Annotated in this window: 116 protein-coding genes, 2 tRNA genes, 4 pseudogenes and 1 riboswitch (1 of these 123 cut by a window edge); of the genes and pseudogenes, 55 read left to right on the forward strand and 67 right to left on the reverse strand. The window is 62.8% G+C overall.

Annotated features, from left to right (window positions below):
- Positions 1–168: 168 nt before the first annotated feature.
- Positions 169–398: pseudogene (locus NKI99_RS21000) on the reverse strand (patatin-like phospholipase family protein); the annotation flags it as partial.
- A 125-nt stretch (positions 399–523) separates the two neighbouring features.
- Here NKI99_RS21000 and NKI99_RS21005 point away from each other — a divergent pair.
- Complete coding sequence (locus tag NKI99_RS21005) at positions 524–1,066, forward strand: dihydrofolate reductase family protein (protein WP_352611815.1); 543 nt, start codon at positions 524–526, stop codon at positions 1,064–1,066.
- 42 nt (positions 1,067–1,108) lie between these two features.
- On the opposite strand, the gene NKI99_RS21010 is transcribed toward NKI99_RS21005, so the two are convergent.
- The 5 genes from NKI99_RS21010 to NKI99_RS21030 all read right to left on the reverse strand — a co-directional run bounded on the left by NKI99_RS21010 (position 1,109) and on the right by NKI99_RS21030 (position 7,524).
- The gene (locus NKI99_RS21010; RefSeq protein ID WP_352611816.1) at positions 1,109–1,972 is read right to left on the reverse strand and encodes a patatin-like phospholipase family protein; all 864 of its coding nucleotides are present in this window, start codon (positions 1,970–1,972) and stop codon (positions 1,109–1,111) included.
- Entirely contained in the window at positions 1,969–3,312 is a 1,344-nt protein-coding gene (locus tag NKI99_RS21015; RefSeq protein WP_502905549.1) for a M16 family metallopeptidase, read from the reverse strand. The genes NKI99_RS21010 and NKI99_RS21015 overlap by 4 nt, the downstream gene beginning before the upstream one ends.
- Positions 3,312–4,700: a M16 family metallopeptidase gene (locus NKI99_RS21020; RefSeq protein ID WP_352611817.1), complete on the reverse strand. Its 1,389-nt coding sequence runs from the start codon at positions 4,698–4,700 to the stop codon at positions 3,312–3,314. The genes NKI99_RS21015 and NKI99_RS21020 overlap by 1 nt, the downstream gene beginning before the upstream one ends.
- A gap of 236 nt (positions 4,701–4,936) precedes the next feature.
- Positions 4,937–5,491: a 16S rRNA (guanine(966)-N(2))-methyltransferase RsmD gene (rsmD, locus tag NKI99_RS21025; RefSeq protein WP_023813546.1), complete on the reverse strand. Its 555-nt coding sequence runs from the start codon at positions 5,489–5,491 to the stop codon at positions 4,937–4,939.
- Entirely contained in the window at positions 5,488–7,524 is a 2,037-nt protein-coding gene (locus tag NKI99_RS21030) for a pseudouridine synthase (RefSeq protein WP_352611818.1), read from the reverse strand. The genes rsmD and NKI99_RS21030 overlap by 4 nt, the downstream gene beginning before the upstream one ends.
- A gap of 182 nt (positions 7,525–7,706) precedes the next feature.
- On the opposite strand from NKI99_RS21030, the gene NKI99_RS21035 reads away from it, so the two are divergent.
- Positions 7,707–8,156 (forward strand): nucleoside deaminase, encoded by a 450-nt coding sequence (locus tag NKI99_RS21035; protein WP_023813544.1) that lies wholly within the window; start codon positions 7,707–7,709, stop codon positions 8,154–8,156.
- Between the two features lie 40 nt (positions 8,157–8,196).
- Here the strand turns inward: NKI99_RS21035 and NKI99_RS21040 are convergent, their stop codons facing one another.
- Both NKI99_RS21040 and ileS read right to left on the reverse strand, forming a co-directional pair.
- A complete protein-coding gene (locus tag NKI99_RS21040) occupies positions 8,197–8,877 on the reverse strand; it encodes a hypothetical protein (protein ID WP_023813543.1) in 681 nt (226 codons plus the stop codon).
- Between the two features lie 206 nt (positions 8,878–9,083).
- Positions 9,084–12,077: an isoleucine--tRNA ligase gene (ileS, locus tag NKI99_RS21045; RefSeq protein ID WP_352611819.1), complete on the reverse strand. Its 2,994-nt coding sequence runs from the start codon at positions 12,075–12,077 to the stop codon at positions 9,084–9,086.
- Between the two features lie 43 nt (positions 12,078–12,120).
- Between ileS and NKI99_RS21050 the strand changes: the two genes are divergently transcribed.
- Positions 12,121–12,378 carry a hypothetical protein gene (locus NKI99_RS21050; protein ID WP_352611820.1) on the forward strand — a complete coding sequence of 86 codons (258 nt, stop codon included), beginning with the start codon at positions 12,121–12,123 and terminating at the stop codon, positions 12,376–12,378.
- Here the strand turns inward: NKI99_RS21050 and NKI99_RS21055 are convergent.
- Positions 12,368–13,174, reverse strand: a complete 807-nt coding sequence (locus NKI99_RS21055) for a MipA/OmpV family protein (RefSeq protein WP_023813541.1) — start codon at positions 13,172–13,174, stop codon at positions 12,368–12,370. The genes NKI99_RS21050 and NKI99_RS21055 overlap by 11 nt on opposite strands.
- 194 nt (positions 13,175–13,368) lie before the next feature.
- Here NKI99_RS21055 and NKI99_RS21060 point away from each other — a divergent pair.
- Positions 13,369–13,922, forward strand: a pseudogene (locus NKI99_RS21060) (HdeD family acid-resistance protein).
- Positions 13,923–13,940: 18 nt separating this feature from the next.
- Here the strand turns inward: NKI99_RS21060 and NKI99_RS21065 are convergent.
- Both NKI99_RS21065 and NKI99_RS21070 read right to left on the reverse strand, forming a co-directional pair.
- Positions 13,941–14,921 carry a bifunctional riboflavin kinase/FAD synthetase gene (locus tag NKI99_RS21065; protein WP_352611821.1) on the reverse strand — a complete coding sequence of 327 codons (981 nt, stop codon included), beginning with the start codon at positions 14,919–14,921 and terminating at the stop codon, positions 13,941–13,943.
- Between the two features lie 6 nt (positions 14,922–14,927).
- On the reverse strand, positions 14,928–15,788 hold the full coding sequence (locus NKI99_RS21070; protein ID WP_352611886.1) for a TIGR01459 family HAD-type hydrolase: 861 nt from the start codon (positions 15,786–15,788) through the stop codon (positions 14,928–14,930).
- A gap of 230 nt (positions 15,789–16,018) precedes the next feature.
- Here NKI99_RS21070 and NKI99_RS21075 point away from each other — a divergent pair, with 230 nt between their 5' ends.
- The gene (locus NKI99_RS21075; RefSeq protein WP_023813537.1) at positions 16,019–18,004 is read left to right on the forward strand and encodes a TadE/TadG family type IV pilus assembly protein; all 1,986 of its coding nucleotides are present in this window, start codon (positions 16,019–16,021) and stop codon (positions 18,002–18,004) included.
- 131 nt (positions 18,005–18,135) lie between these two features.
- Positions 18,136–18,768, forward strand: a complete 633-nt coding sequence (locus tag NKI99_RS21080) for a LysE family translocator (protein ID WP_023813536.1) — start codon at positions 18,136–18,138, stop codon at positions 18,766–18,768.
- 39 nt (positions 18,769–18,807) lie between these two features.
- Here the strand turns inward: NKI99_RS21080 and NKI99_RS21085 are convergent, their stop codons facing one another.
- A complete protein-coding gene (locus NKI99_RS21085; protein WP_164892996.1) occupies positions 18,808–19,677 on the reverse strand; it encodes a LysR family transcriptional regulator in 870 nt (289 codons plus the stop codon).
- Positions 19,678–19,758: 81 nt separating this feature from the next.
- On the opposite strand from NKI99_RS21085, the gene NKI99_RS21090 reads away from it, so the two are divergent.
- Positions 19,759–20,508: a CTP synthase C-terminal region-related (seleno)protein gene (locus tag NKI99_RS21090; protein WP_023813534.1), complete on the forward strand. Its 750-nt coding sequence runs from the start codon at positions 19,759–19,761 to the stop codon at positions 20,506–20,508.
- A gap of 48 nt (positions 20,509–20,556) precedes the next feature.
- Here NKI99_RS21090 and NKI99_RS21095 read toward each other — a convergent pair whose 3' ends face one another.
- Complete coding sequence (locus tag NKI99_RS21095) at positions 20,557–21,381, reverse strand: DUF2189 domain-containing protein (RefSeq protein ID WP_352611822.1); 825 nt, start codon at positions 21,379–21,381, stop codon at positions 20,557–20,559.
- A gap of 300 nt (positions 21,382–21,681) precedes the next feature.
- Here NKI99_RS21095 and NKI99_RS21100 point away from each other — a divergent pair, with 300 nt between their 5' ends.
- Positions 21,682–22,905 carry a TadE/TadG family type IV pilus assembly protein gene (locus tag NKI99_RS21100; RefSeq protein WP_352611823.1) on the forward strand — a complete coding sequence of 408 codons (1,224 nt, stop codon included), beginning with the start codon at positions 21,682–21,684 and terminating at the stop codon, positions 22,903–22,905.
- Positions 22,906–23,047: 142 nt separating this feature from the next.
- Here the strand turns inward: NKI99_RS21100 and NKI99_RS21105 are convergent, their stop codons facing one another.
- A complete protein-coding gene (locus NKI99_RS21105; RefSeq protein ID WP_352611824.1) occupies positions 23,048–23,764 on the reverse strand; it encodes a glutathione S-transferase family protein in 717 nt (238 codons plus the stop codon).
- A gap of 106 nt (positions 23,765–23,870) precedes the next feature.
- On the opposite strand from NKI99_RS21105, the gene NKI99_RS21110 reads away from it, so the two are divergent.
- Together NKI99_RS21110 and NKI99_RS21115 are read left to right on the forward strand one after the other, a co-directional pair.
- Positions 23,871–24,227, forward strand: a complete 357-nt coding sequence (locus tag NKI99_RS21110) for a winged helix-turn-helix transcriptional regulator (RefSeq protein WP_352442472.1) — start codon at positions 23,871–23,873, stop codon at positions 24,225–24,227.
- Positions 24,228–24,286: 59 nt separating this feature from the next.
- Positions 24,287–24,796 carry a CAP domain-containing protein gene (locus NKI99_RS21115; protein WP_352611825.1) on the forward strand — a complete coding sequence of 170 codons (510 nt, stop codon included), beginning with the start codon at positions 24,287–24,289 and terminating at the stop codon, positions 24,794–24,796.
- Between the two features lie 9 nt (positions 24,797–24,805).
- Here the strand turns inward: NKI99_RS21115 and NKI99_RS21120 are convergent, their stop codons facing one another.
- The 3 genes from NKI99_RS21120 to NKI99_RS21130 all read right to left on the reverse strand — a co-directional run bounded on the left by NKI99_RS21120 (position 24,806) and on the right by NKI99_RS21130 (position 28,300).
- Entirely contained in the window at positions 24,806–26,338 is a 1,533-nt protein-coding gene (locus NKI99_RS21120; protein ID WP_023813528.1) for a DHA2 family efflux MFS transporter permease subunit, read from the reverse strand.
- Between the two features lie 304 nt (positions 26,339–26,642).
- Positions 26,643–27,824, reverse strand: a complete 1,182-nt coding sequence (locus NKI99_RS21125) for an HlyD family secretion protein (RefSeq protein ID WP_352611826.1) — start codon at positions 27,822–27,824, stop codon at positions 26,643–26,645.
- Positions 27,821–28,300, reverse strand: coding sequence for a MarR family winged helix-turn-helix transcriptional regulator (locus NKI99_RS21130; RefSeq protein WP_027038640.1), 480 nt, complete (start codon positions 28,298–28,300; stop codon positions 27,821–27,823). The genes NKI99_RS21125 and NKI99_RS21130 overlap by 4 nt, the downstream gene beginning before the upstream one ends.
- A 213-nt stretch (positions 28,301–28,513) precedes the next feature.
- On the opposite strand from NKI99_RS21130, the gene NKI99_RS21135 reads away from it, so the two are divergent.
- From NKI99_RS21135 to NKI99_RS21160, 6 genes are read left to right on the forward strand one after another with little or no spacing between them, the layout of a single operon-like run.
- A complete protein-coding gene (locus tag NKI99_RS21135; protein ID WP_352611827.1) occupies positions 28,514–29,122 on the forward strand; it encodes a CDP-alcohol phosphatidyltransferase family protein in 609 nt (202 codons plus the stop codon).
- A 51-nt stretch (positions 29,123–29,173) separates the two neighbouring features.
- Positions 29,174–30,958 carry a bifunctional alpha/beta hydrolase/class I SAM-dependent methyltransferase gene (locus tag NKI99_RS21140; protein WP_502905550.1) on the forward strand — a complete coding sequence of 595 codons (1,785 nt, stop codon included), beginning with the start codon at positions 29,174–29,176 and terminating at the stop codon, positions 30,956–30,958.
- A 5-nt stretch (positions 30,959–30,963) separates the two neighbouring features.
- Positions 30,964–32,289 carry a phosphatase PAP2/dual specificity phosphatase family protein gene (locus NKI99_RS21145; RefSeq protein ID WP_352611829.1) on the forward strand — a complete coding sequence of 442 codons (1,326 nt, stop codon included), beginning with the start codon at positions 30,964–30,966 and terminating at the stop codon, positions 32,287–32,289.
- Positions 32,286–32,729: a hypothetical protein gene (locus tag NKI99_RS21150; RefSeq protein ID WP_352553885.1), complete on the forward strand. Its 444-nt coding sequence runs from the start codon at positions 32,286–32,288 to the stop codon at positions 32,727–32,729. Before NKI99_RS21145 ends, NKI99_RS21150 begins: the two co-directional genes overlap by 4 nt.
- A complete protein-coding gene (locus NKI99_RS21155; protein WP_352611830.1) occupies positions 32,726–33,388 on the forward strand; it encodes a lysophospholipid acyltransferase family protein in 663 nt (220 codons plus the stop codon). Before NKI99_RS21150 ends, NKI99_RS21155 begins: the two co-directional genes overlap by 4 nt.
- A complete protein-coding gene (locus tag NKI99_RS21160) occupies positions 33,388–34,323 on the forward strand; it encodes a phosphatidate cytidylyltransferase (protein ID WP_027163212.1) in 936 nt (311 codons plus the stop codon). Before NKI99_RS21155 ends, NKI99_RS21160 begins: the two co-directional genes overlap by 1 nt.
- 64 nt (positions 34,324–34,387) lie before the next feature.
- On the opposite strand, the gene NKI99_RS21165 is transcribed toward NKI99_RS21160, so the two are convergent.
- Positions 34,388–34,816 (reverse strand): Fur family transcriptional regulator, encoded by a 429-nt coding sequence (locus NKI99_RS21165; RefSeq protein ID WP_023813521.1) that lies wholly within the window; start codon positions 34,814–34,816, stop codon positions 34,388–34,390.
- Between the two features lie 144 nt (positions 34,817–34,960).
- Between NKI99_RS21165 and NKI99_RS21170 the strand changes: the two genes are divergently transcribed.
- The 4 genes from NKI99_RS21170 (at position 34,961) to NKI99_RS21185 (ending at position 38,551) form a co-directional block, all read left to right on the forward strand.
- A complete protein-coding gene (locus NKI99_RS21170) occupies positions 34,961–35,908 on the forward strand; it encodes a metal ABC transporter substrate-binding protein (protein ID WP_128304802.1) in 948 nt (315 codons plus the stop codon).
- A gap of 77 nt (positions 35,909–35,985) precedes the next feature.
- The gene (locus tag NKI99_RS21175; RefSeq protein WP_352611887.1) at positions 35,986–36,846 is read left to right on the forward strand and encodes a manganese/iron ABC transporter ATP-binding protein; all 861 of its coding nucleotides are present in this window, start codon (positions 35,986–35,988) and stop codon (positions 36,844–36,846) included.
- Entirely contained in the window at positions 36,843–37,703 is an 861-nt protein-coding gene (locus tag NKI99_RS21180; RefSeq protein ID WP_352611831.1) for a metal ABC transporter permease, read from the forward strand. Before NKI99_RS21175 ends, NKI99_RS21180 begins: the two co-directional genes overlap by 4 nt.
- Entirely contained in the window at positions 37,703–38,551 is an 849-nt protein-coding gene (locus NKI99_RS21185) for a metal ABC transporter permease (protein WP_502905551.1), read from the forward strand. The genes NKI99_RS21180 and NKI99_RS21185 overlap by 1 nt, the downstream gene beginning before the upstream one ends.
- Before the next feature lie 24 nt (positions 38,552–38,575).
- Here the strand turns inward: NKI99_RS21185 and NKI99_RS21190 are convergent, their stop codons facing one another.
- The 3 genes from NKI99_RS21190 to NKI99_RS21200 all read right to left on the reverse strand — a co-directional run bounded on the left by NKI99_RS21190 (position 38,576) and on the right by NKI99_RS21200 (position 41,479).
- The gene (locus tag NKI99_RS21190; RefSeq protein WP_352611888.1) at positions 38,576–39,562 is read right to left on the reverse strand and encodes a FecCD family ABC transporter permease; all 987 of its coding nucleotides are present in this window, start codon (positions 39,560–39,562) and stop codon (positions 38,576–38,578) included.
- A gap of 135 nt (positions 39,563–39,697) precedes the next feature.
- A complete protein-coding gene (locus tag NKI99_RS21195; RefSeq protein ID WP_352611832.1) occupies positions 39,698–40,645 on the reverse strand; it encodes an ABC transporter substrate-binding protein in 948 nt (315 codons plus the stop codon).
- 45 nt (positions 40,646–40,690) lie between these two features.
- A complete protein-coding gene (locus NKI99_RS21200) occupies positions 40,691–41,479 on the reverse strand; it encodes an ABC transporter ATP-binding protein (protein WP_352611833.1) in 789 nt (262 codons plus the stop codon).
- Positions 41,480–41,641: 162 nt separating this feature from the next.
- Positions 41,642–41,848: riboswitch (cobalamin riboswitch) on the reverse strand.
- A 295-nt stretch (positions 41,849–42,143) separates the two neighbouring features.
- On the opposite strand from NKI99_RS21200, the gene NKI99_RS21205 reads away from it, so the two are divergent.
- The gene (locus NKI99_RS21205) at positions 42,144–42,977 is read left to right on the forward strand and encodes an AraC family transcriptional regulator (protein ID WP_352611834.1); all 834 of its coding nucleotides are present in this window, start codon (positions 42,144–42,146) and stop codon (positions 42,975–42,977) included.
- 4 nt (positions 42,978–42,981) lie between these two features.
- Here NKI99_RS21205 and NKI99_RS21210 read toward each other — a convergent pair whose 3' ends face one another.
- From NKI99_RS21210 to NKI99_RS21220, 3 genes are read right to left on the reverse strand one after another with little or no spacing between them, the layout of a single operon-like run.
- Positions 42,982–44,121, reverse strand: a complete 1,140-nt coding sequence (locus NKI99_RS21210) for a DSD1 family PLP-dependent enzyme (protein WP_352611835.1) — start codon at positions 44,119–44,121, stop codon at positions 42,982–42,984.
- Positions 44,121–45,398, reverse strand: coding sequence for a D-arabinono-1,4-lactone oxidase (locus tag NKI99_RS21215; RefSeq protein ID WP_352611836.1), 1,278 nt, complete (start codon positions 45,396–45,398; stop codon positions 44,121–44,123). The genes NKI99_RS21210 and NKI99_RS21215 overlap by 1 nt, the downstream gene beginning before the upstream one ends.
- A 13-nt stretch (positions 45,399–45,411) precedes the next feature.
- Positions 45,412–46,599, reverse strand: coding sequence for an MFS transporter (locus tag NKI99_RS21220; RefSeq protein WP_352611837.1), 1,188 nt, complete (start codon positions 46,597–46,599; stop codon positions 45,412–45,414).
- A gap of 123 nt (positions 46,600–46,722) precedes the next feature.
- Between NKI99_RS21220 and NKI99_RS21225 the strand changes: the two genes are divergently transcribed.
- Entirely contained in the window at positions 46,723–47,349 is a 627-nt protein-coding gene (locus NKI99_RS21225) for a TetR/AcrR family transcriptional regulator (protein ID WP_352553869.1), read from the forward strand.
- Positions 47,350–47,371: 22 nt separating this feature from the next.
- Here NKI99_RS21225 and NKI99_RS21230 read toward each other — a convergent pair whose 3' ends face one another.
- A complete protein-coding gene (locus NKI99_RS21230) occupies positions 47,372–48,223 on the reverse strand; it encodes an ATP-grasp domain-containing protein (protein ID WP_352611838.1) in 852 nt (283 codons plus the stop codon).
- A gap of 113 nt (positions 48,224–48,336) precedes the next feature.
- Here NKI99_RS21230 and NKI99_RS21235 point away from each other — a divergent pair, with 113 nt between their 5' ends.
- The 3 genes from NKI99_RS21235 (at position 48,337) to groL (ending at position 51,315) form a co-directional block, all read left to right on the forward strand.
- Positions 48,337–49,134, forward strand: coding sequence for a class I SAM-dependent methyltransferase (locus NKI99_RS21235; RefSeq protein WP_352611839.1), 798 nt, complete (start codon positions 48,337–48,339; stop codon positions 49,132–49,134).
- 166 nt (positions 49,135–49,300) lie between these two features.
- Positions 49,301–49,597 (forward strand): co-chaperone GroES, encoded by a 297-nt coding sequence (gene groES / locus NKI99_RS21240; RefSeq protein WP_006203049.1) that lies wholly within the window; start codon positions 49,301–49,303, stop codon positions 49,595–49,597.
- 62 nt (positions 49,598–49,659) lie between these two features.
- A complete protein-coding gene (groL, locus tag NKI99_RS21245; RefSeq protein WP_352553866.1) occupies positions 49,660–51,315 on the forward strand; it encodes a chaperonin GroEL in 1,656 nt (551 codons plus the stop codon).
- Between the two features lie 82 nt (positions 51,316–51,397).
- On the opposite strand, the gene NKI99_RS21250 is transcribed toward groL, so the two are convergent.
- Positions 51,398–52,006 (reverse strand): TetR/AcrR family transcriptional regulator, encoded by a 609-nt coding sequence (locus tag NKI99_RS21250; protein WP_352611840.1) that lies wholly within the window; start codon positions 52,004–52,006, stop codon positions 51,398–51,400.
- Positions 52,007–52,124: 118 nt separating this feature from the next.
- On the opposite strand from NKI99_RS21250, the gene NKI99_RS21255 reads away from it, so the two are divergent.
- Complete coding sequence (locus tag NKI99_RS21255) at positions 52,125–52,571, forward strand: OsmC family protein (protein ID WP_352442934.1); 447 nt, start codon at positions 52,125–52,127, stop codon at positions 52,569–52,571.
- Between the two features lie 16 nt (positions 52,572–52,587).
- The gene (locus tag NKI99_RS21260; RefSeq protein WP_128306034.1) at positions 52,588–52,974 is read left to right on the forward strand and encodes a nuclear transport factor 2 family protein; all 387 of its coding nucleotides are present in this window, start codon (positions 52,588–52,590) and stop codon (positions 52,972–52,974) included.
- 99 nt (positions 52,975–53,073) lie between these two features.
- Here NKI99_RS21260 and NKI99_RS21265 read toward each other — a convergent pair whose 3' ends face one another.
- The 7 genes from NKI99_RS21265 to NKI99_RS21295 all read right to left on the reverse strand — a co-directional run bounded on the left by NKI99_RS21265 (position 53,074) and on the right by NKI99_RS21295 (position 56,603).
- Positions 53,074–53,685 carry a LysE family translocator gene (locus NKI99_RS21265; protein ID WP_352611841.1) on the reverse strand — a complete coding sequence of 204 codons (612 nt, stop codon included), beginning with the start codon at positions 53,683–53,685 and terminating at the stop codon, positions 53,074–53,076.
- An 84-nt stretch (positions 53,686–53,769) separates the two neighbouring features.
- Entirely contained in the window at positions 53,770–54,141 is a 372-nt protein-coding gene (locus tag NKI99_RS21270) for a YkgJ family cysteine cluster protein (RefSeq protein ID WP_352553863.1), read from the reverse strand.
- A 4-nt stretch (positions 54,142–54,145) separates the two neighbouring features.
- On the reverse strand, positions 54,146–54,313 hold the full coding sequence (locus NKI99_RS21275; protein ID WP_352553862.1) for a hypothetical protein: 168 nt from the start codon (positions 54,311–54,313) through the stop codon (positions 54,146–54,148).
- A 1-nt stretch (position 54,314) separates the two neighbouring features.
- Positions 54,315–54,722 (reverse strand): hypothetical protein, encoded by a 408-nt coding sequence (locus NKI99_RS21280; RefSeq protein ID WP_013532398.1) that lies wholly within the window; start codon positions 54,720–54,722, stop codon positions 54,315–54,317.
- Positions 54,722–54,949, reverse strand: a complete 228-nt coding sequence (locus tag NKI99_RS21285; RefSeq protein WP_013532399.1) for a hypothetical protein — start codon at positions 54,947–54,949, stop codon at positions 54,722–54,724. Before NKI99_RS21285 ends, NKI99_RS21280 begins: the two co-directional genes overlap by 1 nt.
- 365 nt (positions 54,950–55,314) lie before the next feature.
- Entirely contained in the window at positions 55,315–55,524 is a 210-nt protein-coding gene (locus tag NKI99_RS21290; protein WP_010915421.1) for a cold-shock protein, read from the reverse strand.
- Between the two features lie 425 nt (positions 55,525–55,949).
- Positions 55,950–56,603, reverse strand: a complete 654-nt coding sequence (locus tag NKI99_RS21295; RefSeq protein WP_023814142.1) for a glutathione S-transferase family protein — start codon at positions 56,601–56,603, stop codon at positions 55,950–55,952.
- A 195-nt stretch (positions 56,604–56,798) separates the two neighbouring features.
- Here NKI99_RS21295 and NKI99_RS21300 point away from each other — a divergent pair, with 195 nt between their 5' ends.
- The gene (locus NKI99_RS21300) at positions 56,799–56,978 is read left to right on the forward strand and encodes a CsbD family protein (RefSeq protein WP_023814141.1); all 180 of its coding nucleotides are present in this window, start codon (positions 56,799–56,801) and stop codon (positions 56,976–56,978) included.
- Positions 56,979–57,035: 57 nt separating this feature from the next.
- Here the strand turns inward: NKI99_RS21300 and NKI99_RS21305 are convergent, their stop codons facing one another.
- Positions 57,036–58,166 (reverse strand): metallophosphoesterase, encoded by a 1,131-nt coding sequence (locus NKI99_RS21305; protein WP_352442936.1) that lies wholly within the window; start codon positions 58,164–58,166, stop codon positions 57,036–57,038.
- A 57-nt stretch (positions 58,167–58,223) separates the two neighbouring features.
- Between NKI99_RS21305 and NKI99_RS21310 the strand changes: the two genes are divergently transcribed.
- Entirely contained in the window at positions 58,224–58,799 is a 576-nt protein-coding gene (locus tag NKI99_RS21310; RefSeq protein WP_031213898.1) for a hypothetical protein, read from the forward strand.
- A 259-nt stretch (positions 58,800–59,058) separates the two neighbouring features.
- Here NKI99_RS21310 and NKI99_RS21315 read toward each other — a convergent pair whose 3' ends face one another.
- Positions 59,059–59,733, reverse strand: coding sequence for a TetR/AcrR family transcriptional regulator (locus NKI99_RS21315; protein WP_023814138.1), 675 nt, complete (start codon positions 59,731–59,733; stop codon positions 59,059–59,061).
- Between the two features lie 156 nt (positions 59,734–59,889).
- Here NKI99_RS21315 and NKI99_RS21320 point away from each other — a divergent pair, with 156 nt between their 5' ends.
- Positions 59,890–60,609: an NIPSNAP family protein gene (locus tag NKI99_RS21320; protein ID WP_245273314.1), complete on the forward strand. Its 720-nt coding sequence runs from the start codon at positions 59,890–59,892 to the stop codon at positions 60,607–60,609.
- On the opposite strand, the gene NKI99_RS21325 is transcribed toward NKI99_RS21320, so the two are convergent.
- Complete coding sequence (locus NKI99_RS21325) at positions 60,606–61,448, reverse strand: alpha/beta fold hydrolase (RefSeq protein WP_023814136.1); 843 nt, start codon at positions 61,446–61,448, stop codon at positions 60,606–60,608. The two genes, NKI99_RS21320 and NKI99_RS21325, sit on opposite strands and share 4 nt — an antisense overlap.
- Positions 61,445–62,383: a choline ABC transporter substrate-binding protein gene (gene choX / locus NKI99_RS21330; protein ID WP_352611842.1), complete on the reverse strand. Its 939-nt coding sequence runs from the start codon at positions 62,381–62,383 to the stop codon at positions 61,445–61,447. Before choX ends, NKI99_RS21325 begins: the two co-directional genes overlap by 4 nt.
- Before the next feature lie 83 nt (positions 62,384–62,466).
- On the opposite strand from choX, the gene betI reads away from it, so the two are divergent.
- From betI to NKI99_RS21345, 3 genes and pseudogenes are all read left to right on the forward strand, one after another.
- Positions 62,467–63,114, forward strand: a complete 648-nt coding sequence (betI, locus tag NKI99_RS21335) for a choline-binding transcriptional repressor BetI (RefSeq protein ID WP_352611843.1) — start codon at positions 62,467–62,469, stop codon at positions 63,112–63,114.
- Positions 63,115–63,170: 56 nt separating this feature from the next.
- A pseudogene (locus NKI99_RS21340) lies at positions 63,171–63,533 on the forward strand (IS1 family transposase); the annotation flags it as partial.
- A 385-nt stretch (positions 63,534–63,918) separates the two neighbouring features.
- On the forward strand, positions 63,919–64,677 hold the full coding sequence (locus NKI99_RS21345; protein WP_352611844.1) for an SDR family NAD(P)-dependent oxidoreductase: 759 nt from the start codon (positions 63,919–63,921) through the stop codon (positions 64,675–64,677).
- Here the strand turns inward: NKI99_RS21345 and NKI99_RS21350 are convergent.
- Positions 64,662–65,660, reverse strand: coding sequence for a LysR family transcriptional regulator (locus NKI99_RS21350; RefSeq protein WP_352611845.1), 999 nt, complete (start codon positions 65,658–65,660; stop codon positions 64,662–64,664). The two genes, NKI99_RS21345 and NKI99_RS21350, sit on opposite strands and share 16 nt — an antisense overlap.
- A 111-nt stretch (positions 65,661–65,771) precedes the next feature.
- Here NKI99_RS21350 and NKI99_RS21355 point away from each other — a divergent pair, with 111 nt between their 5' ends.
- The 4 genes from NKI99_RS21355 (at position 65,772) to NKI99_RS21370 (ending at position 69,135) form a co-directional block, all read left to right on the forward strand.
- Positions 65,772–66,245 (forward strand): cupin domain-containing protein, encoded by a 474-nt coding sequence (locus NKI99_RS21355; RefSeq protein ID WP_023814131.1) that lies wholly within the window; start codon positions 65,772–65,774, stop codon positions 66,243–66,245.
- 275 nt (positions 66,246–66,520) lie between these two features.
- The gene (gene fumC / locus NKI99_RS21360) at positions 66,521–67,918 is read left to right on the forward strand and encodes a class II fumarate hydratase (protein ID WP_352611846.1); all 1,398 of its coding nucleotides are present in this window, start codon (positions 66,521–66,523) and stop codon (positions 67,916–67,918) included.
- Positions 67,919–68,153: 235 nt separating this feature from the next.
- Positions 68,154–68,573 carry a DoxX family protein gene (locus NKI99_RS21365; protein ID WP_127289105.1) on the forward strand — a complete coding sequence of 140 codons (420 nt, stop codon included), beginning with the start codon at positions 68,154–68,156 and terminating at the stop codon, positions 68,571–68,573.
- 157 nt (positions 68,574–68,730) lie between these two features.
- Positions 68,731–69,135 (forward strand): DoxX family protein, encoded by a 405-nt coding sequence (locus tag NKI99_RS21370; protein WP_352611847.1) that lies wholly within the window; start codon positions 68,731–68,733, stop codon positions 69,133–69,135.
- Between the two features lie 235 nt (positions 69,136–69,370).
- On the opposite strand, the gene ppx is transcribed toward NKI99_RS21370, so the two are convergent.
- Positions 69,371–70,906 carry an exopolyphosphatase gene (ppx, locus tag NKI99_RS21375; protein WP_352611848.1) on the reverse strand — a complete coding sequence of 512 codons (1,536 nt, stop codon included), beginning with the start codon at positions 70,904–70,906 and terminating at the stop codon, positions 69,371–69,373.
- On the reverse strand, positions 70,906–73,107 hold the full coding sequence (locus NKI99_RS21380; RefSeq protein ID WP_352611849.1) for an RNA degradosome polyphosphate kinase: 2,202 nt from the start codon (positions 73,105–73,107) through the stop codon (positions 70,906–70,908). Before NKI99_RS21380 ends, ppx begins: the two co-directional genes overlap by 1 nt.
- A 246-nt stretch (positions 73,108–73,353) precedes the next feature.
- On the opposite strand from NKI99_RS21380, the gene NKI99_RS21385 reads away from it, so the two are divergent.
- Both NKI99_RS21385 and NKI99_RS21390 read left to right on the forward strand, forming a co-directional pair.
- Entirely contained in the window at positions 73,354–73,599 is a 246-nt protein-coding gene (locus tag NKI99_RS21385) for a zinc-finger domain-containing protein (protein ID WP_023814125.1), read from the forward strand.
- Between the two features lie 19 nt (positions 73,600–73,618).
- Positions 73,619–74,860 carry an FAD-dependent monooxygenase gene (locus NKI99_RS21390; RefSeq protein ID WP_352611850.1) on the forward strand — a complete coding sequence of 414 codons (1,242 nt, stop codon included), beginning with the start codon at positions 73,619–73,621 and terminating at the stop codon, positions 74,858–74,860.
- Between the two features lie 224 nt (positions 74,861–75,084).
- On the opposite strand, the gene NKI99_RS21395 is transcribed toward NKI99_RS21390, so the two are convergent.
- The 7 genes from NKI99_RS21395 to NKI99_RS21425 form a co-directional block, all read right to left on the reverse strand.
- Positions 75,085–75,753, reverse strand: a complete 669-nt coding sequence (locus NKI99_RS21395) for a TIGR02117 family protein (protein ID WP_352611851.1) — start codon at positions 75,751–75,753, stop codon at positions 75,085–75,087.
- A gap of 110 nt (positions 75,754–75,863) precedes the next feature.
- On the reverse strand, positions 75,864–76,613 hold the full coding sequence (locus NKI99_RS21400; RefSeq protein ID WP_031213892.1) for an amino acid ABC transporter ATP-binding protein: 750 nt from the start codon (positions 76,611–76,613) through the stop codon (positions 75,864–75,866).
- A gap of 81 nt (positions 76,614–76,694) precedes the next feature.
- Positions 76,695–77,852, reverse strand: coding sequence for an amino acid ABC transporter permease (locus NKI99_RS21405; RefSeq protein WP_127289116.1), 1,158 nt, complete (start codon positions 77,850–77,852; stop codon positions 76,695–76,697).
- 9 nt (positions 77,853–77,861) lie between these two features.
- Entirely contained in the window at positions 77,862–79,049 is a 1,188-nt protein-coding gene (locus NKI99_RS21410) for an amino acid ABC transporter permease (RefSeq protein WP_128305379.1), read from the reverse strand.
- Between the two features lie 63 nt (positions 79,050–79,112).
- Complete coding sequence (locus NKI99_RS21415; RefSeq protein ID WP_352611852.1) at positions 79,113–80,141, reverse strand: amino acid ABC transporter substrate-binding protein; 1,029 nt, start codon at positions 80,139–80,141, stop codon at positions 79,113–79,115.
- 442 nt (positions 80,142–80,583) lie between these two features.
- Positions 80,584–81,429, reverse strand: coding sequence for a DUF2182 domain-containing protein (locus NKI99_RS21420; protein WP_352611853.1), 846 nt, complete (start codon positions 81,427–81,429; stop codon positions 80,584–80,586).
- 9 nt (positions 81,430–81,438) lie between these two features.
- Positions 81,439–82,074: a DUF1326 domain-containing protein gene (locus NKI99_RS21425; protein ID WP_352611854.1), complete on the reverse strand. Its 636-nt coding sequence runs from the start codon at positions 82,072–82,074 to the stop codon at positions 81,439–81,441.
- A gap of 514 nt (positions 82,075–82,588) precedes the next feature.
- On the opposite strand from NKI99_RS21425, the gene NKI99_RS21430 reads away from it, so the two are divergent.
- The 5 genes from NKI99_RS21430 (at position 82,589) to NKI99_RS21450 (ending at position 86,824) form a co-directional block, all read left to right on the forward strand.
- A complete protein-coding gene (locus tag NKI99_RS21430) occupies positions 82,589–83,767 on the forward strand; it encodes a cystathionine beta-lyase (protein WP_023814116.1) in 1,179 nt (392 codons plus the stop codon).
- Between the two features lie 228 nt (positions 83,768–83,995).
- Positions 83,996–85,057 (forward strand): HPP family protein, encoded by a 1,062-nt coding sequence (locus NKI99_RS21435; RefSeq protein WP_352611855.1) that lies wholly within the window; start codon positions 83,996–83,998, stop codon positions 85,055–85,057.
- A 130-nt stretch (positions 85,058–85,187) separates the two neighbouring features.
- On the forward strand, positions 85,188–85,862 hold the full coding sequence (locus NKI99_RS21440) for an RNA polymerase sigma factor (protein ID WP_352611856.1): 675 nt from the start codon (positions 85,188–85,190) through the stop codon (positions 85,860–85,862).
- 117 nt (positions 85,863–85,979) lie between these two features.
- Complete coding sequence (locus NKI99_RS21445; RefSeq protein ID WP_352611857.1) at positions 85,980–86,504, forward strand: DUF4142 domain-containing protein; 525 nt, start codon at positions 85,980–85,982, stop codon at positions 86,502–86,504.
- An 11-nt stretch (positions 86,505–86,515) separates the two neighbouring features.
- Positions 86,516–86,824 carry a cupredoxin domain-containing protein gene (locus NKI99_RS21450; RefSeq protein ID WP_352611858.1) on the forward strand — a complete coding sequence of 103 codons (309 nt, stop codon included), beginning with the start codon at positions 86,516–86,518 and terminating at the stop codon, positions 86,822–86,824.
- On the opposite strand, the gene NKI99_RS21455 is transcribed toward NKI99_RS21450, so the two are convergent.
- Positions 86,785–87,666 carry a crotonase/enoyl-CoA hydratase family protein gene (locus NKI99_RS21455; RefSeq protein WP_352611859.1) on the reverse strand — a complete coding sequence of 294 codons (882 nt, stop codon included), beginning with the start codon at positions 87,664–87,666 and terminating at the stop codon, positions 86,785–86,787. The genes NKI99_RS21450 and NKI99_RS21455 overlap by 40 nt on opposite strands.
- An 87-nt stretch (positions 87,667–87,753) precedes the next feature.
- Between NKI99_RS21455 and NKI99_RS21460 the strand changes: the two genes are divergently transcribed.
- Complete coding sequence (locus NKI99_RS21460; protein WP_352611860.1) at positions 87,754–88,341, forward strand: TetR/AcrR family transcriptional regulator; 588 nt, start codon at positions 87,754–87,756, stop codon at positions 88,339–88,341.
- 76 nt (positions 88,342–88,417) lie between these two features.
- Here the strand turns inward: NKI99_RS21460 and NKI99_RS21465 are convergent, their stop codons facing one another.
- Positions 88,418–89,644: an anion transporter gene (locus NKI99_RS21465; protein WP_352611861.1), complete on the reverse strand. Its 1,227-nt coding sequence runs from the start codon at positions 89,642–89,644 to the stop codon at positions 88,418–88,420.
- Positions 89,645–89,790: 146 nt separating this feature from the next.
- Positions 89,791–90,753, reverse strand: a complete 963-nt coding sequence (locus tag NKI99_RS21470) for a glycosyltransferase family 4 protein (protein ID WP_127289140.1) — start codon at positions 90,751–90,753, stop codon at positions 89,791–89,793.
- Between the two features lie 541 nt (positions 90,754–91,294).
- Between NKI99_RS21470 and NKI99_RS21475 the strand changes: the two genes are divergently transcribed.
- Together NKI99_RS21475 and NKI99_RS21480 are read left to right on the forward strand one after the other, a co-directional pair.
- Complete coding sequence (locus tag NKI99_RS21475) at positions 91,295–92,014, forward strand: methyltransferase domain-containing protein (RefSeq protein WP_127289142.1); 720 nt, start codon at positions 91,295–91,297, stop codon at positions 92,012–92,014.
- Between the two features lie 96 nt (positions 92,015–92,110).
- Positions 92,111–92,950: a glycosyltransferase family 25 protein gene (locus tag NKI99_RS21480; RefSeq protein ID WP_352611862.1), complete on the forward strand. Its 840-nt coding sequence runs from the start codon at positions 92,111–92,113 to the stop codon at positions 92,948–92,950.
- Positions 92,951–92,997: 47 nt separating this feature from the next.
- Here NKI99_RS21480 and NKI99_RS21485 read toward each other — a convergent pair whose 3' ends face one another.
- Together NKI99_RS21485 and NKI99_RS21490 are read right to left on the reverse strand one after the other, a co-directional pair.
- Entirely contained in the window at positions 92,998–93,786 is a 789-nt protein-coding gene (locus NKI99_RS21485; RefSeq protein ID WP_023814104.1) for a GGDEF domain-containing protein, read from the reverse strand.
- Between the two features lie 238 nt (positions 93,787–94,024).
- Positions 94,025–94,246 carry a hypothetical protein gene (locus NKI99_RS21490; RefSeq protein WP_023814103.1) on the reverse strand — a complete coding sequence of 74 codons (222 nt, stop codon included), beginning with the start codon at positions 94,244–94,246 and terminating at the stop codon, positions 94,025–94,027.
- A gap of 309 nt (positions 94,247–94,555) precedes the next feature.
- On the opposite strand from NKI99_RS21490, the gene NKI99_RS21495 reads away from it, so the two are divergent.
- The 3 genes from NKI99_RS21495 to NKI99_RS21505 are packed head-to-tail and all read left to right on the forward strand — an operon-like array spanning position 94,556 to position 95,441.
- The gene (locus tag NKI99_RS21495; RefSeq protein WP_352555348.1) at positions 94,556–94,834 is read left to right on the forward strand and encodes a hypothetical protein; all 279 of its coding nucleotides are present in this window, start codon (positions 94,556–94,558) and stop codon (positions 94,832–94,834) included.
- A gap of 4 nt (positions 94,835–94,838) precedes the next feature.
- Positions 94,839–95,120, forward strand: coding sequence for a helix-turn-helix domain-containing protein (locus tag NKI99_RS21500; RefSeq protein ID WP_031213538.1), 282 nt, complete (start codon positions 94,839–94,841; stop codon positions 95,118–95,120).
- A 39-nt stretch (positions 95,121–95,159) separates the two neighbouring features.
- Positions 95,160–95,441: a hypothetical protein gene (locus NKI99_RS21505; RefSeq protein ID WP_023812589.1), complete on the forward strand. Its 282-nt coding sequence runs from the start codon at positions 95,160–95,162 to the stop codon at positions 95,439–95,441.
- An 87-nt stretch (positions 95,442–95,528) separates the two neighbouring features.
- On the opposite strand, the gene NKI99_RS21510 is transcribed toward NKI99_RS21505, so the two are convergent.
- Positions 95,529–95,605 (reverse strand) — tRNA-Arg (locus NKI99_RS21510).
- Between the two features lie 47 nt (positions 95,606–95,652).
- Positions 95,653–95,958, reverse strand: coding sequence for an ETC complex I subunit (locus NKI99_RS21515; RefSeq protein ID WP_023812590.1), 306 nt, complete (start codon positions 95,956–95,958; stop codon positions 95,653–95,655).
- A 140-nt stretch (positions 95,959–96,098) separates the two neighbouring features.
- Here NKI99_RS21515 and NKI99_RS21520 point away from each other — a divergent pair.
- Together NKI99_RS21520 and NKI99_RS21525 are read left to right on the forward strand one after the other, a co-directional pair.
- Positions 96,099–96,175, forward strand: a tRNA-Pro gene (locus NKI99_RS21520).
- Between the two features lie 101 nt (positions 96,176–96,276).
- Positions 96,277–96,558, forward strand: coding sequence for a hypothetical protein (locus NKI99_RS21525; RefSeq protein ID WP_352611863.1), 282 nt, complete (start codon positions 96,277–96,279; stop codon positions 96,556–96,558).
- A 14-nt stretch (positions 96,559–96,572) separates the two neighbouring features.
- On the opposite strand, the gene hdaA is transcribed toward NKI99_RS21525, so the two are convergent.
- The 3 genes from hdaA to NKI99_RS21540 are packed head-to-tail and all read right to left on the reverse strand — an operon-like array spanning position 96,573 to position 99,010.
- Positions 96,573–97,277 (reverse strand): DnaA regulatory inactivator HdaA, encoded by a 705-nt coding sequence (gene hdaA, locus NKI99_RS21530; RefSeq protein WP_023812592.1) that lies wholly within the window; start codon positions 97,275–97,277, stop codon positions 96,573–96,575.
- A 1-nt stretch (position 97,278) separates the two neighbouring features.
- Positions 97,279–98,481: an AI-2E family transporter gene (locus NKI99_RS21535; RefSeq protein WP_352611864.1), complete on the reverse strand. Its 1,203-nt coding sequence runs from the start codon at positions 98,479–98,481 to the stop codon at positions 97,279–97,281.
- Positions 98,453–99,010, reverse strand: a complete 558-nt coding sequence (locus tag NKI99_RS21540; RefSeq protein ID WP_352611865.1) for a CDP-alcohol phosphatidyltransferase family protein — start codon at positions 99,008–99,010, stop codon at positions 98,453–98,455. Before NKI99_RS21540 ends, NKI99_RS21535 begins: the two co-directional genes overlap by 29 nt.
- Positions 99,011–99,248: 238 nt before the next feature.
- Here NKI99_RS21540 and purM point away from each other — a divergent pair, with 238 nt between their 5' ends.
- From purM to NKI99_RS21555, 3 genes and pseudogenes are all read left to right on the forward strand, one after another.
- Entirely contained in the window at positions 99,249–100,328 is a 1,080-nt protein-coding gene (gene purM / locus NKI99_RS21545; RefSeq protein ID WP_352611866.1) for a phosphoribosylformylglycinamidine cyclo-ligase, read from the forward strand.
- Positions 100,325–101,038, forward strand: coding sequence for a phosphoribosylglycinamide formyltransferase (gene purN, locus NKI99_RS21550; RefSeq protein ID WP_352611867.1), 714 nt, complete (start codon positions 100,325–100,327; stop codon positions 101,036–101,038). Before purM ends, purN begins: the two co-directional genes overlap by 4 nt.
- A 195-nt stretch (positions 101,039–101,233) precedes the next feature.
- Positions 101,234–101,741, forward strand: a pseudogene (locus NKI99_RS21555) (SixA phosphatase family protein).
- Between the two features lie 51 nt (positions 101,742–101,792).
- Here the strand turns inward: NKI99_RS21555 and NKI99_RS21560 are convergent.
- The 10 genes from NKI99_RS21560 to NKI99_RS21605 form a co-directional block, all read right to left on the reverse strand.
- The gene (locus NKI99_RS21560) at positions 101,793–102,026 is read right to left on the reverse strand and encodes a DUF680 domain-containing protein (protein ID WP_352611868.1); all 234 of its coding nucleotides are present in this window, start codon (positions 102,024–102,026) and stop codon (positions 101,793–101,795) included.
- A 413-nt stretch (positions 102,027–102,439) separates the two neighbouring features.
- Complete coding sequence (locus NKI99_RS21565; protein ID WP_023812599.1) at positions 102,440–102,667, reverse strand: DUF680 domain-containing protein; 228 nt, start codon at positions 102,665–102,667, stop codon at positions 102,440–102,442.
- Between the two features lie 47 nt (positions 102,668–102,714).
- Positions 102,715–102,918: a DUF680 domain-containing protein gene (locus tag NKI99_RS21570; RefSeq protein WP_128305364.1), complete on the reverse strand. Its 204-nt coding sequence runs from the start codon at positions 102,916–102,918 to the stop codon at positions 102,715–102,717.
- A 47-nt stretch (positions 102,919–102,965) separates the two neighbouring features.
- A complete protein-coding gene (locus NKI99_RS21575) occupies positions 102,966–103,169 on the reverse strand; it encodes a DUF680 domain-containing protein (RefSeq protein WP_352611869.1) in 204 nt (67 codons plus the stop codon).
- A 397-nt stretch (positions 103,170–103,566) separates the two neighbouring features.
- Entirely contained in the window at positions 103,567–104,346 is a 780-nt protein-coding gene (gene dapB, locus NKI99_RS21580) for a 4-hydroxy-tetrahydrodipicolinate reductase (RefSeq protein WP_352611870.1), read from the reverse strand.
- Positions 104,347–104,365: 19 nt separating this feature from the next.
- Positions 104,366–106,459, reverse strand: a complete 2,094-nt coding sequence (locus tag NKI99_RS21585; protein WP_352611871.1) for an ATP-dependent helicase — start codon at positions 106,457–106,459, stop codon at positions 104,366–104,368.
- Positions 106,460–106,548: 89 nt separating this feature from the next.
- Positions 106,549–106,722: a hypothetical protein gene (locus NKI99_RS21590; protein WP_127269821.1), complete on the reverse strand. Its 174-nt coding sequence runs from the start codon at positions 106,720–106,722 to the stop codon at positions 106,549–106,551.
- Positions 106,723–107,206: 484 nt separating this feature from the next.
- Entirely contained in the window at positions 107,207–108,379 is a 1,173-nt protein-coding gene (locus NKI99_RS21595; protein WP_352611872.1) for a M20 aminoacylase family protein, read from the reverse strand.
- Positions 108,380–108,390: 11 nt separating this feature from the next.
- Positions 108,391–109,614, reverse strand: a complete 1,224-nt coding sequence (locus tag NKI99_RS21600) for a Zn-dependent hydrolase (RefSeq protein WP_352611873.1) — start codon at positions 109,612–109,614, stop codon at positions 108,391–108,393.
- Positions 109,611–110,257, reverse strand: the 3' portion of a protein-coding gene (locus NKI99_RS21605; protein ID WP_023812607.1) for a diaminopropionate ammonia-lyase. The gene runs 562 nt beyond the window's last position; 647 of the gene's 1,209 nt are visible here — the last part of the coding sequence; its start codon lies off the right edge, out of view; the stop codon is at positions 109,611–109,613. The genes NKI99_RS21600 and NKI99_RS21605 overlap by 4 nt, the downstream gene beginning before the upstream one ends.

Raw genomic sequence — 110,257 nt, forward strand, 5'->3', positions numbered from 1 at the left:
CAACTTCGCTCGTAAGGACGACCTTAAGAGCGCAGCCTCGCTACCGTGCCATGCTCGCGCAAGGCGGCCCTCGCCGGAGGCGTACAAGCGAGCGGCTTGATAGAAAAGCTTGATGCACGGGCAATAAGATAGCCTGAAGAGCTTTGGGGCGCCGACGCAACGTCTCCCTCAGCCCACTCTTTTCCCGCGCTTGCCCTTCCCGCTCCTCGCCTCCACCGCCTTGTCCACCTGCCGCTTCAGCTCGTCCTTGATATCCACCGTCTCGTTCATCAAGGCGTCGATCTTCAGGAAATCGAGCACGCAGTATTTCGACACCGCCGGGCGAACCAGGATGTCGAGCGGCACTGCTTCAGCTTGTTGGCGATGATCGACTGCATCATCAATTGGGTGGCGCCGTCAGGCCGGCTGAGGTCAATGCGTGTCTCGGGCATTAGCCGAAAACGACAAGGCGCCGCGATATTTCTCAAGAGCCTGTCGCAAAGCGCCCGCGCAATCCGTCCTCTGACCGAAGAAGGAGAGCGCCATGCCAAAACTCATCGTCACCGAATTCATCCGCGTCGATGGCATTGCTGAGGTCGAGAAGCTGCCCAGCGTGACCTGGAACGACGAGATGAACAGGTTCAAGGAGGACGAGCTTGCCGACAGCGGCGCCATGCTTTTGGGGCGCACGACTTATGAGATCTTTGCCGGCTCCTGGCCCACGGAAACCGGAGATTTTGCCGACCGGTTCAACGCGCTGCCGAAATATGTCGCCTCGACCAGCCTGAAGGCGCTCGACTGGAAGCCTGCCGAATTGCTGAAAGGGCCTCTGCCGGAAGCGGTCAGGACGCTGAAGCAAGGCAGCGGCGGCAACATCTACGTGCATGGCAGCCTCAGCGTCGCGCAGGAATTGCTGCGCCACGGCCTGGTCGACCGCGTCAGGCTGCTCAGCTATCCAGGCACCGTCGGTCAGGGCAAGCCGCTATTCCCAATCGGTGAGCCGGTGACGCTCGACCTGATTTCCGCAAAGCCGTTTAGCAACGGCGTGGTGGCGCTAGAGTATGCGCCGATGACGGCTAAGTCATAAGACGGTTGGGCTCTCTCCTCTCAGGTGAAGGAAAGATGCACTTCACCCGACCTGCTTCCTCCGCCTCCCCTTGATGGCGGCGCTATTCCTCGCCTCAACCACCTTCTCCACCTGCCGCTTCAGCTCGTCCTTGATATCCGCCGTCTCGTTCATCAAGGCGTCGATCTTCAAAAAATCGAGCACCCGGTATTTCGACACCGCCGGGCGGACCAGGATGTCGGGGCGGCATTGCTTCAGCTTGTTGGCGGTGATCGACTGCATCATCAATTGCGTGGCGCCGAACATCAGGTCGACGGAGGTCGGGTGCTTGCGGTCGACTTCCTCCGGTGCGCCGACGACGTCGACGCCGATGATGATGTCGGCATCGTTTTCGATCAGGTCGAACGGCACGGGGTTGTAGATGCCGCCGTCGATCAGCAGCCTGCCGTCGCGCGTCACCGGGCGGAACACGGCGGGGATGGCCGCCGAGGCCGCCAGCGCCGAGTGCAGGTCGCCGTCTTCGAAGACAGCGAGCTTGTGGCCGAAATAGTCGGTCGCCGTCACCTTGAGCGGGATTTTCAGCTCGGCGAAGGTTTCGGGAATGGCCTCGGGCAGAAAGGCTTTCAGGATGCGCTCGACGTTGAACTGGCTGACGCGGACCTGCATGGCTTCGGCGATCGTGCCCGGCCGCGCCCGCCACATGCGGCTCGCCACTTGGGCGCGGCGGCCGAGGATCGAGCGGGCATAGTCGTGGATGTCCTTGCCGGTCATGCCCGATGCCATGCCGGCGCCCATGATGGCGCCGATCGACGAGCCGGCAATCGCCACCGGCTTGATGCCCAACTCGTCCAGCGCCTCGATGACATGGATATGCGCCAGCCCGCGCGCGCCGCCGCCGCCGAAGGCGATGCCGAAGGTCGGGCTCATCCCTTGCCGGCTCCGGCCAATTTCGGGCCGATGACCATGATGGTCGGCTCGGCGGTCAGCAGTTTCTTCGCCGCCGCCTTGACCTGATCGAGCGTCACCGCGTTGATGTAGCCGGCGCGGCGCTGCATGTAGTCGATGCCGAGATCGTCGAGCTGCAGTTCGACCAGCGTCGAGGCGATGGCGCTGGAGGAGTCCAGATTGTTGATGGCGTAGGCGCCGATCATGTATTTCTTGGTCGCCGCCAGCTCCGCCTCGGTCGGGCCTTCTTCGGCCAGCTGATTGACGACGTCGCGGACGATGCCCAGCGTCTCGGCCGCGCGGTCGGAGCGGGTGCCGGTGCTGACGATCAGCGCGTTGGCGTGGTCCTGGTTGATCAGCGAGGAGTTGACGCTGTAGGCCAGCCCGCGCTTCTCGCGCACTTCCTGGAACAGGCGTGAGGTGAAGGTGCCGCCGCCGAGGATCTCGTTCATCAGCACGGCGGGGAAGAAATCCGCCGCCTTGCGCTTCACGCCGGGAAAAGCGAGCTGCAGGGAGGTCTGCGGCAGGTCGTAGTCAACCTCGATATGCTGCGCCAGCTTCGGGTCGATATCGGCCACCGGCCTCAGCGCCTGGTTTTGCGGCAGGTCGCCGAACACCATGTCGAGCTTCTTCTTCAGCGTCTCCGCGTCGATGGCGCCGACCACGGCGACACGCAGGCCGCCGCGGGCGAACACCGCTTTGTGCAGGGCTTTGAGATCATCGGGCGTGATGGTGGCGATGCTTTCCTTGGTGCCCTGATCGGAGCGGGAATAGGGATGATCGCCATAGAGGGCACGCGCCCATTTGTTCTGCGCCACCGTGTCGGGATCATTCTCGCCGGCAATGATGCCGGAAAGGATCTGGGCGCGGATGCGGTCGATCGGCAGCTGGTCGAAGCGCGGCTCGTTGACCGCCAGCCGCAACAGGTCGAAGGCCTGGTCGCGCTGCTCGGCCAGCATGCGCATGGAGCCGTAGATGCCGTCGCGGCTCTCGTCGAAGCTCATCTCGGCGCCGGCATCGTCGAGCTTGATCTGGAAGTCTTCACTGTCGAGCGGTCCGGCGCCTTCGTCGAACAGGCCGGTCATCAGATTGGCCAGCCCTTCCTTGCCGACCGGATCCTGCGTCGAGCCGCCGCCGAAGACAAAGCGGATGGCGACGACCGGCACGGAATAGTCCTCGACCAGCCAGGCGGTGATGCCCTTTGGCGAGGTGACGGACTGGATGTCCATGGCCCGCGCGGTGAGTGCCGGCAGGATGAGGAAGAGGACGGAGAGGAAGAGGGTGGTGAGGGGTGCGCGTACCGCGTTCGTGCTCTTCATCATCAATTCCCCGCCTGTTGCTGCGGCAAGAGATAGCCGGTGGTCGACCGGGCGAGCACCAGGTAGCGCGCGGCGACGGCCTTGACCTCATCTGTCGTGACCTTGCGGATGCGGTCCGTCCACTGCTGGACGTCCTGCACATTGCCGCCGGTGGCCAGCGTCGACCCGTAAATGTTGGCCATGGAATCCTGCTTGTCGCGGGCAAAAATCATCGACCTGACATAGCGGTCCTTGGCCTTCTCCAACTCCGATGGCGTGACGCCATCCCGGACGATGCGCACCACTTCGGCATCGACCGCCGCTTCGACGTCGGAAATCTTGGCATCGCCGCGCGGCGCGCCGTAGACGGTGAAGTTGGTGTCGTCGAGCATGGTGCCCTGGAAAAAGGCGCCGGCGCTGGATGCGATACCTTGCTGGACGACGAGCGCCTGGTAGAGCCGGCTGCGATTGCCGCCGCCAAGGATCTCCGCCAAGAGGTCGAGCGCTTCCGCCTCGCCCGGCTTGCCGGTGTGATAGGACGGCACCACCCATTGGGTGGAAAAGCTCGGCACGCTGACGCGGGCATCGGCGAGCGTCACCGTGCGCTTGGTGTTCTGCTCCGGCTCGACCGGACGGATGCGCGGCGGCAGATCGGGGCCGCGCGCCACCTTGCCATAGGTCTTTTCGGCCAGCGCCCGCACCGTGTCCGGTTCGACATCGCCGGCGACGATCAGCACCGCGTTGTTGGGCCGGTAATATTTGTCATAGAAGGCAACAGCGTCGGCGCGGTTCAGCTGCTGCATCTCCTGCATCCAGCCGATGACCGGGATGCGATAGGGCTGGTTCTGCCACAGCGTCGCATCGACCTCCTCGTCCAGCACGGCCTCGGGGCTGTTGTCGATGCGCGAGCGGCGCTCCTCGAGGATGACATCGCGCTCGGTCTTGATCACATCGTCGGTGAGAATGAGATTGCGCATGCGATCGGCCTCGAAGCTCATCATCAGCTCGAGCGCCGACGGCGCCACCGTTTCGTGGAAGGCGGTGTAGTCGTAAGAGGTGAAGGCGTTGTTGGAGCCGCCGATATCGGAGATGGCGCGGTCGAACTCGCCGGCCGCATGGTTGGTCGTCGCCTTGAACATCAGATGTTCGAAGAAATGCGCAATGCCGGATTTGCCGGGCGGCTCGTCGGCGCTGCCGATCTTGTACCAGACCATGTGGGTGACGATCGGCGCACGGTGGTCGGGAATGACGACCACCTCCATGCCGTTGTCGAGCAGGAAATCCGTGACCTTGAACTCGGCCGGAACCGTGTTGGGCAAGACGGGGCTCTCGGCCAGCACCGGGCTGGTCATGACAAAAGCCAAAGAGGTCGCCAACAGCGTTCCCCGCAGCCATTCAATCCTGGATGTCATCAACGGCTCCGGTTTCGTAGAGCGGTTCATCGTTTCACGGAAACGTTGAACCGCTCTATCTCTTTGTTTTGTCGCAATTCTGGGCGGAAAACCGCTTCACACTTTTCCTGGAATTGCTTTGGCGGACGATAGGCAAGGTGCTGGCGACAAGCAAAGTGAATTGTTGGTCATGTTGCCGGCAAAGGCGGCGGCAAAGAGGCCGGCTCATGGATGCACGGCCAAGGATACGAGGCGTATCAGACCGCCTCGACAAAGCGGATGACGGTCTCGCCATAGTTGCGCTCGTCCAGCACGGAAAAGCCGGGGCCCGGCTCGAACGGCGCCACTGCCGCCTCCTCGACCACGCACAGCGCGCCGGGGCGAAGCCAGCCGCCGGCTTTCGCCGACTGCAAGGCGCGCTCGCCAAGACCCTTGCCATAGGGCGGGTCGGCAAAGACGAGGCCGAACGGCGCCAGCGTGCCCGCTTCGCCAAGGCCGGTGGCATCGCGGCGGAAGATCTTGGTGCGGCCGGTCAGGCCGAAGGCCTCGACATTGTCGCGGATCAGGCCACGGCCTTCGGCCGATTCCTCGATGAAGACGCCATAGGAGGCACCGCGCGACAGCGCCTCAAGCCCCAGCGCACCGGTGCCGGCGAACAGGTCGAGCACGCGCGCACCGTCCAACTGCGCGGCAAAGCGATGCGCCAGCACGTTGAAGACCGCCTCGCGGGTGCGATCGGTCGTCGGACGGATGGCGCTCGAACGGGGCGTCGCCAGCGGACGCCCGCGAAACTCACCACCGACGATTCTCATCTCGCTTTGGGGCCTCGGGGACCATTGCGCGGACGCTCACCGCCGCCGGCCCCCCCCGGACGTTCGCCTCTCGGCTTGCCGAACGGCTTGGCACCGGCCGGTTTGCCATAGGTCGGCTTGAACGATGCCTTGCGCGCCTTTGCTTCAGCGGCCTTGGCTGCGTCTGCATCGGCCCTGCCCTTGCCGATCGGCCGCGCGCCCGGCGCCATCCAGACATTGGCCTTGCGCTGGCCGGGCGGCTCGATCGGCCGCTGCTCGCGCTCGGACTTTTTGCCACCACCCGGCTTGCCGCCAAAAGCACCACGCGGCTTGTCGCCGAAGCCGCCGCGCGGTTTGTCGCCAAAACTGCCGCGCGGCTTGTCGCCAAAGCTGCGTTCGGGACGCGGGCCGCGTTCGCCAAAACCCTTCTCCGCGCTTCTGTCGGGACTTGTCGACAGTTTGCCCAGAGCCTCGTCGCGGCTGCCTTCGCGGCGTTTGCGGTTCTTGATCAGACCGCCCTCCCCGATCGGGCGGCGCTCACCGTCACGGGTGAATTTCGGCCGCTCCGGCTCCGGCTCGCGAACTTCGGTGCGCCGCACCGGCTTGTTGGAAAACGGCTTGGTGACATCGGCGTCGAAATTGGCGCCGGATTCCTCGACCAGGCGCTCGCCGAGTTGGTCACGCAGCACGCGCCCCTTGATCTCCAGCACATGGCCCTCGGCGAGGTCATCGAGCTGGAACGGCCCGTAGGAGATGCGGATCAGCCGCGTCACGTCGAGGCCGAGCGAACCCAGAATGTTCCTGACTTCGCGGTTCTTGCCCTCGCGCAGACCGATCGTCAGCCAGGCATTGGTGCCTTGCTCACGGTCGAGCGTCGCTTCGATGGCACCGTAGAACACGCCGTCGACGGCAATGCCTTCACGGAGGCCGGCAAGCGCGCTTTCCTCGACCTTGCCGTGGACGCGCACGCGGTAGCGGCGCAGCCAGCCGGTGGCCGGCAGTTCGAGCACGCGCGAGAGGCCGCCATCATTGGTGAGCAGCAGCAGGCCTTCGGTGTTGATGTCGAGCCGGCCGATGGTCATCAGCCGCGGCAATTCAGCCGGCAGCACGTCGAAGACGGTCTTGCGGCCCTCGGGATCGCGGTTGGTGGTGACGACGCCGGCCGGCTTGTGGAACAGGAACAGCCGGGTGCGCTCGATCGGCGGGATTTCCATGCCGTCGAGATGGATGATGTCATCAGGCATGACGTTGAAGGCCGGTGAAGTCAGGGCGCGGCCATTGACCTTGACGCGGCCGGCGGCGATCAGCTCCTCGGCATCGCGGCGCGAGGCCAGGCCGGCGCGGGCCAACCGCTTGGCGATGCGCTCGCCTGCCTCTTCCGCGCCCTCGGCGGGACGCGGGCGTGGCTTGAAGCTGCCGCCTGCCGCGCCTTGCGGCCGATCGTTGAAATCCCGCTTCGGCCGGTCGCCGAAATCACGCTTGGGGCGGTCGGCGAAGTCACGCTTCGGGCGATCGCCAGCGTCGCGCGGCGCGCGGTCACTGAAATCACGCTTGGGACGGTCGAAACGCTTTTCGCCGCCCGCTGCCGCCGCAGCCGGTCGGTCGCCCCGCGGTGCATAGGGCTTGCGCGGCCCCTCGCGCTTTTCATAGGGCTTGCGCTCGCCTTCGGCGGCCACCGGGCGATCGCCGCGCGGTGCGTAGGGCTTGCGTGGTCCTTCGCGCTTCTCATACGGTTTGCGCTCACCCTCGGCGGCCATCGGGCGGTCGCCGCGCGGTGCGTAGGGCTTGCGCGGCCCTTCGCGCTTCTCAAAAGGCTTCCCTTCGGGTCGCGGGCCTTTGCTGAAAGGCTTGTCGCCGCCCTTGAAATCGCGCTTCGGCCGCTCGCCATCGGCGGCCATCGGCCGATCGCCACGCGGTGCGTAAGGCTTCTTGGCGCCAAAGGACGGCTTGCCGCCCTTGCCAGCGGCGCCATCACGGCTGCGCGGTCCCGCGGCTTTCGGCCCACTCTTGGCCGGACCCTTCCTGGGTCGGAATTTCTTGTCGTTGTCGTCCATGTGGCCTTTATCCGTTTGCGCTGCTACAGCGTGGCGCATCCTTTCGGGCGCGCAACGAACGCTGTAGCACTTTTGATGTGGCGCATGATCATTTTCGAAAACCGAGTCCCGATTTTCGAGGTCCTGCGCTCAATAACAGGATCACCGTCAGGTGGCGAGGAGATAATCAGAGTGGAAATCGCGTGAAGCGGCCCGATTTCATGGCGCTGGCGCTGAAGGAGGCCGAGGCTGCCGCCTTGCGAGGCGAAGTGCCGGTCGGCGCCGTCATCGCCAACGGCGCTGGTGTTGTCGCCAGCGCCGGCAACCGCACACGCGAACTTGCCGACCCGACCGCGCATGCCGAGATGCTGGTCATCCGCGAAGCTTGCCGCAAACTGTCGGCCGAACGGCTGACCGGCCATGATCTCTATGTGACGCTGGAACCTTGCGCCATGTGCGCCGGCGCCATTTCCTTCGCCCGGCTGCGCCGGCTTTATTTCGGTGCCGCCGACGACAAGGGCGGCGCGGTGGTCAATGGCGTGCGCTTCTTCGCATCGCCAACCTGCCACCACAGGCCCGACATCTATCCAGGCATGGGCGAGACCGAGGCGGCCTTGTTGCTCAAAGGATTTTTCCGGGAACGGCGCGGCTGAGCCGGGCGCCCTTCGGCAAGAAATAAGAAAGAAGCGGTTTTTACAGGGACGGCATCCAGTCGAACCAGCCGCTGCCCTTCTTGCCTTCCGCCTCTTTCTTGAGACGGCGTTCCTTCTTGTACTCGTCCTCGCCAAGCTCGTTCTGCGGCGCCGTGCCGGCCGCGACACGATACTGCACTGGAGGCTCGCTCAGATATTTGCGGGTGTTCGGATCGCCCTGCTTGCTGTCGGCAAGGCGGCGCTGGATCTCGGCGGCGCGACCCTTGTCGGAATCGGCCGGTGTCCATGCCGGCGGGTGGCTCGAGCCTGATTCCGCCATTGCCCTCTTCACCGAGGCCGGATCGGTCTGCACGTCGTCGACGATCTCCGACTGGTAAGCCGGGTCGTTCTGATGGGCGGTGGCGTCGGCGCGCAGGCGGGCGCGGCGCTGCTCGGGCGATTCGGGCCATTCGGCGCTCGCCGTCTCGATGCTGTCCTGCGGGGCCGGCAGCGCTTCCTTCTGGCCTGGCGCCGGCTTCACAAGCGTCGGACGCGGCTTGTAGTCGATCTGTTCCTTGCGCTTCGGCGCGAATGAAAAGGCACCTGAAATATCGCCGGCCAGCTGTTCGCCGGCGGTCTTGTCGGTGCCGTAGGTCGGAGAGCCCATGCAGCCGGACAAAGCGAGGCCCGACGCGACAAGCGGCGCCAGCAGCGCCAAGCGCGCATTATATCTCTCGGTCATGCCAAAAAGTCCCACTCTAGACAGCCTCTCGATTGCCGCCGGCCTTGTGGCCGGTCCCCATCGTCCAAGCACTTGCGACGGAAATCCGGCGACAATTTGTCTTCCGGAGTTTCGCGTGTTTACCTCAACCACTCGTTAAGGGCAACGCGCGGGCGGTTTTCGCCCGCCCGGCGTGGCATTTGTGCACCGATCCAGCCGACTAACCGTTAAAGTCGGCCAAGCGTCTTCAATTCATGCAGCACCGCCGCATCCCTAGCCGAAACATCCGGGAATTCCGGATCCTGGCCGACATCGGCGGTGTAGCGCCAGGAGCGTGCACATTTTAACAGGCCACGATCCTCGGCCTTCTCGACCACCACGGCGACACCCTTGACGTCGTCGATCGCGAAGGCACCAGCCGGTGCCTCGCCATGAGCGATGACCAGATCGCTGGTGATCGCCATCTCGGCCATGTCGACATCTGAAATCGCCGCTTCGAGCGCTGCGTCGTTGATTGTGACGACCGGCACCGCTTCCAGCGACGATCCGATCACCTTCTGGGCGCGCGCGATCTCCAGCGCGCCGGTGACGACGCGCCGCACTTGCCGCACCTGGCGCCACTTTTCCGCCAGCGCCTCGTTCTTCCAGTCCGCCGGGATTTGCGGGAACTGGTCGAGATGCACAGAGACGGCGTCGGGATGACGGTCAAGCCAGGCCTCCTCCATGGTGAAAGGCAGCATCGGCGCCAGCCATTTCACCAGGCAATCGAAGAGATGGCGCACCACCTGCACCGAAGCCTTGCGCTTCAGGCTCGTCGGCGCGTCGCAGTAGAGCGCGTCCTTGCGGATGTCGAAATAGAACGCCGACAGCTCGACCACCATGAAATCGAGCAGCATGCGGGTGATGCGCTTGAATTCGAAGGCGTCGTAGCCCGAACGCACGACCTCATCGAGCTCGGCCAGCCGGTGCAGCATCAGCCGCTCCAGCTCCGGCATTTTCTCCATCGGCACCTCTTCGCCATCGTCATGGGCAAGCGTACCCAGCATCCAGCGGATGGTGTTGCGCAGTTTGCGGTAGGCGTCGATGTTGGTCTGCAGCACGTTCTTGCCGAGCCGCTGGTCCTCCCAGTAGTCGGTCGTCACCACCCACAGACGCAGGATATCGGCGCCCGACTGCTTGATGACGTCCTGCGGCACCACGGTGTTGCCCAGCGACTTTGACATCTTGCGGCCATCCTCGTCCATGGTGAAACCATGGGTGACGACGGTGTCGTAAGGCGCCCTGCCCCTGGTGCCGCAGCTCTCCAGCAGCGACGAATGGAACCAGCCGCGATGCTGGTCGGAGCCTTCGAGATAGACGTCGGCCGGCCATTTCAGGTCAGGACGATCCTCCAGCGTGAAGGCATGCGTCGAGCCCGAATCGAACCAGACGTCGAGGATGTCCATCACCTGCTTCCACTTCGAAGCGTCGTGATTGCCAAGGAAACGCTCCTTGGCATCAGCCGCGAACCAGGCGTCGGCGCCCTCCTTCTCGAAGGCGTCCATGATGCGCTGGTTGACCGCTTCGTCCTTCAGCACATTGCCGTCGGCATCGGCGAAGACGGCGATCGGCACGCCCCAGGCGCGCTGGCGCGACAGCACCCAGTCCGGGCGCTCCTCGATCATGGCGCGGATGCGGTTCTGGCCGGCGGCGGGCACGAAGCGGGTGTCGTCGATGGCCTTGAGCGCCCGGCTGCGCAACGTCGAGCCATCGCCGAGGTCCTTGTCCATGTAGACGAACCATTGCGGCGTGTTGCGGAAGATGATCGGTTTCTTGGACCGCCAGGAGTGAGGGTAGCTGTGCTTCAGCCGGCCACGCGCGAACAGCGCGTTGCGTTTGATCAACTCGTCGATGACGGCCTGGTTGGCGTTGCCCTTCTTGCCATTGTCATCGATGACGCGTGCCGGTCCACCCTCGCGGTCGGGGCCGAACCCCGGCGCGTCCTTGGTGAAGAAGCCGCCATCGTCGACGGTGAACGGGATGGCGGGATCGATGCCGCGTGTGCGCAGATCCACCGCCGCATCCATCCAGGCGTCAAAGTCCTCGCGGCCGTGACCGGGCGCGGTGTGGACGAAGCCGGTGCCGGCATCGTCGGTGACATGGTCGCCGACGAGCATGGGCACATCGAAATGATACCCTCCGTTTAACGCAAAAAACGGATGATCTAACGTTACGTTGGCAAGTTCCTCGCTTGTCACGGTGCGAAGTCGCTTAAAATTCACCTTGGCTTTGGCTGCGCTTTCATCGGCAAGCGCGTCGGCAAAGACCAGCTTCTCACCGGGCTGAGGGCCAAAGTCATTTTCGGCTGCCACGATCTCGTAAAGTCCGTAGGCAATGCGTGGCGAATAGGCTACCGCCCGGTTACCCGGGATCGTCCAAGGCGTTGTCGTCCAGATGACAACTGAAGCATGGGACAAACTGTGCGGCGGCTTTACGACAATTTTCCTGCCAGTTCGCTCACCACCTTCGTCCTCGACGTGTAAAATCGTATCCCCATCAGCAGACTGGATCGGAAACTTCACCCAGATCGTGTCGCTCTCATAGTCGTGGTACTCGATCTCGGCCTCGGCCAGCGCCGTACGCTCGACCACGCTCCACATCACCGGCTTGGAGCCGCGGTAGAGCTGGCCCGACATGGCGAATTTCAACAGCTCGCCGGCGATGCGCGACTCGGCATGGAAAGCCATCGTCGTATAGGGATTCTCGAAGTCGCCGATGACGCCGAGGCGCTGGAACTCGGCCCCCTGCACCGTGATCCAACCTGCGGCGAACTCACGGCATTCCTTGCGGAATTCGTTGACCGGCACCTCGTCCTTGTTCTTGCCCTTGGCGCGGTACTGCTCCTCGATCTTCCATTCGATCGGCAGGCCGTGACAGTCCCAGCCGGGCACATAGTTCGAGTCGTAACCGCGCATCTGGAACGAGCGGGTGATGACGTCCTTGAGGATCTTGTTCAGCGCATGGCCGATATGGATGTTGCCGTTGGCGTAGGGCGGGCCGTCATGCAGCACGTATTTCGTGCGGCCGGCAGCGCTCTCGCGCAGCTTGCGGTAGAGGTCCATGTCCTGCCAGCGCTTGACCAGCAGCGGCTCCTTCTCCGGCAAGCCGGCACGCATCGGGAAATCCGTCCGCGGCAGGTAAAGCGTCTTGGAATAGTCGATCGTTTCAGTTGTATCGGTCATTGGTCTGCCATGTGCATTGCCCGGCGGCAAAAGAGCTCGGGCGTTGAACTATACTTTTGCGCATGTCGTTTTCCCAAAACCGGGGCCACTTTTGGGCGACATGCCTGATGATCTGGAAAAAGCGCGAGAGGCCGCGCGCAGAATTCCCGGCGGTTCCGGCGACCCTCAGGCCGCCCGGAACACCGGGCCGGTAATTCGTATCGTCAGCACGCGAAGGCGCAAAAAGCTCGTCATTGGTGGGCTTTTAGCGGAGATAGACGCAGGAATAAAGCGTCTCTCGTTCGATTCACCTACATCGTGAAATCGAAGCGGTAGGTGGTCGACACGCCAATCATAAACTGGTTGCGGTCGCCACGCTCCTTGACCAGGCTGGAATCGGCCGCCGGTCCCATCAGGCGCGAATATTCGCCAAACAGGCTGGCGGTCATCGGCTCGGTCACCTTCCAGGTTATGGCGCCGCCAAGGCCGGTCGATTTCAGCCCGCCACCGGGATGATATTCGCTCAAGCCCGAAGCCACCGCTTCCTGCGCGTTGACGCCATAATAGGCGTCGAAATAGTTGCCTGAGGCGAAGGAAACACGCGGTCCTCCCGAAATCCTGACGGTTGGCGTCACATCGTAGAAGGCGTCGGCGGCAATGTCGGCGACAAAGCCGTTGTGGGCGCGAATGCCATGGCGCAGCTCGGCGCGGGCGCGCAGCCAGTCCGTCGGATAGAATTCGAAGAAGCCGCCGACTTCCCCGCCCCAGCGCACCGGATCGAGGCCCTTCAGCTCATCGGCGTTGTCATCGTCGCGGGAAAACAGGAACTTGCCGGTCAGGCCGGCGCGGACACCGCCATCATCGACCAGCGCCAGCGAGATGTTGTCGTTGCGCGAGACAAAGCGGGCGGCAGGTCCGGCCTTGCCCAGCGAAATGATCGGCGATGCGCTGAGCAGGTACTTCTTGCCGCCCTCGAAATTCGGCGCCACCATGCCAGTGGCGCCAACGGTCAGATACCAGTCGCCGGACAGCCAGCTGCCCTCGCCCGCATTGGCAACGCCCGCGCCACCCAGCATCGCAGCGGCCAACACCAGAGAGATTCTTCCGACCGGACTCATGGCCACTCCACTAACACAACACACACGGTTACCGACGACAGCTTTGACGGCCGTTTGGTAAAATTTGATTTAAACCCGAGACATACGCTCGCGCTTTGCTGCGATCCGGCTGCCGGTCATCGACTGGACGTTGGCCCGCGCCCGGATTACCTTCCATTCGCAGTATTCCGCAGCCCTCGATGGAGACCGCGACAATGACCCTGCATGGCGACGCCTTGAAAATCGCGATCGAACAGACACGGACAAAATGGGGATGGTTTGTCGCGCTCGGTGTGCTGCTGCTCATCTTCGGCGGCATTGCCTTTGCCAATCTGTTCGTCGCCACGGTGGCTTCCGTCTACGTCGTGGATGGCTGATGCTGATGGCGGGCATCATCGAGATCGTGCATGCGTTCGGCGTCAAGACCTGGAGCCGCTTCTTCTACTGGCTGCTCAGCGGACTGCTGTACGCCGTTGCCGGCTTCTTCGCTTTCGGCAATCCGTTGCTTGCCTCGGCGGTGCTGACGTTCCTGCTGGCGATCGCGCTGGTCGCGTCAGGGGTGCTCAGGGCCTGGGTCGGCTACAGCCATCGGCCGGAACGCGGCTGGGGCTGGATCGTCGCCGCCGGTGTCATCAGCGCCCTTGCAGGTCTGATCATCGCCATGGGCTGGCCGGTCAACAGCCTGTGGGTGCTCGGACTGTTCCTGGCGATCGACCTGATCTTCCAGGGCTGGACCTTCATCGCCGTCGGCCTGGCGCTGAAAAAGTAGCCGGGATCACGCCTGTACTCAAAAAGCCATGGCCGCGTCGAGATCGGAGAGCGGCTTGACGCCGGCAAGCAGCGCGCGTGCCTCGGCTTCATCGCGCTTCATCTGCGCGACCAGCGCGTCGAGCCCTTCGAACTTCACCTCCGGGCGCAGGAAACTGAAGAAGGAAACCTGACAGACCTCGCCATAGAGGTCTTCGGAGAAGTCGAAGACGAAGGTTTCAAGCAGCGGCGCGCCATTGTCGTCGACCGTCGGCCGACGGCCGAAGCTGGCGACGCCGTCGTGAAGCGTGCCGTCGGCGCGGCGGAAGCGAACGGCATAGATGCCCTCCTTGAGTGCGGCTTCAGCCGACAGCCTCATATTCGCGGTTGGAAAGCCAAGGGTGCGGCCAAGCTGCTGTCCGCCGACCACCTCGCTTTCGACGGTGAAGCGGTAGCCGAGCAGACCGGCGGCTTCAGCCACCTCGCCCTCGCCCAGCAATCCGCGGATGCGGCTGGACGACACCACCTCGGCGCCCTCGTCCCGGAAGGCGTCGACGAGCGTGACGCCGAAGCCGTGACGCTCGCCGGCCGCCATCAGGTAGGCCGGGCCGCCTTGACGATCCTTGCCGAAGTGGAAATCGAACCCGGTCACGGCGTGGGTAATGCCAAGGTTCGTTTCCAGCACATCCGTCACGAACGCTTCCGCCGACAGCGAGGCGAAGTCGCGCGTGAACGGCTGTTCGACCAGCGCGGCAAAGCCTAGCAGCGACAGGAGCCGCGCCTTCATCGGCGGCGGCGTCAGCACGAACAACGGGATATCAGGCCTGAAGATCTTGCGCGGATGCGGTTCGAATGTCAGCACCAGGGCCGGCACTCCACGCCGTCCGGCCTCGGCAGAGGCCCGCTCGAGCACCGCCTGATGGCCGCGATGGACGCCATCGAAATTGCCGATCGCCACCACGCCGCCGCGCAGGTCGGCGGGAAGCGGCGCGGTTGCCAGGATGCGTTGGAAGGCTGCCATCGTCACCTACCGAAGTCTGGGAATGACGGCCACCGGACCATAGCCATGCTTTTCCAGGAACGCCGCCAGTCTTGCCGGGTCCGGGTACAGGGTATCGCCATAGTCGCGGGCATGGATTCCGCCGGAGACATAAAGAACATCGAAGCCATTGTCGGCGGCGCCCTTCACATCGGTCATCATGCCGTCGCCGATGGCCAGCACCTGGCCGCGCTCGACCGGCTGGCCAAGAATCTCGGCGACCTCCTTCATCGCGAGATTGTAGATCGGCGCGTAAGGTTTTCCAGCGATCAATGTGCGGCCGCCGAGCTGGGCGTAGTCACGCGCCAGCGCGCCGGCACACCATATGATGCGTTCGCCACGCTCGACCACGATGTCGGGATTTGCGCAGATGAAAGGCAGGTTCCGGGCGCGCAGCCGCCGCAGGAGCTCGGTGTAATCCTCGGGCTTCTCGACCTCGTCGTCGAACAGGCCGGTGCAGACGACGCCGGACGCCTCGAACTCCTCGACAAGCTCGACATCGAGACCTTCATAGAGGGTGACGTCCCGGTCGGCGCCGATATGGAAAATCTTGCGCGGCCCTTCGGCGATCAGATCCCGCGTCACGTCGCCTGAGGTAACCACCCGGTCGTAGGCTGACGGTGGAACACCGATCGCGTTCATCTGCGCCACGACATCGGCACTTCTGCGCGGCGAATTGGTGATCAGGACGACGGGGATTTTCGCCTCTCGAGCCCTTGCCAATGCCGAGGCCGCCGCCGGGAAATGCGTTTCACCATTGTGCACCACGCCCCAGACGTCGCACAGGATTGCCGAATAGGCCTTCGACACGTCTTCGAGCGAGCTGATGATTTCAGGCGAATCCGCCATGCCGTTTCCTTCAGTCATGATCGTTGCGATCGCCGCGACCGACGGTTCGCCGCAGCCGGTTCGGATTAGCCGAACCGCCCCGGCCTGTCATCAGCTTTCGCCAGGCACGATTGGTTAGCGGTTGGTGAAGCGCTGCCCCGGCAATCGAGCGATTTCCCAAACACGGCCTTCAGCGTTTTGTGGAAAGCTGGCATCGATCGAGAATCCGCCGGCGGGGGCCGCTGCAAGACATGCATGGACTTTGGCGTCAGTTCTGCCGCGACCAACGCGGCAACTATGCTCTTATGACCGTCGTCGCGATGGTTCCGCTCATGGGCGCCCTGGCGATGGCCGTCGACTTCACCGAGATGAGCCGCGAAAAACAGGCGGTTTCGAATGCGCTCGATGCCGCAAACTTCGCCACGGCGCGCCGGCTGACGGAAGGTGCTACCGACGACCAGTTGAGAGCCTATGCGCTCGATTTCTTCAATGCCAACCTCAACAAGATCAACCCCGCCAACACGACGCTCAGCGTCACCTTGCCAAGCAACACCGCCGGCGGGGGCTTGCTCAAGATGAGCGCGCGGCTTGACTACAAGCCCTATTTCTATCCGGTCTTCGGCCAGCTCGTCGGCAAATCCGAAACCGACGCCAACCAGAAGATCAGCTTCAACGTCTCCTCGGAAGTGCGGCTGAAGAACACTCTTGAAGTCGCCCTGGTGCTCGACAATTCCGGGTCGATGACCAAGACCGGAACGGGCTCGGGGCAAACGCGGATCGACCTTCTCAAGACCGCGGCCAAACAGCTGGTCGACACGCTGGCCCAGCAGGCGGCGATGATCAAGCAGGTCGACAGGCCGGTGCAGTTCGGCCTCGTGCCGTTTGCCGCCTCGGTCAATGTCGGACCCGGCAACGGTAACGCGTCCTGGATGGACACCGAAGGACTGTCGCCGGTATCGAACGAGAATTTCGACTGGTCGACGCTGAACGCGGTCGACAAATACGCCCAGCAGACCAACGGTATCTGGTACAAGCGCGGCACCGGATGGGGTACCGGCGAAGGCCAGATGCTGACCCGGTTTTCGCTCTACCGAGACATGAAGGTCGTCACCAACCATGAGCGTGTCACCAACAGCAAGCGCGTGGTTTGCGACGAATACAACTCGAACAACACCTGCAAACGCGACCACGACGAATACGACTACATCGATTCCTATGGCCCGTTCGCCAGTTGGCAGGGTTGCGTCGAGGCCAGGCCCTATCCCTACAATGTCAACGACGCGGCGCCTTCCGGCGGCTCTGCGAACACCGGCATAGGGATTGGCGATCCGGCGACGATGTTCGTGCCGATGTTCGCCCCTGACGAACCCGGCAACCATTGGAAGATCACTCAGGATCCGGATGAGGCCGCGCCGACGGCCTATGGCGCTATCAACAGCTGGTGGAATGACGACCCGACAAGCAGCACCGGCCAATCCCGGTTGCGCAACATGGCCAAATATTTCCAGCCGCGGCCGATCAATGCGCCGGCGCTGGCCGCCGGCAACGGGCCGAACTACAGCTGCTCCACCAACCCGATCACGCCGCTGACCGATGTCAGCGTTGCCACTGGGCTCACGGCGATCAAGGCCGCGATCGACCTGATGAAGCCCGATGGCGGCACCAATGTTCCCGAAGGCATCGCCTGGGGATGGCGCGTGGTTTCGAGCGGCGAGCCCTTCACGCAAGGACGCCCGGAAACCGAGAGGGGCAACGACAAGGTCGTGATCGTGCTGACCGACGGCGCCAACACCTACTACACGCCTTCCTCGCTCGGCTATTCCGACCCCGCCGATTCGAAGTCGACCTATGCGTCCTTCGGCTATCTCAAACCCGGCTACAACGGCACGTCGGTGGGCCGCCTGTTCATGGGCACATCGAGCACCATTGGCCAATTCGATTATTCTAACGGCAATTATACCAACGCGCTCAACGAGCAGATGGCGACGCTTTGCAACAACGCCAAGGCAGCCAACATCATGGTGATGACTGTGGCGCTCGATCTGTCGACGACTAAAATCGCCGACCAGCAGGCGATCGAGGCGCTGAAATCCTGCTCGTCGAACTCGCGCTTCCGCAAGGATCCAACGGACGCGAGCAAGCCGGCAAAACTGTTCTGGAACGCCACCGGCGCCAGCTTGTCGAACGATTTCAAGGAAATCGGCAACGAACTGTCGAACCTGCGCGTCGTCGGCTGATCCGTAGGCACCGGCGGCTAGCTGGAACAACGGCTGGCGCCGCCATGCACTTGCGCGCGCCTGCCGGGACAGGCACATGTTGGCCGCCTGCCGGATCGTGCATCCATTCGCGGCGCGCTGGGGAAGAACAGATGCCCGAAACGGCCAATCATCTCGCCTTCGCGCTGGTCTGCCTCGGCATGGTGCTGACGCCTGGCCCCAACATGATCTATCTGATCTCGCGTTCCCTGTCGCAGGGGCCGAAGGCGGGGCTCATCTCGCTTGGCGGCGTGGCACTCGGCTTTGTCTTCTATGTGCTGGCGGCGGCGTTCGGCATCACCGCGCTGCTGCTCGCCGTGCCCTACGCCTATGACGCGCTGCGCTTTGCCGGCGTGCTCTATCTCCTGTGGCTGGCCTGGCAGGCGGTGAAGCCGGGCGGACGCTCGCCGTTCGAAGTGCGCGAATTGCCGAGGGACAGGCCGCGCAAGCTTTTCGCCATGGGCCTGATGACGAATCTGCTCAATCCGAAGGTGGCCGTGCTCTATCTGTCGCTGTTGCCGCAGTTCATCAGCCCCGGCAAAGGCCACGTCCTGTCGCAGCTACTGGTGCTCGGCGCGACGCAGATTTCGATCAGTCTCAGCGTCAATGCCGTCATCGCGGTGACGGCCGGCTCGATCGCCACCTTTCTCGCCGGACGGCCTTTGTGGCTGGTCATCCAGCGCTGGATGATGGGCACCGTGCTGGCGGCACTTGCGCTGAAGATGGCGACAGAGGCGCAGCGCTGAATTCGCCTTGGACGATGATCGCGAGCTGAGCTAGAAACGTCAGGGCGCCAGCAGCTGCACGAATTTCTCCGCGGCTGGCGAACGATTGGCCCTTGCAAGACTGACAACGAGCAGCCGCCTCTGAACACAAGGAACAATGGGAATTCGACACACGCGAGCGTCTCCTTCCGGAGTGGAAAGCTCAGGCATCAGTGTCACACCGATCCCCTGCGACACCATTTCCACCAGGGCAGCCGTATCGCGAACCGTAAGGACAACCTTAGGCGAGATGTTCACGGATGCGAAGAGCTGACGGATGACCGGCTCGCAACCAGAGCCCGACATGATGAAATTCTCGTCGGCCAGGTCGCACAATTTGACGCGCGCCGTCGCTGCTAGCGGGTGGTCGCAAGCAGCAAGAAAGACGAAATCATCCTCCAGGACTACATCCCCGACAGTTTCGGCTGATTGTTCGGAGGTCAGGCCGACGTCAACGACTGCTGTTTCAACCCATTCCAGAACCTCATGATCGGTTCCTTCCAGCAAAACCAGTTCGACGCCGGGGAAAAGCCGCTGGAAGCGGGCAAGTATTTGCGGCAGCAAACGCTCTACCGCGCTTGCCACGCTTCCAATGCGCAACCGCCCGGTCTGAGCGCCTGAAGCTGCGGCGCTCCTTTGCTGGATTCGCTCGATGGCCAGAACGGCCTCTCGCGCATCCTGAAGCACTGCTTGTCCAATTTCCGTCGGAAACACCCCGTTCTTGCCGCGAACCAGAAGCTTCACTCCAAGAACGCCTTCAAGGCTTCTCATCGCCTGGCTTGCGCCCGACTGCGTCATGCCGATCCGCGTAGCGGCCGTCGAAAAGCTCGCGTCTTCGACAATCATGGTCAGGACCCGCAGCTGAGCGAGAGTGATATTAGTGATAGTCATGATAGATATCATCCGAATGCATTTTACTTATGCATCTCCGATAACGCATCTGGAAGCTCACTTCAATTCATAGGAGCTCTCATGACACAACGACTCGCATTGGCGCTGATCGGTGAATACACGCCATCTTTCGAACCACACGCCAAGATGGACGAAGCGCTGGATCATGCCGGGTCCACGCTCGGTATCCAGTACGAACACCAGTGGATTTCGACCGAAGAACTGATCACCGGGGTCAGCGACAAGCTGGCACCTTTTGATGCGATCTGGATCGCTCCAGGCAGCCCGTACAGGAGCATGAATGGCGCTCTGAATGCCATCCGGCATGCCAGGGAAAACGAAATTCCTGCTTTGGGAACCTGCGGCGGTTGCCAGCATATGGTCGTCGAATATGCCCGCAACGTGCTGGGTTTCCAGGACGCCGAGCATGCGGAATACGATCCCTATGCTTCCACCCTGTTCGTCACACAGCTGACCTGTTCACTCGTTGGGCAAACCATGGACGTATTTCTGACGCGAGGGAGCCGGGCAGCGCGGATTTATGGACAAACGAACACGAAAGAGCGCTACTATTGCAACTTCGGCATCAATCCAGCCTACCAGAAAGAACTGGACGCCGGCGGCTTTCACATTGTCGGCAGGGATTCGAATGGCGAGGCTCGCGTCCTCCTGCTGCCATCCCACCCATTCTACCTTGCCACGCTCTTCGTGCCGCAGCTGACGTCGACAAAGCAGCACCCGCATCCAATCATTGTCGCCTTCCTGGAAAGCGCCCGGTCAAGACCGCGCGCCGCGTTTTGGGGCGGTGATGTTTCCCAGCTCAATCGCTGAACGGCCTATCGTCGTTGAGTGATTGCAAGAAGTTAGCGACAGCGCACCCTACATCGGCCACCTTGTCTGCTGCGCCCGCTCGGGCTCGACCACCTTGCGGTAGAGATGCCAGGTGGCATGGCCGAGCACCGGCATGACGACGGCTAGCCCGGCAAACAGCGGGATGGAACCGATCACCAGAAGCACGGCGACCAGCAAGCCCCACAGCGCCATCTGCAGCGGGTTGGCCATTACCGCCCGTGCCGAGGTCTCGATCGCCGAAACGGCGCCGACGTCACGGTCGAGCAGCAGCGGGAAGGCAACCACGGTGGTGGCCAGCACGATTACGGCAAAGACAAAGCCCGCGGCATTGCCGGCAAGGATCAGCGTCCAGCCCTTGCTGGTGGTCAGCACGTCGCGGATGAAGCCACCGATCGAGGCCGGCGGCTGGTCGCCGAACAGGCCGGTGTAGATCGATTGCGCGGTGTAGAGCCATAACAGGAACAGCGCCACCAGCATGATCCCGATGACGGCGATCGACGGAACCGCGGACGAGCGCCGCACATCAAACGCGTGCCGCCAGGAGGTGTTCATGCCGAGTTCGCGCCGGCGGCTGATCTCGTAAAGGCCGAGCGCCGCAAAGGGCCCGACCAGCGCGAAACCCGACATCAGGGGATAGATGAGCTGGATGGCGTTGGCCCCGGACGTCCACTGCGTCAGGATCAGGCCGACGATGGGATAGATCAAGCACAGGAACACATAGTGCGAAGGTTTTGCCCAGAAATCCTCGACGCCGAGGCGCAGCGCATCCCAAAGGTCCGACGTGGTGATGCGGCGCACCGTTGGCTGCACATGCATTCCACGTGCGTCCGCCATGACATGAAAGCCGGCCATAACCTTCCTCCCGTGTGTCGGGGCGGTCACCGCCAGGATGGCCGCCAGAGCTGCCACTTCAAGAACGAGAGGCACGATAGCAGAGTTGGCGGCGATTGTCGCCGCGTCAATTGCCTGGGGAGCAACTCCTCGTAGTGTTCAACTCTCCGTATGGCCTCTCATATGGCGTACCTTGGCGGTCCTTCATTTTGACCAATCATTGTGCTGCATTTTAGCATTTACGCATTTTAGCATTTACTTAAATTGCTCGTAGGGATCTTTGGCGTATCACCTGAGCTTTACGAAGTTCGGCGAGGAACTATGTTCGCATTGAAAGGCTTCTGGTCTTCGGAGCGTGGCAACTTTGCCATAACGACCGCCATCGGGATGCTGCCGATAATGATTGGTTTGGCCGGCGCCGTTGATCTGATCGGCACGAGCCATGACGCCTCGCAACTACAGAACTCGCTTGACGCGGCGGGGCTCGCCATCGGCACGAAGTTCTCTCCCGATATGGCGGCCGGCGATGTCCAGCAGCTTGGGCTGCAATTCTTCGCCGCCAATATGAGCGTGGCCGACCAGCAGGAATATCTGGGCAGCGTCTCCGCTTTCGCGGCAACGGCAAGCGGCAGCCCAAGCGCCTACTTTATCTCGCTGTCGTCCAGCATAAGCCGCCCAAGCTTCATCAGCGCCTCGGCCCCCTGGCAGGCCTACCGCTCGGCCTCGGTCAAGATAAAACCTGGCGCGCAGGCCTGCGTGCTGGCGCTCGATCCGCATGCGTCCGCCGCCGTGAACCTGCAGGGCTCGACCAACGTCTCGATGGACAATTGTGTGATCGCGGCGAACTCGGACGCCCCCGATTCCGTGAACAGGGGCGGCTCCGCCCTGGTTTCAGCGGGCTGTGTCTCAACTGTCGGCGGCACCAGCGGGCTGTTGCCACCCAGCGCCAGTCTCGCCTGCGGAACGCCGCACGAACATCGGTACGCATCCTTTGATCCGCTGGCCGACGTCGTTCCTCCCCCTTACACATTGTGTTTGCCGGTCCCGAACGGCAAAACCTACACGCTGTCGCCAGGCACTTATTGCGACAAGACATTGTCGGGAAACATCACGCTCGATCCGGGCGTCTACATCATGCGCGGCACCACCATAAAGCCAGGGGGAAACGGCAGCCTGACTGGCCAGGGCGTGACCATATTCCTCATGGAAAGCGCTCAGATCTACATAAATGCCAATGAGAAGGTGAACCTTTCCCCGCCCACCAGCGGCCCTTATGCCGGTATCACCATTTTTCAGGATCACGGCAACACGTCTGCTCTGACATTGAATGGCGGCGCAAATTCCGTGATCAGCGGTTTTATCTACGCGCCGGACGCGCCCATTTCCTACGCCGGCAACTCTGATATGAGCGCCCAGGGCAACTGTCTCAGGCTTGTCGGCAATACGATACAGATGACCGGAAACTCGTCCGTCAAGTCGGATTGCGCGGCGGCGCTTGGAAATCGCACAATGTATGCCGATCGGATGATCACTCTGGTGAAATGAGAAACGACCCGATGTCCGGCGGCGCAAGCGGTCGCGTTGAGAAAAATGGCGGTCGCGTTTAACAATGCCGGAGTGCGGCGACCGCACTCCGGCAGATCAGTGCCTCTCACAAAGTCACATCCTGGTTGAAGATGGAGTATCGCTACGATTGCGCCGGTGCAGCGAAGCGATCGATCACCTCAGTCAGCGGGACGTGGCCAAGGCAGGCGCCAGAACCGGCTGGCTCTTCGCCATCCTCGACAGCCAGGGCATAACGCACGGCCGGATCGGCTTCGATGCGAAGGCGCAATCCGGCCAGCTTGGGATAGGCAGCGCCGTCGATCGCCTGGTGAAATTCCGCCCAGCGTGCCACGCCGATCAGCGTGGTATCGGCCAGAGTCAGCCGGTCGCCGACCAGGAAATCCGTATCGGCGATCATCGCCTCGAGCCGATCATGACGTTCCGCAACGGCCTTGCGGCCGAACTCCCGCAAGGTCGCCTTCAGCGCGGGTTCATCCGCCGCCATTTCCAATGCCACCCAGAGCGGGCTGAAGGCGGCGGTGAAACCGGTGTTCACGACGGCCATCAACTGGTGCATGCGGTCGGCTTGCGGCGTGCGCGGTTCGAAGCTGATGCGACGCTGTGTGTCGCGGGCTTCGAGCCATGCGGCGATGGCCATTGTCTCGGTGAGCACCCGGCCTTCGTCGGTGATCAGCACCGGCGTTTCCTGACGGTCGTTGATGCTGGCATAGGCATCGTTTTTCATCTCGGTGAGCATGTCGACGCGGCACAGGCGATAGGGTTGCCCGACGCGTTCGAAGGCAGCGACGAGCCCCATCGAGCTTCCCGCCGGGAAGCCATAAAGCAGGATAGGTTCCATTTGTTTTCTTCCGTGATTGAGGAGATCACGCCGCGCAGCGAAACTTGACCCTAAACGCTGGTCGTCCCATGTAAATTACGCACAATTCTGTAACCAGGATCCGCCCATGAAAGACGTCGTCTCACGCTGCCCGATCGAAGAGACCATGCGCGTGCTCAGCGGCCGCTGGCCCACGCTGCTGCTCTATTATCTGAAGGACGGGACCAAGCGGTTCAGTGACCTGAGACGCGACAACCCCACCGTGTCGCACCGCATTCTGGCTCTGGAACTGCGCAAGCTCGAGGACGCCGGTATCGTGAGGCGAACGGCCCGCTCGGGCTATCCGCTGCGGGTCGACTATGACCTCACGGCGCCTGGCCGCAAGCTTGTACCGCTCATCGACGCGCTGGGCTCGTGGTGGGTGCATACGGAAGACGACCGGATGCGCGGTTCCTCGGACGCAGATCTCGATACTGCCGCCTAACATCTTCGATTTTCGCCGCCCTGCCCGGCAAAAGCCATGATCGACGTTATCTCAGGGGCATGACCATAGCGAAAATCGAAACCTACCCGATGCCGAATCTGAACAGGCGCATGGTGCTGGCCGGCCTCGCCGCCCTAGCGGGACTCGCCGCCTGCAGCACTGTTTCACTGCCAACCGGCGAAGGCGCCGGGGTCTCCTCCTCCGCCACCGGCACGCTGGCCAGTATCCGCGCCTCGGCCGGGCTGGCGCCGATGGTCCCCGACCGGCAGCTCGAACAGGCCGCCCTGCAGCAGGCCGGCTACATGGCGCAGCGCCGCCGCATGAGCCACACCACCGGCTGGGGCAAGGATTTCGCCTCGCGCGTCAGGGACAATCGAATTTCCGGTGCCGCGGCGGAGAACATCGCCGAGGGTCGTTTCGACCTCGAGAAACTGTTCGACATCTGGGTGCATTCACCAGGCCATCGCCGCAACATGCTCGACCCGCGCTTCACCCGCTTCGGCCTTGCCTATGTGCGCGACGGCGGCGACAGCAAGCTCCGTTACTGGAGCCTGGTGCTCGGGAAATAGGGTGGAAAGCTAATCCATATGCGCTGCCGGCGCGCCGCCGGCAGGCGCCTGCTTCGGCTTGCGCAGCAGGAAAACAAACGGAATGGCAAGCAGCGTCATCACCATGAGCATTTTGAAGTCATTGACGTAAGAGATCATCATCGCCTGGAGATTGACCATGCGATCGACCTGTGAGAGCGCCATGGGATCGCCGCTCGCGGCGGCTGGAGAGACCGCCCACAGATTCGGATTGAATGGGTTGATGAAGGCCGAAAGCTCGGTGTGGTTGACCTGCGTGTTGCGCACCATCAGAACCGTCACGACCGACACGCCAATGGATGAGCCAAGATTGCGCACCAGGCTAAACAAAGCCGTGGCATCGGTGCGGAAGCGCACGTCAAGCGTGGCGAAGGCGACGGTCGACAGCGGCACGAACACCATTCCCATCCCCAGGCCCTGGATGACGCCGGAGCTGAGGATCAGCCAATTGTCCATCTGTGGCGTGAAGCTGGACATGGTGTAGAGCGATTGCGCCGTGAGCAGAAAGCCGATGACGACAAGAATCCTGGCGTCGATCCTGCTCATGAGCCGCCCCACGACAAGCATCGAAATCATGGTGCCGACACCGCGCGGCCCCAACACGACACCGATGGTGACGGTCGGATAGCCGAAGATGGTCGACAGCATCGGCGGCAGCAGCGACATCGAGGCCAGGATCAGCACGCCCATGACGAAGATGAATGCCAGCCCGGTCACGAAATTGCGGTCGAGGAAGATCTTGGGATCGATGAAAGGACGTTCCGCCGTCAGCGTGTGGATGATGAACACCCAGAATCCGGTGATCGAAAGAGCAAGCTCGATCCAGATCTCGACCGAGGAAAACCAGTCGACCTCGCCGCCGCGGTCGAGCAGCAGCTGCAGCGCACCGACACCGAGCGATAACATGGCGAAGCCGAAGAAATCGAAGCTGCGCACCCGCCGGGCAACCGCCGGCAGGTAGGCGGCCATACCGAGGAAGGCGATGATGCCGACCGGCAGGTTGATGAAGAACACCCAGCGCCAGTTGAAATTTTCGGTCAGCCAGCCGCCTAGCGTCGGACCCAGAATCGGCCCCAGCATGATGCCGGCGCCCCAGATGGCCATTGCCTGGCCGTGACGTTCCCTGGGGTTGATGTCGAGCAGGAAGGTTTGCGACAGTGGCACGATGGCGGCGCCGAACACGCCTTGCATCAGCCGGAAGAACACTATGCTCTCCAGGCTCCAGGCGATACCGCACAGCATCGAAAACACGGTGAAACCGACAACCGCCCCAAGGAACAGTTCCTTGCGGCCGAAGCGATCGGCCAGCCAGCCGGTGACCGGCGTCATGATGGCGGCGGCAACGATGTAGGAGGTCAGCACCCAGTTGATGTTGTCGGGTGAGGCGCCGAGATCGCCGGTCATGGTCGGGAGCGCGACGTTGGCGATCGTCGTGTCGAGCGCCTGCATGATCGTCGCCAGCATGAGCGCGACCGTGATCAGGCCGCGATGCGGCACTTCTTTGAAGGGTTCGGGCGTGCTCATGGCATGAAACTTCCAGCAGGTAACAAAAACGTGTACAAGGGGTTTCCGGGCGGCAACGCCTTCCGTTGAGAGACCCTCGTCGCGGTGGGACGCGATTGTCGATGTGGGGGTTACATCGACTGAAAGTCTCTGATGAGCGGATGCCTGCCGCCCGGAAACATGAGGACCGACGGGTCCGCGTCGGAGATTTCAGATTTCGGCCAGGCCACTACGCGGCACGCCCAAACGCTGATCCTCCAGCTCCTCCCATCAGACCAATCCTGCTATTCACCTCCGCCGCTGGTCCTGCGGCATTCTGTTGACGTTACTGCGCGGCCTCGCCAGCCGTGGCGTGACCGAAGATCGAAGGCAGGCCACGCGCCACGCCGGTGTCGACGGTAACGGTGGCGCTCATGCCGGTGCGCAACGCCATCTTGGCGTCCGCATCGGTCAGTTCCAGACGAACCGGGATGCGCTGTGTGACCTTGACCCAGTTGCCGGTGGCATTCTGGGCTGGCAGCAGCGAGAACTCGGCTCCCGTGCCGGCGCCGATCGCCTTGACCGTCGCCTCGAAGGTGCGCCCTGGATAGGTGTCGACCACGATCTCGGCCTTCTGGCCGGGCTTCATGTGGGTGAGCTGCGTTTCCTTGAAATTGGCATCGATCCAGGTGTCGCCGGTCTCGACCAGTGAAAACAGCGGCGTGCCGGAACCGACATACTGGCCGACCTTGAACGACGAGGCCTGGCTGACGATGCCGTCCGCCGGCGCCTTGACCGTGGTCTGCGCCAGGTCGTAGGCCGCCTTGTCGCGCGCGGCGAGCGCGGCCATCACGGTCGGGTGCTTGTCGGTCTCGATATCGGGATTGCCGCCAAGGGCTGCCTTGGCGCTGATGATGCCTTGCTCGGCAACGGCCAGCTGCTGCTTGGCCTTGTCGAGATCGTTCTTGGCCTCGTCCAGCGACGATTTGGCGTTGATGCCCTTCTGGGCAAGATCGGCGGCGCGGTCGAACTGCGACTGGGCGAAGACGACCTGGCTGGCATCGGACTTCTGCTGAGCCATCGACTGGCCATAGGCCGCGCGCAGCTGCTCGACATTGAGACGCGCGCCCGCCACCGCCGCGTCGGCCTGCGCCAGCGCGATCCGGTACGGCTCGGGGTCGATGGCAAACAGCTCGTCACCCTGCTTGACCAGCTGGTTATCGAAGATGTCGACCTTGACGATCCGGCCGGCCGTGTCGGAAGCGATCGACACCTTGGCCTGCTGCAGGTTGGCGTTCTCCGTCTCCTGGTAGCGGCCGCCGGTGACCCAGACGTAGCCGCCGCCGATAGCCAATGCCGCAGGCAGCGCGACCATCAGTAGGAAGCGGCCCAGCCGGCGCTTTTTCTTCACCGGCGCCGGGGCCGGCTGCACTGGGGGAGCAACCGCCACCGGGGCCGCGGCCGGCTGCGCCGGCGCTTCCATCTCAAGCTCGGTCGTGTTCTTGTCTATCTTGGCTACCGCGTTCATGCTGCTGCGCCTTCTGTATTCTTCACTTTTTCAATGGACGGCGTCTCGTCGTCGGTCAGGTTGCGGACCATCGCCTCAAGCCCTTCGATGAGGACGCGACGGGCTTCCGGCTTCACGCCGACCAGCGATTCCTCATAGACTTCCCCGGCAATGCTCTTGATCACGGCGTAGGCATCGCTTGCCTTGGGCGTCAGGAAGATCATGCGGACGCGACGATCGGCGGCGTCGGAACGACGCTCGATCCAGCCGCCTTCCTCCATGCGGTCGACCAGGCGCGAAACGCTGATCGGCTCGATTTCGAGAAGTTCGGCCAGCCGCGCCTGCGCGACACCGTCTTCCTTGGCAACGCGGACCAGAAGCCGCCATTGCGCCGAAGAAAGCCCCAAGCCACTGGCCCTCGCCTCGAAGCGCTTGCGCATCAGGCGCTGCACGTCGTGGATCAAGAAGCCCAATCTGTCGATGCCATCGGAAACCATGAGCGGGATATATAATAAGCGTGCTTACTATTCAAGATGCCGCGTTGCATAAGAAGCCTGCAAATGTGCACGACAGTCATGCGATGCAGGCATGGTTACCGATTGGTGAGCGCCTGTCGCCATGCCAGCCGGCTTCGCCGCTCCGCCACGTCATGCTGGTCGGGTGTGACATATTGATGTACAGCCGTTGGTCAGGATCGGGGGATCACGAAAATGCCGACGCTCTACGGTCTCAAGCCGGCTTTCCAGGGACGGCTGCGGCCGCTGGTCAATCGGCTGGCGGCAATCGGGGTCACCGCAAACAGCATAACCATCCTGGCGGCCGTGATGTCGATAACCGCCGGCGCGGCCATTGCGATCTGGCACGAATGGCGCTGGCTGCTGTTGCTGATCCCCGCGGTGATGTTCGTGCGCATGGCGCTGAATGCCGTGGATGGCATGCTGGCGCGGGAACATGGGCAGGCGTCGACGCTCGGCATGTATCTGAACGAGTTGTGCGACGTCGTTTCAGACCTCGCGCTGATACTGCCTTTTGCCGTCTTTCCGGAGTTTGGCGCATGGGGCGTCATCGCCTTCGCGATATCGGCCGTGTTGACCGAATTCGCCGGCGTGCTCGGCATTGCCGCCAAGATCGGACGCAACTATGCCGGGCCATTCGGCAAGAGCGACAGAGCGCTGGCGCTCGGTTTGGTCGCCGTGCTGTGCGCCGCCGGGATCTGGCCGGCATCGATAGCACCGTTTGTGTTTCCGGCCATGGCAACGCTTTCGCTGCTGACCGCCATAAACCGGATACCCGCTGGCCTTATTGGCAGCGCCAGCTGAGCATCGAGGCTCGCCATGCCGCCATTGGGCCGCCAGAGGGAAAAGACCATGATGCACGAACCGATCGCCGCCGCGGCCACGCAAAGCCTTGCGCGGCAAGCGCAGGAGCGGGTCTTCCGCAGCCATGACGGGGCGGAGATCTTCTACCGATTCTGGCCTGCGGCTTCGGCCGATGCCAAAGGCGCGGTGGTGCTGTTCCATCGCGGCCACGAGCATGGCGGCCGCATGGCCCATCTCGTCGACGAATTGCAGATGCCGGACCACGCCTTCTATGCCTGGGATGCCCGCGGCAATGGCCGTTCGTCCGGCGAGCGCGGCTATGCCCCGTCCTTCTCGGCGCTGGTGCGCGACATCGACTGCTTCATGCGCGAGATTGCCGCCAGGGATGGCTTCGCCACTGGGGATATCGCGCTGATCGCGCAATCCTTCGGCGCCGTGCTTGCCGCCGCCTGGGTGCATGACTATGCGCCCAAGCTGCGCGCCATGGTGCTGGCTTCACCGGCCTTCTCGGTGAAACTCTACGTACCCTTCGCCAAGGAGGGCATCGCGCTCTGGCAGAAGATCAAGGGCCGCTTTTTCGTCAATTCCTACGTCAAGGCGAAATTCCTGACCCACGATCCTGTGCGCATCGCCTCCTTCGAGAGCGATCCGCTGATCGCGCGGCCGATCGCTTCCAACATCCTGGTCGAACTCTACCAGCATGCCGCACGCATCGTCGCTGACGCCCGCGCCATCAGCGTGCCGACCCAGCTTCTGCTCTCGGGCAGCGACTGGGTGGTGCGCCACGGCCCGCAGCACGAGTTCTTCGTCAATCTCGGCAGCCGCACCAAGGAACGCCATGTGCTGCCGGGCTTCTTTCACGACACGCTGGGCGAACGCGACCGGGCGCAGGCCCTCGAGCTGATCCGGCCGTTCCTCGCCAGGCAATTCGCGGCACCGGACGCGCCGGTCGACCTGAAGCAGGCGGACATCGCCGGCTACACCCGCGACGAGGCCGACCGGCTTGCCTCGCCGCTCGCTCTGATGTCGCCCAAGGGCCTCTATTGGGCATTCAGCCGCGCCTCCATCCGCATGGGTGCCTGGGTCTCGCAGGGCATGAAGACCGGCATCGCCACCGGCTTCGATTCCGGCTCGACATTGGATTACGTCTACGAGAACGACGCGCGGGGTCTCACACCTCTTGGCCGCGTCGTCGACCGTGTCTTCCTGGAGGCCATTGGCTGGCGCGGCATCCGCCAGCGCAAGCTGCATCTCGAAGAGCTCATCGGCTCTTGCGTGGCGACGCTCAAGGCCGCTGGCCGGCCGGCGCACATTCTCGACATCGCCGCCGGCCATGGCCGCTATGTTCTCGATGCCATCGCGAAGAGCCCCGACCAGCCAGCGAGCGTTCGCCTGCAGGATTATTCCGACCTCAACGTCCAGCTTGGCCGCAAGCTGATCGCTGAGCGGCAATTGCCGGCTGATGTCTCGTTCCAGCGCGCCGATGCCTTCGATGCCGACATGCTCGCCAACGTCGATCCGGCCCCCGACCTCGCCATCGTTTCCGGCCTCTACGAGCTGTTCTCGGACAACGCGATGATCGCCCGCTCGCTTGGTGGTTTGGCCAGCGCCATGCAGCCGGGCAGCCTGCTGCTCTACACCAACCAGCCTTGGCATCCGCAGCTCGAGATGATCGCCCGCAGCCTGACTTCGCATCGCGGCGGCGAGGCCTGGGTGATGCGGCGGCGCACGCAGGGCGAGATGGACCAGCTCGTCGAATCCGCCGGGTTCGAGAAGCTCGACCAGCGCATCGACCAATGGGGCATCTTCACCGTCTCGGTCGCGCGGCGCCGCTGAACAGCATGGTCTTATCGCCTGCACCCACCGCGCGCGCCGAGCCTTATGGACGGGTGGTCGTCAGGGCTGCGCTCTGGCTGGCCTTGCTGGCACCATTCTTCTATCTCAGCTACGGCTTCGCCAACTGGCTGGCCTCGCGGCGCGACGATGTCGGCAGCATCGTGTTCTCGTGGGAGCACGGCATTCCGTTCGTCGCCTGGACCATCGTGCCCTATTGGTCGATCAACCTGTTCTACGGCCTGTCGCTGCTGCTCAACAACGACAGGCAAGGGGTGGACCGCCTGGCCGGGCGTTATCTCACCGCGCAAATCGTCGCCGTTGCCTGCTTCATCCTGTTCCCGCTGACCGCGACATTCGTGCGACCGGCGACGACCGGCCTGCCCGGCTTCCTGTTTGCCGTGCTCGGCGGTTTCGACAAGCCGTTCAACCAGGCGCCCTCGCTGCACATCGCCCTTCTGGTGATCATCTGGGATCATTGGCGCCACCGGCTCGGCGGTTTTCTCCTGGCGCTCTGGCACGGCTGGTGCTTCCTGATCGGCGCCTCGGTGCTGACGACCTGGCAGCATCATTTCATCGACATCCCGACCGGCGCGCTGCTCGGGCTCTTTGCGTTGTGGCTGTTTCCGCGCAGCGGCGCGTTGCCGTTTTCAGGCTTCCGGCTGACCAGCGATGTGCAAGCGCGGCGGCTGGCGCGGTTCTATGCGCTGGGCGCCGTTCTTGCGCTGGCGGGCGCCGCGCTCGGTGCATTCGTTTGCGCTGTCGCCCTCTTCCTGCTTTGGCCGGCTTTGGCGCTGGCCATCGTCGCCCTCGCCTATGCAGGGGCAGTCGAAAAAGTGTTCCAGAAATCCGCCGATGGCAGCATCACGCTTGCAAGCCGTGTCCTGCTCTTGCCTTACCGTCTCGGCGCCAGGGCAAACATATGGGCCTGGACGCGCAAACTTGCTCCCCAGGTGGCGATTGCCGATGGCGTCTTTCTCGGGCGCTTTCCCACTACACGCGAGGCCAACGGCTTCGGCACGGTCATCGACCTTGCCGCCGAACTTGAAAGACCGGCGGCACCCGATTGCCGCTGGATCAGCTTTCCGATGATCGACCTGTTGCCGCCGCCCGTGTCGGTACAGCAACAGGCAGCCGGCGCGCTGGAAAGCGCGCGCCGGGATGGCACCGTGCTGGTGTGCTGCGCGCTCGGCTTCCAGCGCAGCGCCGGCGTCGTCGCCGAATGGCTTGTGGCGACCGACAGAGCCAGGACGCCGGCGCTTGCCCGCGAGATGCTCGCGGCCCTCGGCCGGCCGGTTCATCTTGCAGAAGCCACGGATCCGGTAGCGTCATGACCGGCAATGCCTATCAGGACCGCACCGACCGCTTCGCCGGCATGCTGATGCGGCAGGCAGCGTGGCCGGCTGCAATCGTGGTGGCCGCGAATGTCCTTGCGCCGCTGGCTGCCTCGACGCGCGGCGCTTTCGAAAACTTGCCCGCGGCCATTGCTTTGTCGATCACCGCCGCGAGCGCGGTGGCGGTGCTGATGCTGTCGACACTGCTGGCGTTTGACGCGCTGCTGTTCCGGATCATGGCCAGCCATGACGACGAAGCTTCCGGCGGTGCCGCAGTGGACGACATGCTGGCGCGCATGCGCCTGAAAACGGCCCCGTCCGCGACACGTTCGCTTGATGACCGCATGGCCGGCACGCGTCGTCTGCTGTTCAAGCAGCGTGCCGCCCTGGCTCTGTTTGCCGCAGCACTTCTGGCGGCAGGGTTTTGGGCGCCGCGATGAACAGGCTTTCGCTCAAGACCTTCACCTTGCTGCAGACTGTAACCTCCGTCGGCCTGTCGGCGCTGGCCCGGATGGTAACCGGGGTGCGGGCGATCTGGAACGGCAGCCTGCCCTCCGACCGCCAGCGCATCTATTTCGCCAACCACACCAGCCATGGCGACTTCATCCTTTTGTCGGCCTGCCTCAGCGAAAGGGAGCGCGCGATCACCCATGCTGTTGCCGCAGGCGAATATTGGGGGAAGTCGCGGCTGCGCCGCTTCATCGCGCAGGATATGCTGTCGTCGGTGCTCATCAACCGGCAGTGGACGAGACCTGAGGAAAATCCGATCGAGATCATGCTGTCGGTTCTCGACCAGGGGCACTCGCTGATCCTGTTTCCCGAAGGCACACGCAACATGACCGAAGAGCCGCTGCTGGCATTCCGCTCCGGGCTCTACAATCTGTCGACGGCGCGGCCTGAGGTCGAGCTGATCCCGTGCTGGATCGAGAACATGTCGCGCGTGCTGCCCAAAGGCCAATTCCTGCCGGTGCCGCTGCTGTGCCGCGTCGTCTTCGGCCCGCCGGTGGCGATCGGTCCGGGCGAAGAACGCCGCGCCTTCCTCGAACGCGCCCACGCCGCGCTTCTGGCGCTCAACCCGCGTCCCGAGCGAGACGATTGATGCGCCACGAGATCTCCATCCTGATCATCGGCCTGCTGGCGGTTTTGACCACCGCCAGCATCGTCGCCACCATACTTTCGGCGCGGGCGCCCAAGCCGCTCAGTTCGACGCTGGTCAATCTGACCCAGCGCATCAACGCCTGGTGGGTGATGGTGGCGCTGATGACGGTCGCCTTCTTCTTCGGCCGTTACGGGATGACCATCCTGTTCGCTCTGATCTCCTTCGCCGCGCTGCGCGAATTCGTGACGCTGACGCATACGCGCCGCAGCGACCATTGGGTGCTGCTCGGCATGTTCGGCATCATCATACCGTTTCAATACTGGCTGGTGTGGACCGCCTGGTACGGGCTCTTCGTCATCTTCATTCCGGTCTATTGCTTCCTGCTGATGCCGGCCATCACGGCGCTGCATGGCGACACGGAACGCTTCCTCGAGCGGATCGCCGCGCAACAATGGGCGGTGATGATCTCGGTCTATTGCGTCAGCCACGTCCCTGCCCTGCTGACACTCGACGTGCCGGGCTTCGAAGGCCGCACCCTGCTGCTGATCGCCTTTCTCATCATCGTCGTGCAAGGCAGCGACGTGCTGCAATACATCTTCGGCAAGCTGTTTGGAAAACACCGTTTCTCGCCGAACGTCTCGCCGTCGAAAACCTGGGAAGGCCTGATCGGCGGACTGGTGTCGGCGAGCCTGCTCGGCGCGCTGCTATCGTTCGTGACACCCTTCTCGCCGCTGCAGGCAGCAGCCGTGGCCTTCGTCGCCTGCTCGATGGGATTTCTCGGCGGGCTGGTCGCCTCGGCCATCAAGCGCGATCAGGGCGTCAAGGACTGGGGCCATCTCATCGAAGGCCATGGCGGCATGATGGACCGCACCGACAGCCTGGTCTTCGCCGCCCCGGTGTTCTTCCACATCGTGCGCTATTTCTGGACCGTGTGATCCGGCGATCTGTTGCCGCGCTCAAAGCGGTTGCGGATGAGCATGGTGACGACCAGAAACCACGCTATTTAGCGCGTTTCCTGACATACAGTTCCAGCTTGTGGCGGACGATTTCGAAGCCAAGCTCCGACGCTATCTCGGCCTGCAGTTTCTCGATTTTGTCGGAACGGAACTCGATCACCTGACCGGTGTCGAGGTCGATGAGATGGTCGTGATGTTCACGGTCCGCGTTTTCGAACCGGGCGCGGCCCTCGTCGAAGGCATGACGCTGGATGGCGCCTTTCTCCTCCAGGAGCCGCAACGTCCGGTAGACGGTCGACAAGGAAATGCTGCCGTCGATCTGGTGGGCACGAGAATACAATTCGTTCGCGTCCGGATGGTCGTGCGCATCCGCCAGCAGCCGCAAGATCACCTTGCGTTGTTCGGTCATCCGGACACCGGCGGCTTTCAAATTGCTCCGGAATCGCTCGAAAAGGTCGTTGTCCGCTTTCATCCGTCATACTTAGCCGCGTTGCCACGCGACTGCAATTAGCTACTTGCAAATCAGTTGCAACTGCAATATCAGATGCAAATCACTTGCATTAGCATGACGTGACTAGCGCATGGGCGACGATCAACTCCAGTCGAAAGGCATCCGATGACTGTTTCTGCTTCCCCAACCCGCAGGACGATGCAGCGGGCGCTTGGCGGCCTTGTGGCCATCGGTTTTGCGACGATGGCGAGCCTCGTTCCGGTCATGGCACAGGAGACCCGGCCTGCGGCAGGGAAGGTTCTGCGCGTCGTGACGACGTTCACGATCATCCAGGATATCGCGCAAAACGTGGCCGGGACCGCGGCAATCGTAGAGTCGGTGACCAAGCCCGGCGCTGAAATCCACGATTATCAGCCGACGCCGCTCGACGTGGTGAGGGCGCAATCGGCCGACCTCGTGCTCTGGAACGGCATGAACCTCGAACGCTGGTTCGAGAAATTCTTCGACAACGTGAAGAACGTGCCGAGTGCCGTCGTCACGGAGGGCATAGAGCCGATGGGGATCAAGGAGGGACCTTACGAAGGCAAGCCCAATCCGCATGCGTGGATGTCGCCGAAGAACGCCCTCATCTATGTCGAGAACATCCGCAAGGCGCTGTCCAAGGCGGATCCGGCAAACGCCCCGGTCTATGCCGCCAATGCCGCCGCCTATTCGGAAAAGATCAAGGCAATCGACGAGCCCATGCGCAAGCGCCTGTCGGCGATCCCAACGGACCAACGCTGGCTGGTTACAAGCGAAGGCGCTTTCAGCTACCTGGCACGCGACTTCGACCTGCGCGAAGCCTATCTGTGGCCGATCAACGCCGACCAGCAAGGCACCCCGCAACAGGCGCGCAAGCTGATCGACCTGGTGCGCGAGAACAAGATTCCGGTGGTGTTCAGCGAAAGCACCATTTCCGACAAGGCGGCCAAGCAAGTCGCGCGCGAAACCGGAGCCACCTATGGAGGCGTTCTCTACGTCGATTCGCTGAGCGAGGAAGACGGCCTGGTTCCGACCTATCTGAAGCTTCTCGAAACCACCGTCGAGACGATCGTCCAGGGGTTCGGCGGGTGACCGGGGTTCGCACCGCGCTCGCTCCGGACAGCAGCCATGATCGAACATCGACCGGTAGCGGCCGGGTCGTTGCCTCCATCGACGTGGACGACGTCACCGTCAGCTATTCAAGCGGGGTCACGGCCGTACACTCCGCCTCTTTCAGGCTCGGCGCCTCCACCATCTGCGCGCTGGTCGGCGTCAACGGCTCCGGCAAATCGACGCTGTTCAAGGCGCTGATGGGCTTCCTGACGCCGTCGACCGGAACAGTGCTTATCGCCGGATTGCCCGTCCACGCAGCGCTGAAGCGCGGCCTAGTCGCGTATGTGCCGCAGAGCGAGGATGTCGACTGGAACTTTCCGGTGCTGGTGGAAGATGTCGTCATGATGGGCCGCTACGGCCACATGAATTTTCTGCGTATCCCAGGCAGAGCCGATCGCATGGCGGTCGACGCGGCACTGGAACGGGTCGGCATGACCGATTTTCGCAAGCGCCAGATCGGCGAACTGAGCGGCGGCCAGAAGAAGCGTGGGTTCCTGGCGCGCGCTCTGGCGCAGGGCGGCGAAATCATCCTGCTCGACGAGCCGTTCACCGGCGTCGACGTTCAGACCGAAGCAGCGATCATCGATCTCCTTCGGTCGATGCGCGACGACGGCAAGCTGATGTTGGTGTCGACGCACAATCTCGGCAGCATCGTCAATTTCTGCGACCATGTCGTCATCTTCAACAAGACGGTGCTGGCCTTCGGACCAACAGAGACAACGTTTACGCAAGCCAATCTTGCGAAAGCTTTTGGCGGCGTGCTGAGGCATCTGCGCCTCGGCGGCGCCGATCTTCATGACGACCCCGACGCTCGCCACCTGACCGTGCTGACCGATGACGAGCGTCCTCTGGTGCTTTACGGCGAGCGGGATCAAGAGAAGATGATGAAGCCCGACAGCGGATCGCCAGCCCCGTGATCGACATCCTGCTGGAACCCTTCACCTACAACTACATGGCCAAGGCCATCTGGGTCAGCGCCCTGGTCGGCATGGTCTGCGCGTTCCTGTCCTGCTATCTCATACTAAAGGGCTGGGCCCTGATGGGCGACGCGCTTGCCCACTCGGTGGTGCCGGGCGTTGCGGCCGCCTACATGCTGGCCCTTCCCTATGCCGCCGGCGCATTCGCCTCCGGCCTCATCGCCGCACTCGGCATCACCTTGGTGCGGCGCGTGACGCAACTTCGCGAGGACGCCGTGATCGGCCTTGTCTTTACAACGCTGTTCGCTGGCGGGCTGCTGATTGCGTCGATCAGTCCGACCTCCGTAAACATCCAGTCCATCGTACTCGGCAACATCCTCGCAATCTCCGACGAGGATGTAACCCAGGTCATCCTCATCGCAGCGGTTTCGCTGGCTGTACTGGGGCTTCGATGGAAGGATATGATGCTGGTGTTCTTCGACGAGAACCATGCGCGCGGCGTCGGCCTGAATCCGTGGCGGCTGCGGGTCCTGTTCTTCGTGCTGCTCAGCGCCTGCATCGTCGCCGCGCTCCAGACCGTCGGCGCGATCCTCGTGATCGCGATGGTGGTAACGCCTGGCGCCACCGCCTATCTGCTTACCGATCGGTTCGGCGTCATGATCCTGCTCGCGATGGCGATCGGCGCGGCGACGAGCGCGGTTGGCGCCTATCTCAGCTTCTTTCTCGATGGCGCGACTGGCGGACTGATCGTGGTGCTGCAGACCGTCGTCTTTCTGATTGCCTTCGTCTTCGCACCCAAACATGGGCGGCTCGCCGCACGCCGGGCGGCACGTGCCGCATCGCAGGTCGCGTCATGATGACGATCTGGTCCTGGATCGCCGAACCGCTCAGCCACGAATTCATGCGTCGCGGTCTCGCCGTCGCCGTTCTGGTCGGCGCCATTTGCGCGGTGTTGTCCTGCTATCTCGTCCTGAAGGGCTGGTCGCTGATGGGCGACGCCGTTTCGCATGCCGTGCTTCCGGGTATCGTGCTCGCCTATATCGCCGGGATCCCGCTTGCCTTCGGCGCCTTCGTGGCAGGACTTGGCTGCGCGCTGGCGACGGGCTACCTCAAGCAGCAAAGCCGGATCAAGGAGGACGCAGTCATGGGCATCGTCTTCTCAGGCATGTTCGCGTTTGGCCTGGTGCTGTTCGTCAAAGTCGAGACCGACCAGCATCTCAATCATATCCTGTTCGGCAACATGCTCGGCGTCCAGTGGCGCGACGTGATCGAGGCGGCGGTCATCGTCGTGCCGGCGATCCTCATCGTTCTGGCAAAACGCAAGGATCTGCTGCTTTATTGTTTCGATCCGGCCCATGCGCGCGCGATCGGCCTGCCCGTCAACCTGCTGCATTTCGGGCTGTTGACGCTGCTCGCGTTGACCATCGTGGCCTCGCTGAAGGCTGTCGGGATCATCCTTGTCATCGCCATGCTGATCGCGCCGGGAGCGATCGGCTTTCTTTTGACGAAGAGCTTTGAGCGCATGCTCGCCATTGCTGCCGCGGCCGCCATCGGGTCGAGCGTCGTGGGAACGATCCTCAGCTATCACATCGACGCAGCCACCGGCCCGACGATCGTCGTCGTTCAGGCCGGCGTTTTTTTGCTTGCCCTGTTCCAGTCGAAGCGCCCAAAGCAACGGGTGCAACTGGGCATTTCGGGAGAGTAATCGCGGCCCTGACCCAGGCCGCACTCAAAGCCGGTTGCGGATCAGCATGGTGACGACGAAGAACGCGCCGACCGAGCTGGTGATGATGCCGATCGGCAGTTCCTGCGGCGGCAGCAGCGTTCGGGCCAGAAGGTCGCTGGCCAGCAAAAGCACCGCGCCAAACACGGCACAGCTGGCGACCAGGCGCAGATGCAGGGGGCCCGCCAGCGGCCGTGACAGATGCGGAATCATCAGCCCGACGAAGCCGATGACGCCAGCGACCGAGACAAGGATAGCCGTCGAGAAGGCGGCGACGAGAAAGGTCATCCGGCGCATGCGCGCCACCGGCACGCCAAGGCTTTCGGCGGCATTTTCACCGGCCAGGAAAGCATCGAGCCGGCGGTGGTTCCACAGCGCGTAAGCCAGAATGGTCCCCGCACCCAGTGCGCCGAGCCAGATGTTGTCCCAGCGCGCCAGGCCAAGGCCGCCCATGGTCCAGAACAGCACGGAGTGGGCGGCGCGCTGATCGCCGGCAAAGACAAGATAGTTGGTCAAGGCGGTGAACATGAAGGACACGGCAAGGCCGGCAAGGATCAGCCGCTCCGGGCCTTGCCCCCTCACCCGCGCAACCAGCAGCAGCACGACGCCGGCAGCCAATATGCCGCCGGTGAAGGCCGCGACCGGCAATGTCCAGATGCCGAAACTGTCGCCGAAGACGGTGATAACGGAAACCGCACCCGCGGCGGCGCCCGACGACAGGCCGAACAGGAACGGATCGGCGAGGTCGTTGCGGGTCACCGTCTGCAGCAGCGCACCGACGACGCCGAGGCCGGCGCCGACGCAGATGGCCAGGATCGTGCGCGGCAGCCGCAGGTCGACGACGATCTTGCCGACCGGTCCTGCCACGTCGCGCCCGCTGAAGCCGACTGCACGGCCAAGCGCGGCAACAACATCGGTCAACGGGATCAGTGTCGAACCATAGGCAATCGACAGCAGAGCGAGAGCGGCAATCGCCGCCGCTCCCACCAGCATGGCCAGTGCAAATGCCGGATGGCGCAAGCCTGGAAATGCGTTGTGTCTGTCAGGACGCGTGCGACGCACTTCCAGCATCTTTTGTTCATGCATGTCGTTGCCCCAAAACCGCTGCGCACTTTTGGGCCACAGGCATCAAAACGCTTCCGGATGCATGGCCTTGGCGATCTTGTCGATCGCTTCGATGTTGGCCGGGCCCGGCGTCAGTTCGGCATAGCGCAGGGCGACGAAGCGCTCGTTCTTGACCGCGTCCGTCTCCTTCATCGCCGGATGCGCCTTCAGGAAATCGAGCAGTTTCCTGTAGCCACCGCCATCCTGGTAATCGAGCAGGATGAGGAATTGCGGATTGCGCGACGCCACCGTTTCCCAGTCCGTATTGCCCCAGCTGGTGTCCATGTCGGCCATGATGTTGTCGCCGCCGGCGGCTGATATCATGGCGCTGGGGATGGCGAATTTGCCTGCGGTGAACGGCTTGTCCTCGCCGGAATCATAGAGGAAGACCCGCGTTCCCTTGGCGTCGCCGACCTTGGCGGTGATCTCGGCGAGCCGCGTCTTCCAGCCGGAGACAAGCTTCTCAGCTTCGGCCTCCTTGCCGAAGATCTTGCCCAGTTTCTCGACGTCGCCATAGAGTAGGTCCATCGAGGCGGCGGGGCGGCTCTTGTCGAGATGGACGCAGCTTTCCGTCAGCACCAGCGTCTTGATGCCGTGCGGAGCAAGCGTGTCGGGCGTCACTTCACCACCCGGCTTCATGCCATAATACCAGCCGGCGAAGAAAAAATCGGGCTCGACCGCGACGAGGTTTTCGAGCGTCGGATATTTCGGCGCCAGTTCCGGGATCGAACCCTGCTCGGCCTTGAACTCAGGACCCACCTTGTACCATCCGGTGATGCCGGTCAGGCCGACGATCGACGGCTGCAGTTTCAGCGCGAAAGCCATCTCGGCCATGTTGAGATCCTGGATGACGGCGCGCTTCGGCGGCGCATCGAAGGTCAGCGGCTTGCCGCAGCTGTCGACAGTTACCGGGAAGGCCAGGGCTGTCGAGGCCAGCAGCGAGAAGGCAAGCGAAAAAGCAAGGCGTTTCAAGGGTTTGCTCCTGTGGACGGGATGATCGATATGGGACGGCTTCAATCAGGATGGCGGCGCGGCACGGTTCGGAACATCGAACACCGTCAGTTCGCGGTCTTCGGTCGGATGGCGCAGACGCAGCACATCGATGCCGAAAATTTCGCGAATCAGCTTTTGGGTCAGCGCTTCGCGCGGTGCGGCGAGCGCTTGCAGACGGGCATGGTTCATCACCGCCACCCTGGTGGCGAACGGTGCCACCAGCGCCAGATCGTGCAGCACCGCGATCACCGTCATCTCGAAGCCTGCCACGAGGTCGAGCAGTTCGCCGCGGGCGCGCGGGTCGAGATGGTTGGTCGGCTCGTCGAGGAACAGGATCTTTGGCTGCTGGGCGATGGCGCGGGCCAGTTGGGCGCGCTGGCGCTCGCCGCCCGACAGCGAGCCGATGGTGCGGCCAAGCAGCGGCAGCAGGCCGGTCCGGCGCAGCGCATCGACGACAATGTCACGCTCCTCGCTCCTGCGCCGTAGCCGAGCGTGCGGGACCCGGCCCAGCTCGACATAGTCGATCACCGCCAGCCGCGGATCGGGCTGGTCGGTCTGGCCGACAACGGCGATATGCAGCGCCCGCTCGGCGGCGGAAATCCCGCCCAGCCGGCGCCCGCCGAGGTTCACCTCGCCGGAGCTCGGCCGCAGCATGCCCGACAGCATGCGCAGCAGCGTCGTCTTGCCCGCGCCGTTGGGACCGATGATGGCTAGGCGATCGCCAGCGGCCACCGAGAAGCTGACCGCCTGGACCAGATCCCGCCCATTGGCCATGGCGCAGAGGTCATGTGCTTCGAGAAGCGCTACGGTCATCGGCTGCCCGCCAGATTGCCGGGATGGCAAAGCGTGCACACGATGATGCGATGATCGATAGAGCCGTCCAACTTTCCGTCACTTTCCAAAACTGGCGACGGAACGAAGCTGGCGAAGCGGCCGACAAGACCGGGATTCGCGTTTCCTCCCGGCACACCCCGTCCGGTCAACTCAGTGATGGCAGGTCTCCTGGCTCGCGGGTCGTTGCGCCATCCTGCCTTCCCAGCCTTGCCGGCCAGTGGCATTCACGGATTTTGCTCGCCGCTTACAGTTGCGGGGGCAGCCACGGCCTCGACCCCTGGGGATCTCACCGTGTTCCCTTTTCACCCCTCGCCTTTCGACTCGGGGACCATCACCGCTTCAGCGTAGATTTCCCCCAATCGCTTCGCAATGGATTTCTCGGACGGAGTGGTGGGCCGGCTAGGGGAAACATGCATTTCACGCTCTCGATATGTAATAACATTACGCATTTAGAGGATGCCGCCTGGCGCTGTCAAGCGAAGCCTGCCGAATTTGGCTCGTCGGCGGCAAGGGGCGCTCGACCGCTGTGCCATATCGGTGTGCGACTGTGACGGGATCGGTTCGATTGCGCGGGATGCGCAATTTCGATCAAACTGGCCGCGCCAGGAAACGGCAGGATGATCTGGCCAATGCGAGGAGCAAAATGAACCCGACCGAGAAAGCGCTGTGGTTCGTCGAAAGTCATCTGCCGGAGGCGATCTCGCTTGACGATGTCGCGCAAAGCAGCGGCGTGTCGCGTTTTCATGTGACGCGGGCTTTCGGCGCTGCCACGGGCCGCTCGGTGATGGGCTACATGCGCTCACGCCGGCTCACCGAGGCGGCGCGCAAGCTGGCCGGCGGGGCGCCCGACATTCTCTCCGTCGCGCTCGACGCCGGCTACAACTCGCATGAGGCGTTCACCCGTGCCTTCCGCGATCAGTTCGGCACCACGCCGGAACTGGTGCGCGCGCAAGGCACACTCGACAAGCTCGACCTCGTGGAGCCGATCCTGATGGACCAGTCCTTCCTCACCAATCTCGAACCACCGCGTTTCGAGACCAGCCGGCCGTTCCTGATCGCCGGCCTCGGCGAACGCTACAGCTGCGAAACCAGCGCCGCCATTCCGATGCAATGGCAGCGCTTCGGCCCCTATATCGGCAACATTCCGGGCGAGGCCGGCGACGTCGCCTATGGCGTCTGCGTCAACGGCGACGATGCCGGCAATTTCGACTACATCGCCGGCGTCGAAGTGTCTGATTTTTCCGACCTGCCGAGGGAATTCAGCCGGGTGCGGGTGCCGGCGCAGAAATATGCGGTCTTTGCCCACCGCGAACACATCTCGACCATCCGCCGCACGGTCAATACGATCTGGAACAAATGGCTGCCGGCTTCCGGCCACGAGATATCGGATGCGCCGGAATTCGAACGCTACGGCCCTGAGTTCGACCCACGCAGCGGCAATGGCGGGCTGGAGATCTGGATACCGGTGAAGGCGTAGTCGGTCAGGCCATCGGCAGCGCCGGCCAGCGATCGACTATCCCGCCGCCGGAAAACACAGCGATCGACCCGAACTGCTGCAGCACGGCTTCGCTCTGCGTCGGCCTTAGAAACGCGTAGTCGCCGGGCTTTGCGGTCGCGTCGGCGGGCAAGCCCATGAATTGCTGGTTGGAGGACAGGCCGAGCAGCCCGTTCGCCTTCATGCCTTCGGGGAAGACGGGCTCGGCCATCCACTTGCCGCCATAGAGATAGCAGCCCTTGCGCGGGAAGCGGCCGAGCGCCTGCAGCAGGCGGGTGACGGCCGGCGGGCCAGGCAGCATCGGCTCGACCATTTTCAGGATCGGCGTGGCGATGAAGGCCGCCGGCTGGAAGCCGTCGAGGCCTGGCGTATCGAAATCACTGGGCAGCACAAAGGCCGAGCCCATCGAAACCTCGTTGGCCATGCCGCCATGATGAAGCAGCGCGGTCTTGCTGCCGCCGATGTTCAGGATATGGCGCTGGTCGGCGCCGAGACAGGCGACGAACGCCGACGCCTGCGCCGACGCCTTGGCCAATGCCTTTGCCGGTCCGCCGAAAAGGCCGGGAATGAGCGGCGCATGCGCCTCGTAGGCCATGACGCCTTCGCAATGCAGCCGGGCCGGCAACGCGCTCAACGCCTTCGACAAGGCCTCAGGATTGGCGAACCCGCCGCGATGCAGCCCGACATCGATCTCGAAAGCGATGCGCAGGCCGATGCCGAGTTCGCCAGCGAGGGCGCCATATTCCGCCAGTCTCTCCTCGCTGTCGATCAGCCAGCAGACACGCGACCAGTCAACATTACCCTTCACCAGCGCAGCCCTTGCCGCACCGATCGGCATCGGCTTGCCATAGAGCAGATCGGCATCCGGGAACGCCTTCAGCACCGCCTCGCTGATCGGCGGGTGAAAGGTCATGAAGCGCTCACTGCCGAGCGCCTTGCCGATATGCGCAAGCAGCGGCAGGCAGGCGAGCGATTTGTCGACCAGCCGCACGGCCAGGCCGGGATCCAGTCTCTCCTTTACCAGGGCAATGTTGCCGTCCAGCCGGTCGCGATCGAGCAGCAGGCAGGGCTGGAAGATGCCGGCTTCCTTCAGCGCATCGGACAGGGTGGAAAAATAGGTGCTCATCATTCGATGCCGAACAGGCCGGCCATATAGGGCGAGACGAAGCGGTTTTGCGGATCGACGTCGCGGCGCACCGCCATGGCATCGTCCCAGCGCGGGTAGAGCTTTTTCAGATCCGCCGCTTTCAGGCTGTGCATCTTGCCCCAATGCGGCCGGCCGCCATATCTGCGGAAGATCGGCTCTGCCGCCCGCATGAACGGCAACGGATCGTTCGCTGCATCATGGTGGATGGCGATGGAGCAGGTCAGCCTGTTGTAGAATGGCGAAAGCCAGAACTGGTCCGGCGCGACCGAGCGCACCTCCATCGGGAAATAGACCTCGGGAAAACGCTTCTCGGTCAGCTCGATGATCTCGGCCAGCGCCTTCGGCCCTTCCTCGAACGGCAAATGATATTCCATCTCGTTGAACTTGGTCTGCCGGTCGCTGGCATAGACGTTGAGCCAGTCCTGCACGTAGTCCTCGGCCGGCAATTTGGCGATGGCGCCCAGGATCAGACGGCCACGCAGCGATGGCAGCCAGGCAAGTGAGGTGCGCAGCCTGCGCAGTGTCCTCAAACCCGCCTCGTCCTCTTCCGGCGGCCGTGTGGTGGGTGCGGCGTCGCTGAAATCGCTGGCGATGAACTGCGCATAGCCGGAAAACGGAATGTAGTAGAATTCGGCCGAGCGATGCGCGGCCATCATTGCCTCGAAATCGCGCAGCATCTCGGTGATCGGCAGCACCCATTTGCGGCGGCGCAACCGGTAGGTCGCGATGTTGTTCAGCGTCACTTCGGTGAGCACGCCGAAAGCGCCGAGCGCGACACCGATGGCATGGATCATGTCCTGATCCCCTGCCCGCTTGAAGTCGCGGAGCTTGCCAAGCCCGTCGACGATCTGCACCGTCTCCAGTTGCGTGTGATAGGCGCCGAGCGTCGGTCCCGAGCCGTGCGTGGCTGTGCCCAGCGCGCCGCCGATCGCCTGGCGGTCGATATCGCCCATGTTGGGCAGGCCCTGGCCAATACCTTGCAGGATGCCCATCAGCGCGCCGAGCCGGGTCCCTGCCCGCACCCGCGCCTGATGTTTTTCAGCGTCGTGCGAGACCAGCCCTTCCAGTCTCTCCAGGGACAGGATCGTGCCCTGCGATTTCACCAGCGGCGTGAAGGAATGACCGGCGCCGGCGACGCGCACCGGGCCAGGCGCGGTCCGGACGAGATCACCGAGCTCACCGGCATCGCCGGGGCTGGCGATCAGCTTGGGCTCGGCACTTACAAAGCCCGACCAGTTGCTCCAAATGTTTGACATCCCACCTCCCCGCTCAGGCAACCGCACGACGGCGACGCGACACAAGGACGAACAGACCGAGCAGCGCCACGCTGGCCACCGCACTGGCGGCGGCGAATTCCGGCACCGGCCGGAAATCCTTGCCATCAATGAGCAGCGACGCCGCGATGGGTCCGATCGCCAGGCCGAAAAGTTGGGCTGCCGGCACCAGCAGCACGGTGGTGCGTGTCTCGTCGGCGGTAATCGCCAGACGGATCTGGTAGGGCACGATGAACAGCAGGATAAAGCCCATGGCCAGGGCAGCGACCCAGAACGTCGTCAGGCCGGGGCTACTGGCAAGAACCAGGGAACTGACAAGCGCGACGACGCCGATCGCCGCGATGGCAAGGCGATAATCGATGCGCGCCTCGAACGCCGTCGCCGTCATCGCCCCCAGGACCTGCACGGCGAGGCTGGCCGAGACGATCAGGCCGACGGTGCGGCCATCGATGCCGTATTGCGCGCCAAGCGGCTCCAGAAAAGCCCAGACCGCGCCGAAGAACATGAAATAGCAGAAGACCGACAGCAGCGCGGTGAGTGAAGGAACCGTCAGCACATTGGCCAGGTTCTCCGCCTTGGGCAGGTCGGCATAGTCACCGGGAACAGTGAAGGCGACCGCCAGCGACACGACGCAGACGACGGCAAGCACGATGAAGCCGCCCGCCGACCCTGCGGCGGGGATGACATAGAGCGCCAGCAACAAGGCGAGCGCGCATTGCGCCAGCGTCTGCATGGTGACGAAATAGCCGCCGATGCGCTCGGCGCGCCGCGAGCGGGCGATCAGTTCGGTGGCGATGGCGACCAGACCGCCCTCGGCGAGCCCGGCCAGGGCGCGGGCCGCAATCAGCATGTTGGCGCTCGCGGCATAGGCCGTCCAGATATTGGCCAGCGCCAGCAGCAGCAGAAGGACGGCACTTTTCCAGCGCATGTGGTGGGCCGAAAGCAGCATCGCCACGACGGCCGAACCGATGGCAATGGCGATCATCTCGGCGGTGGCGACCAGCGCCAGTGCGTCGCCGCTGACATGGCCCTCAGTATAAAGGGCGCCAAGCAGCACCGGCTGCAGGCCGAGGATGAGCAGGCCGACCGAACCGATCCACAGGGCCGAGGCAAGCTGCCAGCCGGTCGGATTACCGACCAGCCAGTCGCCACTGCCTGCATGGCCGGTGTCTGTCGAAGCCAAAGGCGCCTCCCAACGTCCTTGCCGTGCGGCAAAAAAGCTGACAACCTGTCAGTATTTCAGAAACTGATACTTGATCATATTTCTTGTCAACCGGAATTTGAAAATCGTGCGAAAGATCGGTGCATGACCGAATTGAAAAGAATGGCGACCGAGCCGAGGCGCAGGCCCAAGCAGGAACGCAGCCGCGAGCGCATCGACGCGATCCTGTCGACGACCATGCGGCTGATCGGGGAAAAGGGTATCGACGCCGTCACCATGAAGGAGGTCGGCATGCTGGCGGGCGGGCCGATCGCCACCGTCTACCACTATTTTCCCAACAAATCGGCGATCCTGGCGATGCTCTATGAACGGTTTTCAGAGGTCAGCCGGGCACGGCTGACGACGATCATCGCCGAAATCCACGAGGCGAAGGATGTGATCGTGGCCGCTGACCGGCTGCTCGATGATTATCTCAACCGTGTCGCCGGCGATCCGGCCATCCAGGATCTGCAGAACGCCATCCAGGCCGACAAGGCGCTCAAGAACCTCGACATCGCGGAAACCCGGTACCAAGCCAAAATGTTCTGCGACCACGTCATCGCCTTGCTCGAGCCCGAGAGGCGCGAGCAGTTCGAACGCATGGTTCTGCTGATCTTCCAGCTCGCCGGCGGCGTGGTGCGCCTGGCGCTCGCCGAGGGCGAACCGGAAAGCCGCCAGACCATCGAGGATTACCGGTCTATCATTCACACCCAGCTGCGGCTGTTTTTGTAGCCGTGGCGATCTCAGCCGCGGCCTATTTCGCTCGAGGGATGAGGCCTTCGAAGCCGTGTGTCAGATCGAAAGCGCCGGCCGCGAACATCTTGACGAGATTTTGCGGACGGCCGGGAGTCTTGTTTGCGTCGAGGAGGACGGCCCTGCCCTCATGCATGACGAAATCGAATTTTCCATAGTCAAAGCCGAGTTCACGCCGACGCTCACGCAATTGGTCGGGCACCGGGACGGGCTCGCGCCGGATCGTCTCCGATGCCTTGACCAGCCCGTTCGGAGAGACGTAGCGGGTGCAGCGCTCGCGCTCTCCGCAAAACACCCAGAAACGAACAGCAAAACCGTCGGGTTCTCTCTCCGGAATGAACTTTTCCACGACGAGATCGTCGCAATCAAAGACGCCATCTGGAACGTCGCCGAGAGATCCATGGACCTCATAAGGATGCAAGGTTGGCAAACGCGGAAACGGCTGCTGTTTCCCGGCGCGCTCGGATCGCCGGTTGAGGAGCGTCTCCGGAATACCCCGATTGTTGAGATTGCTTTTGACGATCACCTGACCTTGCCAGGTATCGGTTCTGTCGACCAATGCGCCGCTGATCCGCCGCTTGGATATGTCGTCGGCGCCGATGTTGAGGCAGAAGGCAAAACTCCGGGCGTAGTCGACATAGTCCGTGGGCGTCACCGTGGCATCGACATGCAATACCGCCATATCGCCGCTGACCAGCTTCGACAGGCCTTGCTGAACCTGAACCGAGTGGCCGCGCCTTTTCAATTCCGCAAGAATGTCGAACAGCATGTATGGGCTGCTCCTGCGCAGCAGGATGTCGCGCCTGCCCAGGAACCTGTCATGCTCGTGCGTTATCACAACGATGCGCGCCACTATCTACCTCTTGGACTGTCTGTAAATTCTTGAAATGTCTTGGCTTGTCCGACGACCTCTATTAAGCCCCGGCGGGTATCTAAATCCAGGCGTCCAGGGGTTAATAAAATTGCATGACAAATCATTGGGACGATTACCACCGCCATTGGAAACTTCTGGAAGCGCCGCTCCGGCCAACAGCGGAAACCGTCGCTATATTCGATCGCGAACTTGATCTCGGAAATGCCGATGTCCTGCTCTTGGGGGTGACCCCGGAATTGGCAATTCTGGGCAAGTCGATGTTGGCGGTCGACCAGTCGGCGGCCATGATTTCCGGCGTATGGGCCGGCGACGACGGCTCGCGAAGGGCAATCGCCGGCAACTGGCTTGACCTGCCCGTGGATCACGCAAGCATCGACGCCGTCATCGGCGACGGATGCCTGTCGGCGGTCGATTCCCAGGCGGCGCGCAGTTCGTTGTTTGGCGAGGTCGCCAGGGTGCTGAAGCCTGGCAGGCGCGCAGCGATCCGCGTCTTCGCACGACCGGAAACGGCAGATGATCTGCGCGGCATCGAAGCTCTGGTTCTGGCCGGCGGGGTCGAGAATTTCCACGCGCTCAAATGGCGGATCGCGATGGCGTCCACGACGAACGACCGCGATTTCACCATCAAGGTGGGAACGATCCGCGATACCTTCGGCAGCCTGTTCCCAGACCGCGAAGCTCTTGCCGCAAGGACGGGTTGGAGCATGACCTCGATCAACACGATCGACGTCTATGCCGGCTCGGACATAAGCTACAGTTTCGCGACCCTGGCCACGCTGATCGAAGAGGCCGCCAACTGGTTCGGCGAGGTGCGCGTCGTGCCGAGCGGCAGCTATCCGCTGGCCGAACGGTGCCCGCTTCTGGTACTCGGTTCGGCCAGGCACCGGTAAGTTCATCATCATGCCGCCAAGAGGCGCTCCGAGCGCCTTGACTCCGGCGCGCCGTCAGCCTATTTCAGCGCCACGTTAGCACTCTCCATTGGTGAGTGCTAACTCATATGTCCGGCGCCGCCGGATGGAGGAACTGTTTCTCACCGTTCTCATCGAGGAAGAAAAAATGGCAAAGTCGAAGTTCCGCCCGCTTCATGACCGCGTGGTCGTTCGCCGGGTCGAATCCGAATCCAAGACCGCTGGCGGGATCATCATCCCCGACACGGCAAAGGAAAAGCCGCAGGAAGGCGAGATCATCGCTGTCGGCTCCGGCGCTCGTGACGAAGCTGGCAAGCTGGTCCCGCTGGACGTCAAGGCCGGCGACCGCATCCTGTTCGGCAAGTGGTCGGGCACCGAAGTCAAGCTCAATGGCGAAGACCTTCTGATCATGAAGGAATCCGACATCATGGGCATCATCGGCTGATATCAGGCCTTTCCGTCAACTGAATTCCCGGGCTCGATCAAAGCCCCTGCCAGGAGCTAAAAATGGCTGCCAAAGACGTAAAATTCTCCCGTGATGCCCGCGAGCGCATGCTGCGCGGCGTCAACATCCTCGCCGACGCGGTGAAGGTCACGCTCGGCCCGAAGGGCCGCAACGTCGTCATCGACAAGTCGTTCGGCGCCCCGCGCATCACCAAGGACGGCGTCACCGTCGCCAAGGAAATCGAGCTTGAAGACAAGTTCGAGAACATGGGCGCGCAGATGGTCCGCGAAGTTGCTTCGAAGACCAACGACATCGCCGGCGACGGCACCACGACCGCAACCGTTCTGGCACAGTCGATCGTCCAGGAAGGCCACAAGGCCGTTGCCGCCGGCATGAACCCGATGGACCTGAAGCGCGGCATCGATCTGGCCGTCGTCGAAGTCGTCGCGGCGCTCGGCAAGGCTGCCAAGAAGATCAAGACCTCCGAGGAAGTCGCCCAGGTCGGCACGATCTCGGCCAATGGCGACGAGTCGGTCGGCAAGATGATCGCGGAAGCGATGCAGAAGGTCGGCAACGAAGGCGTCATCACGGTTGAAGAAGCCAAGACCGCCGAGACCGAACTCGAAGTCGTCGAAGGCATGCAGTTCGACCGCGGCTACCTCTCGCCCTACTTCGTCACCAACGCCGACAAGATGGTTGCCGAGCTCGAGGACGTCTACATCCTCCTGCACGAGAAGAAGCTGTCCAACCTCCAGGCCATGCTGCCGGTTCTCGAAGCCGTCGTGCAGACCTCGAAGCCGCTGCTCATCATCTCGGAAGACGTCGAAGGCGAGGCTCTGGCCACGCTGGTCGTCAACAAGCTGCGTGGCGGCCTGAAGATCGCCGCCGTCAAGGCGCCGGGCTTCGGTGATCGCCGCAAGGCCATGCTGGAAGACATCGCCATCCTCACCGGTGGCCAGGTCATCTCGGAAGACCTCGGCATCAAGCTCGAGAACGTCGGCCTCAACATGCTCGGCCGCGCCAAGAAGGTGTCGATCTCCAAGGAGAACACCACCATCGTCGACGGCGCCGGCAAGAAGGCCGAGATCCAGGGCCGCGTCGCCCAGATCAAGCAGCAGATCGAAGAGACCACTTCGGACTACGACAAGGAGAAGCTGCAGGAACGTCTGGCGAAGCTCGCCGGCGGCGTTGCGGTGATCCGCGTCGGCGGTGCGACGGAAGTCGAAGTCAAGGAAAAGAAGGACCGCGTCGATGACGCCCTCAACGCGACCCGCGCGGCCGTCGAAGAAGGCATCGTTGCTGGTGGTGGCGTAGCCCTGCTGCGCGCTTCGGCCAACATCAAGGCCACCGGCGTCAACGCCGACCAGGCCGCCGGCATCAACATCGTTCGTCGTGCGCTGCAGGCTCCGGCCCGCCAGATCGCGGCCAACGCCGGTGCGGAAGCATCGATCGTTGCCGGCAAGATCCTTGAGAACAAGGGCTTGACCTTCGGCTACAACGCCCAGACCGGCGAATATGGCGACATGATCGCCATGGGTATCGTCGATCCGGTCAAGGTCGTCCGCACCGCTCTCCAGGACGCGGCCTCGGTCGCCGGCCTGCTGGTCACCACCGAAGCCATGATCGCGGAGGCTCCGAAGAAGGAGTCGGCTGGCGGCGGCGGCATGCCTGGCGGCATGGGCGGCGGTATGGGCGGTATGGGCGGTATGGATTTCTAATCCAGCCCTATCAGCCTTCAGATACGGAAAGGGCGGCAGAGATGCCGCCCTTTTTGTTTTGCGCAGCGGTCGTTGTGGCCTCTCAGACGGCGGCATCCGCGCGTTGCTTTACCTCGCCGGCAACCACCGCGGCTTCGATCAGCGCCGCCACCTCATCGGCCACGGCCTGTACCGGGGCGCGGTCGCGGGTGGCGCGGGCGATCACCATCAGTCCTTCCAGCGACGATTCGACCAGCAGTGCCAATGCATGCGCGCGGCGCTCGGGCACCCCTGCCCTGACGAAGGCGTCCCGCAACAGGCCTATCCACTGTTCGAAGGCCGAGCGGCACAACTCCGCCAGTTCCGGCACGTCGGTGGGCGAGTCCAGCACGACAGGCGCGACCGGACAGCCGAGTGAAAACTGGTTGTCTTCCAGCATGCGCCCGACCGACTGGTAGATATGATGGACGGCCACCGCCGGATCCTTTTCGGCAGCCAGCGCTTCGCCCAGCCTCTCCGTCACGTCGGCAACGCTAGCGCGCGTCACCTCGATGACCAGTTGGTCCTTGCCGCCGGGAAAATGAAAATAGAGCGAGCCCCGCGGTGCGCCGCTGGCGCTCAATATGTCGTTGAGCGAGGTGCCGTGATAGCCGCGCTGCCTGAGCAGCAGCCCAGTCGTCTCGAGTATGCGGGTGCGGGTGTCGTTGGCCATGTCAACCTCTGTCAGCAGGAATCATTATAGGCCTTGCGCAGAATATGACAATCGGTCTACATAATATGTAGATCAGTCTATATATTCCTGAGGAATGCCATGCGAAGGGAGAACGACAATGACAATTCGTGAAGCCTCGGCCAAATGGCAGGGGACGCTGAAGGAAGGTTCGGGACGGTTGCGGCTCGGCAGCGGCGTCTTCGAAGGCGCCTATTCCTTCCCGTCGCGTTTCGAGAACGGTCCGGGCACCAATCCGGAGGAACTGATCGCCGCAGCGCATGCAGGCTGCTTCTCGATGGCGCTGAGCGCCATACTGGGCAACGCCAATCATGTTCCGACAAGCATCAGCACCGTCGCCAAGGTGCATCTTGGCGCAACCGCTGCCGGTCCGACGATCACCCGCATCGAACTCGAAACCGAGGCAGAGGTCGCGGGACTTGCCGAAGATGAATTCGAGCGCCTTGCACAGTCCGCCAAGGCGGGCTGCCTCGTCTCGCGGGCCCTTGCCGGCGTGTCCCAGATCACCCTCAAGGCAACACTCGTCGAAGCCACCAAAGGCCAATGAAGCCAGGAGAAAGAAGATGACACAGGAGCTTGTCATGGACGCAGCCGCGTACGACCTGTCCCAGCAGACGGCCGAGATCATGCGGCGCTACAACGACGTATTCCAACGCCATGATCCTTCGGCACTCGCCGAGCTGGTGGCTGAGGATTGCGTGATCGAGAACACCGTGCCAGCGCCGGACGGCGCCCGTTATGCCGGTCAAGCGGCGTGCGTCGGGCTTTGGGCGGCGATAGCAACCCAGGCCGGCACGCGCTTCGATATCGAGGAAACCTTCGTTGCCGGCGACCGGGCAACGATCCGCTGGCGCTATTTCATGACCGACGGCAATTCGCTGCGCGGCGTCAACCTCATGCGCGTGGCCGGCGGGCGGATCGTCGAAGCGATGGGCTATGTGAAGGGGTAGCGTGCCCGAGCAATTCCCCGAAAGCGCATAACGGCTTTTCGCCCGGAATAGCGCAACAAAGAGGAGCGGATCAGCGAGACTGAACCGCTCCCCGTGGCGCTACCGATCGGCCAGCGCCAGCTTCGCGCCGAGCATGACGAAGGCGCCGGCGAAGGTCCGGCGCATCCAGGTCAACACCATTGGCCGCGAGACGACGTGGCTGCGGATCGAGGCGGCGAAGATGCCGTAGCCGACGAAAACCACGAAGGTCAAAAGCATGAAGACGGAACTCAGTTCCAGCATCTTCGACAGCGCATTGGGCTCGGTGGTGCTGACGAATTGCGGCAGGAAGGCGAAGAAGAAGATCGACAGTTTCGGATTGAGCACGTTGGCGAGGATGCCGGTGGCAATCACCTTGCCGGCCGAGCGCGGCGTCACATCCTGCTCGACGCTGAGGCCACCCTTCTCCTTCAGCGTGTTCCAGGCCATGTAGAGGAGGTAGGCGACGCCGAGATATTTCAGCGTCTCGAAAGCGAGAGCGCTGGTGTGCAGCAGCGCCGCAAGGCCGGTGATGGCGGCGGCCATGTGTGGGATGATGCCGAGCGTGCAGCCGAAGGCGGCAATGACGCTCGCCCGCGCGCCGCGCGAAAGGCCGGCGCTCAGCGTGTAGAGAACGCCGGTGCCGGGCGAAGCCACGACAATCAGCGACGTCAACAGAAATTCGATGCTCACGATGGTTCCTCCGGCACCCGACCCGGCCAGGAAGGTATCGGGCTGCGGGTCGGCGCACAAGCGGAGGCGATTGGAGATTGGCCGTTACACCGGCAATCCGAGCGCCCGGCGTGCCATCAGACACTCCTCGTCGCCGGGCATGCAGGCGCGACAGACGTCCGGCCGGACGTCATAGATGCCGCAAGCGGTCGACTTGCCGATCTCGCCGGACAGCGCCGAGCAGCGCACGCCCTCGCAGCGCATGCCCGACAGGTCTGATGCGACATATTTTTCCGGGATACGGTCGAGCTGTGCGTCATCCTCGGTGGAAAAGCGCGGCCACTCGGCCGAATAGGAGCAGCAGGCACCGCAGCTTTGGCAATCGAAGGTGCCCTGTTGCGACGACAAAACGCTTGCGGCGGCCACCAGGGCGGACAGCCCTGGCGCGGCGGGGTTGCGATCGGCGTCTTGCGGCAAGGCGCTATTTCTTCTTAGCCGTCTTGCCCTTCGGCGAATCCGCCGGCGACTTGAACAGATCGGTCGCGGCATCGGTGGCGTCGCCGGCCTTCGGCGCGACAGCCGGCTTGGCCGGTTTTGCCGCGGCACCCGAGGCTGCCGGCTGATCCTTGGAGGAGAATTTTATGGCCATGTCAGTCCTCGTCGGCGAAGCGCGATGATGGGGCACGCGGATTGCGCAGGCGGCCGATCAGCGCCGAAACGGCCGTGATGTTCATTTCCTCGGGCGACCAGTTTTTCACCGCCTCGATGTGATGGGCCGCCAGCTCGCGATGCGTGCTGCCGCTGTAGGCGGCGTCCTGATAAGTCACCCGCTCATGGGTCTTGGCGTCTTCACGGACATATTCGATCAGGTAGTTCGGGCATTCGGCGCGGCCGCGCACGCCGACGCGCACCTGGGCATCACCGTGGGCACGCTTGCAGCGTTCGAGCTTTTCCAGCACACGCCGGACGAATTCGACCGGCTTGTCGAGGCCTTCGACCATGTCGGCAATGGTTGCGTCGGCGGCGATCGGTGTTGGCGGTACGCGTTTGGTGGCCATCAGCGTCTTCCGGCCCGCTTCGGCAAAGCGGCTAGCGCGGCGGCGGCGGCCATCTCGTCGGCCTCCTTTTCCAGGCGCAATTCGCGCAGACGCGCGGTCTTGGCTTCGCGTGCCTCGCTGACGGCGTCGCGCTCGGAATTGATGCGGTTGAGCGACATCGACTGGGTTTGCGTCTTGCTGAACAGGGACACGGCCTGATCGACGGTTGTCTTTGAACTGGTGGTCAAATCTTTCTCCTGTCAGGAGCCTGTGCCGATGGAGCGAGACCGGGTCTTCGGTCAGGATCACGCACAAAGCAATACGCGCGGCGAATTCAAATTGCTGGAGCGTCCCTTAGCACGTCCAGGCCGGCGCGCAGCGCACTTTCGGCGGTAAGGCGCGCAAAATGAAAAAGGCCAGGCACCGCCTGACCTTCCATGAGAGCGTCGCGCAACCAGACGACATCCAAAAGGATGCACCGGGGGTGCACGGGAACGCCCTGCTTATGCACATGATATGCCGTGGAAACTCAGGTCTCCGCGGCCATGCGCCCGAATTCGCCACTCACCGGTGCCAGTACATCCGTGGTCACCGGGAGAGCTGAATTCGTTTTTCAGGCCGCCTTCAACTGGTCGGCGGACATCTTGCCCGACTTGTTGTCGCGGACCATCTCGTAGCCGAGCTTCTGGCCCTCGACGATGTCGCGCATGCCGGCGCGCTCTACGGCCGAGATGTGGACAAAAACGTCGGCCGAGCCGTCGTCAGGCTGAATAAAACCAAAACCTTTGGTGGCGTTGAACCATTTAACTGTGCCGGTGCTCATGACGAACCCTTTCCATGGCAAATATTCGTTCGACGCCATGCGGATGCACAACGTCGTTTGTCCCGATTTTTGATGTGGGAAGTTCGTCAAAGGCGCGCTCGAAAGCGCGGATAACAAAAGTCAGTCAAACAAATATCGACGATTTGCTTATAGGCTTCTTTTGGGGCGCTGTCAAATTTGCATAAAGCCACAGCTGCGGAATTCTCCCAAACCACCTGGCCAAAACACCTGACATGACGGCAAATCGGACCCCAAACAGCGCGCTTGCGCCAACTTGAAAAAAGTTTTCCGGCATCTAGGAACCATCTGCGCAGACGCGCATTTATTCGGTGTCATCAGCAGTTCATGAGAGCAATCGAATAACAGTTGATGGCAAAGACGCCCCCCGCACGATAAAAGGTGCGAGGGGCGTTTTCGTTTGGATCCTATTCGTCCGGGCCGGGTTCCGGCCACGTCTCCCTGGCCGCCTCGGCATACCAGTGGCGCATCGCCGGCGTTGCCAGCACGGCATCGACATAGGCGCGCGTATCCTGCGCCAGCGTGCCGCCATAGGTATCGAAACGGGTGACGACAGGCGCATACATGGCATCAGCCACGGTGAAGTGGCCGAACAGGAACGGGCCGCCCTTGCCGTATTTTTCCCGGCACTCGCGCCACAGCGCCTCGATGCGGGCGCGTTGCGCCTCGCCCTCGGCGTCAAGCGGCTTGTGGCCCTTCGGCCGACGCAAATTCATCGGCCAGCCATAGCGAACCTCGCGAAAGCCGGAATGCATCTCGGTCGCGGCCGAACGCGCCAGCGCACGGGCGTCGATATCGGCGGGCCAGAGCTTTTTCTCGGGAAACAGGTCGGCGAGATATTCAAGGATGGCAAGGGTTTCCCAGACGATCTTGCCGTTGTGATTCAGCACCGGCACCTGACCGGTCGGCGACACTTTTGCCAGATTGGCAAAAGTTTCAGGCGTGCGCAGCCGTACGAAACCTTCCTCGAACGGGATCTCCAGATGCCTCATCGCCACCCATGGCCGCAGCGACCATGAGGAGAAACACTTGTTGCCAATATAGAGCGTAAATTCTGCCATTTTTCTCCCCGCACGCACGGCCTCCAAAATCCCATTGCCAACGCGTGTTCACAGCCTAGCCCACCGACCTTGCCCCAGGCGGCGGCCGCGCGACCTGATCTGCCGATCGGGCGACGCCTGGAACCTAACCGACATCGGCTCGTTAGCTACCGCAATGAATTCCTTCGAATTCAAAATCCCGGGAGATGCGCAAAAATGGTGAACAAGGATCAGGTCGCGGGCGTGGCCAAGCAGGTCAAGGGCTCGGTCAAGGAAGCCGCCGGCAAGGCAACCGGCAACCGGCAGACCCAGGCCGAAGGCACGGCCGACAGGATCGCCGGCAAGGTGCAGAAGGCCTATGGCGACGTCAAGGACAAGGTCAGGAAGGCGCTCTGATCCGCATCGAGGAACGCGTTGTTATCGAGGGAAAGGCGGTCGCGAAGGCCGCCTTTTTCAGGTGCTCCAGCCCTTGCTGAAAGCATTGGTGAACACGACCTCGCCATTATCGCCGATCGCCTCGCCCAGCACCACGTCCATGCCGTTGCTGGTCACCCTGGCCAGGGCGAAACCGCCCATATAGGCAGCCTTCGGCTTGAACAGGTCGATCCCGTCCCTGCGATAGATCAGCGGCGTTTCGTGCTGGTGGCCATGGAAAATGCCGACGACATTGTAGCCCTTGAGCGCCGCCAGCAGCGCCTGCCGGTCGGCCTCGCTCCACCAATGCGGCGCACCGGTGCCGTCATCATCAAAGTGGCTCCTGGCGGCATCCCAGCGTTCCACCGAGAAAGTGTCCCAGCCATAATGCTGGAACAGGACGACCGGGCGGCCGTCCGCCGCATAGGTCGCCAGGTCCTGCTTCAGCCATGGCAGGCTGCTCTCGGCACCGTGGCCGGTATCGCCGGCGAAACGATGCGTCTGGATCAGATGCAGGCCGCCCCAGTCCCAGGAGTAGCAGTCGGTGTCGACATCATAGTCGGTGGCCGGCACTGGCGGCTTGAAGAACACGCCGGCGCGATGGTTGACCTCGACATAGTCGCGCAGTTCGCGCCGGTACCAGTCGACATGGTGCGGCGGCCCGTTCTGGTCGAGATCATGGTTGCCGAGCCCGACATAAACCGGCATGTGCACGCGATCCGGACCGACGCCTTGGCTGTAGCGCTGGCTGAACTGGAGCAGTTGGGTGCCCTCGCTCGGCTGGGTGATCTGGCCGCCGCCATCGTCGGTGATGTCGCCGCCGACGACAAGGCCGAGCGGCGCGCCTATCTTGCCGGCCGAACGCAGGCCGGTGGCGACGCCATTGATCTCGGCCGGCCAGTCCTTGTCGCCAAGCGCATTCAGCACCGCCACGTTGCGCAGCAGCGCGGCGTCGGTCTTGCCTTCTTGCAGGCAGTTGGGGCTCAAGCCGCTCGCCATGCGGCAGGCATGGACATCGGCGATGAACAGGAAGGTGGCGTCGATCGACTGGACGCGTTGCCCGGTCTGGCCTAAGGCCGGCCGCGGCAAGGCGCCGGCCGCGGCAAATCCTGCAGCCTGTACCAGGAAGTTGCGTCGGGAAAGCGATCCAGTCGAACGGCGATTCATCATCTGCTGATTCAGCATGGACAGCAGCCGGTCGTCCAGCGCCTCTGCGCCATCATCGACATGACGCCACGGGTCTGGCATGTCTCGCTTGCGCAAGCGCATGCCGCCGGTTGCGTCGATGCCAAGTCCGCCAGGAAGGGTTTCGTTCTGGCGAGACCCGGCATCCAGAGCGAATTTCGGCCCGTGGCCGGCGGGATGATGTCGGTTGCCAACACCTACGAATCGCAATCGCCCCAGACCCAATATCTGTTCGCCGGCCTGATCGAGGTGTTTCGCGACAGCGACACCGGCCGCCAGGCGATGATCCCGTTTTCCGATCTGCGCAAGCTGTTCCCGCTGAAGGCGGGGGCAAAGGCCACGATAGAGTTCGTCGAGCTGTCGCTGAACCAGCCGCCGAAGGGCACCAAGACGCTGAGCCTGATCGTCAAGGGCAAGGAAACATTCCGTCTGGGCGATTGCAAATACAATGTCCTGGCGGTCAAGGAGACCTTCAAGAACGGTGCCGGCGAGACGCTGGATTCATTCACCGCGCTCTATGCTCCCGATCTGCAAGCCGCGCTCGCGCGGCGCTACGATGAAGGCACCAGTTCGGAATCCGTCAACGGCTACGAGACGATCAAGCCGCTGGCCGAGTAGGTAAGAGCCCAGGCTTCTTCGCTTCCCCCTCGTGTCAGCCAGAGCGAAGCCGCAAGGTCGAGAGAAGTGGCTGCGTCGCGATCCTGCACACCCCCCTCTGTCCTCCCGGACATCTCCCCCGCAAGGGGGGAGATTGGCTGTCACACCGGCTTTCGCCAATCTCCACCGGTGAAGGTACGAGCGAGCGCCGATGCTGCAGATCTCCCTCCTTGCGGGGGAGATGGCCGGCAGGCCAGAGGGGGGTGCTGTCCCGCCGACATCAAATAATTCTCGGCCGTGGCAGTATCCTGTTGCGTCGCCTGGCAACCAAGCCGCCCTGCGACGGCGCGCTGCGCTCCAACCCTGCCAGGCAATCCCGCAGCACACCGGCATCCTGCGCCGTCTTGGCCATCGACATCGCCCCGGAATAGGCGGCGACCGTCAGCGCGGCGAAGCGTTCGGGGTCCGTGCCCTCGTCCTTGCCCGCCTGCTGGTCGGCACGCACCTTGTCGGCAATCGCCTGCCGCCACCCGCCAAAGATACCGGCAAGGGCAAGGCGGAAATCGGGATCGGCAAGCGACAGTTCGTGCGCCAGATTGTTGAGCGGGCAGCCGCGCACGAACCCCTGCTGCTCCAGTTCCGCCGCCACGGCCTCGAACACCGAGCGCACGCCCTCGCGCACTGACGCCGCCGCCAGCACCGGCGCGATCCATGTCTCTTCGACCGCTGCCGCCACACGCTCGTCGATCACAGCCAGCGCCAGCGCCTTCTTGGTCGGGAAATGGTGATGCAGCGCTCCGCCGCTGACATCAGCCGCCGCCATCAGATCGCCGATGCTGGAGGCGTGATAGCCGCGCGCCTGGAACGCGTCCTCGGCGACATCGAGCACTTTCTTGCGCATGCCTTCAGGGTCGTTGATGCGTTTTCCCGGGCGCGGTTTTGGCTGGACGGTCATCTCTGCTGACATTGCCGAACTTTAGCATGTTGACAAAACAGGACAACCGGTCTGTTTTACAAAACAGGACGATCACCCTGTTTTGGAGAATGTCGGATGAACCTGCCCCAGAACGTCGCGCCGAAACCCACGGCGCTCGCCTCGCCTGTCGTCGAGTTGCGGCAATACACGCTGAAGCCCGGCCGGCGCGACACGCTCATCGGCATCTTCGACGGCAGGCTGATCGAGGGCCAGGAGGACGCCGGCATGAACGTCATCGGCCAGTTCCGGGACCTCGATCGGCCTGACATGTTCGTCTGGATGCGCGGCTTCGACGGCATGGATGCGCGGAAAAATGCTCTCGCCGCTTTTTATGGCGGGCCGGTCTGGGCGGCGCACAGTGATGCGGCCAATGCGACGATGATCGATTCCGACGATGTGCTGCTGCTCAAGCCGGCGTGGCCGGGCGCAGGCTTCGACCTCGCGGGCGCGCAGCGGCCAAGCCTGGCCGATGACGAAAAACCCATTCAAAACAAACCGCTGACCGGCATCGTTGTCATCGCGATTCATCATTTGCAGCCCGGCACAGAGGCTGATTTCGCCACTCGCTTCGAGACTGAGACGGCGTGCCTGATGACGGCCGACGCACGCCTGCTCGCCGCTTTCGTTACGGAGCATGCCGAAAACAGTTTTCCGCGCCTGCCGGTGCGGGCTGATGAAAACGTCTTCATGTCCGTCACCGGCTTCGACAACGCAGAGGCGCATGCCCGCCACAAAGCCGCTCTCGCCGCCTCGCCGACATGGCAGGCCTTTTGGCAGGCCGCGCAAGCTGGTCTGACCAAACCAACGGAGACATTGCGGCTGTCGCCCACATCGCAATCGTTGGTCGGGCGTTAGACTTCAAATGCCTTGACTATGGCCTTCGCGACCAGGGCCGGATCTTCCCAATGCGGGTTGTGGCCACAGGCCTCGGCGCGGACGAGGAGAGCTTCAGGAAGAGCGGACCGCAACGCCTGCTGGTGCGCCGCGCCGAACAGCGGGTCGCAGGCGCCGGCGATGATCAGCGTCCGGGCCTGCACGGCCCGCGCAGCATCGGTCAGGTCGGCGCGGCGGATTTCCTCGAGAATCGCGCGCCAGCGCGGGATCGGCATCGCCGAGGCCTCTTGCGCCAAGCCGGTGAGAAAGGCTGCGGGCACGTCGGGACGACAGGCATGCCACCAGGCATAGAACGGATCGGTCGGCGATATCGGATCTCGCAGGGCCTCGACGCTCACCACCAGCGGATGACCCGGCGCGAAATCGGGCTTCAACGTGCCGGCCAGGACCACCAGCCCGCCGATCAACTCCTTGTGCCCCGCAGCCAAAGCGACAGCCACCATGGCGCCCAGCGAATGGCCGACGACGACCGGTCGGTCGAGTTGTAAACTCTGGATCAGCCCGGCGATATCCTCGGCAAGATCGGCGATGCCGCAGTTCTTGCCAGCCTGCGAGGCGCCGTGGCCGCGCAGATCCGGCATGATCAGACGGCGGCCGGCCAGATATGGCGCCAGAAGCGAAAAACTGCGGCTGGTGTCGGTGAAGCCGTGCACCAACAGAAGTGCCGGCTCGGCGCCCGATATCTCGACATAGGCGATGTCGAGATCGCCGACAGTGACGAATTGCTTGCGGCTGGCCCAGGCGCCCTGCTCCGCCATCACATCCTGCTTCGGCAAGCCATCGAGCGCGGCCGCTCTCACAGGCCGAGCTTTTCCTTGACCGCGGCGAGGCCCGGCTTGCCGTCAAAAGTGGTGACGCCGGCGAGCCAGGCGTCGAGGCGGCTTTTGTTCGCCATGATTGGCTTCAGCGCACCGTCCTCCGGCTTCATGCCGTCATTGATCAGATAGCCCATGCCGACATTCTCGAAATCGATGTCGAAGACGAGATTCCTGAGGAATTGCGCGACGTTCGGGCACTGCTCAAGATAGCCCTTGCGCACCTGCGTCGTTACCGTCGCGGCACCGAAATTCGGGCCGAAGAACTTGTCGCCGCCGGTCAGATATTTGAAGTCGTACATCGTGTTCATCGGATGCGGCGCCCAGCCCTGAAAGACGATGAACTGCTTTTCCTTGATCTCGTAGCCGACCTCCGACAGCATGCCGGCCTCGCTGGACTCGACCACCTGCCAGCCGTCCAGGCCAAAGGCGGGATCGGCGATGGCGTCCATCATCAACTGGTTGGAGCCGGGCTCGATGCCGTACATTTTCTTGCCGAACTTGTCGGCGAATTTGTGCAGGTCGGAAATGTCCTTGACGCCGGCATCCCAAGCGTAAGTCGGGACGGCGAAGGTGTATTTGGCACCTACGAGATTGACGCGCACATTCTCGACAGAGCCGTCCTTCTTGTAGGGCTCGTAATAGGTGACCATGGCCGGATCCCAGTAGCCCAGGAACAGGTCGAGGTCCCTGTTTTTCATGCCCTCGTAGATGACGTTGATGCCGAGCACCTGGCTTTGCGGCTGATAGCCGAGCGCCTCCAACAGGACGTTGGCGACCCCGGTGGTGAAGGCAAGGTCGTTCCAGCCGGGTTCGGCCATGCGGATCGTCCTGCACTCTTGGCCCTCGGCCGCCTGAGCCGCATGAGAGGCCAACATGAGGGCGGCCAAACAGACGCCGTTTGCAAGGATGCGCAACATTTCGGTTCTCCTCATTGTCGTCAAATTGACCAATTGGTCTTTTTATTGTCCCATGGGTCAATTCTTGATCTGAGCGGACGGAAATGTCAACGTGGATTCGCGATGCATGGACCGATCCCGTGAAACTCAAGCGTCTCAGTGAGATCCGCCGCAAGGAGCTGCGGCAGGCGGCCTTCGCGGTGCTGGAGCGCGAAGGCATTGCCGGTGCGACCCTGGAAAAGGTGGCGGCGCAGGCCGGTGCCTCCAAGGGCATCGTGCTGCACTATTTCCGCAACAAGCAGGAATTGTTCGAGCACGCGATGCGCGAGGCAAACGCCGTCCTGTGCCAGGCGGTGATCGCGCGGCTTCGCCGGGCGCAGACGCCGATGGAGCGCATGGATGCCGTGATCGAGGGCAATTTCGAGGAGCATCTGTTCCAGCCGCCTCTTTGTCATGCCTGGCTTTCGCTCTGCGCCGAGGTGCCGCGCGACGAGAAGATGGCCCGTATCCAGCGGGTGATCCATGCGCGCATGCGCTCGAACCTGTTGTCGGGCCTGCACGGCCTCGCCTCGCCTGGAGATGCCGACGACATCGCGCTTGGCGTCACCGCGCTGATCGACGGGCTTTGGCTGCGGCTCGGCCTGCAGCCAGGCAGCGTCTCGCGGGAACAGGCGGTCCGTCAGGTCAAGAACTATGTCGCGGGCCGGCTGGCCATGCGGGAGCCCGTCACCGAAGTTCATACCGTGGGATAGGCGGTAGTGGGTCAGTTTGAAATTTGATGCCGCGAATGCCGTTGTCGTGACCCGCCGTGAACTCCTATATGCTTACAGAAAAGTATGGGACGGCGTATGACAATCGAGTGCATAGCCCCGCCGAATGCACTGGTGCGCGGAAAGAGTGGATCGAAGGTAATCCAGACATCAAGCACGTCAGCACGTCATTTGCCGAACGCCAAAACCGGACTATGCGGATGCATATGCACCGCTTCACGCGCCTGACCAACGGCAGTGGAAGCTCACGCCAACGCCGTTGCCCTGCACTTCATGTATTACAACTTTGTCCGCATTCATGCTTCATGCGCATGACGCCCGCGATGGCCGCCGGCGTGACTGGCAAGCTTTGGGAGATTAGCGATATCGTTGCGCTGATCGAGGCGAAGGAAGCCGAAAAGCCAGCGGCTCGGGGGCGTACCGAAAGAAAGGTGTCTCAACTGATTGATCCTCAACCCATCACGAATGAAAATATCCTGAGGGTTCTTTGCATCGTCCTCGTCGAAATTCGCGCGACCGATGATCTATCCAGAGCTCGTATGCTCGCGGATTCATTTCACAACGCACCGGCCATGATCGCCTCTGGCGCCGGTCCGCAGGATACCTGGGCAAGTGTACTTGGAACCGCTCGCAGGCTTGATATGGAACGATATGTCGTCTCACTGCTGAGCCACGTTCAGGCGAGACAGATTTCAAACTGACCCACTACCGGATAGGCTGGCCGCTTGACCTCGCCCGCTGATATGCGGTGCTCTCGCGGCGGCCAGAGCAGCCTTGGAGCGTCGAATGAGACTTCACAACAAGCGCGCGCTGGTCACTGGTGGGTCGGACGGTATCGGCCTGGCGATCGCAGAAGCCTTTTTGCGCGAGGGCGCGGACGTGCTGATCGTCGGCCGCGACACCAAGAAGCTCGACGCCGCCCGCAAGCAGCTCGGCGGCAATATCGAGACGCTGTCGGCCGATCTTGCCACATCGGCCGGCATCGCAGCCGTCGTCGAGCAGGTGAAAAATTCCGGCCGGCCTCTCGATATTCTCGTCAACAATGCCGGAGTGGCTTTCCTGGTGCCGTTCGAAACCGTCAGCGAGGCGCAGTTCCAGCAATCCTTCGCGCTGAATGTCACTGCTGTGTTCTTCCTCACACAGGGCCTGCTGCCGCATCTGGCGGCCGGCGCATCGGTGATCAACATCTCGTCCTATTTCGCCAACAAGATGATCCCGAAGCGGCCGTCGAGCCTCTATTCGCTGTCGAAGGGCGCGTTGAACTCGCTGACCAAATCGCTGGCCTTCGAACTCGGCCCGCGCGGCATCCGCGTCAACGCCATCGCGCCGGGCACGGTCGACACCGCCATGCGGCGCAAGACCGTCGACAATTTGCCGGCCGAGGCAAAGGCGGAGCTGAGGGCCTATGTCGAGCGCAGCTATCCGCTCGGCAGAATCGGCCGCCCCGACGACCTCGCCGGCATCGCGGTCTATCTGGCCAGCGAAGAGGCCGCCTGGACCAGCGGTGGCATTTTTTCCGTGGACGGCGGCTATACGGCGGGGTGATCCGTCCGGGCGCCACGCCAGGCGTCGGCATTTTCGGCGGCGCCGCTTTCCACAAATCCGAGTGCGCCTACCGCCTCCAGGATCTGATCGCGAACCCAGCGATGGGGTGGCTCGTCGTCGTGGCGCGCGTGCCAGTACATCCTGATTTCAGGAACAGCAATGGGAAGTGGCGGTTCGAAGATGACGAGCGGCATGGTCTTGGCCGCCCAAACCGCGAACTGCCTGGGAACCGCCGAGAGGTGGTTTCCGGTTGCCACGGCCAATGCGACAGCCTGAAAGTGCGGCAGGGTCAGGCTTACACGGCGCGTTCGTCCGATCTTGCGGAGCGCCTCGTCGGTGGACCCCGACATCGAGCCATCGATAGAACGAAGAATATGGGGCAGTTCGCAGAAGAGGTCGATCGGTAGAAGCTCGCCTTCCATGATCCCCGCCTGCCTGATCGCAGCGTTGTCGCTCGCGGCGATGATGGCGAATGGTGAATGGAACAGAGGCGTGCTTGAGACCCAGTCGGAGACCTCCAGCGGACGCTCGAGCGCTACGTCGATTTCATCGTCCTGGAGCAGCCGCGAGACGTCGCCGCGCGCGCTGTCGAGAAACCTTAGCGACGCGCGCGGCGCGGCACCCGCGATGCGCGCCGCTAAAGTTGGCATCAGCATCATGGAAAAGAAATCCGCACCCATGAACGTGAAGGTTCGCTCCAGTTCCACCGGATCGAACGCCTTGGCCGAGTGGAAGACGCGTTCGATTTCACGAAGCGCCACGCGTAACGGCTCGGCCATGCTCTCGGCGCGTGGCGTCGGCATCATGTCATTGCCCCGTCGCACGAACAGCTGGTCGTTGAGGAGATGCCGCAAGCGATTGAGCGCAGCGCTGACGGCAGGCTGGCTGAGGCCGATCTGCTCGCCGGCACGCGTAACGCTTCTCTCCCGCAGAAGGGCGTCGAACACCCTGATGAGATTGAGGTCGAGCGCGTTCAAATTCATCGCATCAATTCGCCCCATACGATCATTCGATTTCCGTTGTCGGCATATCCCTGGCTAGATCGTCATCGGCCCAGCAGGCACAGGCAACAGGAGGATCAGACGGCCATGACAATGACCCCCGGCACGATCACAGGCAAGGAACTCTTCTGGTTCAACAACACGCTTGTCGCGATCCACGTCTCGTCGGCGGCAGGAGAGGACGGCACCTGCGTCGTCGAGCATCGCATGCCCTATGGCGACTCCCCGCCCCTGCATGTGCATCGCAGGGAGGACGAAGTGTTTCACATCCTGGACGGGAGACTGCGCTTTCAGATCGACGGCCACGAACGCATTGCTGAAGCCGGCGAAACCGTCATTGCGCCGAAAGGCCTGCCGCACACCTACCGGGTCGAATCGCGCGAAGGCGCGCGTACGCTCACCATCACGCGCGGTTCGGATTTCGAGACGATGCTGCGTCAGGCGAGCCGTCCCGCCGAACAGCCGGAGGTGCCGCCGCAGATGCAACCAACACCGGAAATCATCGCGGCACTGGTGCAGCTCTGCGCAGAAAACGGCATCGACATTGTCGGTCCGCCGCTAGGGTGAGAGGCCGAAACCGCGCATTCTTTCCCTTCTCCACTTGTGGGAGAAGGTGGCCGCGAAGAGGTCGGATGAGGGTGTTCCAGCTTGGCGCCGACGGCACTCCGTCACCCACCCCTCAACCGTCTCGGCGCTGCGCGCCGATCCACCTTCTCCCACAAGGGGAGAAGGCGAGAAGCGCCGCACCTTCAACCGATTTGCATCCTCGCCGCCCGCAATCTCCGCTTGAAGCCGTTTGTGCAACGCGATACGCCGTTGCCGACTTCGACAAGGAGAGACCCGTGACCGCTGCAAAGACCAGAACCGAAACCGACACGTTCGGCCCGATCGAAGTCGCCGCCGACCGCTATTGGGGCGCGCAGGCGCAGCGTTCGCTCGGCAATTTCAAGATCGGCTGGGAAAAGCAGCCGGCATCGATCGTGCGCGCGCTGGGCATCGTCAAGCGGGCCGCGGCCGAAGCCAATATGGACCTTCAGCGGCTCGACCCGGCGATCGGCAAGACGATTGTCGAGGCGGCACAAGAGGTCATCGACGGCAAGCTCGACGACCATTTCCCGCTCGTGGTCTGGCAGACCGGCTCGGGCACGCAGTCCAACATGAACGCCAATGAGGTGATCTCCAACCGGGCGATCGAGATGCTGGGCGGCGTCATGGGCTCCAAGAAGCCGGTGCATCCCAACGACCACGTCAATATGAGCCAGTCGTCGAACGACACCTATCCGACGGCCATGCACATCGCCTGCGCCGAACGCATCGTGCACGAGCTGTTGCCGGCGCTGAAGCACCTGCACAAGGCGCTCGCCGCCAAGAGCAGAGAGTTCAATCACATCATCAAGATCGGCCGCACGCACACGCAGGATGCCACCCCCCTCACGCTTGGCCAGGAATTTTCGGGCTATGCCGCGCAGGTCGCCTCGTCGATCAAGCGCATCGAGCTGACGCTGCCCGGCCTGCAGGAACTGGCGCAGGGCGGCACCGCCGTCGGCACCGGCCTCAACGCGCCGGTCGGCTTCGCCGAAAGGGTGGCGGATCGCATCGCCACCATCACCGGCATTGCCTTCGTCACCGCGCCGAACAAGTTCGAGGCGCTGGCGGCCCATGATTCCATGGTGTTCTCGCATGGTGCCATCAACGCGGCGGCCGCAGCGCTGTTCAAGATCGCCAACGACATCCGTTTCCTCGGTTCCGGCCCGCGTTCGGGCCTCGGCGAACTGTCGTTGCCGGAAAACGAACCGGGCTCGTCGATCATGCCGGGCAAGGTCAATCCGACCCAGTGCGAGGCGCTGACGCAGGTCTGCGTGCAGGTGTTCGGCAACAATGCAGCACTCACCTTCGCCGGCAGCCAGGGCCATTTCGAACTCAACGTCTACAACCCGCTGATGGCCTACAATTTCCTTCAGTCGGTGCAACTACTCTCCGACGCCTCGGTCTCCTTCACCGACAATTGCGTCGTCGGCATCGAGGCGCGCGAAGACAACATCAAGGCGGCACTCGACCGCTCGCTGATGCTGGTGACGGCACTGGCGCCGACCATCGGATACGACAATGCCGCCAAGATCGCCAAGACCGCGCACAAGAAGGGCACCACGCTGCGCGAGGAAGCGCTTGCCACCGGGCTGGTCAGCGAAGCCGATTACGACCGGCTGGTGCGGCCGGAGGACATGACGCATCCGGGGTAGGCAATTCCGGGAAAAATGTCTTGTGGTTTTCCGTCCGGAATTGCGTCAGCCAAAAGCCCAGTATTCCGCGCGGGAGAATTTACTCCCGTCGCAACCTGACCCGAAGCAAATTTTGCGCGGGCCGCCCGATCACGGAAACGTAAGTACTGTGAACAATGTGTCGCCAGTCTGGTGGCTTTGGTGAACAGTCGGCTTGCTCTATCTCCCCGGTATCAACCCATCCCGGAGAGCCACCATGTCCATCAACACTTCAGTCGCCGGTTCCGGCGCATCCAATGCCTCGACCACCATTCTCCTCGGCCGCGTCCTGCTTGCCGTCATCTTCCTGCTTTCAGGCTTTGGCAAGCTGACCGCCATCACCGGCACGGCCGGCTATTTCGGCAGCCTCGGCCTGCCCTTGCCGACCGTAACGGCCATTGTCGTCGGCCTGATCGAGCTTCTCGGCGGCCTCGCCATCCTCGTCGGCTTCAAGACCCGGATTGTCGCCTGGGTGCTGGCGATCTTCACGGTCGCTACCGGCTTGGTCGCCCACACCGGTTGGGCTGACCAGATGCAGATGATCCAGTTTCTCAAGAACCTCGCCATCGCTGGCGGCTTCCTCGTGCTGGCTTCCTCGGGCGCTGGTGCCTATTCGATTGACGCCAAGCGCGGCTGAGCCAAAAACTGGCAATAGCCGAACGAAAGAGCGGCGCGGAATTTTCGCGCCGCTTTTTCGTTGTTGGTACATGCCCGCCGATCTGTCGGCCGGAGTTTTCTGATAGGATCGAGGCTATCGGAACGAGGCCGGCCGGCGGCCAACAACGGAGGTGAACATGCCCCGCGACGCGCTGCTCCTGCTCTCCCGGTTGCTGCTCGCCGCCCTGTTCGTGCCTTCCGGTTTCCAGGCATTGAGCGACATTGCGGGCACGACAGGCTATTTCGCCAGCCTCGGCCTGCCGCTGCCGGCACTTGCCGCCTGGGGCACGGGACTGTTCGAACTGATCGCCGGGCTGCTCATCCTGGTCGGTTTCCAGACCCGGATCGCGGCGCTGCTGCTCGCCGCCTTCTGCATTGCCGCCGGTTTCATCGGCCACTATGGCCAGGGCGGCGGCGACGCGATGCTCGCCTTCCTGCACCAGCAGATGCTGATGAAGGACATTGCGATAGCAGGCGGGTTCGTTGCGCTGGCGATGGCTGGCGCGGGAGCCTGGTCGGTCGACGGGCGCGGTTTGGCCTGACGGACTGGGTTGGAAACGTCGACGGGACAGCACCCCCCTCTGTCCTGCCGGACATCTCCCCCGCAAGGAGGGAGATCGGATGTCATCCAGGCTTTCGCCAATCTTCAATGTTGCAAGAAAAAAGCACCGACGACGAAGCAGCCAATCTCCCCCCTTGCGGGGGAGATGTCCGGCAGGACAGAGAGGGGTGTGAAGAAACTCGACCGAGCAGGTTCTAATCCGCTCTGCTCCGACTCTATTTCACCGACCCACTGGGCCCACCCTCGACGGCCAGCACCAGCCGGCGGTTGGTTATCCTTGCCAGTTGCGCCAGGCGCCCGGCCGGCCGCTCGCCGTAGAGATCGGCCAGCGATGCCGGCAGGACCAGCGCCAGCACGCCGTTGGCGCGCTGTTCCCATTTCAGCCTGGGCATGATGCCGGGCATCGACGCCGTCAGCAGGTAGACGACGCGCATCATCGCGGCGAGCACGCGCGCCCGCTCCAGATAACGCGGCGACGCCAGCGCCTTGATCTCGGGGGCGATGGCTTCGTTGAAGATGCCGTCGTGACGATAGGCGTTGGCCATTGCCAGGAAGGCACGGCCGGGATGGTCGACGCCGAAGAAGGACGCATGCGCAATGATGTTGAGCGATTGCTTGCCGCGATATTCGGGATGCGCGCGCCAACCGATGTCGGCCAGCAACGCGGCCGCGTGGCGGTAGCGCGCCTCGTCCTCGGTCTCGTCGATGCCGAAGGCGGCAAAGGTTTTGGCGGTCCAGTCGACGAGCTCATGCGCATGGGCGACGGAGCGTGAGCGCAGGCGGGCGAGTTCCTCCGAGGCCGAAATCAGCGGATCGGCCTTCTGCTCCGCCTCGTCGAGCAGCGAATAGAGAAAGCCTTCGCGTACACCCAGAGCCGAAACGATGATCTTCGACGGCTGCATCGCCGCCATGATCTCCTGCAGCACGACGGCGCCATAAGGCAGCAGCGAACGGCGGTTCTTGGAAACGCCTTCGATGCCCTTGACCTTCTCGATCTCGGCCTTGGCCACCTGCTTGAGGAAATTCGCCGCGCTTTCGGCCGATATCTCGTAATGGTGCATGACGCCAAGCGGATAGTTGGTCATTTCCATGTGCAGCCGGGCGAGATTTCGCCAGGTGCCACCGACGGCGTAGAAGGGCCTGCCCTGCCCGCCTTTCAACAGCTTGGCCTTCGCCAGTTCGTCACGCGCGATCTTCGCCGCCTGAGCCAGCGAGTTCTTCGCCATGTCCTGCAGGCGCAGACCGCCCAGCGGCAGCGTGATGCCGTCACCGATCGCTTCGCCGCTGACGTCGACCAGCTCGAGGCTGCCGCCGCCCAGATCGCCGGCGATGCCATTGGCCGGATGGAAGCCGGAAATGACGCCGAGCGCGGAATAATAGGCTTCCTGACGGCCGCTGATGACACGGATTTCGGTCTTCAGCACATCCTCGGCGCGGTGGATGAAATCGGGGCCGTTAACCGCCTCGCGGGCCGCGGCGGTGGCCAGCACATACATATGCTCGGCGCCGGCCTGGTCGGAAAGCGCACGAAAGCGACGGAACTCCTCCATCGAGCGCGTCACCGCCTCGGGGTCGAGCTTGCCGGTCGAAACGATGCCCCGGCCCAGACCAGCCAGCATCTTTTCGTTGAACAGCATGGTCGGCGAACGCGCCAGCCCCTCATAGACGACGAGACGGATCGAGTTCGATCCGATGTCGATGATGGACAGCGGTCGGCGGTCCTGCAGCCGGCCCTGGGAATCAGACAGCATCAGCCGGACGCTGCTGCGTTCTTCTTGCGGCGCTTGAACTGCGCGATGCGCTTGGGCGCATGCGACTTCAGCGCGTCACCCCGTCCCGACAGGCTCGGATTGGTCATGAAATATTCCTGCGCGTTGAACGGTTCCTCGCCCTCCTCCAGCACGACGCGCCGGGAGGTTCCATCAGCCAATACGTCGAAACTTTGCTGATTGTCCATGATGTTGCCCAGCATGATCTGGCCAAGGATCTGTTCATGCACAGTTGGATTGGTGATCGGCACCATGGTTTCGACGCGGCGGTCGAGATTGCGCGGCATCAGATCGGCCGAGGAGATGTAGACGATCGCCTCGTCCGACGGCAGGCCATGACCGTTGCCGAAGCAATAGATGCGGCTGTGCTCGAGAAAACGGCCGACGATCGATTTTACGCGGATGTTTTCCGACAGGCCCGGAACCTGCGGCCTCAGGCAGCAGATGCCGCGCACGACCAGGTCGACCTCGACGCCGGCGCGGCTGGCATCGTAGAGCGCGTCGATAATGATCGGATCGACGAGTGCGTTCATCTTCATCCAGATGCGCGCCGGTTTCCCCTGGACCGCGTAGGCAATCTCGTCGGCAATGTGCTTCAGGATGCGGCTTCTCAGCGTGAACGGCGAGATCGCCAACCGCATTTCGTCCGTCGGCTCGGCATAGCCGGTGATGAAATTGAAGAGCTGGGCGACATCGCGGGCGATCGTCGGATCGGTGGTGAAGAAGGACAGGTCGGTGTAGATGCGCGCCGTTACCGGATGGTAGTTGCCGGTGCCGAGGTGCACGTAGTTGCGCAGCTTGCCGTCCTCGCGCCGCACCACCAGCGACATTTTCGAATGGGTCTTCAGTTCGAGAAAGCCGAACACGACCTGCACGCCGGCACGCTCCAGGTCGCGCGCCCAGCGGATGTTGGCTTCTTCGTCGAAGCGCGCCTTGAGCTCGACCAGCGCGGTGACCGACTTGCCGGCCTCGGCCGCGTCGACCAGCGCACGCACGATCGGGCTGTCGTTGGAGGTGCGGTAAAGCGTCTGCTTGATCGCCACCACTTCCGGGTCGGCCATCGCCTGGCGCAGGAACTGCACCACGACGTCAAACGATTCGTAGGGGTGATGGACGACGATGTCCTTCTCGCGGATGGCGGCGAAACAATCGCCGCCATGCTCGCGGATGCGCTCGGGAAAACGCGGATTGTAGGGCGTGAATTTCAGGTCGTCGCGGGGAACGGCGACGATCTCGGAAATTTGGCTGAGCGCCAATGGACCGGTCAAGACGCTGATGCGGCTGGACGACACGCCAAGCTCGCCGGCGACGAAGTCGCGCAATTCGCCAGGCATCAGCCTGTCGAATTCGATGCGGATCACCGAACCGCGCCGACGCCGCTTCAGCGCCGTTTCGAACAGGCGCACGAGGTCCTCGGACTCCTCCTCGACCTCGATATCGCTGTCGCGGATGATGCGGAACGTGCCGGAGCCCTTGACCTCGTAGCCGGGGAAGAGCTTGCCGATATAGAGGCCGACCGCCTCTTCCAGCGGGATGAAGCGGACATGATGCTTGCGGTCCGGCAGACGGATGAAGCGCTTCAGCGCCACCGGCAGGCGCAGCAGCGCGCTCATCTCCTCGCCGTTCTTGCGATGGCGCAATTGCAGCGCCATCGAGAAGCCGAGATTGGGAATGAACGGGAACGGGTGCGCCGGATCGATCGACAGCGGGGTCAGTACCGGGAAAACCTGCTCCTGAAAATGGTCTTCCAGCCAGATTTTCTCGTCCTTGGTCAGCGCATCGCGGGTGATGCTCTCGATGCCTTCCTTGTTGAGCAGCACGGTGAGCGCCGAAAGGCTCTTCTGCTGGTCTTCCTGCAGCCGCTCGACCTCACGCAGCAGCTGTTCGAGCTGCTGTTCGGGGGTGCGGCCGTCAGGGCTCTTCAGCGTGATGCCCTCGCGCACCTGGCCGGCGAGGCCGGCGACGCGCACCATGAAGAACTCGTCGAGATTGGCGGCCGAGATCGACAGGAAGCGGACGCGCTCCAGCAGCGGATGATTGAGGTTGAGCGACTCCTCGAGAACGCGCCGGTTGAACTGCAGCCAGGAAAACTCGCGGTTGACAAACCGGTCCGGATTGCCGCCCTCCGGGCGGGCCACCTCGACATCCACGAATTCGTTCTGCACCGGCTTCAGTTCGTTCATGATTCCCGCTCTTCCACACCGTCAGCCAGCTAAAGCGCCGCGCGTCATTCAGGACGCGCAAAGGACGCTCTACCACTCCAAGGCGACGCATGGTCCTTGCCGAAAACCGGTGTCGGTCTTCGGGGCCATGCGTTAACCGGCTTAACTTATCCTCTGACAGGCTTTTGCGACAGTTTCATTTCATCGAACTTGCAAAGAGGCCTGATATGATCCAGATGCAGACGAGACTGCGTTAAGGAGACGACGATGGCAGGCGGTTCCATTCCCCATTTTCAGAACGATGCGGGCTATCAGGCAATCGACATCGGCGTGAAGGAATTCATGTGCACGGGCGCCAATCCGCCTTTCGACCACCCGCATGTGTTTCTGGACATGGGCGACGACAACGAAAAAGTCTGTCCCTATTGCTCGACGCTCTACCGCTATTCGCCGAAGCTGAAGGCAACCGAAACGCTGCCGGCCGGCTGCATCTACATCGATCAGGCCGCCTGAGTCTTTCGCGACCAGCCCGATGACCGACACGCGCTCCCGGCAAATTGTCATCGCCGGGGCAGGTGTCGCCGGATTGACCGCAGCCCTTGCATTCGCCGAACGCGGCTACCCTGTTCGGGTGTTCGAACAGGCGCAGCGCCTGGAAGCGGCAGGCGCCGGCATTCAGCTTTCTCCCAACGCGACACGCATCCTTCGCCAGCTTGGCGTGCTCGACCGGCTGCTGCCGGCAGCGGTGCGGCCGGAAGCCGTGGTGTTGAAGGAGGCCGCGACCTTGCGCGAACTGGCGTGCGTGCCGCTGGGGCAAGCCGCCGAAACGCGCTGGCAGGCACCCTATCTCGTCGCGCACAGGGCCGATCTGCAGCGCGCACTGACCGCGCGCGCTGCCGAGATACCGGATATCCATCTCACCACCGGCGCCCGCATCAGCGGCGTTGACACCGGCCCGCATGGCATCACCGCGACGGCCGAGATCGGTGGCAAAACCGTCGAGGCGGAGGGTTTCCTGCTGGTTGGGGCCGATGGCGTCTGGTCGTCGGTGAGCGCACTTGTCGATTCGGCCAAGGGGTCGGCTTCGCCAAGAAACCATTTCTCCGGCGAACTGGCCTGGCGCGCCACCGTCGCGGCCGAGAGCGCCGCCGGTCAGAGCTTTGCCGCCATCGGCGCCAGGGACTGCGTCACCACCTTCCTGCATCCCGGCTTCCATATGGTCGCCTATCCCGTCAGCAAGGGTGCGGCCTTCAATCTCGCGGCCTTCACCAAGGGCGACCGCATTGCCGAGGGCTGGTCCGGCAACGCCGACGCCGGGATCCTGAGCAGCGCCCTGCGCGGCACCGCGGCAGAACTTGCCCGTCTGGTCGAGCAGGCCGGCCCGTGGACGGCGTGGCCAATCCATACTGTCGACCCGCAACAGCCCTGGACAACACCGAACGGCATTGCGCTGATCGGCGACGCCGCGCATGCGATGACCCCGTTCGCGGCGCAAGGTGCGGCCATGGCGATCGAGGATGCAGCGACGCTAGCCGATATCATCGCCGACTTCCCCGCCGATCCTCTGGCCGCGCTTGCCGGCTGGGAGCAGTCACGGCGGCCGCGTGTCGCGCAGGTCGCCCGACGCGGCGCTGTCAACCGGCTGGCCTGGCATGCCTCGGGTCCAGTGGCGATCGCGCGCAATCTGTTCCTGAAAATGCGCTCGTCGGAAAAGCTCGCGGCGGATCTGGACTGGCTCTATGGGTGGCAGGCTCAGAAGATCATTCGACGCTGAGCGTACAAGCACAATCGGTTGGTGGGACAGCACCCCCCTCTGTCCTGCCGGACATCTCCCCCGCAAGGGGGGAGATCAGCCATCACCACTGCTTTCGCCAATCACCGACGTCGCGAGGGGAAGTGAGGCGTCGCAACTGCCAATCTCCCCCCTTGCGAGGGAGATGTCCGGCAGGACAGAGGGGGGTGTGAAGGAACGCGACGCCAATTCGCGGAATACCCACGCTAATTGTACAAGCTCATCGACAGGCCGAGCGATACAGGCAGCGGGTTCCACCAGCCGGTGCGCAGGCCGGCGATGCGCAAGGCCGCCGCCGTCCAGGTGTTGCAGCCGACCAGTGCGTTGAAATGGCCATTGGCTTCGTAGAAGCCGTCGAACCTCGAATAGGCTGCGTCCGGAACGAGGATCGGGCCTTCCGGTCCCCGCTGGAAACTCGCATCGATGAAATCGAGCAACGCCGTGAACCGATCCTCGGTGATGTCGAACCCCGCGATATCAGGGCGCGGTTCGACGATGTCACCGGCGACATCGACATGCATGACCGAGGCGTCGAGTGTCAGTGCCTTCATCACCGGCACCGCCTTCAGCTCGGACCATGTCGGCGTCTCCAGGTAGAAGGCGCGGCCGCCCCAGCCGAAGACGATGTAGCGGACCTCCGGCCTGTCGGCCGGTATGCCCGCGTCGACCAGGAAATGGAAACGCCGGCGCACGGCGTCATCGACCGGGATGGCGATATCGGTGTGGATCGGATTGTTCAGCACCAGGATGTGGCGCGTCGCCGCGGGCATGGCCGCGGCCGCCGGCCACAGCGGCCGTGGCACGAAGGTGCCCGTCGTCATGGCGAGTGCGACGACAACCAACAGAAGACCTAGAAAACGTCCCAGTCTTTTCATGAAAGGCGGCCCTGCAAACGCGCTCCGGCGCGACACGAACGCCCGCCTGTTATCCCATACGCAAAAGAGCCCGGCAGTGTTTCAGCCGGGCTCTTCGTGGCCGTCGAGGCCTAGTGCAGGATCTGCGACAGGAACAGCTTCGTGCGCTCGTGGCGCGGGTGGTCGAAGAACTCGGCCGGCGTGTTCTGCTCGACGATCTGGCCCTGATCCATGAAGATCACACGGTTGGCGACCTTGCGGGCGAAGCCCATCTCGTGGGTGACGCACAGCATGGTCATGCCTTCCTCGGCAAGACCAACCATGGTCTCCAGCACTTCCTTGATCATCTCCGGATCGAGCGCCGAGGTCGGCTCATCGAACAGCATGATGCGCGGGTTCATGCACAGCGAGCGGGCAATCGCCACACGCTGCTGCTGGCCGCCGGAAAGCTGGCCGGGATATTTGTTGGCCTGTTCCGGAATCTTGACGCGCTTGAGGAAATGCATGGCGATTTCCTCGGCCTGCTTCTTCGGCGTCTTGCGCACCCAGATCGGCGCCAGCGTGCAGTTCTCCAGGATGGTCAGATGCGGGAACAGGTTGAAGTGCTGGAACACCATGCCGACCTCGCGGCGCACCTCGTCGATCTTCTTGAGATCGTTGGTCAATTCCTTGCCGTCGACAATGATCTTGCCCTTCTGGTGCTCCTCCAGGCGATTGATGCAGCGGATCATCGTCGATTTGCCGGAGCCGGAGGGGCCGCAGATGACGATGCGCTCGCCGCGCATCACTTTCAGGTTGATGTCCTTCAGCACATGGAACTCGCCATACCATTTGTGCATGGCGATGATGTCGATGGCGACATCGGTGGTGGAAATCTGCATCTTTGCGGCGTTGACCTTGATCTCTTCGGCGCTGACGGCATTTTCGGTGGCCATGGCAGTGGGATCCCCTTGTTCTTTTGTTTAGCGTTTGTGGCCGGTGTCGAGCCGGCGTTCGGTGTACATTGAATAGCGCGACATGCCGAAGCAGAACAGCCAGAAGACGAAGGCCGCGAAGATCAGGCCGGACCTCGCCGTCTGCGCGGTTGCCCAGTTTGCATCGGAGAAATTCTGTTTGACGATGCCGAGCAGGTCGAACATCGAGATGATGATGACCAGGCTGGTGTCCTTGAACATGCCGATGAAGGTGTTGACGATGCCCGGGATGACCAGTTTCAGCGCCTGCGGCATGACGATGAAATACATTTTCTGCCAATAGCCGAGACCGAGCGAATCGGCACCTTCATACTGGCCCTTGGGGATCGCCTGCAGGCCGCCGCGCACCACTTCGGCCATATAGGCCGCGGCAAACAGCGACACGCCGATCAGCGCGCGCAGGAACTTGTCGAACGAGACACCCTCCGGCAGGAACAGTGGCAGCATGACGCTGGCAAAGAACAGCACGGTGATCAGCGGGATGCCGCGCACCGTCTCGATGAAGACGACGCACAGCGTCTTGATGATCGGCATCTTGGAACGGCGGCCGAGCGCCAGCACGATGCCGAGCGGCAGCGACACGGCAATGCCGACGAAAGACAGGCTGAGCGTTACCAAGAGCCCGCCCCAAAGCGAGGTCTCGACATGCGGCAGGCCGAACATGCCGCCGACCAGCAGGACGAAGGAGACGACCGGCAGCACGAAGAACAGCAGAACCGCATTCAGCCCTTTGCGCGGCACTTTCGGGATAAGCATCGGCACCAGCAGTGCCACGAACAGTATGGCGACCAAAATCGGCCGCCAGCGCTCCTCGATGGGATAGCGTCCGACCATGAACTGGCCGAATTTGGCGTTGACGAAAGCCCAGCAGGCGCCGGTCCAGCCATCCGGCTGGATGCCGCCTTGCGCCACCGTGGCGCATACGGTCCGGTCCGGTCCCGTCCACACGGCGTTGATGAACGCCCAATTGATGATTTGCGGCAGGATCATCGCCACCAGGGCGATGCCGACGATGGTCAAAATGGTGTCGCCGGCAGAAGCGATCAGGTTCTTGCGCACCCATGCGCCGAGGCCGGTGACGCTGGCGGGCGCCGGCTGCGCCAGCACCATTTCGGTTCGCACCCAGGACATATCATGTTCTTGCATGTCCTTACCTCACCTCTCCACCAGCGCCATCTTGGCGTTGAACCAGTTCATCACAAGCGAGGTCAGGAGGCTGATGGCCAGATAGATCACCATCATGATCACCACGCCTTCGACGGCCTGGCCGGTCTGGTTCAGCACCGTCCCGGCGGTCGCCGTCAGGTCCGGATAGCCGATGGCGATAGCCAGCGACGAGTTCTTGGTCAGGTTGAGATACTGGCTGGTCAGCGGCGGAATGACGATGCGCATGGCCTGCGGCACGACGACCAGCCGCAGGATCGATCCGGACCGCAAGCCCAACGCACCGGCAGCTTCCGTCTGGCCCGCGCTGACACCCCTGATGCCGGCGCGCACGATCTCGGCGATGAAGGCGGCGGTATAGCAGGACAGCGCCAGATAAAGCGACAGGAACTCCGGCCGGACCTGAAAGCCGCCGGCCAGGTTGAAAGTCGACTGCTTCGGGTAGTCGAAGCTCAGGGGAAAGCCGCTCAGCGCATAGGCGAGCAGCGGAAGCCCGACGATCAGCGCGGTGGACGTCCAAAACACTGGAAATTGCTGGCCGGTCGCCATCTGCCGTTGCCGCGCCCTGCGCGCGACGAACCACGCCATGGCGATGCCGACGAGCAGGGCGACGAAGATCAGCCATGAGCCGTCGCCCCACACGGCGCGTGGAAAATAGAAACCGCGCTGGTTGAGGAAGGAGCCGAACGGCAAACCGATGCTGTCGCGCGGCGCCGGCAACACGGCCAGCACGCCGGAATACCAGAAGAAGATGACCAGCAACGGCGGGATGTTGCGGAAGACCTCGACATAGACGGTGCAGATCTTCCTGATCAGCCAGTTCTGCGAGAGCCGGCCGATGCCGATGACGAAGCCGATGATTGTCGCGGTGATGATGCCGACGATGGCGACGATCAAGGTGTTGATGAGGCCGACCAGAATCGCGCGGCCATAGGTCGAATCCGACGAATAGGCGATCGCGCTCTCGCTGATGTCGAAGCCGGCGCGGCCCTTGAGGAAGCCGAAGCCTGAAGCGATGCGCAGCCGCGTCAGGTTGTCGATGACGTTGTGGGCAATCCACCAGACGCCCGCCACCAGCAGCACGACGACCAGCACCTGGAAGAATATGCCCCGGATTTTCGGATCGTTGATGAAGGAACCGCGGCTGGGCTCCTCGCGAAGTACGTCCTGCGATGCCATTCGACCGTCCCCTGGAAAGAGAAACCGGGAGGCAGATGATCTGCCTCCCGGATCACATTTCGATCAGCGGATCGGCGGCGCGTATTGCAGGCCGCCTTTGGTCCACAGCGCGTTGATGCCGCGCGCGATCTTCAGCGGGCTGCCCGAGCCGACATTGCGCTCGAACATTTCGCCATAATTGCCGACTGCCTTGACGATGTTGACCACCCAGTCATTGGAGACGCCGAGATCGGTACCGATCTTGGTATCGGCTTCCTGGCCGAGCACGCGCTTGATCTCGGGGCTGGCCGAGTTCTTCATCTCATCGACATTGGCCTTGGTGATGCCGAGCTCTTCAGCCTGCAGCAGCGCGAAATAGGTCCACTTGACGATGTGGTACCACTGGTCGTCGCCCTGGCGAACGGCCGGTCCGAGCGGCTCCTTGGAGATGATCTCGGGCAGCACGACATGGTCGGCCGGCGCTCCCAGCGTCAGGCGGATGCCATGGAGGCCCGACTGATCGGTGGTGTAGACGTCGCAGCGGCCGGCATCATAGGCGGCGTTGACCTCTTCCAGCTTTTCGAAGACGACGGGATTGTACTCCATCTTGTTGGCCTTGAAGTAGTCGGCGAGGTTCAGCTCGGTGGTGGTGCCGCTCTGCACGCAGACGGCGGCGCCCGAAAGCTGCAATGCCGAATTGACGCCCGGCAGCTTCTTGGCGTTGATCATGAAACCCTGGCCGTCATAGTAGGTGACGCCGATGAAATTCAGGCCAAGCGCCGTATCGCGGTTGATGGTCCAGGTGGTGTTGCGCGAGAGGATGTCGATCTCGCCCGACTGCAGCGCGGTGAACCGCTCCTTGGCGCTGAGCGGCGTGAACTTGACCTTGGAGCCGTCACCAAAGACGGCGGCCGCGACAGCGCGGCAGAAATCCGCATCGATGCCTTGCCAGTCACCCTTGTCGTCCGGCGCCGAAAAGCCGGCCAGGCCGGTGGAGACGCCGCACTGGATGAAGCCCTTCGCCTTGACGGTGTCGAGCGTGGCCGCCGACGCGGCGGACGCCATCAATCCAAGCGTGGCGGCGCCTAGAATGCCGATAGCAATATGTTTCATGACCCACAGACCCTTTTCTCTGTTTTTCAGGAGTAAATCCTGATTTTTTTCTCCCGTGTGAACGCGGCTCCCATCCCGGCCCATCCCGGAACCCCGCATCGTAACCGACGCGCCGCCTCCCGTTCACAAATGTCATCGAAGGCGATAATTCCTGTGAGGTCAAGGAAAATGACCGAAACCCAAAGAGTTTGAAAACCGATTGCCGCAAATGCCCGATTTACAGACAAACACGCCCGCGATTTAGCCAGCAGGGCTAATAAAGGCGGCAAATCTCATGCAACGCCAACGCCGGGCCAATACGGGCTGCGGCAGCGAAATCCATCCCGGGCAATACCTCGTCGTTGTTGACCTCCCCGTGCGACGAACTACCAGGTTCCAAGATTGTCATCTGACGATTTACTGACGGCTGCATACCAATACAGACCGCCGACGAAGACTGCTCTCAAAAGGCTTGAAAGACGATCCAGGTCCCGACGGCGGCCATCAACGCGCCTGAAACGCGCGGAATCAGCTGCCCGGTCGGCACCGTCTTCTCCAGCAGAACAAGGATGGCGATGCCGGCGATCCACAGCACGTTCATGACGCCACCGACGAACAACAGAGCCATCAGCGCCCAGCAACACCCCAAGCAATAAGCGCCGTGATCCATGCCGAGCCGAAGCGCGCCGAGCGGAGCGGAACGGAATCCGCCATGGCTGGCCAGGAACGCGATCGGTGCCTGACATTGGCGCAGGCAGACGCCCTTCATCGGCGTCCATTGATAGAGACCGGCGGCGATCAGGACGAGGCCGCCGAGGATCGCGCTGACGGTCGCCATCAAGGGATCGAGCAAGGCTAGACGGGCGAGAAGCCATTGCGCACCGGTCGCCAGGAGGCTGAAGACGACCCAGACGGCGAGATAGCCGGCAAAAAACCATCCCGTCGAAGCGATGGGCCGGCCATCCGCCCGCGCCTTGCGGCCGACACCGGCATAGAGCAGCAACATCGGCGCGACCGAAGGCGTCATCATGCCAACCATCATCACCGCCCACATCGTGAAGGTGAAAGCGAAATCGCCCATCGCCCAGGCCCGGAAGCCGGGCGCTATGGCGGCGCCCATATCCATGCCGCCCATATCCATGCCGGCCATGTCGCCGCCTCCGCCGTCCGGCAAAGGGGAGCCGGGCATGACCATGGTGGCGGCGAGCCACAGCACATAGGCCCAGGCGAGCACGGCGATCACGACGAGCGCGGCCGTCACGACCGCGCGATCGCGCCTCAGCACCGCCTCGAGGGCCGTATCGCCCATTGGATCAGGTCAATGCACGATGCCGCTCTGCGTGAGATGCAGATTGGCGAAATGGCTGTGCGTATCGGCCAGATCGAACTTGATCGGGCCCGTCGCCTTGGTCCAGCCGCGCCCGACCTCGGCGATCGCGTATTCGAAGCCGTGCGGCAAGTCGATGCGCGCCTGGTGCGCGGCGCCGGTGACCGGATTCCGGATCGGCTCGCCGCGACCGTCGGTTATACCCTCGACATGCAGCCGACTGGTTCGCGCGTCGACGTCGATCTTGAATTCGATCGGCGCGAAGATCGGATCGTGGAATTTCTCCAGCGTGGTCGAAAAGACCTGAAATATCGTTGCACCTGGCTCGGTGTCCAGACCGCCCAATATGCGAAGCAGCGCGCCACGTTGGGCTTCCGTCGCCCTCTCGTCGATGACCACCGCGGCTTCGCCCCCGCCCTGGTGTATGGCGCCGGGCCAGCTGAAAATCCCGACGAACCGCAACCCGTCGAGCTTGGTGTCGCCGTGATGGCCGCTCTCGATTTCCATGCCGGCGACCGCCTGGCAGAATCCGTATGTCGGCATGGCGTTGAACTGGCACGGGCAGCCATAGGCGCAGTTGCAGTTGATGAATTCGCTCGCCTTCATGGCCCATTTGACGTCCGGCATGGCATTCCTCCCTTGCCGCGCTCACGCTTCGTGAGCGCGATCCGGATCGTGGAGGACCAGAAGTCAACCGGCAGCAACCATCCGGCAGCATCTGATCGAAGCAATCCGGCGATTAATATTAGCCGACAATCATATACCATTCACCGCCGCCCACAATAGACCGATCGGCGGGGACAAGGGCTCCGAACACAGGTCAACAAAAAACCTGACGACAACCAGTTCGGCGGCGGCAGCAGCTTTTTGTGCCGGTAGCTTTTGTGCCTGTCGCTTTTCTTGATAGGAATTTTTTCTTGACTCCCTGCCCTCAGCTATGGTACATATTCGTCCATGGTGCTGGTTTGCGCCGATAACCCGCCGCACAGGCGGGTTTTTCGTTTAATACTCCGTCCCCGCATCGCTGTTTTTGCCGCGACGAATTGGCATATTCGAAGTCCGCCTCCTGGCGGGCGGTGGCTGTTGCACGGTCCATAGCGCCGCACTATGGCTAGCGGCTTATCAAACAAGGCGACGCAGAATGGCGAAAGACGGCAGCGAGCACGGCGGGATGGGCATCAACACGCGGCTTGCCCATTCGGGCAACAATCCGCACGACTATTTCGGCTTCGTCAATCCGCCGGTGGTGCATGCTTCGACCGTGCTTTTCCGCGACGCGGCTTCGATGGCGGCGCGAACCCAGAAATACACTTACGGCACGCGCGGCACACCGACGACCGATGCGCTTGCCCATGCCATAGACGCGCTGGAAGGCTCGGCAGGCACGATCCTGGTGCCGTCGGGCCTTGCGGCGGTGACGGTGCCGCTGCTCGCCTTCGTCTCGGCCGGCGACCATCTGCTGATCGTCGATACCGTCTATCATCCGACCCGCAATTTCGCCGACACGATGCTGAAGCGGCTGGGCGTCGAGGTCGAGTATTACGCCCCCGATGTCGGCGCCGGCATCGCGGCGTTGATCAAGCCCAACACCAAGGTGGTGTTCACGGAATCGCCAGCCTCCAACACGTTCGAGGTGCAGGACATCCCGGCCATCGTCAAGGCGGCGCACGCCGCGGGCGCCATCGTCATGATGGACAACACCTGGGCGACGCCACTCTATTTCCGCCCGCTCGACCACGGTGTCGACATATCTATCCATGCGGCGACCAAATACCCGGCCGGCCATTCCGACGTGCTGCTTGGCACGGTGTCGGCCAATGAGAGTTGCTGGACGCACCTCTACGAAAGCTTCTGCACGCTTGGCTGTTGCGCCGGGCCCGACGACGTCTACCAGGTGCTGCGTGGCCTGCGCAGCATGGGCGTACGCCTCGAACACCATCAGCGCAGCACGCTTGCGATCGCCTCCTGGCTCGAGGGCCAGAAGGGCGTGGCGCGCGTGCTCCACCCGGCCCTGCCCAGCCATCCGGATCACGCTCTGTGGAAGCGCGACTTTTCCGGCTCGAGCGGCATCTTTTCCATCGTTCTGGCCGGTGGCGGCCAGAAGCAGCAGCACGCCTTCCTCGACGCGCTGCGGATCTTCGGCCTCGGTTATTCCTGGGGCGGCTATGAGAGCCTTGCCGTGCCGGTCTGGCTCGGCGACCGCGTTGTTGCAAAAGCCCCCTATGAGGGTCCGTTGATCCGCCTGCAGATCGGCCTCGAGGATGTCGACGACCTGAAGGCCGATATTTCGCGCGGCCTGACCGCCGCAGCGGCAGCCTAAAGCGTGTCGCGCCTGATTTCAGGCGACCCGCTTCAGGTTTTGTTTTTGTGCATGTCGTTCTCCCAAAACCGAGGTCACATTTGGGCGACATGCACTAGCGGAATTCTATTCCCTAAAATTGCGATTTCGCGGATCAGTTTGGCTTTCAAATTCAACGATGCCGCGTCATTGCGGTGCAATCAGCACATTTTCGACTTCCCCTGGAATACCGGCAGAGTTTTCGACCCCATGGCTTTCCGCCTCTTTGTTCCCATTCTTGCCGGCGCGACGCTGCGTGAGCGTCTCGTAGCCTGTATCGGCGCAACGATCGGGATTGCACTCACCGGCGTGATCGCCAGCCTTGTGCTCGGCAACGGCCCGCACGTGCCGCTGCTGGTGGCGCCGATGGGGGCGTCGGCGGTGCTCCTGTTCGCCGTGCCCGCCAGTCCGCTGGCACAGCCATGGTCGATCATCGGCGGCAACACGATATCGGCACTTGTCGGCGTGATCGTGGCGCATTTCATCCACGAAACCGCCCTTGCCAGCGGCATCGCGGTGGCACTGGCCATCGCCGCCATGTCGTTCACGCGCTGCCTGCATCCGCCGGGCGGAGCGGCCGCGCTGACCGCGGTGCTGGGAGGGCCTGCCGTCATCAGCGCCGGCTTCCTGTTTCCATTCGTGCCGGTGGCGCTGAACTCGATCCTGCTGGTGACGCTCGGCTACGGCTTCCACAGGCTGGCCCGGCGCAATTATCCGCATGTACCGGTTGCAGCGCCGGCGAACAGCCACGGCACCGGCGACCCGCCGGCGCAGCTGCGCGTGGGCTTCCGGTCCGAAGACATCGATGCCGCGCTTGGCGCACTCGACGAGACATTCGATATCGATCGCAACGATCTCGACCGGCTGCTGCGGCAGGTCGAATTGCAGGCGATGGTACGCGCGCACAAGACCCTTCTGTGCGAGGATATCATGTCGCGCGATGTGATCTCGGTCGATGCTCACACCTCCACCGAGGCGGCGCGCCAATTGCTGCTTGACCACAACATCCGGACCCTGCCGGTCGTCAATGCGGAAGCCAGGCTGGCAGGCACCGTGGGGTTGCGCGAACTCACCCAGGCCTCCGGGACAGTCGGATCCGTCATATCACCCGCGGCAACAGCCGCCGCAGGTTTTGCCGCCATGGGTCTGCTGCCGGTGCTCACCGACGGCCGCAGCCATGCGGTCATCATCGTCGACGACGACAAACGGATTCTCGGGCTGATCACCCAGACCGATCTCTTGGCGGCCACGGCGCGCCTGCAGGCTGCCTGACAAGCCTTCACTCGCGCGGTAGGGTACCGCCGCCGGGCCCCGCGAAAAGTCTTCGGGAACCTTTTGCCGGCGACAGCGTCCAATCTCTCAATCGAGGTTCGGTCCGGAGATTGGGTTGAGGAAACTGGCCATGCCTGCTGTCTTGACGGCCGTGCCTTCTGCTGTGCCAGGCGAGATGCAGCTTGTGCGCCGCGCCTTGGCGCGCGACGACGATGCCTTCCGCACCATCATCAAGACACACAATCAGCGGCTCTACCGGATCGCGCGCGGCGTCGTGCGCAATGACAGCGAGGCCGAGGACATCGTGCAGGAGGCCTACGTCAAGGCTTTCGCCCATCTCGATGCGTTTCGCGGCGACTCCTCGCTCGCCACATGGCTGTCGCGCATCGTCATCAACGAGGCGCTTGGCCGCCTGCGCAAAAGGCGCAGAACGGTGGCACTGCCGGAAAATCCGCAAGCCGAGATCATCCGGTTCCCTCTCAACCCCAGCGACGATCCGGAACGGACGATGGCGCAAAGGCAGATCCTCCAACTGGTCGAACAGGCCACCGACAGCCTTCCCGACGTCTACCGGACGGTGTTCGTGGCGCGGGTGATCGAGGGGCTGAGCATCGAGGAGACCGCCGATCTCCTCGGCGTGCGGCCGCAAACCGTCAAGACGAGGCTGCACCGCGCGCGCGCCCTCGTGCGCAAGGCGCTGGACGACCAGATCGGACCGGTGCTGCTCGATGCCTTCCCCTTCGCCGGCCGGCGTTGCGAACGACTGACCAGCGCCGTGATGCGGCGGCTCGGGCTGGAAAGCTGACCCTCACCGGATTTCAGTTCATTTCAGCGGGAACGTTTGCCGCTGACCAGCATCCAATGAACGTCAACCGAAAAACACAGTCCGGCGCGATTTCAGCGTCCGGACGAAGGAGATGCCATGTCTATCCGACACACTGCCGCGCTCGCCGCCCTGCTGCTGCTTGGCGCGTCCCCGTTCGTACAAGCCGCCGACAAGCCGACCGATCCGCAGATCGCCCACATCGCCTACACGGCCGGGGTCATCGACGTCGAAGCGGCCAAGCTGGCGATCGAGAAATCGAAGAACAAGGAGGTCGTCGATTTCGCCAAGGACATGGTCCGGGATCACGAGGCTGTAAATGTTCAGGCGCTCGACCTGGTGAAGAAGCTCAAGGTCACGCCGGAAGACAACGCCACCAGCCAGGCGCTGACCAAAGCTGCGGCGGAGGAGCGGGCCAAGCTCGCCAAACTCGACGGCGCTGCCTTCGACAAGGCCTATGTCGACAATGAGGTCGCCTACCACAAGCAGGTCAACGGCGCGCTCGAAACCCTTTTGATCCCGTCGGCGCAGAATGCCGAACTGAAGAGCCTGCTGGAAACCGGCCTGAAGATTTTCCAGGGCCATGAGCAGCACGCCGAGCACGTCGCCGGCATGCTCAAGTAAGGACCGGGAGCATGCCGAAACGCCATCTGTGGATTGCGTTGGCGCTGGCCGTCGGTACCGTTCCGGCGCGAGCAGAAACCATCCAGGTCATCATCGACAGGCTGGTGTTCTCGCCAGCCAACGTCGAGGCCAAGGTCGGCGACACGATCGAGTGGGTGAACAAGGATGTGTTCGCCCACACGGCCACCGTGAAAGGCGGCTGGGAGGTGATGATCCCGCCGAAGAAATCCGCAAGCCTGACATTGAAGGCGGCGGGAAAGGTCGACTATTTCTGCCGCTTTCACCCCAACATGAAAGGCCGTTTGGTGGTGGCCCCCTGATCCAGCGCCAACGAGGCTCGCCTGGCCTCGTCGGGGCGCGCGATATGCGTCCACGAGTCGTCATAGCCCGGCTCGCGGCGTGCGATCCAGGCATCCAGCCCTTCGCGCAGATCGGCGGTCGGGGCCATGCGGGCGAACTGCTCGGCCTCGACAGCCAAGCCTTCGGCGATGCTCTGGTTGAGGCCGCGCGCCACTGCCGTGAGGATGCCGGCAATCGCCAGATCGGAGTGCCGCAGGATACGCCTGGCCAGGCCGATCGCGGCCGGCATCAACTCGGCATGCGGCACAACCTCGTTGACGAGACCCAGCTCAAGCGCCCGCGGCGGCGCAAACCAGTCGCCGGTCAACAGCAGTTCGAGCGCCCGCTTGCGCCCGGCGAGCCTGGGCAGGCGTTGGGTTCCGCCAAAGGTCGGCGGCATTGCAAGGCTGATTTCCGGCTTGGCGAACAAAGCGCGGTCGCTGGCGATGGCCAGCGGCACCGCCTCGGTGATTTCGCAACCGCCACCAAAGGCAATGCCGTTGACGGCAGCGATGACGGGTTTGCGAAACGCTTCCAGCCTTGCCGTCAGCCGCTGCCCGCGCATGACGAAATCACGCATCGCGACGTCGACGCCCACCGCCACGCTGGCCGAGAACTCATGAATGTCGCCGCCGGCCGAAAACGCCCGCTCCCCTGCTCCGGTCAGAATGACCGCACGAACGCTGTCATCGACATCAATGTCGTCAAGGACCGCAAGCAGGCGATCGATCAGGGCATAATTCAACGCGTTCAGCTTCTCCGGCCGGTTGAGGGTGAGGATGGCGATCCCATCCCGGGTTTCGTTAAGGACAAGATCGGTCATTGGCTCTTCCTTCTTCATCATGCTGATGACCGGAAGACTATGCCTCTTTCCGCTTGTGTATATTCACTAGTCGGTATACCTAAGCTCATGCCTGACACGCAAAGTCCTACCCGCAAACGCATTGTCGATGCCGCGACCAGGCTCTTCTATGCCGAAGGAATCGGTCGCGTCAGCGTCGATGCCGTCGCCGAGGAAGCGGGTCTCACCAAGCGCACGCTCTACTACCATTTCAAGAGCAAGGACGACCTCATCGCCGCCTATCTCGATGGCCGCGACCAACCCAATCTGAAGCGGATGGCTGGCTGGTTCGATGCTGCCGAAGGCGGCGCGGATCGCAAGGTCGAGGCGATCTTCACCAATCTGGCGAGGTCCGCTCGTCACCCGAAATGGAAAGGATGCGGCTTCCTGCGCACGGCCGCCGAACTCGCCTCGATGCCCGGACATCCGGCGGTCAAGGTCGGCGCGCGGCACAAGCTGAATTTCGAAACATGGCTGGCCGGCGCCTTGTCGGACCATAGCGTCGGCGAGCCGCCTGCCTTGGCACGCGAGATCGTGCTTTTGATCGACGGCTGCTTTTCGATCATGCTGATCCACCGCAACCCCGATTACATCGAGGCCGCCGGCCGCGCCGCGGCAACGCTTGTGCGGGCGCGAATTTCAGGCAGCCAGGCCTAAAGCGCGACGCGCTTTAAGCCTTTGGTTTTATGCATATCGTTGCCCCAAAATCGGGGCCACTTTTGGGCGACATGCATTAGAACCCAAACGCCAGCCATGCCGTGCCGGCGGCCAGCGTTATCAGCGTCAGCGGCAAGCCGACCTTGAAAAAAGCGCCGAACGACAGCGTCGTGCCGGCGGCCCGTGCCTGTTCGGCGACGATCAGATTGGCGACCGAACCCAGCAGCGTGAAATTGCCGGCCAGCGTCGAACTCATGGCGACGACCAGCCAGGCGCGCTCGGGATTTTCGAGGCCGGGTATGAAGGGTCGAAGCGCCAGCACGGCCGGGACATTGCTCATGATGTTGGAGAGCACCGCGGTGAAACCGGACAGGCGCCAGACGTCGCCCAGCCCGAGGTTCTTGGCCGAAGCGATCATGTCGGGCGAAAGAAGCGTCTTTTCGGCGCCGGCGACCACAACGAACAGACCGGCGAACATGAACAGCAGCGGACCGTCGATCTCGCGGTAGATGCGTTCCGGCTTGATCGCCCGGGTGAGCAAGAGGATGGCGCCGCCGATGAGTGCGGCCTTGGCGACGGGCACGCCGGCGAAGAAGGCGATTGCCAGTCCGATGCAGACCACCACCGCCTTCAGCACCTGCCCCTTGTGCATGCGGCCACGCGAGACTTCGGGCGTCAGTTGGACAGTGCGGGCGAATTCGGCCCGGAAGACGATACGGATGATGATGACGACCGCGACGAGGCCGAACAGGGCGACCGGAGCGAGCGCTGCCGAAAAGGCCGGATAGGAAATGCCCGACAGCGCGCCGATGACCATGTTTTGCGGATTGCCGGTGATGGTGGCGACACTGCCGCAATTCGACGCGGTGGCGGTGGCGATCAGATAAGGGATCGGGTTGCGCTTGATGATGCGGGTGACGTGGACGACGATCGGCGCCATGACGAGGCAGATGGCGTCGTTGACCAGGAAGGCGGACAACACGCCGGTCAGCAGCGTCACCATCACCAAAAGCATGAAGGGCGCGTGCGCGTGCTCGATGGCGATGGCGCCAAGGCCGCGAAAGGCGCCCGACACTTTCAGATGCGCCACCACGATCATCATGCCGAGCAGAAGCGTGATGGTGTCGAAATTGATCGCCCGGTAGGCATCCTCCATGCTGAGCGCGCCGATGGCGATCATCGCGGCCCCGCCGAGAAGCGCGATCCCCGCCCGGTCGAGGCGCAGGCCGGGGATGCGGCCGATGGCGACACCAGCGTAAGTCAGGATCAGGATCAGCAGTGCCGCCGCGCCTATCAATGTCATCGATAAGAAGTCCTGCCCTGTGGCGCGCCGCTGCCTGTCAGCCCCAATGGGCTGATTTGCGTGCCTGCTTTAGCGCGATGTCGAGATCGATGACAGACAGCCAGGCATGTTGTTGCGTCAAGCACCGCCCAAGGGATGACGTGCCGCTAACGCAGATAAAAATCCAGCCTTTGTCGCAGTGCCTGCGGTGAAAACAGCTGCTCGACGGTCTGCCGTGCCTTGAGGCCCACTGCCGCCCGCAGCGCCGGATCGGCTTTGAGATCGGCCAGGATCCGCGCCGCCTGCTGCGTCGTTTCGAACAAGAAGCCGTTTTCGCCATGCCTGATATGATCGGAATAGCCTCCATATGAATGGCAGACCACGGGCAACCCGCAGGCCATCGCCTCGAACACGACGCGACCGAAGGTTTCCACATGCCAACCGGTGCGATAATAAAACACGTCGAGCGTCTGCAGAAACGCTTCGGCGGAAAATTGGCCGGGTGGCAACAGCTCGAGTTGCGGATGCGGCATGAGGCTGCCCTTGAGCCCTGTCCCTCCCTGAATCCGCAAGGCTGTACCTTCGGCCAGCAATGTCTCGTAAAGGGGTATGTCATCGGGATGATGTTTGCCCGGCCCATCGCGGCTCAAGCGTCCGACGGTGAACGGACGATCCGAATCCAGACGCCGTGGTGAAAAACGTTCGATATCGATCGGAGACGGATGCACGGTGCCATCGATTTGGAGCATCCGTCTCTGAAAATCGGAAATCAGCACCAGTTCGGCGTCGGGCCAGTTCAGCATGCGGGGCATGCGCCTCGTCAGCGACATGATTTTCGGGTGAAAGGTATTGAAGACATAGATCAGCCGGCGCGGCCGCGGGATCAGGTAAGGCCACATCTTGTTGCGCCAATGCGAGCCGAGAAAGACGTAGGTACCCCCATTCGGTACATCCCACTTCGACAGTGAGACGCGGCGAATCGGGAAATTCCGCATCAACTCGGCGGACACACTGGAGGAGGTTGCCCACAGATGCACTTCGGAGTCGGCACTCAACAGCCGGTGCAGTTCCAAAGCTTCAAGGTCACTGCCGCCGAAGGGATCCTGAAAGCCGTTGAACAGATTGAGCATGATCGCTGCGCTTTGCCCTGCCTGGCCGGTTGTTTGCCGCGAGTGAAACCCGGCCGTTGCTGTACTACCCCACCAGGGCTATCGAGGGCGTTACTAATGCAGAGCATGGCTAGTGCCGCTGCGGCAAATTGCCCTGAACATAGAGGGACTCCTCATCTAATATTCCATGCTAGAAAATAGAGATCATCTATTTAGTAATTTGATCGAATTTATCGAATATTCAACTATTTATGCGTATTCAATCGGTTTTTTCAAATATACGAAGAGCGTCACAAGCCGCGCTTCCTACGCGTTCCCGCCTGTCTCGCTCCTCTTCGATCGCGCGCACCGGCAGTAAGCGCCGCCCCAAGCCTGCGGAGCAGTTCATCAGTCATTACGGCGAGCAGACCGAAAACGGCTAGGTCATGCACCTGTATCCGGGAAATGGATAGGCATCGACAGAGCGGTAGAGCTAGTTGGTCTTAGATCGGAGGTTAGGCCGCCGGAAAGAGTAGATACTGCTCCACTTGCCATTGGAAATCGGCAACGCTATAGCCTCCGGATGAGAGAAACGATCTACAGCAAAAAATTCTTTGCCGATCGAGCAGAGGAAGTCGGAATTGCCAGGATAATTCTGAAACAAGTAGTAGATATTTTGGAACCAGCTTCGATTGTTGACCTGGGAACTGGCGCAGGATCGTGGCTCGCCGCCGCTAAGCAACTAGAGATCAACAATGTACGAGGTCTCGACGGGCCATGGGTTCCAAGAGAACTCCTCCTGATTGCCGAAAGTGAATTTCTTGCCGTTGATCTGGAGAAACCTCTCCCTGATCTGGGCCGATTTGACATGGCTATTTGTGCGGAGGTGTTGGAACACATATCCGAAGCGGCGTCTCTCAAAGCCGTGAAATGGCTTTGTCAAAGCGCCCCAGCCATTCTGTTTTCCGCTGCTGTGCCGCACCAAGGCGGGACCAATCATGTCAATGAAGCTTGGCATAGTACGTGGGCTCGCCGGTTCGAGATTCACGGATTCAAGACCTATGACATAGTCCGTCCCATGATATGGGCCGATAGTCGAATTCCTTTCTGGTATCGCCAGAACCTCCTCTTGATGGCGAATGACGAGGCGGGCGAAAAACTATGTCGTGATCCAGCAAACCCCGATTATCTCAACTTTGTCCATCCAGACACCTATCTCGACAGAAGCAACCGAGTGATCCACCTGGAGAGCAAAAGGCTGAACAGCAGATTGCGGGCGTTGCGGCGGAAACTATTTGGTTAGGCCAGTCATTCCGGGCACGGGGGAATGAATTCCGAATCAAGATAAAAGCAGTAGCTATAATCGCACATAGCCTTTGGGGGGGCATCGATGAAATGCATGGTCATCAACCTTGATCGATCTCCGGATCGACTTGCCCATGTCACAGCTGAATTCGCGAAGATTGGTGTTTCGTTCGAACGGGTTCGTGCCGTTGACGCGTTGCATCGACTGGGATTGGCCGAGACTTCACCGAGTTTAACTCCTACCGAAGCGGCCTGCCTTATGAGCCACAAGGTTTGCTGGAAAATCATCGCGGATGGTGATGATGCCTTTGGTGCGATCTTCGAAGATGATATCCTGTTGTCCGATGCGGCTGGCCCGATGCTTTCCGATTGTGGATGGGTTCCGGCCGATGCCGATATCATCAAGCTGGAAACCTACTTGAGGAAGACAGTCATCGGGATGAGGCGCAATTTCGTTGACCGTGCATTTTCAGTAGCCAGACTATATAGCTTCCACATCGGAACGGCCGGCTACATCCTTTCGAAGCAAGCAGCGCGAGATCTGATCGTCCGAGATCTCGATGCGCCCGCCGATCACGTTGTCTTCGACCCGTCGCTTCCAACGTCATCAAGTAAAACCATTTACCAAATCTTGCCCGCGCTTTGCGTGCAAAGTGATATTGTGCTCGAGAAGTCCGTCGCGTTTACCAGCCTTCTTGGTGAGGAGCGGCTGGTGAAATCAGTGGCAAATTCTTCGCCCAAGAGGAAACCCACCGAAAAGCTCGCGGTCGAAACGAGGCGAATAGGTCGGCAGATTTTCAATATCTGCCGCCTCAGGCACCAGAAGACTATCTCTTTTGGCGTGATGACGACAAAGCGAAAGCGCCGTCTGCTCGACAGCCTGCACAAATCCACGTGCCGTCCGAGCGCTGAAGGCTCTTATCCCCAACCGTGACGGGCCGACCACTCAACGTAGCGGCAGCCAGGTTGATGAAGCTGCCCTCAATGCACGGTGGCGACCCCGGGCGCAGGCGCCGGAGACGTTCCGGCCGGATCGAAGCTGACCTGATCGCGTCCGTTCGACTTGGCTGTGTAAAGCCTTTTGTCGGCAGCGGAGAAGATTTCCTCATAGGTGATCGGGCCGGTAAAGCTTGTGCCGCCGATGCTGACGGAAAGCGGACAAGGCCTGCCGCCGGGTGAGAATTCCATCTCCCTGATACGCCGGCGGATGCTTTCGGCAACCACCCAGGATTGCGAGGGATCCACGCCGGGCAAAAACACCCCGAATTCTTCGCCGCCGATGCGGCCGACGATATCGCCGCCACGAAGTTGCCCTTTGATCGCCTGCGCTATCAGTTTGAGCGCCTGATCGCCGCAATCATGACCCAGGCGGTCATTGATCGACTTGAAGTGGTCGGCGTCGATGATCAGTAGCGCGCCCGAACGGGTCTGTTCCTGCTTTCGGGTCTGCTCGAGATAGGCTTCGACCAGCATCGAGAAGGCGCCACGGTTCAGCACCGCCGTCAGGCTGTCGGTCGCGGCAATGACGCTGAGATCGCGCTGCGCGATGGCCAGCTGGCGAATCTTCCACATCAGGAAAAACAGAAACGAACCACCCAGCACCAAAGGCAGCATCAGGTCGGTCATCTGCGCCCGCCACACGGCCTCGGGCGAAAGATAGGGAAAATTGAAGGAATCGACGAAGAACGCCACGGCAATGAAGAATGCCGTACCGACTGCCGTGACAGCGATCACCCTGCCCCAGCTCGTCGGCGACAGATCGAGCTTCATCGCGTTCAACTCCGTTAGCCGTCGCTACTATGACGCACCAACCCCAACAAATTGATAAGACTTTCCCTCCAATTCGATATCGGGCGGCGGAACCAACCCGCCGGGCCTGTCGATGACTTGCGACAGACGCCACAAGACGGCCGCTGGAAAGCAGCCATCCTGTTTCAGAGCTTGAAGGCGTGGGCCAATTGCCGGCCGAGCAAGGGCAAAACGGCGCGCGAAGCCAGACCGCTCGTCGTCAGTTGAGCGTCGGCTCACTCAGCGCATCGACGACAAAGGATGCCGCGATCAGGTCGTCGGCATCGAGGCGTAGGGAGCCTCCGTCGCCTCCCATGGCTGAAGCCACTTTTTGAAAGGTCTTCATTTCATATTCCGTGATCCGGGCGTCCTGCATCCTGGCCTTAAGATCGGCGATGCGCCGATCCAGAGCCGAAGATATGCCTATTTCTCGCTTCGACATGGCAACACTCCTCCCCACCCTTGTTTGCCTCCCGCCTGTCCACTTTTATATGAGGGTCCGCGAATACAGCGGGCCGAACGCGCCGTGCGCGGGAAGGTTCCGAAAAGGCAGAGTAACGAAATAATACGCTGGCCCCCAGCCGACTGCCCGGCCACGCTAAATCCCCTCATCACCATGACAGAGCTGAACAGCTTGCGGTATTTACCGCTGTCGTGGCGTTCCTGGATGGAAAGAGGTGATTCCGTGACTTGCTATATAAGGCATAGCTAATCCTTGACGCCAGCCGGATGCCGCCCCAGAATCAGAAGCATGGCAATAAAGGTCGGCGACGAAGTGGCGGTCATGGCGACGGTGCTGAAGCGCGTCACGGAAGACCGCGTCAGCGTGTCGATCCCCGGTTACGATTTTCCGCATTCGGTCATTGGTCCAGCGACCAAGCTGACCGAGGGCCAGCCGATGGAATTATCCGGCGACGTTACGCAGATCGAGGGCGACAAGGTCACGGTGTCGTTCGGACAATGGTCACCGTGGGTCTGGACAAGGTGCACCTGGTGCAAAGCCATCTCCCGCCGAAGCGAAGGGATCTGAGGATGTGAACACGCGAAGCTCCACCGTCTCAGGGATCCAGCCCCTTACGTCCCAGCAGTGCAGAGCCGCACGAGCGATGCTGAAATGGTCGCAGGTGCGACTCGCCGCGAAGTGCGGCCTTAGCGAAGGAACGATCGGCAGTTTCGAGAGCGGACGAAGGATTCCGAGTTCGGCCAAGCTGGCTGCCATCCGTCGAGGGTTGGAGGCAGCGGGCGTGGTTTTCATCGATCAGAAGGTTGCGAGGACCAAGAGCGGTCCGCCTCGTCAAACTATCGGCGGAACATAATTTAGATATCGCTGTTAGATCCCAAACGGGAGGCGCGCGATGTTCAAAGGTGAAATCGGCATTGTTTCGGACTGGTCGAAATTGGTGGCGGACGATCCTCTGATCGCCGCCGATATTGCCCAGCGTCTTTCTCTGCTCGCTTGCAATGACAACACTCCCGCTGCCGCCGACGGCCCGTCGCCCGGCACCGAAACATTTCGAAATCCCCACTTTGCCGGCCTCGCGACACCCGCCGAATATCCTCGCCCGATCGTGCTTCTAGCCACGATCTATGCGTCGACGGTCCTGGGGGTAACGCTGCTTCTGGCGGCGGCGGTTTGAGCGCACGAGGCCTGGTGACGCTCTCTGAAAGCCCATGTCTCTGGTATAAACCGCGACCTATGTGTCCGGAATGGACCCGAAAGGCTTTGGCGATCCCGACAGGATTCGAACCTGTGACCATCGGCTTAGAAGGCCGGTGCTCTATCCAGCTGAGCTACGGGACCGCTGGCCGGCCTTTGGACCGGCTGGATATTCTGGCGCTGGGCGCCGTTCAATGCGTCCAGGGCGTCCTGCGGTCATAGCGGAAATTCTCCGCATAGGAAATCTGGCGGCGCTTGGTCTCTTTCGGCTCTTCGACGCGGAAAGCGAGCCCTTGCTTTTCGGCGTAGGCCACCGCCTCTTCCCGCGTGTCGAAGCTAAGCCTGATCTGGCTTCTCATGTCTGCCGACGTCGTATAGCCCATCAGCGGATCGATCTTCTTGCGCGTCTCGGGATCGAATTCCAGCACCCAGTGGCCGGTCTTGGCCTTGCCGGACTGCATCGCGGTTTTGGCTGGGCTGAAAATGCGCGCGGACATGGCCACCTCGTTCTTGTGCAAGGCAGCATCGCCACCCTTCGCCCGTCATTACTGCGCAATGCGCACGGCGGCAAGGTTTTTGCTCTCGCGGGTTTTTGCACTTGCCATGCACCACCGAAATGAATAGGCAACAGACCGTTCGGAGTGTAGCGCAGCCTGGTAGCGCATCTGGTTTGGGACCAGAGGGTCGGGAGTTCGAATCTCTCCACTCCGACCATCCCCTCACAGCCCAATGCCCGGCGCAGCCATATGCTCACTTGCTCCGGCTCCGGTCGTGCATCCGGCGGCCGCGGGCCGGTTCGGCAACAGGGGGTTCAGATGCTTGGAATCGATGCCTGGGTGTCGCTTTTCGGACCGGCCTACTTTGCCTATGCCGGCGTCACCGTTCCGTTCATGGTGACGTGGGCAATTGCCTGCGCCGCGCTGGCGATGTGGAACAACCGTGAAAGCCGCAGACAGGCGAGGCAGGCCCCAGGCGCTGTCGTCTCCCGCTCCTGGCGTATCAGTATCGGAATGTTTGTGCTGGTCGCCGCGGGCTATATCGCCGTTCACTCTGCCGTCTACCTCGCGGTCCGTCATTTCGCCAGAATGTGGCTCTGAGACTGGCCTCTCGGCTAAATCTCGAATTCGCCCTGCCCTTCGTCCATGGCGTTGACGGTTTCGGCTGCCAGCGCCCTGGTGATCGGGGTCTTGCGTTCGAGCGCGGTCCGGTCGAGCCGCTCAACCACGCGCATCGCTGTCGCCAGCGAGCGCTCGATACGGCGGACCAGATACTGCACGACATGCGGTTCGACCTCGATCTGACGGTCGGCGAAGAGTTTTGTGATGACGCCGGCGAGCAGGAGATCGTCGGGCTCATGAATTTCCACTGTCGCGGCCGCTTTCAGCCGTGAGGCGAGATCAGGCAGCGTGACGCCCCAGGCGGACGGGAAGCGGCGCGCCGTCAGGAGCAGCGTCGACCCGGCACCGCGCACCGCATTGATCAGATGGAACAGGCCCTGTTCATCGACCGCGCCGGTATCGACATCGTCGATCAGTGCCGGCCGCGCGCCGAGATTGGCAATGCTGTCGCCGATGCGCCTGGCGTCGACCGCCACCGCATCGGCACGCGCGCGCCAGATCGAGGCCAGATGCGTCTTGCCCGAACCCGCGGGACCGGCCAGCACCACCACCGGCGATGGCCAGTCCGGCCAGCGGTCGACCAGCGCCACCGCCTGGTTGTTGGTGCCGGAGACGACGAGTTCGTCGCGCGAATAGCCGGTGCCATGGCCGAGATCGAGCGGCAACTGGCGTGGCGGGTCGGTTGGCTGGGCAGTCACTTCAGCGACGCGGTTGCGTGCGGTGGCCGCCGCCGCGATCGGCTGGAAGCTGCGGCACAGGTGCCGCGCCGCGGCCCTTGTAGAGCGGCGATTCGAGATAGCGGGCAATGGCGAACCGCACCAGCACGGCGACGGCCGCAGAAGCCGGCACCGCGATCAACAAGCCGACGAAGCCGAACAGCGCACCGAAGGCAAAAAGCGAAAACATCAGCCATACCGGGTGCAGGCCGACGCTTTTGCCGACCAGCCGCGGCTGCAGGATGTTGCCCTCGATGAACTGACCGATGAAGAACACGACCGCGACGGCGACGATCATCGTCCAGTCCGGCCAGAACTGGACGAAGGCGACGCCGACGGCCAGCACCAGCCCGGTCAGCGAGCCGACATAAGGGATGAAGGAAATCAGCCCGGCGAACAGGCCGATGAGGATGCCGAAATTCAGCCCGGTCAGCGTCAGCCCGGTGGCATACATGGCGCCCAGCACCAGGCACAGCGTGCCTTGGCCGCGCACGAAGCCGGCGGTTGCGGTGTTGATGTCACGCGCGATGGCGCGCACGGTCGCGACGTTGTCGCGCGGCACCCAACCGTCGATGACCGCCACCATGCGGTCCCAGTCGAGCAGCATGTAGAAGGCGACCACCGGCGTCACCACGAACAGGCTTACCACCGAGACCAGCGCCATGCCGGAACTCCACAGCGAGGTGAAGACGGCGGTGATCAGGCCGAAGCCCGAGGTCAGCAGCGAATTCAGCCCGTCGCGCAAGCTATTGGCGTTGACGCCGAACTTCTGTTCCAGCCATTTCGGATCGAACGAGGTGATCAGGCTTTGCAGCCGGGTCAGATATTCCGGCAATTTGCCGGCGAAATCGGCCATCTGCGTGGCCAGAACCGGAATGAGGATGACAAAGGCCAGCACCAGCACGATGAGGAAGGTGATGAGGATGACCACCGTCGCCATGAAACGGGACAGGCCGAGCCGCTGCAGCCGGTCGGCAACGGGATCGAGGAAATAGGCAAGCACCATGCCGGCGACGAAGGGCAGCAGGATGGCGCTGAAAACATAGAGGAAAAGCGCCAGCAGCGCGGCACCGGCCAGCCAGAAGAAGATCTGGCGGCGAAAGGTCGCGGACGCGGCGGTGTCGGCGGCCGCGGCCTCGATCGCTGCCGCTTCTGTCTCAGATGTCCGGAGTGGAGCCTTCGCCATAGCCGCTCATGTGCCTCAGCCAAGTCACGAGATAGGCTGCGGCCGAAGCCACGGTCAAGACCCCGGACAGCAATATGAGAACTGACCTCAGCGGGTCGAGGTGAACGGCAAGGGCAAGTTCTCCCAGCACAAGCGCGGCCAGCACGATCTGGATCGCGGTGTTGGCCTTCGACACGAACAACGGTTTCATCTCGACCGGATGGGTCATGACGGCGGACAACACCACCGCGCAGACGATCAACGCGTCGCGCGACACCATGATGACGACAAGCCACAGCGGCAATTGCCCGATGAAGCTCATGACAACGAACACCGAAACCAGCAGCAGCTTGTCGGCCACCGGGTCGAGATAGGCGCCGAGGGTGGATTGCTGGTTGAAACGGCGGGCGATGAACCCGTCGACGCCGTCGGAAATACCGGCGACGAGGAACCCGGCAAAAGCCCAGTCCCAGCGCGTCTGCAGCATCGCCAGCACCACCGCCGGCACCAGGACAAGGCGCAGGATGGTGATCAGGTTGGGGATGGTCAAATGCTTGGCACCTCCTCTTGGTCGGAGATAGATGATGAAGATGGTGAGTGGCAACAAGGGAGAAGCTGCCGATCTCCCCGCATGGGAGAGCGGTTTTCAGCCTGGCTTTCGCCAATCACGAGCCCCTACGCGCGCCCTGTCCACGGTTTTGTAGGTCGAGATGGCCGTTATCCTTGCGGACAGAAACCGTTCATGCGAAGAGCCCGCGACAAGGAAAATTGTTGAACGGGCACCAGAAATGAGCAAGCGCGACGTGAACAAGCGCAAGAACGGGCTCACCTATGCCGAGGCCGGTGTCGATATCGATGCCGGCAATCTCATGGTCGAGAAGATCAAGCCGCTGGTGCGCGCGACGCGCCGGCCGGGCGCCGATGGTGAGATCGGCGGTTTCGGAGGCCTGTTCGACCTCAAGGCCGCGGGCTTTACCGACCCGGTGCTGGTGGCGGCCAATGACGGCGTCGGCACCAAGCTCAAGATCGCCATCGATGCCGGCAAGCACGACACAATAGGCATCGACCTCGTCGCCATGTGCGTCAACGACATCGTCGTGCAAGGTGCCGAACCGCTGTTCTTCCTCGACTATTTCGCCACCGGCAAGCTCGATCCCAACCAGGGTGCCGCGATCGTCGGCGGCATTGCCGAGGGCTGCCGCCAGGCCGGCTGCGCGCTGATCGGCGGCGAGACGGCCGAGATGCCCGGCATGTATCACGGCAATGATTACGACCTGGCCGGCTTTGCGGTGGGCGCCGCCGAACGCGGCCAATTGCTGCCCACCGACGATATTGTCGAAGGCGACGTGCTGCTGGGCCTGGCTTCCTCTGGCTTGCACTCGAACGGATATTCGCTGGTGCGCCGCATCGTCGCCGTCAGCGGTCTGTCGTGGAGCGATCCGGCGCCGTTCGCCGACGAGGCCACGCTGGCCGAGGCGCTGCTCGAGCCGACCCGCATCTACGTCAAGTCGATTCTCAAGGCGATCCGCAACACGCATGGCATCAAGGCGCTCGCCCACATCACCGGCGGCGGCTTCCCGGAAAACATCCCGCGCGTGCTGCCCAAGGATTTTTCGGCCGAACTCGACCTCGAGGCGATCGACGTTCCTGCCGTGTTTTCGTGGCTGGCCAAGACCGGCGGCGTGGCGCCGGAAGAGATGATGCGCACCTTCAATTGCGGCATCGGCATGATTCTGGCAGTCGCATCCGGCCAGGCAGCACAGGTCGCCGCCGTGCTGCAGGAGGCCGGCCAGACGGTGACGCCGATCGGCCGCATCGTGCCGCGCCGCGACGCCGGGGTCATCTATCGAGGCTCGATCGGCCTATGAGCGCGCAGAGGAAACGCACCGTCGTCCTGATCTCGGGACGCGGCTCCAACATGACCGCGCTGATTGCCGCGGCCAGCGACCCGGCGTTCCCGGCCGAGATCGTCGGTGTCATTTCCGACAAGGCGGATGCCGCCGGGCTCGGCATCGCCAGGGCGCGCGGCATCGCCACGCAGGTCGTCTCGCGTGCCGACCATGGCAGCAAGCAGGCGCATGACGCGGCAATAGACGCGGCGCTCGCGGCCTTCAACGCCGAGATCGTGGCGCTGGCCGGCTACATGCGCATCCTCACCCCCGGCTTCGTCCAGAGATGGCAGGGCCGCATGATCAACATCCACCCTGCCCTGCTGCCCGCTTTCAAGGGGCTCGACACCCATGCGCGCGCACTGGCCGCCGGCATTCGCATCCATGGCTGCACCGTGCACTTCGTCACCTCAGAGATGGATGACGGCCCGATCATCGCGCAGGCAGCCGTACCGGTGATGGTCGGCGACACCGCCGATACTTTGGCAGCCCGCGTGCTGAAGGCCGAGCACCGGCTTTATCCGCTGGCATTGGGGCTGGTCGCCGAGGGCAAGGCGCGCATGGAGGCCGGCCGCACCGTGCTTGCCCACTTTGCCGACGATGCCGACAACGGCATTTCGGTGGTGATGGCCCCCGACCCGCTGCGCGAAGAAACCGACCTCGAGCATCTGGCGCGCATTACGCCTTGAGCCTAGATCGGGAATGACAACGGCACTTAGCCTGGAACCGCCAAATCAGACTCGGTGCCAGGCCGAAACGGACCGGCTGCGCAGAGCTTGGCTGGAAGGATTGGAAAGCGGCCCGTTAGATCCCTTCGACATTGAAGCGATCAAACAAAAGGCCCGCACTCGTCTGACCAGTCTCGCTGGTCCTGACCAACATCGATGAGACAACTACTTCTTCTCCGTCACGCCAAATCGAGCTGGGACGACCCTGATCTCGATGATTTCGACCGGCCTTTGGCCGAACGCGGGGTTACGGCGGCGTGCTTGATGGGACGCGAGCTTGCAGCGCGCGGCTGGCTTGCCGGACCTGGCGCTGGTGTCGCCGGCACCGCGCACCCGCGACACCTGGCGGCTTGTGGCGGCGGAGCTGCCCGTGCCACCCCGGATCGCATTCAAGGCGCTGTACGATGCTTCAGCGGCGGACATTCTGAGCCAGATTGGTCAAACCGACGCTTCAAGCGGCAGCTTGCTGGTAATTGGCCACAATCCGGGCCTGGAACATTTGGCCAGACAGCTTGCCGGGCCGGGGTCAGACGCCAAGGCGCTCAAGAGACTTGAGGAGAAATTCCCGACGGCAGCCCTGGCCCGGGTGGTCTTCGAAGGCGATTGGTCCGTCGTGTCCCCCGCCCGGTTGACACATTGCCTGCGGCCGAAGGACCTTGGCTAGCGTCCATGGCAGGTGCGGCAGGCAAAGCCCACCGCACGCCCGCTTGAGCCGTCAGTTTCCCCAGTTGCCCTGGCCGGATTCCGGCTGGACCGAATCGGGCCTCAGCGTGAGGTCGCGGTGCTTGACCAGCCTGTGGGTCGAAGCCGTGTAGCTGTGGTCGACATTGAGCGCGTGCGAGGTGACGGCCGGCTGATTGACATTGTCCGAACCATAGTTGTCGCTGCCGGCAAAAGCGGTGCCCGTGGCAACGAGGATGGCGGCGGCGGTAAGAGCGATCCTGGTCATTTTATTTACTCCGGTATTCCTGTTCCTGTCCGTCCAGTGGCGTGCCCTTGGGAGGAATTTCGCGTCGCTCGGACAGCCTCGATCTGGGTTTTTCGTGCGCCGGCTTCCAATCACGAAGACGTTCCCTCACGCGCGAAATCCGGACCTCGAACGTGGGCCAAGGTGTTGAGCTCACCCTGTTTTATCAATTGATCTCAAACACTTATAAGGGGGAATACCTGACGCATGGTGCGGCGGTTCGTCGAGCCAGCGCTCGCCATCCGTTCACGATTCGTCAACATAAATTGAACCAATTGGTTCGATTTACGATCGGCGCCCGACACTGGCGCCGTCGGCCGAAGTCCTGCTCATGCATAAAAAACAAGAGCGGCGGGCAAAGCCCACCGCTCTTTGTGGTCGCAGACTTCAGAAAATCAACGACCCCAGATGCCCTGGCCCGACTGAGCCGGCACGTTGGCATTGGCATCACCCTGCGTCTTCACGGACTTCGGGATCGAGCCGGTGTGCGTGGTGTCGATGTTGGACACGGACTGGTTCGCAACCGGCTGGTTGGCATTGTAAGAGCCGTAATTGTCGCTGCCGGCAAAAGCGGTGCCCGTGGCAACGAGGATGGCGGCGGCGGTGAGTGCGATCTTGGTCATTTTATTTACTCCTGAATTCAAGATTGGGTTGATAGCGGCAGTCGCGATTAGCGACCGAAGAGATTGCGGTCAGCGCCCTGCGAAGCGGGGGCCTGGACGGTCTGCGTCGACTTCGAGACCGAAGCGGTGACTGAATGGTCGACAGTGACGGCAGGCTGATTGGCGTTGGCCGAGCCATAGTTGTCGCTGCCGGCAAAAGCAGTGCCCGTGGCGACGAGGATGGCGGCGGCGGTAAGAGCGATCTTGGTCATTTTATTTACTCCTGAATTCAAGATTGGGTTGATATCGGCAGTCGCGATTAGCGGCCGAAGAGATTGCGGTCAGCGCCCTGCGAAGCGGGGGCCTGGACGGTCTGTGTCACCTTCGAGGTCGAAGCGGTGACCGAATGGTCGACAGTGACGGCAGGCTGATTGGCGTTGGCCGAGCCATAGTTGTCGCTGCCGGCAAAAGCAGTGCCCGTGGCAACGAGGATGGCGGCGGCGGTAAGAGCGATCTTGGTCATTTTATTTACTCCAGTATTTCTTTGTTCTGTCCGTCTAGTGGCGTGCCCTTGGGAGGAATTTCGCGTCACTCGGACCACCCCGAGATGGGCTTGCCCTGCCGCGGATTCCAATCACGAAGATGTTCCCCCGCGGCTCGAATTCGGACCTTGAAATTTGGCACAGGGCCTCGGCGGTCATAATTTTACTGTTCGAAATCAAATCGTTAGTGAGATTCTTCTCCCACCATACGAGGCCGACAACCAAGCCAGCGTTCACCATCTGCTATACAGTCCGTCAACAGAAATCGAACCGAACGGTTCGGTTTGAAGAGACCTGACCCCTCCAGCATTCTTTTTTACGGTGCGGAGGCGGACGAGATATGGGTGCGTACGTCCAACCGGGACGACAAACCGGCCGCTACAGGCCGGTCATGCCCAGCACGTCGCGCATGTCATATTCGCCGGGCGGACGTCCAGCCACCCAGAGTGCGGCGGCGATGGCGCCGCGGGCGAACATGATGCGGTCGCCGGCTGCATGCGACAAGGTTAAGGTCTCGCCCTCGGCGCAGAAGCTGACGCTGTGTTCCCCGACGATGCTGCCGCCACGCAGTACCGCAAAGCCGATCTCGCCGGTCGGCCGCGAGCCCATGACGCCGTCGCGTGCACGCCTTGCGACCGTGTCCAGATCGATGCCGCGTCCGCCGGCTGCGGCATGCCCCAGCATCAACGCCGTTCCCGATGGCGCATCGACCTTGTGGCGATGATGCGCCTCGACAATCTCCACGTCCCAGTCATCGGGATCAAGTGCCCGCGCGGCCTGCTCGACCAGTCCGATCAACATGTTGAGCCCGAGCGAAAAGCTGCCGGAGCGCACGATGGCAATTGTTTTCGCGGCGTCGGCGATCGCAGCCGAATCATCAGCATCGAAGCCCGTTGAGCCGATGACCAGTGCCGGCCCGCCGCGTTCGGCGCAAATGCTGGCCAGATCAGCCGAGGCAGCCGGCGTGGTAAAGTCGATGACCACGTCGGCCACGGCAAGCGCCTCGTCGCGGCTCACCAGCCCTTCGCCGATACTGCCCGGCCGGTGGAAGCGGGCGGCGAGCGCCAGCCGCGCGTCGTCCTGCACGGCCGCCGCCATCTCGCGGCCCATGCGGCCCAGCGCACCCGCGATGGCGACCCTGACCGGTGGTTTCGACATGGCGCTATCCCGCGGCTATTTATTTCCACATGCCGCGCATGCGCGCGCCGATGTCGACGCGCACCTCCGGCCGGGCCGCCCTGCCCTGTGCCGCTTGCGCGGTCGGCCACGATACCTGCTGGAACGCGGCAAGGATCGAAGCCGGGATGAAGCGGGTGCGCGAGGCATAGAGATGGCGGTCGCCGCGCGCCGCCTGGCCGTGCGGAAAGAAGCGTTGCGGCATGACCAGGTTGAGATTGTCCTTGGCCCGCGTCATCGCCACGTAGAGCAGCCGGCGCTCCTCCTCGATGTCCTCCTTGGTGCCGACGCCGAGATCGGCCGGGATACAGCCGTCGACCGTGTTGAGCACGAAGACGTTCTTCCATTCCTGGCCCTTGGCCGAATGGATGGTCGACAGGATCAGATAGTCCTCGTCGCGATGCGGCGGCCCGGCCTGGTCACTGGTGGCGTCCGGCGGGTCGAGCGTCAGTTCGGTGAGGAAGCGCTCGCGCGAGGCATAGCCCGAGCCGATCTGCTCGAGCTGCAACAGGTCGGCGCGCCGCGTCGTCGCATCTTCGTGGATGCGCTCCAGATGTGGCTCATACCACAGCCTGATCTGTTCGAGGTCGGCAGGCCATTTGGCGCCGGCGCGCAGGCCGGAATAGAGCGAGACGAAGCCCGGCCAGTCATCCGCCGCGCGTTGCGGCGGACGCCAGCCGGCCAGCCCCATGGCCTCGTCCAGCGCCGTCGTCATGGTCTCGACGATCTGCGCGGCAGCCGAAGGGCCGATGCCTGGCATCAGCTGCAGCACGCGGAAGCCGGCGACGCGGTCGCGCGGGTTCTCGGCGAAGCGCAGCACCGCCAGCACGTCCTTGACATGGGCTGCATCGAGGAATTTCAGCCCGCCGAACTTGACGAAGGGAATATTGCGCCGCGTCAGCTCGATCTCCAGCGGGCCGCTGTGGTGCGAGGCGCGAAACAGCACCGCCTGCGATTTCAGTGCCGTGCCGGCCTCGCGCTCGGCCAGGATGGTATCGCAGACGAAATTGGCCTGCTCGACCTCGTCGCGCACGCTCACCAGTTTTGGCCTGTCGGTCGACTTGCGCTCCGACCACAGGTTTTTGGTGAAGCGCTCCGAGGCTTCGCCGATCACCGCATTGGCGGCCGCCAGGATGGTTTCGGTGGAGCGGTAATTGCGCTCCAGCATCACGACGTCGGCGGCTTGCGCGAACTGGTTGGGGAAGTCGAGGATGTTGCGCACCTCGGCGGCACGGAACGAATAGATCGACTGTGCATCGTCGCCCACGACCGTCAGCCCCGCGCCGTCGGGTTTCAGTGCCATCAGGATCGAAGCCTGCAAGCGGTTGGTGTCCTGGTATTCATCGACCAGCACATGGTCGAAACGCCTGCCCAGATGCGCTGCTATCTCGGGCTCCGCCGCCATCTGCGCCCAGTAGAGCAGCAAATCGTCGTAATCGAGCACGTTCTGTGCCTGCTTGGCCTCGACATAACCGGCGAACAGTTCTTTCAGTTGCTCCGCCCAGCCGGCGCACCAGGGAAAGGCAGAACCCAATACCTCGTTGAGCGACGCCTGTGCGTTGACGGCGCGCGAATAGATGGCAAGGCAGGTTCCCTTGGTGGGGAAGCGCGCTTCCGTCTTCGAGAAGCCGAGTTCGTGGCGGACCAGGTTCATCAGGTCGGCGGAATCCTCGCGATCATGGATGGTGAAGGCAGGGTCGAGGCCGATCTCCAGCGCATAGTCGCGAAGCAGCCGCGCGCCGATGCCGTGAAAGGTTCCCGCCCAGGTCAGCGCATCGGTGATGACAGCTGCATCGCGGCCGAGCACTTCGCCGGCGATACGCTCGACGCGCCTGGCCATTTCGGACGCGGCGCGGCGCGAGAAAGTCATCAGCAGGATGCGGCGCGGGTCGGCCCCCTTGACGACCAAATGGGCGACGCGGTGAGCCAGCGTGTTGGTCTTGCCCGAACCCGCGCCGGCAATGACCAGCAGCGGACCGGCTATTTGGCCGTCGCCGTGCTCGACTGCCTGGCGCTGGGCATCGTTGAGCCGGGCGAGATAGGCAGGCTGGACGGTCGGGTCCTGAAAGGTCGAATCAGCAGTGGCGAGGTTCATCGCCCATCAAGCATCGTTTCTGCTTTGTTCGCAACGTCGATGCGAGGCTGGCCTCGTGCTCGACAGGCCGAAGCGTGACGTCCGTGTCTTTAGCGTTGCGGATCGACACCCATGTCGGCCGACTGCCGCCGCAAGGTCTCGCGATCATATTGCGACGGCGGCAACAGCAGCGGGTCGACTGTATCGGGCACGTTTTCGACCATCTTCCTGGCGATACGATAAGTGACATAGGCGAAGGCGCCGGCGACGAGCAGACGGAACATGGTGCAACACTCCTTTGGAGCAGAACCAACCGGGTAAACCGCATTTGGTTCCCTTGCCAATCGTCCACGCGCGCAGTCGGAGATGAGGGTGGGCTACGGGTTTCGCCAGCGCTTGCCCGATGCATTCTCGGGGCACCGGAGGCGGAACTTGGCGTTTGCGGGGTTCGTGTCCTGCCGCATGCCGTGGCGTTCCGGACAGGCTTTGGGGGAAGAAGGCCGGCGCCGCTTGGGAGGAGGAACGAAGCGCCGGCCAAGCGGATAATGAGGTCCGCCGCACAGGTAAGGCTAGCTGAGTCTTTCCCCTGCGTCATTGGGGGATTATCTTTGTTAAAAACGTACCGATGCGCACGGCCCTATCGGTCGCCGGTCCGTCACAAGCTTGTCTTGACCATCATCCCCGCAATCTCAATAAACTCCGGAGCTGGTTGGCAATAGCGGTGGTGTTTGGGCTAGCGGCGAGCGCGGCCTGGGGATCAAAACTCGATCATCTTCCCGCCTCGCCACCCAGCCTTTGCCTGACCACGGCGACATGGAAATTCGTGCCGAACAACAGCCCCTCATCGTTGAAGTCGTAGCTGGAATTGTGCAACGGCGCGGAAGCCTCGCCATTGCCGAGGAAGACGAAGCAACCCGGCACATGGTCGAGGAAGCGGGCGAAATCCTCGGAGGCGGTCATCGGCTCGCGGGCGACGGCGATCTTGCCGGGTTCGAAGACGTGCCTTGCCGCGGCAAATGCCGCATCGACCAGTTCGGCATCGTTGCGCAGCGGCACGAACTCCCTGCTGTAATTGACCTCGGCCGCGACATTGTAGGCGGCGGCGGTGCCCTGCGTAATGATGCGCATCTGCCGCTCGATCTCGGCGCTGACTTCGGGGCGGAAGCTGCGCGCATCGCCGAGGATGCGGGCAAGGCCGGGCAGAGCGTTGCGGGTGCCGTCGGTGATCAGCTCGGTCACCGAAACCACCGATATGTCGGCCGGGCTCAGCCGGCGCGAGACGATGGTCTGCAGATTGGTGACCAGCGCGCAGGCGGCGACCAGCGTTTCGTTGCCCGCATGCGGCCGCGCGGCATGACCGCCGAGCCCTTTAAGCACGATCTCGAAAATATCCTCGGCCGACATGACCGGGCCGGCACGGGTCTCGAAATGCCCGATCGGCAGGCCGGGCATGTTGTGCAGGCCGAAGATCTCGTCGAAGGGAAAGCGTTGCATCAGCCCATCATCGAGCATGGCGAGCGCGCCCCTGCCCCATTCCTCGGCCGGCTGGAAGACGAAGCGCACGATACCGTCGAAACCACCCTCGCGGGCCAGCAGCTTTGCCGCGCCGAGCAGCATGGTGGTGTGGCCGTCATGGCCGCATGCATGCATGATGCCGGGATTGCCGGAACGGTAGGATGCGTCCGACCGCTCTGATATGCGCAGCGCATCCATGTCGGCCCTGAGCGCAATCGCCCGGTTGCCGCTGCCGCGCTTCAACGTGCCGACGACGCCGGTGCCGCCGACGCCTTCGCTGACGTCGTCGAGGCCGAACTCACGCAGTTTGGCGGCGACGAAGGCTGCGGTACGCTTCTCCTCGAAACCGAATTCGGGATGCGCATGCAGATCGCGCCGCCAGAGAATCATCTCGCGCCTCAGCGCGTCGCGATCGAGTTCAGACATTTTTCGCCCTGTTACTTCACAAGTTGCGCGGCCACATCAAGCAGGATGTTGGCACCGGCAACAAGCTCGGCGTCATCGGTGTGCTCGCGCGGATTGTGGCTGATGCCACCGGCGCTCGGCACGAAGATCATCGCCGCAGGCGCGATACGCGCCAGCATCTGCGCGTCGTGGCCGGCGCCTGATGTCATGCGCCGGACGCCGAGGCCACGGTTCTTCGCGGCGGCCTCGATCAGCTCGACGATGCGAAGGTCGAAGATCACCGGCTCGAAGCGGGCCAGTTGCTCGACCGAAACCGTCAGGTTCTCGGTGGCAAGCTGCTCGAGATAGGCGGCAAGCGCCGCCTCCACCGCCTGCAGGCGCTGTTCGTCGGGGTCGCGCAGATCGACGGTGAAGACCGCGCGCGAAGGGATGACGTTGATGGCATTCGGCTCGAAGCGGATCGTACCCACGGTCGCCACCGTCGGCGCGTTCGAGGCTTTGGTCCGGTCGAGCAGGAAGGTGATGGTCCGGGCGGCGGCATGGCCGGCATCGTTGCGCATCGACATCGGCGTGGTGCCGGCATGATTGGCGACGCCGTCTATGGTGATACGCTGCCAGGAGATGCCTTGCAGATTCTCCACCGCGCCGATCGGCACGCTTTCACGCTCCAGCACCGGCCCCTGTTCGATATGCAGTTCGAGATAAGCATGCGGTTTGAGGAACCCAGGTTCCCGGTCGCCGGCATAGCCGATGCGGGCGAGCTCCTGGCCCAGCACGCTGCCGTCGGTGCCGACAGCCGCCAGCACCGTTTCGGCATCGATGCCGCCGGCATGGACCAGCGAGCCCATCATGTCGGGAGTGTAGCGCACGCCCTCTTCATTGGTGAAAGCGGCGACCGCGACCGGACGCGACGGCGAAAAGCCTGATCCCTTGAGCGTCTCGATCACCTCCAGCCCGGCAAGCACGCCATAACAGCCGTCATAGATGCCCGCATCGATGACAGTGTCGATGTGCGAGCCGATGAGCAGCGGCGCCTGCTCCCTGTTGTCCGGGCTTTGCCAGATGCCGAAAATATTGCCGACCCGGTCGATGGCGACATCGAGCCCCACCTGCCGCAGCCAGCCGACGAAGAGATCGCGGCCCTGCTTGTCGGTGTCGGAGGCGGCCAGCCGGATCAGCCTGCCCTCGCCGTCGCGACCGACGGCACCGAGTTCGCGGATACGGCCAAGCAGGCGCTGTGCATCGATCGCGGTCATGCCGTTGCCTCGGCTTTCATCTTGCCTTCCAGCACATCGGCCGGGCTCATGCCAACCAGCTCGGCATAGCGATGCGGGTCGGTGGCACCTTCGGTGTTGATCACCAGCACCCGCGATTTGCCGTCCAGTCCAAGCTCGGTCGGGTTGTCGGCCATCGCCCGGATCAGCCCGGCAAGACCAACACCGCCGCTTTCGCCGGCGACGATCGCCGGATCGCCGGCGGCCGGCCGTGCCAGCCGCCGCATCACCGCGACGGCGTCGGCCTCATCCACCGTCATGAAGGCATCGGCGGCGCGCGCCAACACCCGCCAGGCGACGGGCGACGCCTCGTAGCATTCAAGCATGGCCATCACCGTCGGCTGGCCGTGCGCGACTTTGACCGGGTGCCCAATCTGGGCGGCTGCAAAAACACAGCCGGCACGCGCCGGCTCGACCACGATGAAGGTCGGCCTGGCGTCACCGAGCACGATGGCTAGATGGCCGGCCAGCGCGGCGGCAATGCCACCGACACCGGCCTGCACGAAGACGTGGGTTGGCGTCCGAGAGAGCTGGCGCAAGGCTTCGCGCACGATCGCCGTATAGCCCTGCATGACCAGGCCAGGAATCCGTTCATAACCGGGCCACGAGGTGTCGGACACAACGG

Source organism: Mesorhizobium sp. M0239 (assembly GCF_040321815.1).
Taxonomy (GTDB): domain Bacteria; phylum Pseudomonadota; class Alphaproteobacteria; order Rhizobiales; family Rhizobiaceae; genus Mesorhizobium.

Excerpts from the sequence above, each read along its gene's own strand:
- NKI99_RS21005 (WP_352611815.1), top strand. The coding sequence starts at position 524 with ATGCCAAAACTCATCGTCACCGAATTCATCCGCGTCGATGGCATTGCT.
- NKI99_RS21010 (WP_352611816.1), bottom strand. The coding sequence starts at position 1,972 with ATGAGCCCGACCTTCGGCATCGCCTTCGGCGGCGGCGGCGCGCGCGGG.
- NKI99_RS21015 (WP_502905549.1), bottom strand. The coding sequence starts at position 3,312 with ATGATGAAGAGCACGAACGCGGTACGCGCACCCCTCACCACCCTCTTC.
- NKI99_RS21020 (WP_352611817.1), bottom strand. The coding sequence starts at position 4,700 with ATGACATCCAGGATTGAATGGCTGCGGGGAACGCTGTTGGCGACCTCT.
- rsmD (WP_023813546.1), bottom strand. The coding sequence starts at position 5,491 with ATGAGAATCGTCGGTGGTGAGTTTCGCGGGCGTCCGCTGGCGACGCCC.
- NKI99_RS21030 (WP_352611818.1), bottom strand. The coding sequence starts at position 7,524 with ATGGACGACAACGACAAGAAATTCCGACCCAGGAAGGGTCCGGCCAAG.
- NKI99_RS21040 (WP_023813543.1), bottom strand. The coding sequence starts at position 8,877 with ATGACCGAGAGATATAATGCGCGCTTGGCGCTGCTGGCGCCGCTTGTC.
- ileS (WP_352611819.1), bottom strand. The coding sequence starts at position 12,077 with ATGACCGATACAACTGAAACGATCGACTATTCCAAGACGCTTTACCTG.
- NKI99_RS21055 (WP_023813541.1), bottom strand. The coding sequence starts at position 13,174 with ATGAGTCCGGTCGGAAGAATCTCTCTGGTGTTGGCCGCTGCGATGCTG.
- NKI99_RS21065 (WP_352611821.1), bottom strand. The coding sequence starts at position 14,921 with ATGGCAGCCTTCCAACGCATCCTGGCAACCGCGCCGCTTCCCGCCGAC.
- NKI99_RS21070 (WP_352611886.1), bottom strand. The coding sequence starts at position 15,788 with ATGGCGGATTCGCCTGAAATCATCAGCTCGCTCGAAGACGTGTCGAAG.
- NKI99_RS21075 (WP_023813537.1), top strand. The coding sequence starts at position 16,019 with ATGCATGGACTTTGGCGTCAGTTCTGCCGCGACCAACGCGGCAACTAT.
- NKI99_RS21080 (WP_023813536.1), top strand. The coding sequence starts at position 18,136 with ATGCCCGAAACGGCCAATCATCTCGCCTTCGCGCTGGTCTGCCTCGGC.
- NKI99_RS21085 (WP_164892996.1), bottom strand. The coding sequence starts at position 19,677 with ATGACTATCACTAATATCACTCTCGCTCAGCTGCGGGTCCTGACCATG.
- NKI99_RS21090 (WP_023813534.1), top strand. The coding sequence starts at position 19,759 with ATGACACAACGACTCGCATTGGCGCTGATCGGTGAATACACGCCATCT.
- NKI99_RS21095 (WP_352611822.1), bottom strand. The coding sequence starts at position 21,381 with ATGGCCGGCTTTCATGTCATGGCGGACGCACGTGGAATGCATGTGCAG.
- NKI99_RS21100 (WP_352611823.1), top strand. The coding sequence starts at position 21,682 with ATGTTCGCATTGAAAGGCTTCTGGTCTTCGGAGCGTGGCAACTTTGCC.
- NKI99_RS21105 (WP_352611824.1), bottom strand. The coding sequence starts at position 23,764 with ATGGAACCTATCCTGCTTTATGGCTTCCCGGCGGGAAGCTCGATGGGG.
- NKI99_RS21110 (WP_352442472.1), top strand. The coding sequence starts at position 23,871 with ATGAAAGACGTCGTCTCACGCTGCCCGATCGAAGAGACCATGCGCGTG.
- NKI99_RS21115 (WP_352611825.1), top strand. The coding sequence starts at position 24,287 with ATGACCATAGCGAAAATCGAAACCTACCCGATGCCGAATCTGAACAGG.
- NKI99_RS21120 (WP_023813528.1), bottom strand. The coding sequence starts at position 26,338 with ATGAGCACGCCCGAACCCTTCAAAGAAGTGCCGCATCGCGGCCTGATC.
- NKI99_RS21125 (WP_352611826.1), bottom strand. The coding sequence starts at position 27,824 with ATGAACGCGGTAGCCAAGATAGACAAGAACACGACCGAGCTTGAGATG.
- NKI99_RS21130 (WP_027038640.1), bottom strand. The coding sequence starts at position 28,300 with ATGGTTTCCGATGGCATCGACAGATTGGGCTTCTTGATCCACGACGTG.
- NKI99_RS21135 (WP_352611827.1), top strand. The coding sequence starts at position 28,514 with ATGCCGACGCTCTACGGTCTCAAGCCGGCTTTCCAGGGACGGCTGCGG.
- NKI99_RS21140 (WP_502905550.1), top strand. The coding sequence starts at position 29,174 with ATGCACGAACCGATCGCCGCCGCGGCCACGCAAAGCCTTGCGCGGCAA.
- NKI99_RS21145 (WP_352611829.1), top strand. The coding sequence starts at position 30,964 with ATGGTCTTATCGCCTGCACCCACCGCGCGCGCCGAGCCTTATGGACGG.
- NKI99_RS21150 (WP_352553885.1), top strand. The coding sequence starts at position 32,286 with ATGACCGGCAATGCCTATCAGGACCGCACCGACCGCTTCGCCGGCATG.
- NKI99_RS21155 (WP_352611830.1), top strand. The coding sequence starts at position 32,726 with ATGAACAGGCTTTCGCTCAAGACCTTCACCTTGCTGCAGACTGTAACC.
- NKI99_RS21160 (WP_027163212.1), top strand. The coding sequence starts at position 33,388 with ATGCGCCACGAGATCTCCATCCTGATCATCGGCCTGCTGGCGGTTTTG.
- NKI99_RS21165 (WP_023813521.1), bottom strand. The coding sequence starts at position 34,816 with ATGAAAGCGGACAACGACCTTTTCGAGCGATTCCGGAGCAATTTGAAA.
- NKI99_RS21170 (WP_128304802.1), top strand. The coding sequence starts at position 34,961 with ATGACTGTTTCTGCTTCCCCAACCCGCAGGACGATGCAGCGGGCGCTT.
- NKI99_RS21185 (WP_502905551.1), top strand. The coding sequence starts at position 37,703 with ATGACGATCTGGTCCTGGATCGCCGAACCGCTCAGCCACGAATTCATG.
- NKI99_RS21190 (WP_352611888.1), bottom strand. The coding sequence starts at position 39,562 with ATGCTGGTGGGAGCGGCGGCGATTGCCGCTCTCGCTCTGCTGTCGATT.
- NKI99_RS21200 (WP_352611833.1), bottom strand. The coding sequence starts at position 41,479 with ATGACCGTAGCGCTTCTCGAAGCACATGACCTCTGCGCCATGGCCAAT.
- NKI99_RS21205 (WP_352611834.1), top strand. The coding sequence starts at position 42,144 with ATGAACCCGACCGAGAAAGCGCTGTGGTTCGTCGAAAGTCATCTGCCG.
- NKI99_RS21210 (WP_352611835.1), bottom strand. The coding sequence starts at position 44,121 with ATGAGCACCTATTTTTCCACCCTGTCCGATGCGCTGAAGGAAGCCGGC.
- NKI99_RS21215 (WP_352611836.1), bottom strand. The coding sequence starts at position 45,398 with ATGTCAAACATTTGGAGCAACTGGTCGGGCTTTGTAAGTGCCGAGCCC.
- NKI99_RS21225 (WP_352553869.1), top strand. The coding sequence starts at position 46,723 with ATGACCGAATTGAAAAGAATGGCGACCGAGCCGAGGCGCAGGCCCAAG.
- NKI99_RS21235 (WP_352611839.1), top strand. The coding sequence starts at position 48,337 with ATGACAAATCATTGGGACGATTACCACCGCCATTGGAAACTTCTGGAA.
- groES (WP_006203049.1), top strand. The coding sequence starts at position 49,301 with ATGGCAAAGTCGAAGTTCCGCCCGCTTCATGACCGCGTGGTCGTTCGC.
- groL (WP_352553866.1), top strand. The coding sequence starts at position 49,660 with ATGGCTGCCAAAGACGTAAAATTCTCCCGTGATGCCCGCGAGCGCATG.
- NKI99_RS21250 (WP_352611840.1), bottom strand. The coding sequence starts at position 52,006 with ATGGCCAACGACACCCGCACCCGCATACTCGAGACGACTGGGCTGCTG.
- NKI99_RS21255 (WP_352442934.1), top strand. The coding sequence starts at position 52,125 with ATGACAATTCGTGAAGCCTCGGCCAAATGGCAGGGGACGCTGAAGGAA.
- NKI99_RS21260 (WP_128306034.1), top strand. The coding sequence starts at position 52,588 with ATGACACAGGAGCTTGTCATGGACGCAGCCGCGTACGACCTGTCCCAG.
- NKI99_RS21275 (WP_352553862.1), bottom strand. The coding sequence starts at position 54,313 with ATGGCCATAAAATTCTCCTCCAAGGATCAGCCGGCAGCCTCGGGTGCC.
- NKI99_RS21280 (WP_013532398.1), bottom strand. The coding sequence starts at position 54,722 with ATGGCCACCAAACGCGTACCGCCAACACCGATCGCCGCCGACGCAACC.
- NKI99_RS21290 (WP_010915421.1), bottom strand. The coding sequence starts at position 55,524 with ATGAGCACCGGCACAGTTAAATGGTTCAACGCCACCAAAGGTTTTGGT.
- NKI99_RS21295 (WP_023814142.1), bottom strand. The coding sequence starts at position 56,603 with ATGGCAGAATTTACGCTCTATATTGGCAACAAGTGTTTCTCCTCATGG.
- NKI99_RS21300 (WP_023814141.1), top strand. The coding sequence starts at position 56,799 with ATGGTGAACAAGGATCAGGTCGCGGGCGTGGCCAAGCAGGTCAAGGGC.
- NKI99_RS21305 (WP_352442936.1), bottom strand. The coding sequence starts at position 58,166 with ATGATGAATCGCCGTTCGACTGGATCGCTTTCCCGACGCAACTTCCTG.
- NKI99_RS21310 (WP_031213898.1), top strand. The coding sequence starts at position 58,224 with ATGACGCCACGGGTCTGGCATGTCTCGCTTGCGCAAGCGCATGCCGCC.
- NKI99_RS21315 (WP_023814138.1), bottom strand. The coding sequence starts at position 59,733 with ATGACCGTCCAGCCAAAACCGCGCCCGGGAAAACGCATCAACGACCCT.
- choX (WP_352611842.1), bottom strand. The coding sequence starts at position 62,383 with ATGTTGCGCATCCTTGCAAACGGCGTCTGTTTGGCCGCCCTCATGTTG.
- betI (WP_352611843.1), top strand. The coding sequence starts at position 62,467 with ATGTCAACGTGGATTCGCGATGCATGGACCGATCCCGTGAAACTCAAG.
- NKI99_RS21345 (WP_352611844.1), top strand. The coding sequence starts at position 63,919 with ATGAGACTTCACAACAAGCGCGCGCTGGTCACTGGTGGGTCGGACGGT.
- NKI99_RS21350 (WP_352611845.1), bottom strand. The coding sequence starts at position 65,660 with ATGAATTTGAACGCGCTCGACCTCAATCTCATCAGGGTGTTCGACGCC.
- NKI99_RS21355 (WP_023814131.1), top strand. The coding sequence starts at position 65,772 with ATGACCCCCGGCACGATCACAGGCAAGGAACTCTTCTGGTTCAACAAC.
- NKI99_RS21365 (WP_127289105.1), top strand. The coding sequence starts at position 68,154 with ATGTCCATCAACACTTCAGTCGCCGGTTCCGGCGCATCCAATGCCTCG.
- NKI99_RS21370 (WP_352611847.1), top strand. The coding sequence starts at position 68,731 with ATGCCCCGCGACGCGCTGCTCCTGCTCTCCCGGTTGCTGCTCGCCGCC.
- ppx (WP_352611848.1), bottom strand. The coding sequence starts at position 70,906 with ATGCTGTCTGATTCCCAGGGCCGGCTGCAGGACCGCCGACCGCTGTCC.
- NKI99_RS21380 (WP_352611849.1), bottom strand. The coding sequence starts at position 73,107 with ATGAACGAACTGAAGCCGGTGCAGAACGAATTCGTGGATGTCGAGGTG.
- NKI99_RS21385 (WP_023814125.1), top strand. The coding sequence starts at position 73,354 with ATGGCAGGCGGTTCCATTCCCCATTTTCAGAACGATGCGGGCTATCAG.
- NKI99_RS21390 (WP_352611850.1), top strand. The coding sequence starts at position 73,619 with ATGACCGACACGCGCTCCCGGCAAATTGTCATCGCCGGGGCAGGTGTC.
- NKI99_RS21395 (WP_352611851.1), bottom strand. The coding sequence starts at position 75,753 with ATGAAAAGACTGGGACGTTTTCTAGGTCTTCTGTTGGTTGTCGTCGCA.
- NKI99_RS21400 (WP_031213892.1), bottom strand. The coding sequence starts at position 76,613 with ATGCAGATTTCCACCACCGATGTCGCCATCGACATCATCGCCATGCAC.
- NKI99_RS21405 (WP_127289116.1), bottom strand. The coding sequence starts at position 77,852 with ATGCAAGAACATGATATGTCCTGGGTGCGAACCGAAATGGTGCTGGCG.
- NKI99_RS21410 (WP_128305379.1), bottom strand. The coding sequence starts at position 79,049 with ATGGCATCGCAGGACGTACTTCGCGAGGAGCCCAGCCGCGGTTCCTTC.
- NKI99_RS21415 (WP_352611852.1), bottom strand. The coding sequence starts at position 80,141 with ATGAAACATATTGCTATCGGCATTCTAGGCGCCGCCACGCTTGGATTG.
- NKI99_RS21420 (WP_352611853.1), bottom strand. The coding sequence starts at position 81,429 with ATGGGCGATACGGCCCTCGAGGCGGTGCTGAGGCGCGATCGCGCGGTC.
- NKI99_RS21425 (WP_352611854.1), bottom strand. The coding sequence starts at position 82,074 with ATGCCGGACGTCAAATGGGCCATGAAGGCGAGCGAATTCATCAACTGC.
- NKI99_RS21430 (WP_023814116.1), top strand. The coding sequence starts at position 82,589 with ATGGCGAAAGACGGCAGCGAGCACGGCGGGATGGGCATCAACACGCGG.
- NKI99_RS21435 (WP_352611855.1), top strand. The coding sequence starts at position 83,996 with ATGGCTTTCCGCCTCTTTGTTCCCATTCTTGCCGGCGCGACGCTGCGT.
- NKI99_RS21440 (WP_352611856.1), top strand. The coding sequence starts at position 85,188 with ATGCCTGCTGTCTTGACGGCCGTGCCTTCTGCTGTGCCAGGCGAGATG.
- NKI99_RS21445 (WP_352611857.1), top strand. The coding sequence starts at position 85,980 with ATGTCTATCCGACACACTGCCGCGCTCGCCGCCCTGCTGCTGCTTGGC.
- NKI99_RS21450 (WP_352611858.1), top strand. The coding sequence starts at position 86,516 with ATGCCGAAACGCCATCTGTGGATTGCGTTGGCGCTGGCCGTCGGTACC.
- NKI99_RS21455 (WP_352611859.1), bottom strand. The coding sequence starts at position 87,666 with ATGACCGATCTTGTCCTTAACGAAACCCGGGATGGGATCGCCATCCTC.
- NKI99_RS21460 (WP_352611860.1), top strand. The coding sequence starts at position 87,754 with ATGCCTGACACGCAAAGTCCTACCCGCAAACGCATTGTCGATGCCGCG.
- NKI99_RS21465 (WP_352611861.1), bottom strand. The coding sequence starts at position 89,644 with ATGACATTGATAGGCGCGGCGGCACTGCTGATCCTGATCCTGACTTAC.
- NKI99_RS21470 (WP_127289140.1), bottom strand. The coding sequence starts at position 90,753 with ATGCTCAATCTGTTCAACGGCTTTCAGGATCCCTTCGGCGGCAGTGAC.
- NKI99_RS21475 (WP_127289142.1), top strand. The coding sequence starts at position 91,295 with ATGAGAGAAACGATCTACAGCAAAAAATTCTTTGCCGATCGAGCAGAG.
- NKI99_RS21480 (WP_352611862.1), top strand. The coding sequence starts at position 92,111 with ATGGTCATCAACCTTGATCGATCTCCGGATCGACTTGCCCATGTCACA.
- NKI99_RS21485 (WP_023814104.1), bottom strand. The coding sequence starts at position 93,786 with ATGAAGCTCGATCTGTCGCCGACGAGCTGGGGCAGGGTGATCGCTGTC.
- NKI99_RS21490 (WP_023814103.1), bottom strand. The coding sequence starts at position 94,246 with ATGTCGAAGCGAGAAATAGGCATATCTTCGGCTCTGGATCGGCGCATC.
- NKI99_RS21495 (WP_352555348.1), top strand. The coding sequence starts at position 94,556 with ATGGCAATAAAGGTCGGCGACGAAGTGGCGGTCATGGCGACGGTGCTG.
- NKI99_RS21505 (WP_023812589.1), top strand. The coding sequence starts at position 95,160 with ATGTTCAAAGGTGAAATCGGCATTGTTTCGGACTGGTCGAAATTGGTG.
- NKI99_RS21515 (WP_023812590.1), bottom strand. The coding sequence starts at position 95,958 with ATGTCCGCGCGCATTTTCAGCCCAGCCAAAACCGCGATGCAGTCCGGC.
- NKI99_RS21525 (WP_352611863.1), top strand. The coding sequence starts at position 96,277 with ATGCTTGGAATCGATGCCTGGGTGTCGCTTTTCGGACCGGCCTACTTT.
- NKI99_RS21535 (WP_352611864.1), bottom strand. The coding sequence starts at position 98,481 with ATGGCGAAGGCTCCACTCCGGACATCTGAGACAGAAGCGGCAGCGATC.
- purM (WP_352611866.1), top strand. The coding sequence starts at position 99,249 with ATGAGCAAGCGCGACGTGAACAAGCGCAAGAACGGGCTCACCTATGCC.
- purN (WP_352611867.1), top strand. The coding sequence starts at position 100,325 with ATGAGCGCGCAGAGGAAACGCACCGTCGTCCTGATCTCGGGACGCGGC.
- NKI99_RS21560 (WP_352611868.1), bottom strand. The coding sequence starts at position 102,026 with ATGACCAGGATCGCTCTTACCGCCGCCGCCATCCTCGTTGCCACGGGC.
- NKI99_RS21565 (WP_023812599.1), bottom strand. The coding sequence starts at position 102,667 with ATGACCAAGATCGCACTCACCGCCGCCGCCATCCTCGTTGCCACGGGC.
- NKI99_RS21570 (WP_128305364.1), bottom strand. The coding sequence starts at position 102,918 with ATGACCAAGATCGCTCTTACCGCCGCCGCCATCCTCGTCGCCACGGGC.
- NKI99_RS21575 (WP_352611869.1), bottom strand. The coding sequence starts at position 103,169 with ATGACCAAGATCGCTCTTACCGCCGCCGCCATCCTCGTTGCCACGGGC.
- dapB (WP_352611870.1), bottom strand. The coding sequence starts at position 104,346 with ATGTCGAAACCACCGGTCAGGGTCGCCATCGCGGGTGCGCTGGGCCGC.
- NKI99_RS21585 (WP_352611871.1), bottom strand. The coding sequence starts at position 106,459 with ATGAACCTCGCCACTGCTGATTCGACCTTTCAGGACCCGACCGTCCAG.
- NKI99_RS21590 (WP_127269821.1), bottom strand. The coding sequence starts at position 106,722 with ATGTTCCGTCTGCTCGTCGCCGGCGCCTTCGCCTATGTCACTTATCGT.
- NKI99_RS21595 (WP_352611872.1), bottom strand. The coding sequence starts at position 108,379 with ATGTCTGAACTCGATCGCGACGCGCTGAGGCGCGAGATGATTCTCTGG.
- NKI99_RS21600 (WP_352611873.1), bottom strand. The coding sequence starts at position 109,614 with ATGACCGCGATCGATGCACAGCGCCTGCTTGGCCGTATCCGCGAACTC.